Below are 114,422 nucleotides of genomic sequence, written 5' to 3'. Positions count from 1 at the left end.
GCGCTCGGTGCGGCGTTAGCCGGAACGGTGGCTAACTTTGCAGGTGTTGATAAGGGGGATAATGGTGCAGCCAGCGCGGCATTCTGGATGTTCCTGCTGTTTGCGGTGCCTGCGCTTGTGGCGGTGTGGATTGCCTGGCGCTCCGTCAGGGTCAGACGCTTGCAGGGCGGGGCAAAACCGTCATTAAGCAGCGATTTATCTCAGGGGTAATTGCCCGGCGACGGGCCTTGCGGTAATCTTGCGCGTCATTTTTAAGGGGTGAACTGCGATGCGCGTATTACTGGCTCCGATGGAAGGTGTGCTTGATCCTCTGGTCCGTGAACTTCTTACTGAAGTGAACGACTACGATTTGTGCATCACCGAGTTTTTGCGCGTGGTAGATCAGCTGCTTCCCGCCAAATCCTTCTATCGCCTGTGCCCTGAACTACATCACGCCAGCCGCACGCCTTCGGGCACATTAGTGCGCGTACAGTTACTGGGCCAATATCCGCAATGGCTGGCCGAAAACGCTGCCCGTGCGGTGGAACTGGGCTCTTATGGTGTCGATCTCAACTGCGGTTGCCCGTCCAAATTGGTTAACGGCAGCGGCGGCGGTGCGACATTACTCAAAGATCCTGAGCTGATTTACCAGGGTGCCAAAGCCATGCGTGCAGCCGTTCCCGCACATCTGCCGGTCACTGTGAAAGTGCGTCTCGGCTGGGATTCGCTGGAGCGCAGCATTGAAATTGCGGATGCCGTGCAGCAGGCCGGTGCAACGGAACTGACGGTGCACGGACGTACCAAGGAAGACGGCTACAAACCGGAGCGTATTAACTGGGCTGCGATTGGCGAAATCCGTCAGCGTCTGAGTATTCCTGTGATCGCTAACGGTGAAATCTGGGATTACGAAAGCGCTCAGGCCTGCCTGCAAACCACGGGGTGTGATGCGGTGATGCTCGGACGCGGTGCGCTGAATATTCCTAACCTCAGTCGTGTGGTGAAGTACAACGAACCGCGCATGCCGTGGCCGGACGTCATGACGCTGTTACAGAAATATACCCGTCTGGAAAAGCAGGGCGATACCGGTTTGTATCACGTTGCGCGCATCAAACAGTGGCTGAGTTATTTACGTAAAGAGTACGAAGAGGCGACAGAGTTATTTACTGAAGTGCGCGTGCTGAAGACGTCAAAGGAAATTGCCGGACGCATTAACCGGTGATCCCTGCCATGACTTCTCCACGCGGCAACGCTTATAAAGGGAGAAGTATCATGGAAAATAAAGACATTGGCCTGACCCACATCGCTTTTGCCGTCAAAGACCTGGATGCCAGCATCGCGTTCTACCAGCAGTTTGCTGACATGAAAGTGATCCACCGGCGCGGGGAAAAGGGCAGCAACGCCAGACCCGTCGCATGGCTGAGCGACATGACCCGCCATTTTGCTATCGTACTGGCTGAAGACCCGGACAATACCGACACCAGACTTGGCCCTTTCGGCCATCTCGGCGTCGCCTGCGCGACGAAAGAAGCCATGGACGCCAAACTTGCAGAAGCCCGTGCCGCAGGCGTTTTACGTAAGGAGCCCACAGATTCCGGCGCGCCGGTGGGATACTGGGCTTTTCTGGATGATCCGGATTGCAATACGCTTGAACTTTCATACGGGCAGGAAATAAGTTATCTGATCGACAATCAATAATATCCCCCTGTGTATCCCGAAGGGACGCTTTCTGAGTGTCCCTTTATTTTTTTCAGTGCCGCCTTACGCAAGTGTTCACTTACTCGCCATTACAGAGTCTGCGGGTGCTGGTGACAGACTTTGTGACAAATAGAATTGAAAATTGCGGGTGCTAAGACTATTCGCCTCACTTATAATTCCGCCCGCTGTTACGACATATCTTAATGACAACTTTCTAAATACAGAGCAATGCATGTGAAAATCCGTCTTTTGGTTCTGAGCTTATTAGCCTTAAATACAGGCATGTTGTCTGCCCCGGCCGCCATTGCTGCAAAGCATGAACCGGCCGTCGCCCCGATTGTTCAAATCGCTTCCGGCAGTGCCATGGTGGTGGATCTGAAAAGCCACGAAGTGATTTATTCCCGAAATCCGGATGAGGTGAGGCCGATTGCCTCCCTGACCAAACTGATGACCGCGATGGTTACGCTGGATGCGAATCTGCCACTTGATGAAGTGATCAATATCGATATCAGCAATACGCCGGAAATGCGCGGTGTGTTCTCCCGCGTGAAACTGAACAGTGAAATTACCCGTCGTCAGATGATTCAGCTGGCGCTGATGTCCTCGGAAAACCGTGCTGCAGCCAGCCTCGCAGCGCATTATCCCGGGGGTTATTCTGCATTCATTAATGCCATGAATGCGAAAGCGAAATCGCTGGGCATGACCCATACGCATTACGTTGAACCGACAGGTTTGTCACCACGCAATGTTTCCACGGCGCGTGATTTAACGCGACTGCTGCTGGCTTCCCAGCGCTATCCGCTGATCGGTCAGCTGAGTACCACTGCTGAAAAAACGGCTGTTTTCAGCCATCCGGCGTATGCATTGCCGTTTCGTAATACTAACCATCTGATCATGAATCCGTCATGGAATATCCAGCTGACCAAAACCGGTTATACCGATGAAGCGGGGCATTGTCTGGCGATGCGTACCACCATTAACGGCAAGCCCGTGACGCTGGTCGTGATGGATGCCTTCGGTAAATTTACGGCTTTTGCGGATGCTAACCGTCTGCGCACCTGGATGGAAACCGGCAAAGCAGTGCCTGTTCCGCAGATTGCCAGGAACTACCGTAAGCAGAAAGAGCAGCAAAAAACCCAGCCTTCGGTCGAAGAGGCAGATGATTGAAATACCCGTCATACTTCAAGCCGCAGATGCGTTGGCTGCGCTCAGGCGCCCGAATTACTGACTTGATGTCAGCTCATCGGGACTCCCTGACTTGCCGCCTTTCTGCGACTCGAATTATTTAGGCTATTAATGAAACTGAAAAAGTCCGGTCATGTGCCGGACTTTTGGTTTGCAGGAACGGAATGTGATGATCAGAAAATCAGTTTAAACACCCCTGTCAGGGTCAGTAAGCCGACGATAAAGATGATGGCGATGATCCAAAGAATAATTTTCATATTTTTTCCTTAACATAATCTTCAGTCGTCATCGGCTATCCTGCTAAGCCAATGATATTCCTTATCAGTATAGCGTCTGGTGGTATTTTTGCTTTCTGTATGCCGTTTTCAGATCAGCGCCGCGCGTAAACCACATTCCGGGCTGGTGAGTGGTTTGCCGGTTTGGGTCAGTTGCGCTGCACCGGTCATTGAAGCCTGAGCCAGCACCACGCAGGCCGCGCCCTGCCTATATTCCGCATCTGCCGCCACCGCGATGGCCTGTAAATATCCGGCCAGATCGCCCTGTTTAAACTTTTCCCATGCGCCTGCCACCAGACGGGTTTTAAGCCGTGCCTGCGGATGTCTTTCTACCTGCGCGAATAACTGCCGCGTTGGCTCCAGGGTCGTTTCGACCGCGCACAGTGCGACCACATTGCCTGCCGTTTTCATGGCCTGTTCCGCCAGCGCCTGATCGACACGTAAAACCGGCACTGTGGTGCTTTTACTGGCAAGTGTCGCAGCAGGCCCCAGCGTTGAACAGGTCAGTAAAACGCGATCGGTATTTTCACTCAATGCCAGCAGTACATCCGCCGTCTGCTGAAGAATTTCCGCCGTCAGCCCGCCCGCCTTTTCGGCTGCGGCCAGTAAATCGGGCCGCGAAACATGCCGGAACTGATGCTGATCCAACCCCAGCGCCCGCGCTGTATTTTCAAATACCGCAATATTGCTGTCCGCTGTGTGTAAGCAGGTAATGCGCATACCCTTCTCCTGATGAGTGTCTGCCTCTACGTTAATGATTTTTTAGCCGCGCCGCAGATGTTTTTGCCAGTAAATATTCATCCGTTAATGCGGGCAGGAAATGCCGGGTTCCCTCTGGACGGGTGATGATTTTCGTCATCCGCACCCGCTTGTTGTCCCTTTAAGTTTGGCCTGTTAACGGAAAGCATAACTGGCTATTTTCATTGGTATTTATTCAGCCAGGCAATGCAACTCAGCCATATATAGATACATAAGTAATGACGTATTTATCGAGAAGGAAATTGATTTGAGGTGGTTATTTATCCAGTGCACACTTCACGCAGATTAAGGATTTCTAAACAGGGAACGCTCATGTAAGGGACAACAACGATGTATCAGCTCAGCACACGGACGCTATCGCCCGTCAATCCGACGCTCTATTTTCCTGGCGCCCCTGTGTGGCCGGAAGAATACAAAGGAAAATCATTCATGGAAAAGCTCATGCAAAACCAGATCAACAATATTGAAAAACAGGGAATCAAAAATGGTGAGGAAATCGCCGGGCTGAATCTGCGTGTGGGGAAGGTGGAACAGCAGGTCAGCCAGCTGACCGTAGTGGTTACAGAAACGAATCTCCGTGTCGGAAAACTGGAATACCAGATGGTCACGCTCACCGATGTCGTGACCGATATCGGTGAGCGTGTCGGAAAAACCGAACAGAGCATCGCCCGTATCGACGGGCACCTCCTGAGAATTGACGACCATCTGGTGCGGATAGATAAACAGTTTGAACAGGTGGATAAACAGTTTGAGCGAGTGGATAAACAGTTTGAACGAGTGGATGAGCGCTTTGACAAAATAGATCAACGTTTTGTGAAGATTGAAGCTTCAATGAGTGCAATGCAGACAATGTTTTATGAACTCATGATCACACAGACCCGATGGATTATTGGCATGATGCTTGTACTGGTTGGCGTGACGTTTACGGCGGCACGCTATATCCACTAAAGGCGATCTGATGCGGTTAATCACCCATTACACTGTATTGGCCGTGCCAGCAAAACTGGCAATAACGACTATAATATAGACAGGCCGCCACCTTCCTTATGCCCTTGTCTGAACGGCATTGCCGAAGGTTTATCACAGCACGCTGCTGGCGGCTTTCGGCGTACAAGGGGGTGTTTCATGGCTAATCATGTCTGGGGGCTGATATCCAATCCAGGTCCCGAACTGCAACAAATCCAGCGTGAGCGGGAAACCGTTTCACATGTGTATTCACACCATGTTCTGTTAATGGCGCTGATCCCGGTAGTCTGCTCTTTCATCGGAACAACACAACTGGGCTGGAACTTCGGTGACGGCGAGACGCTGCGGGTTTCCCTGTTCACGGCGTCTTATATCGCAGTCGTTTTCTATGTTCTGATGCTTGCTGCCGTTGCCCTTATGGGACGGATTATCTATGGAATGGCGCGTCGTTATGATAGCCGGCCGACACTCAACAGCTGTATCGTCTTCGCCGGCTATGTTGCTACCCCGATGTTCCTCAGCGGGATCGTAGCCCTTTACCCGATGGTCTGGTTATGTCTGTTTGTCGGACTCATTGGCCTGTGTTACAGCGGATATCTGTTATATCTCGGCATCCCTAACTTTCTCAATATCGACCGGCGCGAAGGTTTTCTGTTCTCCAGTTCAACGCTGGCAATGGGTGTTCTGGTTTTAGAACTACTTTTGGCTCTGACGGTGATCATGTGGGGCTATGGAACGCAACTATTCTGAGTATTGATGAGATGAGGTTGCATTGCTCCCTCCCCTGCGAAGGGGAGGGAGGTATTAACCCCTTTCGCAGGGGAAGAGATGAAAGTATCAATCCTGCCAGTTTTTTAGCTTACTGGTTTTCCCGATCCCCGGGTTAAAACTGTTGGTCGGGTCGGCCTGTCGGTAGAATTCTTTCAGATGGGGTTTCGCAATATACAAATGGCCGACGTTATGTTCAGCGGGATATTCCGCACCTTTAGCGTCGAGCAGCGCTAACATTTTGTGTTTCAGCGCCTTGCTGTTTGCGCCTTTTTTGACGATGTAATCCTGATGGAACACATGGCACATGAAATGGCCGTAATACAATTTTGCCACCAGCTGACTGTTGATATCTTCCGGCAGTGTTTCAAACCAGTCGCGGTCGTTACGACGCAGCGCGATGTCCAGCGCCAGAATATCTTCCACTTCTTTTTCATGTACTGCGTGATAGCGCACGGCGGCACCAGCGGCGGCGAAGCGGTGCAGGAAAGCTTTTTTGCCTTCGTCGGCAGAACAGATAAAGAAATCCCCCTGACCCTCAGTAAAGAAACGTGTCAGAAAGGTTCGGGCCTCGTCAATGCCGGGGCCGGACATTTTCAGCAGTAAGTGATGTTCAAACCGGTCACGGTACTGTTTCATGCGGGGGGGAAGGTGATTAGGTAAAGCTTTGCTCAGGCATTGCATCACACGGTCACTGAAATTTTTGGGCAGGAATGGAACCTTACTGGCGTGCGCATCGAACTTCCCTTTGGCAGTAAACATGTCCGGCATTTTGTCGGTGCCAAGCTTGTCGATCATCATAAATGTATCTTTACCGTAGACTTCGGTGATATCGAAAATATCCCGATGCATATATTCCCCGGCCACCGGAAGATTAACGAAATCACGCAGGATCTGACGACGTAATTCTGTCAACACCGCAGTGTCATTGGTGCCGATGTAAAAAACCTGCTGTTGTGTTTCTGCCGGAAAGGTATCCAGCCGTACGGCGAAAACGGCCAGTTTACCCGCACAACCGGATGCTTCAAATAAACGTCGTTCATCCGCGTTGAAACGCGATGGCGTATCCGCATCCACTTCGCGGACACGAGAAGCATAATCATGATCCGAGGCCAGGCGCTGATCATGCGTGATATCGGTTTCACGGTAATCGCCTCTTTCGAGACGTGTGAGGATTTCTTCCGGCGTTTCGCCAAGGTTAATTCCCAGATGGTTAATCAGTTGCAATTCACCCTGCACATCGATCTGCGCATACAACGCCATTTCGGTATATGCCGGTCCGCGTTTCACCAGCGATCCGCCGGAATTATTACAAATCCCGCCGACCACCGACGCGCCAATGCAGGACGAGCCAATCACCGAGTGCGGTTCGCGGTTGTAGGGTTTGAGGATCTTTTCCAGTTTGTAGAGCGTGCTGCCGGGAAAACCGATCACCTGATGGCCACCGTCGAGTAACTGGATCTGGTCCAGTTTCAGTGTGCTGAAAATAACAATGTCGCGGTCATAGTCGTCGCCGCTGGGCGTCGAGCCTTCGGTCAGGCCGGTATTGGCGGCCTGCATAATGACAATCTTATCGGCGGCGATACAGGCCTTGAGCAGTTGCCACTGTTGCAGCAGCGTTTGCGGAAAAACCACCGCCAGCGCTTTGCCGCCACCGGAGCGGAACCCTTTACGATAGCGTTCGGTATTGCTGTCGCCGGTCAACACGTGGCGGCTGCCTGCAATCTCTTTCAGCGCGGCGATGAGTGACTGATTATCCATTTCATCTTCCTTTTTTAATGTGATGCCATCTAATCATAGGCTTAAATGATACTTATTAAGTTAAATGTCATTCGGGATATGGGTTAGGTAATTTCACTTAATCTGTTGCATTTTTGTCATGCGCTGTCCATTAAATCGTCATTGATGTGTCATAAAACTCGCGCTTAATGAACGCCAGATAACGAAAGCAACCGAGAGACAGCATCATGGCTCAAGCTCAACTTAAGCTGGCACAGGCTGAATATCCTCAGACCGGGCCACAGCATCTGAACAAGGTTCTGGACGTCAAGGGTCTCGTGAAATCCTACAAATCAGGTCAGCGTGTCCTGAATGACATCAATTTTGATCTCCATGCCGGTGAATTCGTGGCGGTAATTGGCCGTTCCGGCGCAGGTAAATCCACTCTGCTGCATGTTCTCAACGGGACTATCCCGCTCACAGAAGGCAGTGTGGTATGCCATTACGAAAATGGCGAACAGCAGGAACTGGCAGGGCTGACCGGCAAAGCGTTGCGTCGCTGGCGCTCGTGTTGTGGCATGATTTTCCAGGATTTCTGTCTGGTACCTCGTCTTGATGTTCTGACAAATGTGTTACTGGGGCGTCTCAGTCACACCTCAACGTTCAAATCATTTTTTAATCAGTTCGACGACGAAGACCGTGCCCGTGCTATCTCTTTGCTTGAATGGCTGCACATGTTGCCGCATGCGTTGCAGCGTGCCGAAAACCTTTCCGGTGGCCAGATGCAACGGGTAGCGATTTGTCGTGCGCTGATGCAGAACCCAAAAATTCTGCTGGCTGATGAACCGGTGGCGTCACTGGATCCGAAAAATACCCTGCGCATCATGAATGCGCTGAAAAAAGTCAGCGAAGAGAATATTGCCGTGATGGTCAATCTGCATTCGGTTGAACTGGTGAAAGATTATTGCACCCGCGTTATCGGCATCGCGAAAGGGCAGATTATTTTCGACGGACATCCGGATCAGTTAACTGATGATATTTTGCATCAGTTATACGGTGAAGAGCACGACGCTATAAACAGTTAAATAATAATGTTATTTATTTTTTTGCAGTGCTTATTTCTACTTTCACTCAATCTACACAAGGTCATTATTTCATGAAGAAGTTATTACGTCTGGCAGTCTTCGTAGCAGGTTCTTTTACCGCGATGCACAGCATGGCAGAAGATGCTCCTAAAGAATTAAACTTAGGTATTTTGGGCGGGCAGAATGCCACTCAGCAAATCGGTGATAATCAGTGTGTAAAAGATTTCTTCGATAAAGAATTAAATGTGGATACCAAACTGCGTAATTCATCCGATTATTCAGGTGTTATTCAGGGGTTGTTAGGTAAGAAAGTCGACATGGTATTAAGCATGTCACCTTCATCTTTTGCTTCGGTTTATATTAATAATCCGAAAGCGGTGGATCTGGTGGGCATCGTGATTGACGATACCGACAAATCTCGTGGTTATCACTCCGTTGTTATTGTTAAAGCCGACAGCCCGTATCAGAAATTATCTGACCTGAAAGGCAAATCATTCGGTTTCGCTGACCCGGATTCCACTTCCGGTTACCTGATCCCGAACCAGACATTCAAGAAAGAATTTGGCGGCACCACGGATAATAAATATAACAATTTCTTCTCCAGTGTCACCTTCTCCGGTGGCCATGAGCAGGATATTCTTGGTGTGCTGAACGGTCAGTTTGAAGGTGCCGTAACATGGGCTTCAATGATCGGCGACCGTGAAACCGGTTATACCTCCGGTGCGTTCAACCGAATGATCCGCATGGACCATCCGGATCTGATGAAGAAAATTCGTATTATTTGGGAATCTCCGCTGATCCCAAATGGCCCGATTTTAGTGCGTAGTGATTTGCCACCGGCATTTAAAGCTAAGCTGGTTTCCGCCATTAAGAAACTGGATAAAGATGACCACGCTTGTTTCGTGAAAGCAGTGGGAGGCAAACAGCATATCGGCGAGACGTCTCTGGCAGAATATCAGCAGATTATTGATATGAAGCGTGAGTTAACTAAAGGCAGTCGCTAACCCGTAGCTCCCTCCCCTGCGAAGGGGAGGAATAATGATTATCTGCAAACCGGAAATATTATTTTGAACAAAGATTTCAATCGTTATTACCAGCAGATACGCGGTAAACAAAAGCGGGAGGCACTGGTCTGGTCAGGGTTGATGCTGTTGTTATATCTGTGGTCAGGCAATGTTTCCGAGCTTAATTTAAAAACTATTTTTTTCTCCGCACCCAGCTTCTTTGATTATATTGGACAGACTGTACCGGTATTACACTGGTCATTATTGTTTGCTGACGGCCATACTGAAGGGTCACTGGCGTATTGGGGATACCGTCTCAATATTCAGCTGCCGCTGATTTGGGAAACTATCCAGCTGGCGTTGTCCTCGACGATATTGTCGACGGCGCTGGCTATTGTGTTGGCTTTTCTCGCCGCCGGTAATACAGATTCGCCTAAATGGGTGAAATTCAGCATCCGTACCTTTGTCGCTTTTCTGCGCACAATGCCGGAACTGGCCTGGGCGGTGATGTGTGTGATGGCATTTGGGGTGGGTGCCATTCCTGGCTTTATCGCACTGACGTTACATACCGTCGGCAGCCTGACCAAATTGTTCTACGAATCCATTGAAACCGCATCGGACAAACCGGTGCGTGGTCTCAGAGCATGCGGCGCGGGCCGTTTGCAGCGTATGCGTTTCGCCATGTGGCCGCAGGTGAAACCCATCTTTTTATCCTACAGCTTTATGCGCCTCGAAATTAATTTCCGCCAGTCGACCATCCTCGGGCTGGTCGGGGCGGGCGGTATCGGGCAGGAGCTGATGACGTCAATCAAACTTGATCGTTATGATCAGGTCAGCATGACCTTACTGCTGATTATTCTGGTTGTGTCGGTGATGGATTTTCTTTCAGGTAAATTACGCAAACGCGTTGTGGAGGGCACTTTCTGATGTTAACTGATGCGCTCGAACCTCATGTCGTCAGCAGCATGAAGCAGCAGCACGGGCATTTGTTTGCCGCGCAACGCCGCTATCTGCGTTACCTTGCGATACTGGCTGTTGTTATTACGCTGTACTATGTCTATTTCTTCAGTTACTTCGGCATTCCCTGGAGTGAAGTGGTGCGCGGCAGCCGTGAAATCGGGCGTTATTTCCTGCGAATGTTTGTCTGGCATGACGTTTCCGAATGGCCGTTTATGTATTATTTTTCGCAAATAGCTATCACACTGGCGATTGTATTTTCCGGCACTATCACCGCATCTTTTCTCGCGTTACCGCTTTCATTCCTCGCGGCGCGTAATGTGATGTCTACGCCGGTTCTCAGACCTGTTTCCATGATTATCCGCCGTCTTCTGGATGTTTTACGCGGGCTGGATATGGCGATCTGGGGGCTGATTTTCGTTCGTGCTGTCGGCATGGGACCGCTGGCAGGTGTGCTGGCGATTGTGATGCAGGATTTAGGCTTGCTCGGTAAACTTTATGCCGAAGGGCATGAAGCCGTTGATCGTTCGCCGAGCCGCGGTTTGCGGGCGCTGGGAGCTTCCCCGTTACAAACACACCGCTTCGGGATTTTCACCCAATCCTTCCCGACATTCCTTGCGTTGTCGCTGTATCAGATTGAATCTAATACCCGCTCAGCCGCCGTTCTGGGCTTTGTCGGCGCGGGTGGGATCGGTCTGGTGTATGCGGAAAATATGCGTCTGTGGAACTGGGATGTGGTGATGTTTATCACCCTGATACTGGTAGTGATCGTGATGATCATGGACAAAATTTCCGCCATGCTGCGCGCCAAATACATTCTGGGTGAAGAAATTGATTTGTTCGCACCGGAAGAGCGAAAAATGAAGCCGCCGGTCGAACTTTACCGTCCGTAGGTTAAGAGTACTAAACAGGCGGCGTCTTCAGGGACGCCGCCTTTTATCGTGACTGAACCCCGGGCAGATTACGCGTCGAAGTACCAGTAGCCCTGATTCACCAGATCTGTTAACAGAGCGACAAATTCAGGATCCTGCAGGGCAGCCCCCAGTTCTGCTTTACCGATCAGCGTATAGCGGCACAGCGCATCAGCGGCAGCATACCGGGACGTTTCCAGCGGCTCGCCGTTGACAAAGAAACGTTCGCCGACGTTGAGGACTCGCAGACCACTCAGGCGCACCAGGTTTTCACCCTGCATCAGCGCATCGACAATTTCATGTGATTCGTATGGCGGTTCGGCCGGCGCGATATCCAGTTCATGGCGCGGCGTGGTGGCAAAACGGCCAAACCATTGTTTGAAATCTTCCGGCTGGTTTAACAGCTCAACCATCATCTGGTGTACGCGTTCCAGCTCATACTCTTCCACTTTACCGACGTGGTCACGCAGCGTTAAATCCGGATCGCTGTAATGACTGCCGCCCAGATCGTTTTCCAGCGCGTAGTCAGCAAAGCTGCTGATGAAATCACGGCTGTTAGGGCCACGGAAACCGACGGAATAGTTGAGGGCGGTTTCATGGGTAAAGCCGTCGTGCGGAAAGCCCGGCGGGATATACAGAATATCGCCCGGCTCAAGATCTTCATCAATGATTGGCGTGAACGGATCTACATGCAGTAACGCCGGATGCGGGCAGAACTGACGCATCGGCAAGGCATCACCCACACGCCACCGACGGCTGCCCATGCCCTGAATGATAAAGACGTCATACTGATCGATGTGCGGGCCGACGCCGCCGCCGGGCACAGAATATGAAATCATCAGATCGTCTAAACGCCAGTCCGGCAATACGCGAAAAGGTTTTACCAGTTCAGCCGCAGGCAAATGCCAGTGGTTTACGGCCTGTGCCAGCAATGACCAGCCGGTTTCACCCAGACCGTCAAAATCTTCAAAAGGACCATTGCTTGCCTGCCATTCACCGTTCTTATGGCTCACCAGGCGGCTGTCCACTTCCGGTTCCATCGCCAGGCCAGCAAGTTCATCCGGACTTATCGGATCGACAAAATTCGGGAAGGCTTTTTTAATAACAACAGGTTTTTTTTGCCAGTATTTTTCGAGAAATTCCGGCCAGTTCAGATTGAGTTCATAAGCCATGTGATTTACCAGTGGGAAGACAAACGGGCCTGATTATAGAGAGGGTGCAAGTTACCGCGCTTTGTTGTGGGTCAAGGCTACCCATCATAATTCGAACCGCAGATGCGTTGGCTACGTTCAGTGACCCGAATCACTTACCTGAATAAGCTCATCGGGACCCTTCACTTGCCGCGTTACCCGGCAAGCCTTGCCCTATTAGGGCCAGCACAAGCGCTGCTCAAAAGCTGAAGCTTTTGTCCTGCAGCCCGAATTATTTTGGGTATAGAACTCTGGTTGAAATATTTATGACTTCGCGGCCAGCACGACCAGTTTCTGGTTCACAAATTCTTTGATACCAAGATCGGAGAGTTCGCGGCCGAATCCGGAGCGTTTCACGCCGCCGAACGGCAGTTCCGCTGCGGTATCTGTAGGTGAGTTGACGTATACCATACCGGTTTCAATCTGGCTGGCCAGCTTACGGGCGCGAGACAAATCGGAGGTGAACAGTGAACCGCCAAGGCCGTAATGTGAGTCGTTGGCCAGTTTCACCAGTTCCTCATCATTTTTCACTACATACACCTGTGCGACCGGGCCAAAGAATTCCTCAAAATAGGCCGGATTATCGCGGGTAATGTGCGTCAGAATCGTTGGTTCAAAGAAGTTGCCCGGATTGTCTGCCACTTTTTTTCCGCCAAAGTGCAGTTTCGCCCCGTGTTTCACAGCATTATCCACTTGTTCACTCAGCGTTTTCACCGCTTCTGCAGAGGACAGCGGCCCCAGCGTGGTGGATGTATCCAGCGGGTCGCCGGTCTTCAGTGCCTTAAAGTGTCCGGTGAATTTTTGAAGGAATTCATCGGCAACTTTTTCATGAATAATGAAACGTTTGGCCGCCGTACACACCTGCCCGGCGTTGGAAACACGAGCCTGCGCACCGGCTTTGGCGGCTTTATCGATATCGGCATCATCGAGTACGGCAAACACGTCATTACCGCCGAGTTCCAGCGTTGATTTCTTCAGCTTAGAGGCCGCCCGTGAAGCCACGATCGCACCGGCTTTTTCCGAACCGGTCAGCGCGACACCCTGAACGCGGTCATCATCAATGATGGCACTGACCTGATCCTGAGAAATAAACAGGTTGGTATAAGCGCCTTTTGGCGCCCCCGCTTCGGTAACCAGTTTCTCAAAGGTTTCCGCACAATGGGGAACGATGCTGGCGTGTTTGACCACCACGCTGTTACCGGAGGCCAGATTCGGTGCCAGTACGCGCATTAACTGGTAGAACGGAAAATTCCACGGCTCGACGGCCAGGATCACCCCAATCGGGTGATGCTCGACCCAGGCTTCGCCGAGATCGGATTTATACGGCACAGGTTTGAGGAACTCTTCTGCATTTTCGGCATAGAATTTCGCAATATCCGCGCAAATCTGCACTTCGCCACGACTCTGACCGATAAGTTTGCCCATTTCTACACTGATCACTTCCGCCAGTTCATCAACGCGGGAAGCCATCAGTTCGGATAATTTATGCAGTACTTTAACGCGTTGCTTAATATCGCCCTGACCCCAGTCAGATTTATATAAAGCATGGGCTGCAGAGAGCGCCTCTTCAACCTGCTGATCGTTATGTGTTGGATATTCTTTGATGAGCTTATTGTTGAACGGATTTATTGTCTGATATGGCATGTGTTGCTCCTTGTTTTGTGGCGTGTCGTCGAAAACAACGGCACGTTGGAATTGAGGTGCGTACGCCTTTTGCGTTCTCAACAGAACATTAAGCATAGTCGAAAAAATGTGACCCCTGTCCCACAGACATCTCATGCAACACAACGGTATGACGCGTTCTGTCCTTTTTTCTCACTGGCCTTGCCATACGCCTGCTGTCGCCTGTCTCTAAGAACAATCGCCTTTACGTAACTTTGCGACTGGCAGTAAATGAATTGTTTTCAGCAAGCGATTGATAAATTTACCGCTCACTTTTATGCTGACTTTCCTTCCCTTTCCCGACACTGAGAAATTCATGAAGCTTGATGCGATTCCGTTTTGCACGACTGACTGGAGTGATGTCACGCCAACGCAACATCCTGGTGATACCGGCATGGCGCTGTGGCGTACGCAAAAATTTGGCGATATCCGTGTGCGTATCGTTGAATATTCAGCAGGCTATGTGGCTGATCACTGGTGTAGTAAAGGCCATGTTTTGTTCTGCCTTGAAGGGGAGCTTCATACACGCCTTGAAGATGGACGTACGTTCACCTTATCGCCGGGCATGAGTTATCAGGTAGCGGACAATGCCGAAGCACACCGTTCATCTACACCGGTTGGCGCGAAACTGTTTGTTGTTGATTAGTCGTGTTGGTTTATTGCGTGGTTGTTTATAGAAACATTCGCCGTCTGCTGAGGCAGACGGCAAGGAGCAGCAGGTGAGTAAATTACGGGTTGGTATTATTTTTGGTGGTAAATCGGCAGAGCATGAAGTGTCACTGCAGTCGGCAAAAAATATCGTGGATGCGATTGATAAAGAACGCTTTGATGTGACATTACTGGGTATTGATAAGAAAGGGGAGTGGCACATTAATGACGCCAGTAATTACCTGATCAATGCTGAAAATCCGTCGCTGATTGCCCTGAATCGCTCGAATAACCAGGTTGCGCTGATCCCGGGCCAGACCGAGAATCAGCTAATCGAAACCCACAGCGCCAGCGCATTGTCGCAGGTGGATGTCATCTTCCCGATTGTGCATGGAACGCTGGGGGAAGATGGTTCCCTGCAGGGGCTGCTGCGTATGGCAAATATAGCCTTCGTCGGCTCCGGCGTACTGGGCTCCGCCGTCAGTATGGATAAAGATGTCACCAAGCGTTTGCTGCGTGATGCCGGTCTGGCCGTTGCTCCTTTCGTGTGCCTCACGCGAGTGAATCGTCAGAAAAATACCTTTGCCAGTGTTTCGCAACAACTCGGCCTGCCGCTGTTTATCAAACCGGCAAATCAGGGCTCATCGGTGGGCGTCAGTAAAGTCAGCGATGAAGAGAGCTATCAGCGTGCTCTGGATGAAGCATTCAGCTTCGACCACAAAGTGCTGGTGGAGTCGGCTATCAAAGGTCGTGAAATTGAATGCGCTGTATTAGGTAATGATCACCCGCAGGCCAGCGTGTGCGGCGAAGTGATCCTGCATGACGGATTTTATTCCTACGATACCAAATACATCAACGAAACTGGCGCGTCCATCGCTGTTCCGGCTGATTTACCGCAGGAAACCCATGATCGTATCCGCGCCATCGCCTTGCAGGCATTTCAGGTGCTGGAGTGTCGCGGCATGGCACGTGTGGACGTTTTCCTGACAGAACAGGATGAAGTCGTCATCAATGAAATTAATACCTTGCCGGGCTTCACCAATATCAGTATGTATCCGAAACTCTGGGCCGCCAGTGGTTTAGGTTACCGTGATCTGATCACGCGCCTGATCGCGCTGGCGATGGAGCAACATCAGCAGAATAATCAGTTGAAAAGCTCGGCTAACTGACCGGCTGGTTTAAGGCAATACGAAGAAGGCAGGGAGGAAATCCCTGCCTTTTGTGTTTACCTTGCTGATTATTCAACCACCAGCTTCACCTGTTTTCCGGCCAGGCTCAGCATCAGAATCAGGGCATCAAGCGTAAATTTATCCGTCTTTTTGTTTACGACGTCAGAAACGCGCGGGCGCGAAACTTGTAAAACTTTTGCAGCATCGCTCTGCCGCAGATTCTGATGGATGATCCAGAGGCCAATTTCCGTCATCAGTTGCTCTTTGAGCGCCAGAGTATGAGCAATTTTACTCTGTGAATCTGCATGTAAAGCCTGGGCTTCGACAGCGCTGAATCCCAAATCGGCGAACACATTTCCGCCTGCTTGCGTGATATGTCGTGATGCGACATCAATATCCTTTTTCATTTTCTCTCCTGTGGCGCTCCCGTACAATTTGGGCATAGCGGCTTTTTATAATGGAAATATCTTTCGGGCTGGTTTGCTGATTCTTTTTCGCAAAGCAGTGCAGGATGTAAATGGCCTCGTCGAATTTAGCGAGATAGACAACCCTAAAAGTACCGGCGCGTACATCGAGTTTGATTTCAACCACGCCAGTACCCCAGTCGCTGACTGACTTCCATTGTGTTGGGGGAAGCCCTTGCTGAATTTGCTCAAGCTCATAGCCCGCTCTTTTTCTGGCGTCTGTGGGAAAATCACGTAAGTCCTTCAACGAACTTCCACGCCAGTCGATATCTTTAATCACCGTCACTTCCCTTGTGTATAAAATTTTATACCTAAATGGGCCTTATGCCAACGTCTTTATACGGCAGCTAAAAGGGGGTGAGATAATTAAGGAGAATTCTTGCGAGATGTGCCGAAAGAAAGCGTTTATACGGTGTTAAAAGGCAGGGAGGAAATCCCTGCCTTTTGTGTTTTCTGATTACGTCCTGTAGCGCCAGAGTAAGATAACAACGCCGGTCAGACTGGCAAGAGAAATGCTATAAAGCGCGCCGGTTGCGCCGATACTTTCTGCCAGTAAACCGGCGGCGCCGGTGGCTAAACCCGCCACCATAACTTGTCCGCGCCAGGCCAGCGCGCTGGCTGTGGCGACCTGTCTGCCCGTAAAATTTTGCAGCACGCCGAAAGTGCCTAATGCGAACACCACGTTTGAGGCCAGGTGAGCACTAAAAATTAACGCCAGACTGACTGCCGGCCAGGCTGACAGGGGGGAAAGCAGAAAGTATCCCCCCAGAAATAACATCAGGCATAACAATATTCGTCTGTTACTGGTGCTGAACTGCCGGAGTTTGTCAGCACTGAGCAGCAGCGGGCCGAATAGTTGCCCGAGGCTGCGGGCAAACAGCAAAGGGAGTGCCAGACCGGTGGTTTCTTCAGGGCGAATTTGCTGCACGAGTGCGGGTAATAATGCCATCGCGGGAGAACCGACAGCGGCGAGCGCCGGTAACAGCAAGATGCTTTGTTTTTGCAGCGGGGAGTAATGTTTCCAATGCAATGGCAGGTGTGCAGGAAAATCAGCCGCCATTGTTTGAGCGTCCCTGACCCGAAATTTTTTCCGGGTGGTCAGAAGCAAAATAGCAGATGCGGCAAAACTCAGCGCATCGAGCAGTAAAATGCACAGCGGCGAAACAACATTGAACAGCAAAACCCCGGCGCCGGTGCCAAGCAAAACCTGCGCAGAAAAAATCAGCGTTTCCATTGCCGTCGCCGCCGGTAACTCCTCAGCGCTTAGCCCGCGTTTGAATAGCAAGGTGAGCGCCGGATAACTCATCCCGCTGAATAACGCTTCAGCAGACTGAATGACCAGCAGTGCGGGAATATGATGTGACAGCAGACCGTACAGTGGAAATACCAGTGCCACCATGCCAAATATTTCAGTCAGGATCAAAATTCGCAGCGGCGACATCTTCCTGCACAAACGTTCGCCCCAAACACTTCCAATAAAGCCGGGCAAGGTTGCCAGCATATAAGCGAAAGTCAGCGTGCCGGGGGAGGCATTCCAGCGCAGCAATTGGCCAAATACCATGACCTGCGTCAGGCCATTGCCCAGAGAGGATAAAATAAAGGCACAACCCAGCAACCGCAGCCAGCAATGGCTGCGAAGTGCGCGTACGAGCGCAATCAATAACGAATTCATTTGAAAGATTCTCATCAGAAATAACACAAACCCCGCCTTGCACGCAGGCAACGGGAGAAGAAAAAATGTTAGTGATGAGAATTCGTTACATTGGGAAGCAGAACCTGAAGGCAAAAGAAGAGGAAAATGTAGCACAAGGTCAGGCAGGCGGGGAGGCTTTCGGGAAATTTTCAGTAACACAGACACGAAAAAGGCGGCAAACGCCGCCTCTTCTGCTTACTGCTTTTTATTGCTTATTACAGCTTATTTATACAGTTCAGCTGTGCCGTACAGGTGGTTATCGCCTGAAGCACCGATGATACGGTAAGAGCTGGCACCGGCTTCGCTGGCTTTAGCATTCAGTTTGTTTTGCAGGCTGCTCAGGCTGTTACCGGATGTTGCACTGACAACACCAATCGGTTGCTGACCTGCCGGCGCTGACTGAACTTCTGTTGCAGCCAGAGTGGAGAATGAAGCGGTTGCCAGTGCGATAGCTGCAAGGGTCATTGTTAAGTTTTTCATGATATTTTCCTCATTTCGTATTTTTAAGCTTTGCCAGGCGTTGTCATCAACGTTCATTTAATGTGCAAAGCTCTCGTCTGTCCGATACAACATCTAGCTTATTAATCGTTAACTAAATGCCGTTTTACCCTAAAATGGCAGGTACTTTATGCTTATTTATACAGTTCAGCAGTACCGTACAGGTGGTTATCACCTGAAGCCCCGATGATGCGGTATGAGCTTGCACCCGCTTCATTGGCTTTGGCATTCAGTTTATTCTGCAGGCTTGATAAATCATTGCTTGAAGAAGCACTTACCACACCAATTGCTTGCTGACCTTCTGGTGCAGACTGAACTTCAGACGCAGCCAGAGTCGAGAAAGAAGCAGTAGCAAGTGCGATTGCGGCTAAAGTCATGGCGATATTTTTCATGGTAGTTTTCCTTTTTATCTGTTTATCAGCAGGTGATTATTCGGTCCGACTGTTATTTATTAACAGTTGATAAGTAAATGTTAGACCGGGATCACATTCTGTGCAACTCATTTATTTATTAATCGTTAACTTATTGTGCGGAACAATATGCTAACAGCACCTTCAGAACTTATTTGTACAGCTCAGCAGTACCGTACAGATGGTTTTCACCAGAAGCCCCGATGATACGGTATGAGGTTGCGCCAGCTTCAGTAGCTTTTGCATTCAGTTTGGACTGCAATGTACTCAGGTTACCGTTTGAAGAGGCGCTGACAGTACCGATAGTTTGCTCACCTGCAGGTGCAGACTGAACTTCAGTTGCCGCTAAGGTAGAGAAAGAAGCCGTAGCAAGTGTCAGTGCAGCGATTGTCATAGCGATATTTTTCATGGTGTTAATTCCTGTTCTTCAGTTTTTATTTGGGGTGCCTTCTTCAGGAACCTCAGTTTTGGGTCAACGTTAGTTATTAGTTAACGTTCGATAAGTAAATGATAGGGAGTGTTGGGAGTTTGTGCAAGATGTTTTTTTAATGATCGTTAACTAATCGTGCTGTGATGAATATCACATTAAATGCCTGCATTGTTTTTATTTTGTTAATTTATTGTTTTTAAAATGATTGATGCGAAGGATGGGAAATCCTTTATGCATAATTTTGCTGAATGAATCTTTAATGATCGCTAAGTTAATGGTTGGTTCTGACCGGATAGGGTGATAAAACAGGGGCGGCTGATAAAAAGATAAGGCGACATTAGCCGCCTTATCATTATTCCTGCCCCGACTCTTTGTCGTCAGGCACCGCGTTCGTTAGTAGTAAATAGAAGCGGGCCGATGGCTTGGGATCGAGGGTGCAGGTGGCTGAGTAGGAGAAGTAGGAATACGGCCCTGTTCGATTTTTTTATTCGTACAGGTGCCCGGGTTACAGAAGTTACTGTCACCGGTCACATTGACCATCCTCACTTCCTGACTCTGTAAAGGCATCATGATAACCTGCTGTGCGGCAACATTGGCAACCGGCACAGCGGTTAATGCCAGAACTGCAAGAAGGATTTTGAAGTTACTCATGATGTTACGTCCTGGATAGTATGCTTAAAAAGCGTTTTTAGCTGCGCAGTTTTGCGGGTTTGAGCGATTTTCTTATCGCTCGATAATTAAATAATAAACTCCGCTGGACTTGTGCGCAACTATTTTTAATAATGATCGTTAAGTTATTTCTATAAAAATTTAATAACCATAATCACAATGGTGATGGAAGGAGGGTGTATGAGCACTGAACAGACGGCTTTGGTCCGGAAAAGTCGCGGGCGCCCAAAACAGTTCGATCGTGGAACTGCTCTGAGCAAGGCCCTGAATTTATTCTGGCGCCATGGTTACGAGGCCACTTCATTAGCCGATTTGGTCGAAGCAACCGGTGCAAAAGCGCCAACTTTGTATGCTGAATTTGGTAACAAAGAAGGGCTTTTCCGCGCAGCCGTTGAACATTATCTGAAAAACTTTTACGAAAAGAGCTCGTGTTTACTGAGCAGAACAGATTTGTCCGTTGAGGATACGGTCGGGCGCTATTTGCGTGCCATCGTCGAACTGTTTACCGATTGTGACACGCCAAGTGGCTGCTTTATGATCAGCGCATCATCCGGCATGTCTTCGTCATCAGCGGATATTGCCGAAATGTTGCGTGCGCGCCATCTTTCGCAGGAACGTACTCTGTTTGAATATTTCGAGAAGAAAAAACACAGTGGTGATCTGACAGCGGCAAGCGACAGCGCCCTGCTGGCGAAATACCTGGCCTGCACCATTCAGGGCTTCTCCGTACAGGCCCGTGATGGCGCGAGTGCGGATGAACTGAACCGCCTGATTGATGTGGTTATGAACCTGTGGCCGGAACTGACCAAAGCGACGGCAGTCAGTCAGGCCGAACATTAACCACTGAGTTAAGATAATTGTTGAGAAAGAGAATAGAACGTCAGGTACTGAGTATTTCGGGCCTGGCGTTAGGCGGCATAGACTTTGAGGATCCGCCGGGTGACCCGGGGCTGTTTGGCCCTGAAAGCATCACCTGGCGAATTCACGGAGATTTCTCGTCCATGCTTTGCGGCGGCGTCAGTGCCTTGCTGCTGCAGATGCTTCATCCGCTGGCGCTTGCCGGTGTCTGGGATCATTCCTCATTTCGTGAAGATATGCTCGGGCGGCTTCGTCGCACCAGTCAGTTTATCTCGGGTACGACTTTTGCGCCTCTGGATGATGCCAATGCATTAATCGAAAAAGTAAAATCCATTCATTTGCGGGTCACGGGTACTGATGCTTACGGCACGCCTTATGCGGCCAGCGATCCGGAATTACTGGTCTGGGTGCACGTGGCTGAAGCGTACAGCTTTCTGCAATCACATTTGCGGTATCGCAACCCTTCGCTCAGTCTGGCCGGGCAGAACCTTTATTATCGGGAGTTTTCCCGTGTGGCGAAAAGCCTGGGTGCGGCAGATGTGCCGCAGAGTGTCGATGCGGTAGAACATTATCTGCAGGCGATGCGTCCGCAATTACGCTGCGATGAACGCACGCTTGAAGTGGTGAAATTATTGCAGAATGCACCGGCTCCGAGCCGTCTGGCGAAACCGGTGGGCAGCCTGATGATCCAGGCTGGCATTGAGTTATTGCCTGAATGGGCGGCGACGCAACTGGGTATTTCCCTTTCCCCGCCAAAGCGCCGAAGGATTCGTTTCGCCACCCGCCGTATTGCCGGTGTACTGCGCTGGGCGGTGAGAAACGGCTCATGGCACCGGGCCATGCGCCGTATGGGACGTCTGACCTGACCGTTAAAGATGCGGATAAACGCCCGGACCAATGGGCAGACCCAGCAAATACCACCCCACCAGCATCAGCAGCCACACGACGAAAAACACAACCGGATACGGCAGCACCAGTGAATAATAGGTACCCAGTTTCGCCTCTTTGTTGTACCGCTGGAGAAACCCGAGGAACAGCGGTACAAACGGTGACATGGGCGCGAGCGGGATCACCGACGAATCCGCAACGCGGAATACGATTTGCGCAAACGCCGGATGAAAACCGAGCAGCATAAACATCGGCACGAAAATCGGTGCGAGAATCGACCAGATTGCTGAGCCGCTGGCGATAAACATACACAGCAACGCCGACAGGAAAATCAGGCCGAGGAACGCCGGGATACCGGTCATGCCTAAGTTTTCCAGCACATCGGTCAGCCCGATCGCCATAAATTTCCCCATATTGCTCCAGTTGAAAAATGCCACAAACTGGGAGAGCGGGAACACCATCACGATAAAACCTGCCATGGATTTCATCGGATCCACCAGCAAATTCGGCACATCACTGGCACTGCGGATCTGTTTTGTTACCATGCCGTAAGGCACAGAAATCACAAAGAAGAACAAAATAATCAGCGGTACGATGCCCTGAATAAACGGCGAAGGGATGATACCGCCGGTTTTAGGATTGCGCAGCGGTGCGGCTTCCGGCACCACCAGCAATGCCACCAGTGCGATAAACACCAATGCTGCAATACCGCTCGCCATCAGGCCGCGATTCTGTTCCGGTGTCAGTTTTTTCATCTCTTCGTTACGCTCGCCGTGATACACCGGCAGGCGCGGTTCAACGAATTTATCGGTGAGAATGGCACCCACAATTGTCAGCACAATGACGGAGGCAGCCATAAAGTACCAGTTATCGATGACGCTCACCTGAACCGCCGGATTAATCGCCTTCGCGGCCTCGGTACTGAGCCCCGACAGCAACACATCGGTAGTCACAATCAGCAGATTAGCCGTGAAACCGCAGCCGACGCCGGCGATAGCCGCCAGTAAACCGGCCACCGGATGACGCCCGACCGCGAGGAAAATTAACGCGCCCAACGGCGGCATCACCACCAGTGCGGCATCAGACGAAATATGGCTGAAGAAGGCGATAAAAATCACCATGTAACTGGCGTAACGGGCATTGACTTTGGACGCCATTTTGTACATCAGGCTTTGCAGCAGTCCGACGCGCTCCGCCAGTCCGGCACCAATAACCAGCGCCAGAATCGAGCCGAGCGGGGTAAATCCGCTGAAGTTTTTAATGACGTTCGGCAAAATCCACTGAATGCCTGTCACACTCAGCAGGTTTTTTACGTGGATGACATCACCGTTAGTCGGGTTCACCGCCGTAATATTCAGCCATGAAATTACCGCACTGGCGACCATCAGCACGGCGATCAGATAAACAAATAACAAAAACGGGTTGGGAATTTTATTCCCGACACGTTCCACCCAATGAAGAAATCCTCCCGGACTCCGGCCGGAATCTTGCGCCTGAATACTCATCTGTTAACCCTCTGTCATGTTTGTCTTTTTTATATTTATGCCGCGTATTTGCGCCGGAACGGGGTGCGAATACGCGGTGTACTCATTCGGGATTTATTTCAACGGCGACGGTTTCACGCCAGCCGGGATCGGGCATTGATAGGGACGTCGTGCACGTTGTGCATCACGCTCTTTCTGACAGGCCGCCAGTAAATCCGGCCGGGAGAACAGGTCTATCGCAGTTGATGACATGACTTTTGCCGCCAGGCACATGCCTTTATGGGCAATGGATGTTCGCCCCTGTGACACGATTTGCCAGGTGTGCAGCGGCGATCCCACAGCAAAACACGGGCTGAAGCATTGCGCCGTCGGCACCAGCCAGCTGACATCGCCGACATCCGTTGAGCCGTAGAGGATATTGTCGTTCGGGGCATACGGGGCAACGCGGTCAGTCAGCGGGGAATGGCGCAGGGTGTCGGCGAATTCCACGCCTTCCGCGCCGCTGGTGCGGGAGATATTCAGCAAATTGTTATCGATATCCTGTTCGCTCAGCGTGGCATGAATTGATGCCGCAAACGCCCGCTCTCCGGCGGTGTAATGCGGTGTGCCAAATGCCTGCACGTACTGATACATCGCGCTTTCCAGTGTGCGGTTGGGCACGTAGTTGGAACAGGCTTTATCAAAGCGCATCGACATCTGCGTGCCGGTCATCAGCGCTGCGCCTTTGGCGATATCCACTACGCGGTCAAAAATTGCCTGCGCCTGATCCATTTGCGGTGCGCGCACCAGATACAACACTTCGGCATCGGCCTGCACCACGTTTGGCGAAATTCCCCCCGCGTTGGTGATGGCGTAATGCAGGCGTGCTTCCTGAATAATGTGCTCGCGCAGGAAATTCGAACCGGTGTTCATCAGCGTCAGGGCATCCAGCGCGCTGCGGCCAAGGTGTGGCGCGGCAGCGGCGTGTGAGGACACGCCTTTAAAGCTGAACGACGCCTGAATATTGGCCAGCGTCTGATTGCTGAACATGCCGCTGTAGGTTTCCGGATGCCAGGTCAGTGCGGCATCGACATCATCAAACAGCCCTTCGCGGGCCATAAACGTTTTACCGGAGCCGCCTTCTTCGCCCGGACAACCGTAAAAACGTACCGTACCCGGAATTTTTTCACGTTCCATCCAGGCTTTCACTGCCAGCACACCACCGAGTGCCGCCGTGCCGAGCAGGTTATGACCACAGCCGTGGCCGTTACCGTTTTCCACCTGTGGCTGCGCCACATCGCAACCGGCTTTCTGGCTTAAACCGGCCAGTGCGTCGAATTCGCCAAGCAGGGCGATCACGGGTTTGCCCTGGCCGGAACTGGCGATGAATGCGGTTTCCATGCCGCCGGCACCGCGTTCCACGCTAAAGCCGCTGGCTTCCAGTTTGTCGGCCAGCAATGCTGAGGAGAACGATTCCGCGAAACGGGTCTCCGGATGGTCCCAGATTGCATCACTGATTTCTGCCAGGGCAGGTTGCTGGTTATCAATAAAGTCGTTGATAAAATTGACGATATTTTGTTGTGTCGCCATTAAATATCCCCTTTGAATTCAGCGATATTCAGTGCCAGGGCCGCCAGCGTTTTGATGCCCTGAGATATCACTTTCTCATCGAAATCAAACAGTTCATTGTGATGACCAGCGCTCAGATCCGTGCCAAAAATGACATAAGAGGCTTCACCGCCACGGGCTTTGACGCGCTCCATCATGTAAGTGGCATCTTCTGAACCGGCAGCCCCTTCCTGATGGTCAATAATCTGTTCGAACTCGCCGAGTTTTTCTGCCTGACGGTGAATGTAATTTACCCAGGCAGGCGTTGGTGTGCTGCTTTGCGCCGCACCCATCAGTTTGATGTCGAATTTCACCTGATGCATTTCGGCTGCGCCGGAGATAACTTTCAGCGCCTGCTGATAAATAAAATCATTTACTTCATTGGTGGAACCGCGTGTCTCGACTTTCATCATGGCGGTGGACGGCACCACATTGCGCCCGGTGCCCGCCTGCAACACGCCGACATTCACCCGCGAGCTGCCGCCGCTGTGGCGTGGGATAGCATGCAACCCCAGCGTGGCCTGTGCCGCCGCCAGCAGGGCGTTGCGCCCGTCTTCCGGTTTGCCGCCTGCATGCGAAGCCACGCCGGTAAAGTGCACATCGAGCTTGGTTGTCGCCATGAAAGTATCGTTACCGCACACAATGTGATTAGCCGGTACGCCGGTGCCGATATGTACAGCGGTAAAATATTGCACATCGTCCACCACCCCCGCCTCAACCATGGATTTTGCGCCGCGCGTGCCTTCTTCGGCAGGCTGGAAAATCAGCTTGATGGTGCCGCATAACTGATCGCGCACCTGCATCAGCACTTCTGCCAGCCCGAGGCCAATGGTAGTGTGGCCATCGTGACCGCAGGCGTGCATCATGCCGTTATTGGCCGAAGCAAATCCTTCCCGGAACGGGCGGTGTGCCTCGTCCAGGACTTCGCATAAATCCAGCGCGTCCATATCCACACGAACACCCATCACCGGGCCGGGACGACCGGTTTCCAGCGTCGCGACAATACCGGTGAAACCGCCGGAGAAATGTGGCATCCAGCGGGCAATCGCCCCTTGTTCCAGAGCACGCCGCTCTTGTTCGGCCAGCACAGCGGCGGAAGGCAGCCCCATACGCGAATCCGCGTCAATGACTTCTTTGCCCAGTTGCAGTGAATAACCCAGTTTTTCCAGCCGATCGGCCACCAGCGTGGAGGTACGAAATTCCAGCCAGCCGGATTCGGCGTATTTATGCAGGTCACGGCGTTGCTTTTGCAGGGAAGGAAACAGCTTTTCTACACGTTCAGAAATCTCATTAACCATCACAGACTCTCTTGTTGACACAGACATGCAGGCTTTCCGCGCAGCGGCAGAAAGGAGGAAATCAAAGCGTTGGGAAGTGCAGAGCCGCACGCAGAAAGCGGCGAAAGGCGGCCTTATAAGATTTTTAATGTACATAAAGCGTTCGGGGCATATAAGATGCCAAAATCTTTTTAGTGATAATCAGGGGTTATCAAAGAATCTCATGCCATCACAAATAAAAATGCATCAGTTGCGGGCGTTTGTTGCGGTCGCACGTCAGGGCAGCATTCGTGCCGCCAGCCGGGTGCTGAATCTTTCGCAGCCCGCGCTGACTAAATCGATTAAAGAGCTGGAAGAAAATCTGGGGACGAAATTATTTGTCCGCCGCCGTCAGGGTGTGACGCTAACTGATTGTGGTGACGCGTTTTTTAAACACGCCAGCCTGATTCTGGAAGAGCTGAGGGTGGCGCAGGAAGACATCACGCAGCGTCTCGGCGGCACCAGCGGCAGGGTAAATATCGGCGTGGGTGCCAGTATTGCCCGCACCATCATGCCGGAAGTGATTGAGCGTTTTCACCGCGAATTTCCCGATGTGAAGGTCCGGATAGCCGAGGGACAACTGGTGTCGATGATCCCCGAGCTGCGACAGGGCGAGCTGGATTTCACCGTGAATACCTATTATCACGGCCCTTTTGATAACGAACTGTTATATGAAAAACTTATGGATAAAGAGTATCGGGTGGTCGCAAGACGCGGCCATCCGATGCAGAACGCCCGCTCGATGCAGGCGCTTTTACATTGCGACTGGACGATGCCGACGCCACGCGGAAGTTATTATAAATTGCTCAGCGAAATGTTCAGCGAAATGGATACCGAACCCAATATCAGCGTGATTTGTGAAACCTTTATGTCGTGCACCAGCCTGATCGCCAAAACCGATTTTCTCAGCATATTGTCCGTTGATGCGATTAATGATCCGGTGATCGGTCAGAGCCTGATCGCGCTGGATCTCGATCTGTCACTGCCGAAAGCCACGTTCTATCTTATTCAGCGACGTGATACCACACTCACACCGATGGCCGCGCACCTGGCGCATCTGTTTCGGATGTATTGCCGCTGATGTCGATATTTCGACAAAAAAGCACCTGTTTTAATGATTTATCGGGCTTTTTTGGGAATATTGCCCGTTATCGGGCTGGCTTATCCGCTTTACACTGACCCTCACAGGAAATAATAAACTTCCTATATTGTTGAGGTCATATGCGCCAGTCCGACATTGTTGCTGAAGTCAGTAACGACAAACAAACCCTGACCGCGCTGGTCGAGCAGGACAACCGCGTGGTGTATTTCTATATTTTCGCCCGCGAAGATTTGCGTGACCGCTTTCCGAAAATGCGCGCCTGCTGGGTTCGCAATCTGGTGCCCGCACCGGCGAACGATGATACCGACGCGATGGAGCAGGGGATTGCCCCGATGCTGGCGGCGCAATATTGCCGCAATCTGGAAGGCGAAGCACCGCTGGATCCGGCCCAAATCCAGATCCTGTGGAATGAAAGCGATGACGGCGCGGCATTGTGGTATCAGGGATTGTTGCTGGCAGTGATCCCCGGCTGGAGTTTGTATATCGATCATTCGGTGTGTTATTCCGCCGGTTGCATTAAACAGAATCCGCTGACCTTCCCGCTGGGTTCAGCCTCGACCAATACGCAATGTGAGCTGGCGGAAAAAACCCGTCTGTTCTGGCGCGACTGGCAAAATGAATTCAGCAATCCGTGGCCGAAAATCCAGCGCAAGCTGCTGGAATCCTACGAAGCCCGCTTTGGCCCTTCACTGAAATATTATCTGATTAACCAGGGGCACTGGCCACCGATGGCGATTTCCCAGCATGAAGATGAAGAAAATTATTACTTCTTCACGGTTGGCATGAGTATCCGTCCGATGCCGCAAGTCGATATTATTTTCAATGATGAGGCTGAAAAACACCGCCGTATTGAGCTGGCTTTTTCGGTCGGCAAAGAATATGTGACAGAAGAAAATGCCGTGCAGATGGCCAGTGCCTTATCCGGTTATGCGCAGATCCCCTGGACGACGCTCAGCTGGCTGGGTGAAGGTCACACCCTGATGTCACCGATGGCACCGCTCGGTTTTGAAGGACACGTCATTTCCTCGGCGTTATGCGGTCCGGCAGACAAAATGCGCCTGCCGGAAATCTATGGTGATCCGGTGAATCAGTTTTGGGTCAGCCCGGTGTTCACCAGTGAACTGGCGTTTGCACAGGCCAAACCGAATGGCGGTTTTGAGCTGGTGTCCGCGATGATCGAAAACGATATCGGGTATGTGTTTGCGCCGAGAAGCGCGGTGGTTTGATGACACTCTCTCAGTTTTCTAACCGAGAGGAGTAAGAATACCGATCTGCGCCCTCCCCCTTCGCAGGGGGAGAAGCAAGAAAATCCTTTCCTTCGCGGGGGGAGGAACAAGGCAAAAACCTAAACTGGTTTAACTTCCTGCTGAAAATCCTCAGCATCCACATCATATCCCGACGGTTCCCAGCGTACCGCTGTCAGCACGATTAAGCCCGCCAGTGGCGCTAACGCGATCACCCAGAACACGCCGGTGCCGAGTGCTGCGGAAAGTACCGGGAACAGGAACAGCGAGACCGTCGAGCTGCCGCGCATCAGCGTCTGGTTGAAGCCGACACCCATGCCGCGCAGTGATGTCGGGTAGCTCAGTGACGCAAAGGTCATGGTGTGCGATCCCGGGCCGAAGCCCTGACCGAACAGGAACAGTGCCAGCATGGCGATGGAAATTGCTGCTTCACCGCCATCTGCCGGGCGACCGACCAGTGCCAGGCCGATCATCGCGACCAACTGACAGGCGTAACCGGCATAGGTCATTTTCCATGCACCAAATTTCGAGACATACCGCACCGCAATCAGGCCGCCGACGAAGGCGAAGCACAGGTTCAGGCCGAGCGAGAACAGGATAGTGCTGATCATCGATTGTTGCAGGAAGCTGGATAAGATAACCGGTAGCCCGAAAGCCACCGCATTATAGGCAAAGGATGAAGCCACTGCCGTCACGGTCGCCAGCACAGTGCGGCGCAGATAAATACCCTGCAACAGCGTGCCGTAGTTACGCCATGCGGCTTTGCGCACTTTCACCTGCGGTGCTTTGTCCGCATCTTCAGCCACGACTGCGTGAATGTTGTAAGACTTACGCAGGATTGCCGCAGCGCTTTGCAGGTCACCCTGATTGGCAGCCCAGACCGGCGATTCATTCATATAGCGGTGACGGATAGCGATAATCAGAATCGCAGGCACCGCGCCGAAACCGAGGATCAGACGCCACAACCAGTCGGTATGCGTCGCGGGCAGCACCGCGTAAAGCAGCAGCACCAGCAGATAGGAGACGCTGATCGCCGCGTACCACGTCGGACACCACATTGCCACGCGCGAGGCTTTATTGCCGCGGCCCTGCAGTTTTGAAAACTCCGCCAGAAATGCCATCGCCACCGGTAAATCGATGCCGACCCCGAGACCCATCACAAAGCGTGATCCGCCGAGAACCCACTCATTGGGTGCAAAGGCACAGGCCAGAGCGGCAATGACGAAGAAGAACATATCGGCCATAAAGACGCGGTAACGGCCGATTTTGTCGGTCAGATAGCCGCCGAAGAGTGCGCCCACAATCGCCCCGAAAGTAATCGCCGAGGCCACAAAGCCTGCGCCGGAAGGTGTCAGGCCGAACTGGCGGGTGATATCTTTCATCCCGAAGGCCAGCGCACCGAGGTCGTAAGCGTCGAGGAAAACGCCGCCCAGTGCGATAGCAATCACGATGCGCGCGTCGCTGATTTTCGCTGCGCCGCGGTTCACTAACTGAGTAATATCGGCAGCGGAACGAATCACCACCGGCTGGTCAGTCGCCGTGTCGGCTGCGCTGTAATCCCCTGAAGAGGCGGTCTGTGAGGCCGCAATTAAGTCAGACATTGTTGTGTTTACGCTTTTTGACAAAAAAGCCAGCATAGAGGCGAGGTGATACCGGTCACAAGTCCTGATTAAGCATTGCATGAAAACAAATGGCTATAACTTAAAACCCAATGATCTAAGCGTATGTCAGCCAGTATAAAATCGTGCTGGTCACGTTACCGCCACCGGTCAGACCCGCCGGCACGTCGCCTCAGCGATTTCACGGATAAGCTTCGTACATTTCGGCATTTTACCCGGCTATCACCGCCTGCTTTTATAGATCACCATCCATTCCCCTGCGCAAAATTGGACTATTCTTGTTAGCAGCTTGTTTTCACGAACGAAAGTTTTCACCGATGAAAGCAGATTGAATGACGGAGCAGTCGCCGGGCGACAAAACCAACATAACCCGATAAGAGGATAGAACATGACTGTAACAACTGGGCGAGTACGGGGATTTTCAGTGGCAGCACTGGCGCTGGTATCTGCATTAAGTTTCAGCGCACAGGCCGCTGATGATGCTGTGCGTGTCGGTTCAAAAATTGATACCGAAGGTTCGCTGCTCGGTAACATAATTATCCAGGTGCTGGAAGCGAACGGCATCCACACCACCAACAAATTGCAACTGGGAACGACGAAAGTGGTGCGCGGCGCTATCACCGCCGGTGAAATCGATATCTATCCTGAATACACCGGTAACGGCGCGTTCTTCTTCTCTGATGATAAAGACCCCGCGTGGAAAAATGCGCAGGCTGGTTTCGATAAGGTTAAAAAGCTGGATTACGATCAAAACAAAATTGTCTGGCTGAGCCCGTCTCCGGCCAATAACACCTGGACTATCGCTGTGCGTCAGGATGTGGCGAGTGCGCACAACCTGAAATCTCTCGGTGATTTAGGCAAATACATCAGCAGCGGTGGCGATTTTAAACTGGCGGCCTCGGCAGAATTTATTGAGCGTCCGGATGCCTTACCGGCCTTTGAAAATGCCTACGGTTTCAAACTCAGTCAGGCACAGTTGCTCTCCCTGGCGGGTGGCGATACGGCGGTGACCATCAAAGCGGCGGCGGAACAAACCTCCGGTGTGAATGCGGCGATGGCCTATGGTACGGATGGCCCGGTGGCGGCACTTGGCCTGCAAACGCTGGAAGATCCAAAAGGTGTGCAACCGATTTACGCACCAGCGCCTGTCATCCGCGAGGCGGCGCTGAAAGCGCATCCGAATATTCCTGATTTGCTCAAACCCGTTTTTGCCTCCCTTGATACTAAAACGTTGCAGGGCCTGAACGCGAAAATCGCCGTTGACGGACAGGATGCGAAAAAAGTGGCTGCGAAGTATTTGCAGGAAAAAGGTTTCGTTAAAAAATAACCGGGCAGTGACGCCCTGAGCACGATCTTCGGATCGTGCTCTTTGATATCAGGTAATGCTTTGACTTATCACTCACCCGTCAAAAACCGCGTCCTGCTGACGTTGGTTTTGCTGCTGTTGCTGGCCGGTTTCGGTCTGGCTTTCGTCAGCCATGCGCCTAACCGGCTGGTGTCCGGTAAAGGCATTTCGCTGGCGAGCCTGTTGCAGGGCTATTCTGCGTTACTTCTGCTGCCTGCCGCGTTGCTGCTGATTTGTGCCTTTCTCACACTGTATGGCCGTCATCATTTACTGGTGATGATGCTGGCAGAAATTCTGCTGACCGCCCTGGTGTGGCTGGCAGGGCACAGCGCATTACAACTGTCTGGCGGCAATGAAGACAGTATCGCACGCACTTCGCTGGGCGGCGGTTTCTGGGCCGGCGCAGCGCTTTGTCTGCTGATCGCGTCCGATGCTATTTCCCGTTTTACCCGTAATCACAGCCTGCGCATTTTGCTCAATGTGCAGATGATTGTGCCCGTGATTTTGCTGCTGGCGTACGGCCAGCTCGCTGAGCTTTCGTTGCTCAAAGAATACGATAACCGCTCCGATGTGTTTAACGACGCACTGTGGCAGCATCTGGGCATTTTGACTGGCACGCTGGTGCCTGCTGTGTTGATTGGATTGCCGGTCGGTTTGCTCTGTCACCGCCAGCCCCGCTGGCGCGGGCCGGTATTGTCGGTACTGAACATTATTCAGACCGTGCCATCGATTGCACTGTTTGGTTTGCTGCTCGCGCCGCTGGCGGGGCTGGCAAAAGCGCTGCCGTGGCTGGCGGAGCACGGTATCAGCGGCATCGGGCTGGCACCGGCGATTATCGCGCTGGTGCTGTATTCGTTGTTGCCGCTGGTACGTGGTGTGATTGCCGGTCTTGAGTCAGTGCCGGAAGCGGTGACTGAATCCGCGCGCGGCATGGGCATGAACCGCGCACAGGTCTTTCTTCGTGTGCAGATGCCGATCGCCTTGCCGGTGATCCTGACCGGTATCCGCATTGTGGCAGTGCAAACCGTGGGTATGGCAATGGTTGCGGCGCTGATCGGCGCGGGCGGACTGGGTGCCATCATGTTCCAGGGGTTGCTCAGCAGCGCACTGGATCTGGTATTACTCGGGGTGATCCCGGCGGTACTGATGGCCGTGGTCGTCGACAGTATATTTAAATTCGCAGTTTCAATTCTGGAAACCACACGCAGATGATCCATTTCAAGCAGGTTAGCAAACACTTTGCCGGAAAAGCGGTCGTGCGCGATCTCACGCTGGAAATGGCCAAAGGCGAATTCACCGTGCTGATCGGCACCTCCGGTTCCGGGAAATCCACCACACTCAAAATGATCAACCGGCTGGTGGAGCATGATCGCGGGGAGATTTTGTTTGCCGGAGAACCGATAGAAAAATTCCGGGCGCAGGATTTACGCCGCCGGATGGGGTACGCCATCCAGTCCATCGGGCTGTTTCCGCACTGGACGGTGGAAGAAAACATCGCCACTGTGCCGCAGTTGCTGAAATGGCCGAAAGCGAAAATCCGTGACCGTGTGACCGAACTGCTCGAACTGCTCAGTCTTGACCCGAAACAGTTCCGTCAGCGGTATCCGCACCAGCTTTCCGGCGGCCAGCAGCAGCGCGTTGGTGTGGCGCGGGCGCTGGCGTCTGACCCGGAAGTGTTGCTGATGGATGAACCCTTCGGCGCGCTCGATCCGGTGACCCGTGCTACGTTGCAGGAAGAAGTGGCTCGTATCCATAAAATCACTCACCGCACCATCGTGCTGGTGACACACGATATCGATGAAGCGCTGGCGCTGGGCGACCGCATCGTACTGCTCAATGACGGGCAGGTGGTGCAGCAGGGCACGCCGCTGGAACTGCTGACGCAACCGGCGACGTCATTTGTGCGCGATTTCTTCGGTGGCAGCGACATGGGGATCCGTTTGTTGTCGTTGTGCGAAGTTGGCTCACTGACGCGACGCGGCGAGCCGTATTCCGGCAGCCAGCCTCCGCTGACCGAAAATATGAACCTGAGTCAGGCGCTGTCAGCCTTTGTCGCACAGCAGGTTCAGCAATTGCCGGTGGTTGATGAGCAGGGGCAGCCGCTGGGCGTGCTGCATTTTGCAGATCTGACGGCACCCAGGAGCGGCGCATGAAACAGACAGTAGTGCGGATTATCACCGATCCTTTACTCTGGCTTTTCGCGCTGTTACTGGCGCTGATTTTCGGCATGACGTCGCTCGGCGGCCTGTTCCACTGGATGTTCCCGGCACTTAGCAGGCCGGTGTATCAGCAGGAAAGTTTCGCCGCGCTGGTACAGGCGCATCTGTTGCTGGTGGGGATTTCCAGTCTGATCGCGGTGGTGATTGGCGTGGCAGCGGGCGTCGGTGTGACGCGTCCGGCAGGCAAAGAATTCCGCTCTCTGGTGGAAACGCTGGTGGCCATGGGGCAGACCTTTCCGCCGGTTGCGGTGCTGGCCGTGGCGGTGCCGGTGATGGGGTTTAGCGAAAAACCGGCGATTATTGCGCTGGTGCTTTACGGGTTGTTGCCGGTTTTACAGGGGACGATTGCCGGTATTGAATCGGTCCCGGCATCGGCGCGCGAGATTGCGCAGGGCGTGGGGATGAGCCGCTGGCAGATGCTGCGAAAAGTGGAAATTCCGCTGGCGGCACCGGTGATTATTTCAGGGATCCGCACGTCCGTGATTATCAATATCGGGACGGCGGCAATAGCCTCGTCGGTCGGTACCTTGAGCCTCGGCTCGCCGATTATCATCGGCCTGAGCGGTTTTAATACCGCTTATGTATTGCAGGGCGCGGTGATTGTCGCACTGCTGGCGATTTGTGTGGATATGCTATTTGAACGCTGGAGCCAATGGTTACAACGCTGGCAGCAACGGTCAGTGGGCAAATCAGTTCGCTGATGCCGGCGCTGGTGCAGGCACTACTGAAGGGGCGTCGCTGTCGCTGACCGGTTTAGCGTCGTCCTGAATCACCACCGCATAACCGGCAACCATCACGCCACCAATTGCGCCGATTGCCATCAGACCAAACAGCGCGATAAATAATTTTTTGCCAAGCGAGTTCATGTAAGTACCTCAGGATTTTGAACGGGGAATTATAAATCGTTTCCTCACCCCTGCAACAGACTATTCATGCTGTGATTACTTTTAGGGGGGATGCCATCGCATTTTTCGTCATATACAGAAACTTTTTAACAACATTTTGACGCGATCGCACAGATTTCCTTGCCGTTATTCGCGCCAATAGCGTTAACTGTCTGCCTTCGTTATCACGCTAATAAGTTATTCCTATGACTGGTTCTGCTACCCGTTCTCTGCTGCCACTGATCGCTGCACTTTTTGCACTGTATTTTATCTGGGGTTCTACCTATTTCGTCATCCGCGTGGGCGTAGAAAGCTGGCCACCGCTGATGATGGCCGGGCTGCGTTTCTTCCTCGCCGGGTGCATTCTTTTTAGCTTTCTGTTGTTACGCGGGCATAAAGTGCCGGCGCTTAAACAGTGGATGGCCGCCGGTGCGGTGGGAGTTTTGCTGCTCTCGGTCGGTAACGGGCTGGTGACGGTGGCTGAACATATGCAGGTGCCGTCAGGCATTGCTGCGGTAATGGTCGCGACCGTGCCGCTGTTTACATTGTGCTTCAGTCGTCTGTGGGGTATGCCCAACAGCCGCCTCGAGTGGACCGGTGTCGCGATAGGCCTGTTCGGGATCGTGCTGCTCAATACCGGCAGCAATCTGGTAGGCAACCCGTGGGGTGCGGCGCTGATCCTGCTTGCCTCGTTAAGCTGGGCATTCGGTTCGGTGTGGAGTTCGCGTCTGCCGTTACCAAAAGGCTTAATGGCCGGTGCAGCAGAAATGATTATTGCAGGCGTGGTGCTGCTGGTAGCCAGCCGGTTCAGCGGTGAACATCTGACGGCAGTCCCCGGGATGAGCGGTTTTCTGGCGCTCGGTTATCTGGTGGTATTTGGCTCGATGATTGCCATCAGCGCCTATATGTTTTTGCTGAAAACCGTCCGACCTGCCGTGGCCACCAGTTATGCCTATGTGAACCCGATTGTGGCTGTTCTGCTGGGCATCGGCTTCGGCGGCGAATCCCTCTCACCGGTCGAATGGGTGGCGTTAGGTGTTATTCTCTGCGCGGTATTGCTGGTGACGCTGGGAAAATTCGTGTTCGGGCGCAGGAAGACTGAGATTAAAGAAGTGAAGGTTTAATTCTCCCCTTTGCAGGGGAGGGAGCCGATCGAGCTTACCTCACTGCTTCTCAAAGAAGATTGTCACCCGCGCGACTTCTACGCCGAATTTTTTCAGCGCGGTGACGTTAAACAGATGCTGCTGATCCTGCTGGTAAATCCAGTCATCGAACGTCAGACGATAGGTGCTGCCGCCTGATTTCACATCCATCACATATTTCCAGTTAAAGGCATTGCCGGCGGATTGCCCGGTGGCGGTGCCGATAATGTCGCCTGCCGTACCGGTATAACTGCCGTCCGCCAGTTTGCGGATACGCCAGATGCGGGTCTGTTTCTCACCATCGTCATACACAAAATTTTCATGCAACGTCAGCGTATCACCCGCCACGTCACCGTGGATTCTCGCCGTGAAACGCCGGGTTTGTTTGTTACTGTGATCCTGCACCATGCCGTAGGCGATGCTGTCACCGGCGAACCAGGTGAAAATATCCAGTTTCGGTTGCGCCTGTGCGTAATCCTGAATATTGGCTTTGCAGCCGGTGAGTAACAGCATACCGCCGACGACCAGCGTGACAAAAATCTTGCGCAGAACAGTCATAAAACCTCCATAAGATGCCATTAATCGGGCGCGGATGCGCCGGTCAGCTTACTGCGTAAATCAGGATACTGCGTGGCAGGCGAGAGCCAGATTGCCAGAAAGGCATCGCGGAATGCCGGGCTGAAAGGCCGTCCCACCGGCGTACTCAGCACGCTGTTGGCGGGCTGGCTGTAAAACTGGCCGCCTTTTTCAGTCGCGACAAACACGATTTCACTGCCGTTACTGACATCCGGCCAGGTGTTTTGCACCGCGTCCGGCCAGCCATTTTTTTGTGCCTCTGCCAGTATGCCCAGAGCCTGCCATTGTTCTTCGGTGGCTTTGGTCAGTTCCTGATGATCAATGCTGCGCAGATATTCAATCACCAGCGCCTGCGGCCATTTTCCGGTCTGATATTTACCGTCAGGTGTCAGCAGTTGCGAATGATAAACCTCAAAAGGCCCCCAGCTCAGGGTGGCGCGTCCGACCTGTTGCCATGCCCCCCATGGTGTGGCAGCCAGGGCAGAGAAAGACATCATCAGCGAAAGTGCTGCCAGCAATAGGCGTGTCATCGGGTTTTCCGTCCTGTGTTATGGCTGAGCAGTACCGGCAGGCTGATCAGCGGTAAGAATATCGCCCAGCCTGTTGCCAGCAGCAGCCAGACATAAACGGGTGTAGCGAGAAGTTGCATGGCACCGAGTTGCATTCCCAGGTAATAGGCCAGCGGGCCACTGACCGCGCCGAGAGGTATCAGCCAGTACCACGTCAGCCGTAAATTGCTGAGTAACCACAGCCACCAGGCGCTGAAGCCCAGCCATAACGCCATCATCCACGGTGGGACGGCGGAAGAACCCGTAAATTCAAACAGCCCCAAAATGCACCACAGCGAATCCATTATGATGCCCAGCGTGCAGGCAACGGCGACCCATAACCGGCGTTTTGCTGGCGTAAACGCCAGCATCAGAAAACTGCTTAACAGCAGGAAGAGGATAAAGCGCCCGCGCCCCCACACGGCCAATGTCCACCAGACGTCAAAGCCCAGTGTCAGCAGCCAGAAGCGCAAAGATTTCATCCGCGTCGCTCGGCAACAAGCTGAACGGTACTGATGGTGCGTGCACGGAAACCTGCCTCGCAGTAGCACAGATAGAACAGCCACAGGCGGCGGAAATATTCGTCCTGCACCCCGTCTGTCTGCGTGCTCCAGTAGCGCTGAACCCGTTCCCGCCATTCATGAAGCGTACGGGCGTAATCGGAACCGATATCGAACAGATCACGCACCACCAGACTGGTGCAGCGGGTCATCGCGTCATTCATGGCAGTAATGGAAGGCAAAAAGCCACCGGGGAAAACATAACGCTGAATAAAATCGACATTACGGCTGTAGGCGGCATAACGCTGGTCTGCAATAGTAATTGCCTGAATGGCCATCCGCCCGTGAGGTTTGAGCAGCGCGTTACAGCGCTTGAAAAAGGTGGAAAGGTACTGCTTGCCGACCGCTTCGATCATCTCTATCGACACCAGTTTGTCGAACTGACCCCGCAATGAACGATAATCTTCAAACAACACCGTCACGCGGTCACTCAGCCCGGCCTGTTCGATCCGTTCACAGGCAAAGCGATATTGTTCGCGGGAAATGGTGGTCGTGGTCACCTGACAGCCGTATTCCCGCGCGGCAAATTCGGCCATGGCGCCCCAGCCGGTGCCGATCTCCAATAAATGATCGCCCGCTTTCAATTGCAGCTGTTCACATAAACGGCGCATCTTGGCTTCCTGCGCCTGTTCCAGGGTCATCTGCGGTTCCTGATACCAGGCCGATGAATAAAGCATCTTCTCATCAAGAAAACCCTGGTAAAAATCGTTGCCCAGGTCGTAATGGGCCGAAATATTTTTACGCGCCTGTGACAGACTGTTACGGCGGAAAAAATGAACGATTTTTTTGGCTGGCGTACTCAGCCAGCTGAGGCGTGCTTCGAGTTTGTCGACCAGCCTGAGGTTCTCGGCCAGCAGTTGCAGAACAACGGTCAGATTGGGCGTTGTCCAGTCGCCATCAATAAAGCTTTCACCGGCGGCGACGCTGCCACCCAGCAGTACACGACGGTAGGCACGCAGGTGCCGGATGTCGATTTCACCCTGTAATACCGCAGTCGGATCGCCAAATAATATTGCCTCCTCGCCGGGTTCCCGCAGGGTCAGGCCGGCACCCTTAAGCTGCTTTAGTACACCAAGAATCAATGCGCGTGCCGCCTTGCTGCGCCTGTTATTCGCCCTGTCACGGGCGAGCTGCATTTCAGGTTGACTCATGGTCAGTCCTTATCAACGGGAGGATGAGAATAAACGGGGGCCCGTTTCAGCCACAGTTTCAGCGCCTGCCAGTAAATGGTCAGTGCGGTTTTTGCGGTCATAAGAGGCAGTCGCCACAATTGCTGACGCAACGCCGTGCGGGTCAGCGGACGGGCTGTCAGTGAAAGGGTTGCATCGAATTCCCGTGTCTGGCGGTGATTTTCGATAGTGATATGCAACTGCTTTCCCGGCGGTGTCAGCCGCCAGTGATAGACCATGTCCATCGGATTAAAAGGCGACACATGAAAGGCTTTCGGCACCGGTTGCGAACCGTCAGGGAGGACGGCATAGGTGTGGCGCTCGTTCCAGGGTGTATTACGCACCTCGGCCAGCATCCAGCGCAAAACACCCTGCTGATCATAGAGATAGTAAAAATTCACCGGATTAAAATAGCAGCCGAAATAGCATAACTGACACAACAACATCACCCGTCCGTCCGGGCGTTCGCCGGTCAGTGCTTCAATTCGCGCCTGCGCTTTGGTTTTGATATCACCGCCGCCGAGATAATCTTTGCGGCGAAAACTGGCGGCGGAAAAACGTTCGAGCTGAATACCTTTTGCAGGTAACTGATCCAGTTCATCCAGGTCAATCAGCGGCATGAAAATATCGTAGTCGAAACGGTGTTCAACCGGCGTAAACCGGCGATGGCGCACCGTGCCGACATACAACTGGCTGTTCATGACGCTTCCTGTTTTTCATGCTCATTGTGTAACCGGCCACTGAAAAGTTGCAGGTTGAGTTTCTCCGCTACGTCACGCGCGCTGTTAACGCCGTCTTCATGAAAGCCGTTGTACCAGTAGGCCCCGCAGAACCAGGTGCGGTTGTGACCATTGATCCGGTAGCGTTCCTGCTGCGCGTGATGACTGGCGAGATTGAGAACAGGATGCATGTAGGTGGTGCGGAACAGAACCTTGTTTTCATCAATCGGTGTCAGCGGGTTGAGTGACACACAAAAAGTCTGCGGTGCGTTCAGTCCCTGCAAAATATTCATGTTATAGGTCACACTGGCACGGCGATGGTGTGCTGCATTACTGTCGCGCATATCTGCGCGGTCCGTCAGATGCAGTGAATTGGGCAACTGATAATTCCAGCTCGCCCAGGCGCGTTTTTCCCGTGGCAGGAGATGTGTATCAGTATGCAAAATGACGTCATTGCTCTGATAAGGCAGGGCGCTGAGAATGCTCTGCTCATCTGCGCTGGCGTTATCACCCAGAATCGCCAGTGCCTGATCGGAGTGACAGGCAAAAACAATCTGATCAAAATGCGCCTCGCCGTACGGCGAGTGCAGCGTCACGCCAGCAGGCGTGCGTATGACGTTACTGACCGGCGCATGCGTGAGCAGCCTGACGTTGGCCGGAAGTTTTTCCTGCATCCGGCGGATATATTCCCGCGACCCGCCGGGTACCACCATCCACTGCGGGCGGTTGCTGACGTCCAGCAGCCCGTGATTATCGAAAAAGCGCAGGAACATCGACAGCGGGAATTCCGCCATATCGCTCAGCGAAGAAGACCAGATGGCCGCCCCCATCGGCAGCACATAATGCAGGGCGAAAAACGGCGTGAAACCGTTTTGATCAAGCAAATCAGCCAGCGTATCTTCGTCATTGTGCGGGTTCAGCAGGCGTGCTTTGCACAGTTTGTTAAACCGCAGGATCTCAAGGATAAACCGCCAGAATTGCGGCCTGAACAGATTGCGGCGCTGGGCAAACAGGCTGTTCAGCGAGTGGCCGTTGTATTCAAGTTTGTTAACCGGATTGCGTACGGAAAAACTCATTTCCGTCGGCTGGCCTTCAATGCCCAGTTCTTTGAGCAGGGCAATAAAATGCGGGTACGTCCGCGAGTTATAGACGATAAAACCGGTGTCGATGGCGTATTCTTTTCCGTCGGAAATCACATCCCGCGTGGCAGTATGTCCGCCTAACGTTTCCGCGGCTTCAAAGACGGTAATCTCGCAGTCTGGCTGACTTTTTGCCAGCAACCACGCACAGCTCAGCCCTGAGATCCCACTGCCCACAATCGCGACTTTTGTTGTCATTTTATTTCACCATTTTCCGGCATAACCTTTGCTGCAGACTAACGGGCAGCAACGAAGCTACCTTGAGTAAACGAACAAAAAGCGGGGGGAAAGCAATTTCATTGTCACCGCGCGCCAGTTTTTTACGGATATGCTTTGAGGCTTGCGTGACGCTTACCATCATCGGCATCGGGAAATCATTGCGCGATGTCAGCGGCGTTTCGACAAACCCCGGCTGGATCAGGGAAATATGAATCTGACGTTTCGCCAGATCAACCGCCAGAGAACGGGCAAAAAAGGCCAGCGCGGCTTTGGATGCTCCATAAGCTTCACTGCGTGCAAATGGCAGCAACCAGGCGACGGAACCCACCAGTGCCACCCGACTGCCGGGTGCTAAGCCGGGCAGCAGGGCATCAAGGCAATTGACCGGACCGGTAAAATTGGTGTTCATCACCCGCATGACTTTTTCGGCATCGACGACGCCATTGTCGAGATATTCGCAGGTGCCGGCGCAAAGAATCGCTAAATCGACCTGCCGGCCCTGCAGGGCCTCACGGGTTGCGTGTAAATCAGTGATATCAAAACGTAGCGGGATGATGAGCGGGCTGGCTGCGGCGACCGCCATCAGCTTTTCCTCATCGCGCCCGCAGGCAATGACTTCCCAGCCTCCGGCGGCATAATCCTGCGCCAGTTGTTTTCCGATACCTGAACTGGCACCGGTAATCAGCACGCGGCGCATTATTTCAACCTGGCTTTGACAGCGCGTACGGCACTGCCGAGCACCGGAACGTGTTCATACAACATCGCACCGAGATCGTAATAATCGCGCTGATAGATAATGCGGTTTTCATTCATACGCAGATGGCTTGCGCCGTTAAGGAACATCTCCTGACCCTTTTTCAGTGCCGGATGCGAAAATCCCATCTGCCAGAACAGTGAGGCTTCATCGCCCTGAACCAGCGGAGGCTGGATCTCAAAACGGCAGTAATTCACTTTTTTAAGCAGTTGCGCAAAATAGTGTTCCAGCGCATCAACGCCTTCGTAATGCGATACCGGATCAATAAACACTACCTGCGGATGATAAATGCGTGAAAGCTGCGGCAGGCGGCTGGTGTCGAGATAGCTGTAAAACTCGCACAGCTGCGCAAGAACATCGGCGGATAGGGTGGTCTCAGGAAAATGTTTAATCATTATTTTTTCCTTGCTGAGGGACTGGCACGATATGAAGACCGGCATGACGGTCATCCTCATGCAGGTGCTCGCCGGACTCATCTTCCACTACGTCTGTTTCTTCTGCCCCCAGCAACACGGCGGTACTGCCCAGCAGGACTATCGACAAACCCTGTTCCACCCAGTTCAACAACCGCTGGCGCTGAACCTGTGTCAGACGGCCTTCAGACCACAACAGAATTTGTGAACCGCTCAGGTTTTCCAGGTAAGGTTCGCTGAGCTGAACCGGCAATATCTCGATCTGCAATCCTGCCTCGCAACGCACAATGGCTTCGAGCCACAACTCGGTGCTGTCCACCTGACCCCAGCCGACCAGGGTGGCCAGCGGGCCGGGACGTTTACGCGCCGCGTTCATGCTCATCACCGAATGTTCAATGATCAGGCCATCGAGCTGGCTGCGTAACATCAGCAGTCGTGAATCGCCGGAACTCAGACGCGCACGAAGCGGACGAAGCACATTATTCACGAATGCCGCCGCCGGATATTCACGGCCACACTCCATCATCAGCTGACGAACTTTCTGCGGGCGGCCGTCCTGTAAGGCGGTGAGCAACTGATGTTCTGACTGTGACCAGCCGCCGGGTAGCGCATCCACTTTGCCTTCCAGCAGCGATTTCACCTGTCCGACCGGAATGCCGCGATTGATCCACCCCAGGATGGTGCGGATGGTATCCAGATCATCATCATTAAACAGACGATGACCGCCTTCCGTGCGTTGCGGCTTCAGCAGGCCGTAACGCCGCTGCCAGGCACGCAGCGTGACCGGGTTGATACCACAAATTCGAGCGACTTCGCCGATGCTATACAGAGACATAATTCAATCCAAAATATTCATACCACTTATAAGCTAACTCTAGCGCCAGATTTCAAACTTGTACAACTTTATTATTTTTGTACAACTTGTCTCATTCTTTTGGGTTACAGGTTTTTAACTTGCAATATTCTCACATCAGAGATATTTTCCCTTTATTGAGATTTTACGGCAGGACAACAAATGGACGCAGGGCAGGAGAGTCATGACCGCCGGCTGGCGGAACGGCTGACAGCATTGCGCGTCAGTCAGGGCTGGTCACTCGAACAACTGGCGCAGCTGACCGGCATCAGCCGCGCAACGCTTTCACGCGTAGAACGGGCAGAAACCAGCCCGACCGCCTCGTTACTTGGCAAACTGAGTGCAGCTTACGGGCTGACGATGTCCCGTTTGCTGATGGCGCTGGAAGATAATCCGCCGGAGCTTATCCGCGCCTCACAACAACCGGTCTGGCATGACCGGCAAACCGGCTTCGAGCGTCGTTCCGTCTCCGCGCCGGCACCGGGATTTCGCGCCGAACTCATTACCGGCGTGCTGAAAGCGGGCGCGACTATCTCGTATGATTCGCCGCCGGTAGAGGGCCTCGAACAGCACATCTGGCTGCTGGAAGGCGTACTGGAATTCACGCTCGATAGCCGCAGCTACCGGCTGGAAGCGGGCGACTGCCTGCGTTTTCATCTCCACGGCGCGTCTTCTTTTCACGTTCCCGGCCCGGCGGATGCACGTTACGCCATTGTTATTTCACGTCCTTAATGTCTGATGAGAAAGGTTGGTTCCGATGCAACATAATCATGAAGTGGTGATCAGTGAAGTGCAGGGGGGTGTATTGCCGGTGGACGATCTGGATGCGCTGGCCGAAACCCTGATGCAGTCCGTGGCGCGGGGTGCCAGCATCGGTTTTATTCTGCCGTTCGGTTTTGTGCAGGCGCAGGCGTTCTGGCAAAAGTTATTACCGGTTTTTGCGCGGGGAGAAAAACGTCTGCTGGTGGCGCGTCTGGCGGGCAAAATCATCGGCACGGTGCAGCTGGTGGTTGATCAGCCCGCCAACGGCGCGCATCGTGGTGACGTGGTTAAACTGATGGTTCATCCTGATGGCCGCCGCAAAGGTGTTGCGCGCCAACTGATGACAGCGGTTGAAGCGCTGGCGCGTGAGGAGGGTAAAACGCTGCTGGTGCTGGATACGGTGACGGGCAGCCCGGCGCAAACGCTGTATGAAAATCTGGGCTTTACCCTGAGCGGAACGATCCCGCACTATGCGATGTCGACGGCGGGGATGCTGGAGTCCACCAGCGTGATGTATAAAGTGCTGATGTGAAATGTTTTAAAGTCAAAACCGTGGGCGTCGGCCCACACCGACTTGGGGGGCGGCCTATCGCCGCCGCCCCCCAAGACCCCCCGGGCTCTTTCACTGCACGCTCCGCTCGCTGACTATGTTTCATAAGCCGCAGTGATAGCCGCAAAATCCCGCCGCTGCGCGGTTCCCTCCCATCGGGTTACAACCCGCGCAAAAAGATGCGCGGTTTTCCACCTCTCGTCCGGCGGTATTTTGGAACCGGCCTCAGGCTCTTAATTCACAACCTGACTGATTTTGAAATCTAAAAACTGTCTGCCCTTGAATTTAAGATGCTGCGGGCGTTTCAGAAAGCTTGCTGAATGAGAGGTTGCAGACCTAAGGCTGCAATCCCGAAATGAAGGTACCGCGCAGCGGCAAGATTTCCAGCCTGTCGCGGTGGTTGCTGAAACATAGTGTCTAGCGATAGCGCGCAGTGTAAGAGCCCGGGATTCTCAAGGGGTGCGGCGACAGGCGCCCCTTGAGGCCAGTTTGGGTGGCAACCCAAGGTTTTGTGGGTGTGGGCGGCGAGCCCACGACCTTGACCTTGAGGCCAGTTTGGGTGGCAACCCAAGGTGTTGACCTTAAGGGCCAGCTTGGGTGCCGGACCCAAAAAATCACCGTTTCTGAATATACGTCAGCGCCAGCGCCACTGCCAGCACCAGCCCTTTGATGATATCCATCGCATAATAGGGTACTGACAACATGACCAGCCCGTTCGACAGCACGCCCAGGATCACCGCACCAAGCAGTGTGCCGAGCGCATTAGGTTTACCGGAACCTGCCAGCGAAAAACCGATATACGCGGCGGCAACGGCGTCCATCAGATAGCCGCCACCGGCGTTGACCTGCGAGGAGCCGATGCGCGAAGCCAGCAAAATCCCGCCTGCACCGGCAAGTACCGATGACATGACATACGCGATAACCCGATAACGGGCGGTGCGGATCCCCGCCAGGCGTGCCGCCAGCGGGTTGCCGCCGATGGCGTACATGCGGCGTCCATGTTTGGTCAGCGACATAAACAGTTGTACCGCAAGGGTGACGACGGCCATCACGATCACGATCACCGGCACCTGGCCGAGCAGGCTGAACACCGCAGGCACTGTGCCTTCGGCCATATCACCGCTTGGCAATAACATGTTTTCAGTGATGGAACCGCCATAGCTGTAGGTCATTGCCGCACCCTGGATCACGAACAGACTGGCGAGCGTCGCCAGCATGTCAGGAATTTTCAGGATGACGATCAGAAAGGCATTGAACAGTCCGACCAGCGTACACAACGCCAGCGTGATAAGTATCGCTTCGGTGGTGCCGAAACCATGCCAGACGAACATTGAAATCACCAGCGCATTGGCGAGCGACGCCGTTGAGCCGACCGATAAATCGAAGCCGCCGACCGCAAGGGAAATCGATACGCCGATGGCAATGACTGTCACGATAGCAATTGAACGCAGAATGTTGATGATGTTCGACGGTTCGAGGAAATTATCTGACGCCAGACCAAACGCGGCGATCAGCAATACCACGGTCAGCAACATGCCCCATTTATACAAAAACTCGAACAGTTGATGACGCCACGGCTGGCGGGCATCGGGCACATTTTCTTTACTCACCACGGCTTTGTTCACGCGGGTATTCCTCCGGTTGAATAGACTAATAACGTTTCTTCGTCGATGTCTGCGGCGTTCAGTTCGGCGACGATACGGCCGTCCCATAACACCAGAATGCGGTCGCACAAACCGACCAGTTCGGCGAACTCACCGGAGGCATAAATAATGCCTTTTCCCTGTTGCGCCAGGCCGTCGATCAACCTGAACACATCCGTTTTGGCCTTGATGTCTACGCCTTTGGTCGGTTCGTCGAAGATCAGCACCTGACTCTCACTGCGCAGCCATTTTCCGATGGCGACCTTTTGCTGGTTGCCACCGGAAAGCCGTGCCAGCTTTTGCATTGGCCCGGAGGCGCGAATGCCTAAGCGGCCGATAATGTCTTTCGCCCACGACAGCGACTGATGCGTACTGAAAATACTCCAGCGCGAAAACGTATCGTCAGCGGTCACACTCAGGTTCATCGGGATATCTTCGTCAATGAAAATCCCTTCCTTGCGCCGTTCTTCCGGCACTAACGCCAGTCCCTGTTCCACGGACAGGTGCGGCTCCTTTGGCTTCCACGGTTTGCCATTCAGCTCACCACTGTCGATCTGGCTCGGCGTCGCGCCGAACAGCGCTTTGCAAAGTTCGGTTTTTCCGGCCCCGGCCAGCCCGGCGATCCCGAGTATTTCTCCCCGATGCAGACGCAGTGAAATATCGCGCAGTTTGTCTTTATCGTGCATCCCGCGGATGCTTAGCAGGGTTTCACCGCTGTGAGGCGGGCGGCGGGGCGGATAAATATCGTCAAGCTGATGACCAATCATTTTCTCGATAATGTGTTCATTGCTCAGACCGTTCATGCTGTCATCGCTGACCAGACGCCCGTCGCGCAGCACCGTCATGCGGTCGCAGATGTCGCGCAGCTCATGGATGCGGTGTGAGATAAATACGATCGCCATTCCGGCCGCTTTCAGCTTGCGCACCAGCGCGAACAGTCGCGCACTTTCCGCCTGATCCAGCGGTGCAGTCGGTTCATCGAGGATCAGAAAACGGCACTTATGCGATAACGCACGCGCCAGCAGAATCAGTTGCTTCTCAGCCAGCGTGCAGCTTTCGATCCGCGCCCGCAGGCTGATGTTCAGCCCGAGTTGTTCGGTCAGCAACTGCGCCTGATGGTATAGCTGCGACCAGTTGTGCAAATGGCCCGGCTCCGAAAGCCGGTCCAGCATAATGTTTTCAGCGACGTTGAGCGTTGGCACCAGAGCAACATCGACTTCCTGCTGTACCAGATGGATCCCGTGCTGGCGGGCATGATGCGGCAGCCGGATATTGACTGCTTCGCCGTCAATGTTTATCTGCCCGGTGTAATGATCATGCGTACCGGAAAGCACGGCCATCAGCGTCGATTTTCCCGCGCCATTCGCCCCGACCAATGCATGTACGGAGCCGCCTTCCAGTGTGAAATCCACCTGGCGCAGGGCAGGGAAACCGGCAAATGAAATCGAGATATTACGCATCTCAAGAAGGGAGGAAGTCACTGGGCGTTGGGCCTTATTAATAGACGGATGGGTATTTAGACGTTTAGCCGTCTAAGACTCGCAGTAGCAGAGTTTTAACATATCGGGGAATTTAAGCAACAAAATAAAAGTGATAACTAAGAGCGAAAAGATCTAAAGTCTTCAGCGGAAACTTGATCGACTCCCTCACCTGCGAAGGGGAGGGTTGGGGTATTAAAGACAAATCAGCGGGTCAAGTTACCGGACAGGCATTGGCGTTAATACTTAACACTCCCTCCCGGCCTCCCCCTTCGCAGGGGGAGGAGAAAAGCAGATCATTCCTCGCTGAATTTAAGCGCTACCCCTAAGGCATCCGCTGCGCGCACGTTTACCTGAGACGTATTATCGTCAAAGGCAATTTCCCCCACCCGCAAACTGTTGCGTACCGCATCCAGCGAGCGTGTGGCAAATTCCAGCCCGATCATGCGGGCGCTGCCGTTCTCGCCTTCCGGCACAACGCCGAATTCCGCTGTGGCTTGTGCGGGTGTGATAAACCGGATCGTGGCGCGGCCCGCGCGCAACACCACTTCCTGCGGTTTGATGTCCAGCGCAGCCGCACCAAATAACTCACCATACACCTGCGAGGCATCCTGCGGACTGTCTGCGGAAATCACGAAACCGGTAATATCCGCGACACCGTTCGGATGGTTTTGCCATTCATTACGCCAGACCAGTTCCGGAGTCAGATGGTGACAAAAGAAACTGCGGCCATTCGGCACGCGGCTGGCAGCCAGCGGTACGGTGCGAAAGCGTGCATTCGGCGAGGTGCCGTCGTTGAGGGCGACGGGGCGGAAGAATTCGGCTGGCGCAGAACCCGCAATATGTTGCTGTTGCAGATGTTCGTACACTGCAGGAGAGTTCTGTGTTTTCCACACCAGCCCGGTCAGGCCTAACGGAGCCTGCCACAGATCCGTACGGGTGTGGGCGTTGCCCGGCTCATAGCCGAGCAGTTCAAGATAATTTTCGCTGAAAACCGCCAGATGATTGCTGGAACCCAGCGAATGATGGCCGCGCGGCGTGAGATGAAAACCCAGGCGGCGGAACTGTTGTGCCGCCTGATTCAGCTGTTCGCTGACATTAATCACCGCGTGATCAAGCTGCGGGCGCAGGGGCTGTGAATGCTGTGCTTCAGTCATTGAAAGGTTCTCCCAGCGTTAACATCAGACGGTTGGCCCAGGCGAAAAAGGCGGCGGACTGGGCCAGATCGACAATCTCCAGTTCGCTTAACCCCTGTTCACGCAGCGCCGTAATATGTTGCCCGGAGGCAACCGGTGGCGTAGCGGAAAGCGCGGCGGCGAAATCAATTTCGGCCTGCCAGCGCGGGGATTGTTCTTTGCTGAGAATGCCGCCCGGCGGAGTGTCGATCAGGCGCTGAACATCTTCAGTCTGTTTCGACAACTGGCTGGCTTTGCGCGAATGCACTGACGCGCAATAAATACAGCCGTTGATTTTACTGGCGACCGTTGCAGCCAGTTCACGCTCTTTTCGCGGTAGCCCGCCGGAGGTATAGAAAATGCCTTTGTCCGTCAGGGTCCGCTGTTCAAGTACCGGTAAATTGCGGCCTAACAGGCGGAAATAGTCAGAACCGGTATGACCAAATTTCGCCAAAATTGCCTGCTGGGCGTCATCGAATTCTTCCAGTTTCTTCGCCGGGATCCACGGTTCCCAACCCAGTTCTTCCTGGGTAAATGCCTGCGGTGCATCGCGGCCGCTGTGGGTATTCGGTTCGGTGCGCCAGAACGCAGCGCCGACCGGTTTGTTGCTGCCATTGTCTACCGGTTTTCCGCCAATCAGCCGGTAGCTGCGCAGTACGCGGCTCTGGAAACTGACGAAGGCGATCAGTTGCGACAGCGTGACAATGGCATCTGCTGACCAGCCCGCTTTTTTCAGTGCCTGCAAATGGGCAGGTGTGGCGCTGGCGGGTTTGAAGCTCAGGCGTTCACCGTGCGTGAGTGCAGCATCGAGGCGGGCGGTTTCGTCGATGTCCGGTAAATCCTGCAAACGCTCGGAATAGTGATTGGTCAGTTGCGAATCGCCGTGCCAGCGCGCGACGTTTTGCGCCAGCCGCAGGCGTTCTGCCAGCGAAAAATCCACGCCATCCTGTTCGGTAAACAGCGCATCGTAACTGCCCTGGGTGTGACGGGTGGCGGCGTCGCGGGTCTCGCGGGCCTGTTTCAGTGCGGAATCCGGAGTGATTTCAGCCAGTTTTTCCAGCAGGTCGGTCGAATAAGTGGTCATAGGGTTTCCCTTGAAAATGAGGAATCGGCGGATGGAGAGGAAACACTGCGCTGCGGCGTGCGGCGAACCCAGCCGAGCGCGGGCGCAACGTGACGGGCAATCAGTTCGATGGAACGTAAAATATACGGATGCGGCGGATCGATGGAATGCACCTGAAATGCCAGATCGGTGACGCGGGCCAGTGCGGTATCAGCCTGCAAGGAGGCGGTCACCTGGGCCGCTGTGCCGAGATGCACATCGAAGGCGCGGATGTAATCATCCAGCGTGTCGCCTTTTACACTCTGCCCGCTGGCACGATGATTTTCGGCCTGACGGCGTAAGCCTTTTTGCGCCAGTTCCCGCGCCTCATCGCCGTTTTCGGTAACAAACGCGGTACGTGACCCCATGATGCGCGGCGCAACGCCGTCTGGCAGAGCATCCAGATAGGCATCAATGATCGGATTTTGCAGTTCATCAAGGCGTAAATCCGGCGCGTCAGCCGGACGTGGCTGGGTGCGCGAAAGCATCAGACCGTCACCGGATTTACCGGCACGCGCGCCGCCGTCAACCGAGAAGGTCGCCTGCCAGATGCGGTTCGCCAGTTGTGGGGCAGCCGGGTACAGACGGTTACCGGTGCCCGCCAGCGGTTCACCGCGCCAGGCGGTCAGCAGGGTTTGCAGATTATTGCCAAATACCGCACCGCGCTCGTGACTTTCCAGCCCGAAGGGCGGGAAGGATGACGGTGTGCCGCCGGAGCCTAAACCGACCTCAAGCCGCCCGCCGGAGAGCAAATCCAGCACGGCGGTGTCTTCGGCCACACGCAGGGCATTTTCCATCGGCAGCGTAATGACACCGGTGCCCAGACGGATAAAGCGGGTATGTGCCGCAACTTGCGCGAGGAAAACCAGCGGTGCAGGCAGGCCGCCCTCGGCTTCATGAAAATGGTGCTGCGCGACCCAGGCAGAATCAAAACCCAATTGTTCGGCGTGAATAATTTGTTCTGTCGCCAGCCGGTAACGTTCCTGCGCGCTGGTGTTGTCCAGAAGGCGGGTGAAAAATCCAAGACGTTTACTGCTCATAATGTCCCTCTTGTTTCGTGTGCTGTTCATGCGGCGCGGTGGCGTCCGGGAATGGCATCAATAAGCTGGCGGGTGTAATCGCTGGAAGGCAGGGCGAAAACATCTTCCACAGGACCGGAATCCACCTGCTGCCCGCGGTTTAACACCGAGACGCTGTGTGAGATCTGACGGACTGTCGCCAGATCGTGTGAGATAAATAAATAGGTCAGACCGAGTGAATCCTGTAACTGCTGAAGCAATGTCAGAATTTGCGCCTGCACGGTGACATCAAGCGCCGATGTCGCTTCATCCAGGATCAGGACTTTCGGCTCTAAAATCAGTGCCCGCGCAATCGCCACACGCTGGCGCTGACCGCCGGACAATTCGCGGGGTTTACGGCTGAGTAATGTCTCCGGCAGCGCTACGCGTCGGGCAATATCCAGCACCCGTTCACGGCGCACCGCCGCCGGGATTTTTTCGAAATTCAGCAACGGTTCTTCGATTACGCGGAACAGGGTTTGCGAAGGATCCAGCGAGGCAAACGGGTTCTGATACACCAGCTGGATTTTCTTGCGCAACTGACGCAAGGCTTCACCTTTCAGCCGCGTGATGTCTTCGCCGTCGATCAGCACACGTCCGCTGTCCGGTTTCTGAAAACCCAGCAGAATGCGTGCCAGCGTAGTTTTGCCGGAGCCGGATTCACCGACCAGTGAATGCGTGGTACCGCGCGGAATGCTGAATGACACATGGTCTACCGCGCGGAACGCGGGCTGATTTTTGCCGCCCAGCGTGAAATCATGGGTGATGTTTTCAACCACCAGCACCGGCTGTTCCGCAGTGCGCAGATGCGTACGATGATGGCCGGACAGGGCCGGGGCGTCGGCGAAAAGCTGACGGGTATAATCACTTTTCGGTGCATCAAGGACTTCACGGGTGATGCCCTGCTCCTGGACTTTGCCGTGACGGAACACCAGTAACCGGTCAGCGCGTTCGGCGGCAATCGCCAGGTCGTGGGTGACCAGTAAAACGGCGGTGCCAAACTCGCGGCGCAGGTCGTCAATCAAGTCCAGAATGCGTTTTTGCACCGTGACATCCAGCGCACTGGTCGGTTCATCGGCGATGATCAGTGCCGGTTGCAGAGCAATGGCTATGGCGATTAATACGCGCTGTTTCATACCGCCGGACAGCTCGTGCGGATACTGTTTCGCCCGTTGTTCAGGGTGTGAAAGACCCACGCGGGACAGCAGTTCCACCACGCGGGCGTCGCGCTGCTGACGTGGCAGTCGCTGATGGATATCCAGAATTTCCGCGACCTGCGAACCGACAGTTTTGACCGGATCCAGCGAACTGGTCGGGTCCTGCGGGATCAGGCTGATGCGGGCACCGCGCAAAGCATCGAGGCGGCGCTGTGACCACTGACTGATGTCCGTGCCATTCAGACGGATTTCACCCTGTTCAATATGGCCGTTTTCTGCCAGCAGACCGATGATCGCCTGTGCAGTGGTGGTTTTGCCGGAGCCGGATTCGCCAACCAGCGCCAGCACTTCACCGGCATTAATCGAAAACGACACGTTATGCACTACCGGTTTGCCGTCGTAGGCGATGGAAAGATTATCCAGTTCGAGCACCGGTGGGGCGTTATGCGTAAAAGTGGCCTGCGCGTTCATCGCGTTCTCCTGCGTAATGACTGGCTGATGCGGTTGGCGGAAAGCACCACCAGAACCACGACCACGCCGGGGAAGGTCGTCAGCCACCAGGCGGTGGAGATGTAATTGCGGCCTTCGGCGATCAGCAAGCCCCATTCCGGCGTCGGTGGGTGTGTGCCGTAACCGAGAAAACTGAGGGTAGAAATGGCCAGAATGGCGCTGCCGAACTGCAACGCTGAGAAAGCGATTACCGAGGTCAGCGAGTTGGGTAAAATATGCCGCCACAAAACCGACAGGAACGAGCCGCCGCTGCCGTACGCGGCTTCGACGTAATCGCTATGACGTACCAGTACCACTTCGGCGCGGGCGAGGCGGGCGAAGTTGGCAACGGACGTGACACCGACGGCAATCGCCGCGTGCACCGTGCCGAAACCAAGCAAAATAATCACGCTCAGTGACAACAGCAGGCCGGGGATCGACAGTAAAACATCGTTGATGCGCATAATAATGGCGTCGGTCAGACCGCCGCTGGCTCCGGCCGCCAGCCCCAGTGCGGTGCCAAATACCAGCCCGAGCGCCACAGCGACCAGCGCGCCGGAAAGGGAATGTGACGCGCCATACACAATGCGGGCGTAGACATCGCGGCCGAGCTGATCCGTACCCAGCCAGTGTCCGGCCTGCGGGGCCAGACGCTGTGCACCGGCAATCCCTTCAGTGCCGCTGTAATCCGTAAATAAGCCGGGGGCAATCGCCCACAAAATGACGGCCGCCATCACCAGCCAGGCGAGGATTAAGCCCGGTTGCAGGCGTGCGGGTATCCGGCGGCGACGCTGTGTTAGCGGCAATGAAAGCGTGCTTTTGCCAAGTGGTAAGCTGCTCATGCAGTGGCTCCTCCCCGTGAATTTTTAGAAGCAGAGGCTTTAAGGCGCGGGTCGAGCAGCGGATACAGTAAATCGACCAGCAAATTTATGCCGACAAAGGCGGTGGCGGAAATGACCACAATGGCCTGTAACACGGCGACATCCTGATTATTCACCGCCTGCTGCGTGAGTTGCCCGAGGCCGTTAAGACCGAAGACGGTTTCAGTGATCAGCGCCCCGGCAATCAGTTCGCCAAACAGCAAACCGGCAATGGTCAGCGTCGGAAGCAGGGCGTTGCGCGCCACATGACGCCATAATACGCCGCTGCGGCTGGCCCCTTTGGCGCGGGCGACAGCGACGAACGGCTGGGTTTGCACCTGATCAATACTGCGGATCAGGATCTGCGCCAGCGGCGCAGAAATCGGCACTGCAAGGGTGATAACCGGCAAAATAAGCCCGACCCATTCACCCGGATTAATCACCGGGATCCAGCGTAAATGGAATGAGAAAAACTGAATCAGCGCGATGCCCAGCCAGAACGTCGGAATGGAAATGAACAGCGAAGGCACCGCCTGTAAAGCATTCTTCAGCCAGCCGAAATGCAGCAGGCTGGAGAGAAACGCCAGTGCAAAGGCCACCACGGCGGCCAGTGCGAAACCCATCAGTGCCAGACGCAGCGTCGGCGGAAAGTTGCTGCTGAGTAATTCAGTCACCGGTACGCCAGCCTGAATCGAATAGCCCAGATCGCCGTGAAGGAAATTGCCCAGCGTGTGCAGATATTGCTGCCAGACCGGCACATCCGCACCGTACGCGGCACGCATATCGGCGATTTGTGCCGGGCTTAATCCCATGTCCGGGTTCTGGAATTTAATCAGAATGGCATCGCCGGGCAGCACCTGTAACAGGATGAAGGAGACGGTAAACGCCGCCCATAACACCAGTAAGGCTTGCCCGAATCGACCGCTCACGTATCGGCTCATGATTTACTCCCCGTCTGTTAATGCTTTTCCAGCCATGCACCGTAGAAGCTCGGACGCCCGACGGCTTCGAAGCTCACGCCTTTGAAATATGGCGCCCCGGCATACACCTGCGGCTCTTCGAAAATCGGAATGACGTATGCCTGATCGAGCAGGTAGTTCTGCACGTCACCGGTCAGCTGCAGACGTTTTTTCGGATCCACTTCGGCAGAAATTGCGGTCAGCAGGTCGTTAAGTTTGTCGTCGCGGAAGCTTTTCACCTTGCTGCTCAGGCCGCCCTTTTGCAGCAATGCATCGCGGTTGGTCGGGTAGAAGGAACTTTTAATCACGTCCGGATCTGCGCGTCCGACTTCCACCACGTTAGCCGGGGTTTTCTCCGGATCAAGGTTATCCGCCACGCGGCTGCCCGCATCGCCCGCCAGAATATTCAGCTTCGCGCCAACCTGGCTCCATTGCTGGGAAACCAGCTGTAATACTTCTTTGTTTTGCGGTTGCGGCAGTGATTCATAAATGGTCAGCGACAGCGTTTTGCCGTCTTTCTGACGGATGCCGTTCTGGCCTGGCTTCCAGCCCGCTTCATCCAGCAGCTTTTTGGCAAGCGTCGGGTCGTAAGTCAGTTTGCTGCTCAGGTCGACATAACCGGCGGCGGTTTTGGCGATCACAGACGTGGCTTGCGGATAGTTTGGCGAAAACAGCGTATCGACCACCTGTTTGCTGTTGGTGGCGTGCAGCAGCGCCTGACGCACTTTCAGGTCAGACACCAGCGCGTTGTCCGGGCGGAACGAAATGCTGTCATTGACGCCTTTGGTCGGCGCAGCATAAATCGGGAAATTCTGGTCTTTTGCCTGTTTCTCGTCATATGCCTGAACCTGACGGATGAAATCAGCCTGACCGGCCAGCAGTGCGCCGATACGCACGCTGTCTTCACCGGTGACGATCACTTTAATGCCGTCAAGATTAGCGCGCCCTTGCTGTTTAAGGTTTTTCGGCCCCCAGTGGTAATCCTTACGGGCAGTCAGATCGACTTCGCGACCCAGGGTTTCTTTACTGACCACGAACGGGCCGGAGCCGATGATATGTGTGGCGTCGCCCAGCGCGTCAAAATTACGGTTCAGGGTGCTCAGCGACACCAGCCCGGAACCAATCGTGGCGGTACCCTGCAGGAAGCCCGGCGACGATTTTTTGAAATAGAACTTCACCGTCAGCGGATCAATCACTTCGCTGTGGTCGTAATTGTTGATGACTTCGGAGACCGGCAAATGATGCTCTTTATTGCCCAGACCGTAAGTATCAAAGTTTTTGGCCACCGCGTTGGCATCCAGTGGCGTGCCGTCGGAGAAGGTCACACCCGGTCGCAGTTTAAAAGTGTATTCAGTTTTATCGGCGTTGAACGACCAGGATTCGGCGATCCAGGGTTCTATCTCCAGTGTCTTCGGATTCTGGTAGGTCAGTTTGTCGGTGATCTGATTGAGAATACCGCCGTTCGGATAGAAGCCGCCCGCAGGCGGATACAGATTGGTGTGTGCCTGCTGTTCAAGATAAATCAGCGTGCCACCCTGCACGGGCGTACCGTCAGCGGCAATGGCGGAAAATGTGCTGGTGAGAAGTGCCCCTAAAGCCAGTGCGCGGGTAACCGCGTTAATCCGGCGAATGTTATTCATCGTTAAACCCTTTTTCTTATCTGGCATGGTTGCAGGTGATGACTTTGGCGTTCTTAGAACCAAAGTGCTGAACCCATAACAAACCAATTTAAAGGACAGGTGAACGAAGGAATTTTGCAATCGTTAGCTGTAAACAGCATTAGGAGAGAAAATGGCATGAGAAGAAATGTACGGGAGGCAGAAAGAAAAAAACCAGCGGCTAATCCGGACGGGTGGACCGGCTAACCGCTGGCGATCATCAAAAATGATGAGCTAAGGAGAAACTGAGGTCGTCAGTGATCTTTTAATGCAGCTTCTGTGCCAGTTTTTATTTCAGGCTGAATTTTTGCCTGTTTGCTGCGGCTCAGGAAGGCATTGAGCAAAATGGCGCCAAACGTCGCCGTGCCGATGCCACCCATGCTGAAGCCGCCCAGGCTCAGGGTAAAGTTGCCTGCGCCCAGCACCAGCGTGACCGCCACCATGATCAAATTTCCGTTAAGTCCCAGATCCACCTGGTTTTGTACCCAGATGCGGGCACCGGCCACAGCAATCAGTCCGAACACCACAATCGACGCGCCACCGAGCACCGGGCCGGGAATGGTGTGGATCAGTGCACCAAATTTGGGCGAGAAGCCCAACACAATGGCAACCATTGCCGCCGCAACGAAAATCAGTGTGGAGTAAATTTTGGTGACCGCCATTACCCCGATGTTTTCTGCGTACGTAGTAACACCGGTACCGCCCGCCGAGGCGGAAAGCAGGGTCGCCAGACCGTCACCGACAAACGCGCGGCCTATGTACGGGTCGAGGTTTTTGCCGGTCATGCCCGCCACCGCTTTAATATGGCCCAGGTTTTCCGCCACCAGAATCACTGCCACCGGCGCAATCATCAGCATGGCGTGAGAACTGAACACCGGCGTGGTAATGGTCGGGATGCCAAACCACGGTGCCTGTGCCACGGCGCTGAAATCAACCGGTGCGCCAAGCCCCAGGCCGTTGGTGATCACCATGTAAATCAGGTACGCCGCCACCAGTCCGAGTAACAGCAACAGACGCTGCACCAGACCGCGGGTGAATACTGCCACCGACCCGATACACAGCACGGTCATCACCGCCATCCAGCTGTCAAATGAGGATGCCGACACGCTGTTAATGGCAATCGGTGCCAGATTCAGACCAATTGCCATCACCACCGCACCCGTAACGACCGGCGGCATCAGGCGCTCAATCCAGCGTGTACCGAGCGCCATCACCACAAAACCGATCAGCGTGTAAATCACGCCACAGGCAATAATCCCTCCCAGCGCCACCCCGATATTCGGGTTCGCTCCATGGCCGCTGTAGCCGGTCACCGCGATCACCAGCCCGACAAAAGCGGCGCTGGAACCGAGATAACTCGGTACGCGTCCGCCGACCAGCAGGAAGAACAGCAGGGTACCGATGCCTGACATCAAAATTGCCATGTTGGCATCAAAACCCATCAGCAATGGCATTAACACGGTGGCGCCAAACATCGCGACCGTATGCTGCAGCCCCATGATGACCGTTGCTCCTAACGGCAGCCGTTCATCCGGCGCGATCACCGCGCCATCCAGATTGCCTTCTCTTTTACGCCATTGTGGAAACCAGGAAGTCTTTGCCATGCACGACCCTTACTAAGTTGAGGGGATGGAGTTAACAGGCTAACTGGCGCATCAGCGGGTGATAGCGCCGGTCGAAATACACCAGTCCGTGGCTGTCGTCATTGCGCCGTAACGCAACGGCTTCACAAAACAAAATGTCGTGGGTACCGACACTGGTGATCTGCGTAACCTTGCAGTCAAACGACACCAGCGCGTCGGTAAGGATCGGTGAGCCGGTAGCGAGACGCATCCACCGGGCGGCTTCGAAACGTTGCTCCGTTGGTGTTTTTCCACCGAATAAATTGGACAGAGACTCATGGCAATCGGCCAGCGTGTTAACGCACAGCACCTGATTCTCTTTGAAGACCGGATACACCGAGGCTGAACGGTTCAGGCATACCAGCAATGTCGGCGGCGAATCGGTGACACTGCATACGGCGGAGGCGGTGAAACCTGCGCGTCCGCCGGGGCCGTCGGTGGTGATGATGTTGACGGCCGAACCGAGGCGCGCCATCGCATCGCGATACTCTTGTTTCTCAACGGCAGCGTATTGGTCAGCGGCAGCTTGTTTTTCCACCGCAGGCACCGGGGCGAAAGGGCGGCCGGTTGCCGGTAATGTAGCGTTCAGGGTTGATGGCATGGTGATGTCCTCTGATTTTTCAGTGATGCTTACAGCACGCGGCAGGCGCGGTCGAAATCCAGGCGCGGCGCGCGCGGATACACTTTGCTGCTGTCGCCGTAACCGATATTGATCAGGAAATTAGATTTCCAGCCTTCCTGCGCCAGAAAGGTTTTATCGACGATGGTGTTGTCAAAACCGGACATCGGCCCGGTATCCAGGCCGAGTGAGCGGCAGGCCATGATCAGATACGCGGCCTGCAAACTGCTGTTGCGAAATGCCGTGTCGTGTGCCAGTTGCGGGCTGGAGGTGAACCAGGAACGGGCATCACCGGCGGGATACAGTTCCGGCAGCAGTTCGTAGAATTCCGCATCCCAGGCAATGATCGCGGTGACCGGCGCCGTCATGGTTTTTTTCAGATTGCCGCCTGAAAGCGCCGGTGCGAGTTGTTCTTTCGCCTCAAGGCTCTGAATAAACACGATGCGTACCGGGCTGCAGTTGGCCGATGTGGGTCCCATGCGCGCCAGTTCGTAAACCGTCTTAAGTTGTTCGCGGGTGACCGGTTTATCCAGCCAGCCGTTATGTGTGCGGGCTTCGGTGAATAAAGTTGCCAGTGCGCTGGCGGTTAATGCTTCGGCCATGATGTCTCCGTGGGCAGGTGACCGGACGGGGTGGCGGAAGATGACGATGAATGCCGCCGCAGCCAGTCCAGTAAAATCGGGTTAAAGGTTTCCGGGTCGGTCACGCTCATTGCATGGCCGCCGTACAGCATTTGCGTATGTTCGCCGTGGGGCAGGCGGGATGCGAGATCGACCGAACGCGACCACGGTACCAGCAGGTCATCCTTGCAACTGAACGCCAGCGTCGGCGTAATCACCTGCCCGAGGCTGGCAGTCAGATCAGACTCCATCAGCGCCTGCAAACGGTGCAGTAAGTTTTCCATTCCCTGAAAATGCGCCACCTGATGCCGGCGCTCTTTCTGTAATAAGGCATCATTAGCTGAAAGCCAGTCACCCGGATACAGAAACAGCGGCTGCGCCTGCACGTAGGCATCGACCCCGCTGTTGAGCAGCAGATTCTGGCGCACTTCAAAGCAGCGGCGCGTCTGGCTGTCGAGTTTCGTCCAGCCGTTGATGACCACCAGACTTTGCAGCAGTGCCGGATAACGCAGAGCAAGATGCAGGCCAATAATGCCGCCGAGCGCATGGCCGACCAGATGACAGCGGCTGATATCCAGCTCATTGAGCATGCCGGCCAGTTCATCGGCCATGTCTTCCATCCGGTACCCGGCGGGCACTGTGCCCTGACTGACGCCGGTGCCGTGCTGGTCGTACACCACCACGCGAAAATGCGCCGCCAGCATTGTCAGTTGCGGTTGCCAGAAGCTTCCCGTCCCCCCCAGCCCCGATGAGAGCACGACGGTTTCCGCATCGGCATTTTTTTTCCCCAATACCTGGTAATACATGCTGATTCCTCAAGGTGTTCAGGACAGGTTGTTGCAAAATGATTATTTACCGATATGCGCCACGGAGGCGATTTCGATCAGCGCATCCGGTTTCACCAGCCCGCACTGAATGCAGAACCGTGCCGGTTTTTCGCCCGGGAAGTATTCAGCGTAAACCTGATTAACGGCACCGTAGTTCGCCCAGTCAGTGATGAAAATAGAGTTCATGGTGACGTCATCCATTGTGCCGCCCGCCGTTTCAATCACGTTTTTGATGATCTCCAGTACGTGACGGGTTTGTGCGGCGGCATCGCCGACATGTACGACGTTATTGTCTTTATCAAATGGCAGCGTGCCGGAAACGTATACCACGCCGTCGGCGAGGGTACCCGGAACAAAAGGAGCCAGCGGAACGCCGCTGCCAGCCGGAATAATGGCACTTTTAGGCATCGTCAATTGTCCTTTTAAGAAAGCGGTCAGGCCGCGTTTTGTTCAGTTTTATAACCCACGGCGTCGCAGAAATTGCGCACGCTGGAGACCCAGCCAAAGAAAGTTTCAATGTTATAAATCGCGGCTTTTTGCGCAAACTCCGGTCCGGCCTGATGGGTGGCGTCTTCAAGTACCACGCCAAAATATTCCAGGAAGAATCCGTCGCGCAGTGTGGACTCCACGCAGACGTTGGTGGCGATACCGGTAAATACCAGATGATGGATACCGTAGCTGCGCAGCAGACTGTCGAGCTGGGTATTGAAGAAGCCGCTGTAGCGCGGTTTGGGCAGTACGATATCGCCGGGTTGCGGCTGTAGTTCATCGACCAGGTCATAATCCCAGTCACCTTTCGCCAGCAGTTTGCCCATCAGTTCCGGACGCTTGCGCATCGTTTTCAGTGCGTTGGATTTGTGGAAGTTCGGCGAACCGGCCCCACCGGCTTCGACGTATTGATTGTCCCAGCCGTTCTGGAAGAAAATCACTTTAATGCCAGCGGCGCGGGCGGCGGCAATCGCCACTTTAATATTGGCAATCACCGGCGCGGTAGCGGAGACATCAAAACCGGCCAGATCCAGATAGCCGCCTTGTGAGGCATAGGCATTTTGCATATCCACCACAATCAGCGCCGTTTGCTGCGGCGTGAAAGCAATGGCTTCAGGGCGTGCTGTGAGGATCGTTTCCTCGCCGGTATTGTGGGGTTCGCGGCGGACCACAGTTTGATTCTCAACAACGTTCATCATGCGACCTCTTTCTGCTCAGTGCCGATGTGCTGGCGGGTTTTCATTAATGGCTGGATGTAGCGGCCAAAGTTTTCGATGCCTTCCACGAAATCATCAAAGGTCAGCAGCACGCCGCCGGCCCCGGGCACTGTGTCGATTTCGTCGAGCATTCTGGCCACGCTGGCGTAAGAACCGACCAGGGTACCCATGTTGATATTCACGGCGGAGGTCGGGTCGGCCATCTGGCGGACATTGGTATCGCTGCCGGATTTGGTGTCTTTGCTGCTCTGATCGGTGAGCCATGCCAGCGCATCGGCGTCAGCTCCGGATTTATACAAATCCCATTTAGCGCGGGCGGCGGCGTCGGTTTCGTCGGCAATCACCATAAACAGCACATAAGAGGAAACATCGCGGTTCTCAGCTTCAGCCGCCGTTTTCATGCGGGCAGCGGTGGGCGCAAAGGCGGTTGGCGTGTTGACGCCTTTGCCGAAGCAGAAGTTGAAGTCCGCGTGTTTAGCGGAGAACGCCATGCCGGCATCACTTTGCCCGGCACAGATGACTTTCATTTCACTCTGCGGACGCGGGCTGACGCGGCAGTCGTCCATTTTGAAGAATTCGCCGTCAAGCGTGCAGTGACCGGTGCCCCACAGGTCGCGCAGCACGCTGACGTATTCGGTCAGGTAGTCATAGCGGCGACTGAAATAATCATCGCCCGGCCACATGCCCATTTGTTCGTATTCGGGTTTCTGCCAGCCGGTGACGACGTTTACGCCGAAACGGCCGTTGGAGATGGAATCAATGGTAGCGGCCATGCGCGCAACGATTGCCGGTGGCATCACCAGCGTGGCGGCGGTGGCATACAGCTGAATGCGGGAAGTCACGGCGGCCAGACCGGCCATCAGCGTGAACGACTCCATATTGTGTTCCCAGAATTCGGTTTTGCCGCCGAAGCCGCGCAGTTTGATCATCGACAGCGCGAAATCAAAATGATAGTGCTCCGCTTTCTGCACGATGGTTTTGTTCAGTTCGAAGGTGGGTTTGTACTGCGGCGCAGTTTCTGAAATTAACCAGCCGTTGTTGCCGATAGGAATGAAGACACCGATTTTCATAGCTCACCTCATGATGCAACGCGAAGGAAGGAATTCATGATGGGTATTGCAAGCGGGATGCCAGTTTTTTAATCTTTTTAATTATCAGTGAGTTAAATTTCGGTGTTGGTTTTTGGTAGAGCAAATGGTCTGTTTCAGACCATCTGGTCAAAAATGGCTGCACGTTTATCAGGCAGGATTGAACGGAAATGGTGCAAATTTGTTAAATTCATAACTCTTTGTGGTTACTGATTGTTGTCGTAGGTGTTACTGCAATCACCGGGATGCATAGCGATAGTCGCTTGTATCGCCATTTGCTATGATTTCAGCCTTGCTATTCGTCTCAGGGAGACATTGTGAAGCCATTGGTCGAATCTGTGCAGGCTGACGCCGGAGAGAATAAATCCCGCCAGCCGCTGACGAAAGCCCCGACGCGACGTTCGCGGGCAGTCGCTGCCAAACGTGGCAATATCATGGCAGCGGCACTTGAGTTTTTCTCGTTGTACGGCATGCATGGCACCAGTCTGGATCAGGTTGCCGAGCGTGCCGATGTGTCCAAAACCAATCTGCTGTATTACTTCCCGTCAAAAGAAGATTTGTATATCGCCGTGCTCAAAGGATTGCTGGATATCTGGCTGGCACCGCTGAAAGCGTTGCAATCTGATCAGCATCCGCTGGAAGCTATCCGTGAATATATCCGCCTGAAGCTGTGTGTTTCCCGCGATCACCCGCAGGCATCCAGGCTGTTTTGTCTCGAGATGGTACAGGGTGCACCGCTGCTGAAACAGGAGCTGGGCGGCAGCCTGAAAACGCTGGTGGAAGATAAATCGGATGTGATCCGCGGCTGGATTAAAGCAGAACTGATCGCGCCGGTTGATCCGATGCAGCTGATTTTTATGCTGTGGGCGACCACGCAGCACTACGCCGATTTCGGGGTACAGGTCGAAGCCATCACCGGTAAAACGCTCAGTGATCCTGAATTCTTTGAACAAACCGTGTGTAATGTGCAGCGCATTATTACCGAAGGCATTCAGCTTCGGGCTTAAGGGGGCAGAATGGATTCAGTTTCACAATTAGTGCTTGGCGCTGCAGTGGGCATTGCGGTGATGGGCAAACGTGCGCCGGTATGGAAATCTGCACTGGCTGGCGCGGTCTGCGGAACCTTGCCCGATCTGGATGTGTTTTACGATCACGGTGATGTCATCAGCAATATGACCCTGCACCGCACCGAAAGCCATGCGTTGTTTTATCTGACGCTGATATCTCCGCTGATGGCCTGGCTGATGGCCAAACTGTTCAGCGCCGGGCAACATTTCCGGCGCTGGTGGGGAACTGTCTGGCTGGCTCTGATCACCCATCCGCTGCTGGATGTGATGACGGTTTACGGCACCCAACTCGGTATCCCTTTTACGCATTATCCTTTTGCGGTCGGCAGCATTTTTATTATCGATCCGCTCTATACCCTGCCGCTGATTACCGGTGTTGGTCTGGCGCTGTATCGCGAGCAGCAGCGCGGCATTATGTGGAATAACGTGTTACTGGGCATCAGTTGCCTGTATCTGGCCTGTACCATGATTGAACAATATCAGGTGACACGGCATGTCGATACAGAGCTGCAACGGCAAAATATTGACAGTACGCAGGTTCTGGTCACGCCGACACCCCTCAATTCGCTGGTGTGGCGTGTGGTCGTGATGAGTAAAGACAGTTACGGCGAAGGTTTCACCTCATTGCTGCACCCGGATTCACCGATCCGTTTCCGCTTCTATCCCCGCGGTGAGGCATTGTATGAAGCCCACAAAGATAACCCGTTTCTGGCGCGTGTCGCCTGGTTCAGCCACGGTTTTTTCAGCGTTAAAGAGCAGGGCGGCCATATTCTGGTCAGTGACTTACGCATGGGGCAGGAACCTGATTACACGTTTGTATTCGATCTCGGCGATATGAAAGCCGGTGCGCCGCCGGCACTGCCGGTGAAAGTGGCGTCGGCCAGACCGTCTGCCACAAAAATGTGGGAGCAGTTCAGGCAGGCACTGGACGTTGATTAAAACAAAAAGGAGCCAGATGGCTCCTTTTTGACATCATGAGTTCATCATTCAGGCTTTACGACTGCGGCTGCGCAACCCATAGCCTATCCCCAGGATCACAAACCACAGCGGCGTGACCAACAGCGCCTGTCGCGTATCATCCTGCAAGGTCAGCAGTACCAGAACAAAAGCAAAGAATGCCATACAGACCCAACACATCAGTTTGCCGAGCGGCATTTTGTAGATTGAGGCTTCGTGCAGTTGCGGACGTTTACGGCGGTAGACCAGGTAAGCGCAGAGGATGATGGTCCAGACGAACATAAACAGGATCGCAGAAACGGTGGTGACCAGTGTGAAGACCGTCACCACATTCGGGATCAGGTAAATCAGCACCACACCGCCGAGCAGACAGATACACGAAAAGGTCAGGCCGTTCGACGGCACTGCGCGGGAAGAGAGCTTGCCGAATGCTTTCGGCGCGTTGCCTTCCTGTGCCAGACCAAACAGCATTCGGCTGGTGGAGAATACGCCGCTGTTAGCTGAAGAGGCGGCAGAGGTCAGTACCACAAAATTGATGATGCTCGCCGCCGCCGGCAGACCGGCCAGCACAAACAGTTCAACAAACGGGCTCTTATCTGCCACCACATGGCTCCAGGGCGTCACCGACATAATCATGATCAGCGAGAACACATAGAACATGATGATGCGCAAAGGGATAGCGTTGATGGCACGCGGCAGGGATTTCTGCGGATCTTTAGTTTCGGCGGCGGTGGTGCCGACCAGTTCGATGCCGACAAACGCAAACACGGCGATCTGGAAACCGGCAAAGAAACCGCTGACACCTTTCGGGAAGAATCCGCCATCATTCCACAGGTTGCTGAATGACGCGACGGTGCCGGTTGGCGTCTGGAAGTGAGTCAGCACCATCACCAGCCCGGCGATGATCAGCCCGACAATGGCGACGATTTTGATCATCGCGAACCAGAACTCCATTTCACCAAACATTTTCACGGTAGCGAGATTCAGGCTCAGCAGCACCAGCACGCAGATCAGCGAGGCGACCCATTGCGAGAGGCCGGGGAACCAGAACTGTGCGTAGGCGGTAATCGCCACGACGTCAGCGATACCCGTGACCACCCAGCAAAACCAGTAGGTCCAGCCGGTGAAATACCCGGCCCACGGGCCCAGTAAATCGGCGGCAAAGTCGCTGAAAGATTTATATTCGAGATTGGACAGTAACAATTCACCCATCGCACGCATGACGAAAAACAGCATAAAGCCGATGATCATATAGACGAAGATGATGGACGGACCTGCCAGGCTGATGGTTTTGCCTGAGCCCATAAACAGGCCGGTACCGATAGCACCGCCAATGGCAATCAGCTGGATGTGACGGTTAGAGAGATTTCGCCGCAAACCTTCTGCGTTCTCTTCCCCCGGCTGGACGAGGATTTTTGACTCTTCTTGCATGTTGTATTGATTCCTGTTTTTTGCTTTTTTGCGTATGAACTCCGCCATATCGCATTCATTTACGTCAATTTCTTAAGCTCTGAATGGCTCTGTGTTCACCACGGCTGGAACGATAGCGTGTGTGAAGTGTGTAATAGTAATGTTAAGCGTGCATTTATTATAACTGGCATGAAAAATGCCGAAGAAAAAAATGTATCGTAATTTTTACATCGCGGATAACTGAGTGTTAATTAATCAAATATCTTCCAGGATGGCGGCAATAATACCGTTTTTGGACGTGATGGGCTTCACAAATATGACGCGTATTAACTGTCAATAAAGCATAAATAAGCGTTTGACATCATCCGGATAGAGGAGAATAATCCGTCCCGTTGGGTCGTTAGCTCAGTCGGTAGAGCAGTTGACTCTTAATCAATTGGTCGGCGGTTCGAACCCGCCACGACCCACCAACAATTTTTAAATCAATGAGTTAATCATAACCCCTCTTTCCCAGGCACTATTTCCCTCATTTGCCGTATAATGCCATTTTTATAAAATGGATAGTAATATACCTGACAATTCGGCACGCCGGTTTTGACGCAAGGATAATTTAAAATTATTCCTTTGTGAGAGTCAGCGGTTGTTTGATTTATAAGCGGATGTTGTTGGCTATTGACTGGCTAAAAAGAGGTTTGTACGTGTCCTGGAAAAATATCAGAATCAAATTAATCAATGTTTTGCTGTCGTGTTATAGCCAGTGTGCAGGAAATCTGAGAAATATAACGTCATTTGATAAAGAGCATGACTTTGAGCGGGTAGTGATATTTTCTACAAAACGGCTGGGTGATTTTATGTTCAGTACGCCGGCCATAAGGGCGGTAAGACGACGTTATCCTGCAGCAAGGATTATTCTTGTTACCAGCCAGCAAAATTCACAGCTGGTTGAGCCCGGTGACAATTTTGATCGCGTTCTTCCTATGGATAATCACTACAGTGACATGAAAAAACTTGTCTCTGTTCTGAGAAGAGAAAAGCCTCAACTAGCCATTATTCTTCATAGCCGCGCCCCTTATGATATTATCGCTTCCATCATGTCGGGCTGTGAATTTATATTTAAAGATTATTACCGTAATGAACCTGCAGGTATGGAGAAGTGGTTGTCTGGTATTACCCGGGGACAATCGAAGCATATTATTCAGAGAAAACTTGATTTAGTCAGTTTGCTGGGCAGCAAACCTGATAATACGGAGATGTTTATACCTGCACGGATTCCTGCATTCGATAAAAAACCTGGCAAGATCCTTATTGGGCTGCAAATGGGGGCATCTAAAATGACGCACCGATGGCCGGTAGAACATTTTGCAGGTCTGGCCAAGCTGTTAATTGAAACGTCACCGCTTTTTCATCTGATCCTGATTGGTTCACCCGCCGAAACTGAGATCGCAGAGCGTTTTATTGCCAGGATGGAAGAGGCGCACGGAGCACAATTTACTGATATTACGGGAAAAACAACTATGCCGGAGTTGTTGTCAGTGATCGATGCGATGGATCTTTTAGTGACTAATGATACAGGACCGCTTCATTTAGCGATTGCAGCTAAAACGAAGACCATCAGTCTGTTCGTGCTTAATTCACCCGACGAAAACGGGCCTTATCAAAACCCGGAATTGCACAAGGTTATTTACAGGCCACCTGTCGAAAATGACCCATCCCACCAGCTGAAACATCCGATGGACAGAATCACCGTTGAGGAAGTCTACAATGCAGTTGTTGAAAAATGCCTGAGTGAGGGCTGATGATGTTCTTCCCTGCGACATGAAAAGTCGCAGGGAAGAAAAATCAGTACATAATCGTCGTATTAGGGCTATCGCCATTTTTGAGTTGTTTTTGTACGCGCATGCACAGGCTGAAGATCAATAAATGAACATGCGTGATAAATGTGCTTTCTTCGGTGAACTGGTCACTGCGTAAGACGACCGTCTCCGAACGATTCTGTTTGGCAACCAGTAACTCAATCCCTTTTTCGCGGAATTCTTCTTCGTAGGCTTTTACGATCCCGGCGGGGGCGATAAGTGTGTAACTGTACATAGGTATTCCTGAAACTGAGTTGAACGTCTGATCGGAAAAATCTTAACAAGAATATCAAATACCAGTAGCTGGCTATTAGCAATTCGGGTGATGTTTTTTTGTACTAATGTCACAGATTGAGATGACTTTTGAAGGTTGCGGACATTCCGTAACCTGCACCTGCCGGTTTTTGTTGCCCGCCACGCGCACACTGTTATCATTCGTTCATAAACTCAGGGAGATAATGATGAAAAAAACACTGGTGGCCTTGGCGGCTTTATTCTTAGCCGGGTGCGCAGCCAATCCGTATGAACCGACGCTGCAGGTTAAGTCATCTTTCGCTAACGCCAGCGCGACCCCGCCGGCAGGGCAGACCCATATCCGTTTACACCGTTTAGAACAGTGGTCAGTGGTGCCGTTTGAGAAAACGTGTCCGCTGATGGTGTTTTTAGACGGACAGACCGTGGCTTCCCTGCATTTTAATCAGTACGTGGATTTGAATGTGCCGAACGGGATACGCACCATTAATGTTCGCATTGCCTGTGCACTGACTAAAACATCGGGTTCGATTACCGTAGATGCGAACGGTAAAAGTATCAGCCTGGAAACGGATCGTAGTTTCTTCGGAACCTATAACATCCGGCCGGCAGGCAGCAGCAATAAATAGCACAATAAATAACCCGCCGAGTGCGGGTTTTTTTAGGTGCACAGACTATACGTTGGCATCAGAGATAAGACGTTGGCCATCCGGAGATCGGGCTATGTTGCCGCGATCCCGGAAATAAAAGCCCCGCGCCGAGTCACATTGCAGTTCTTCCCGCCACATCAGCATGACGCTGATTCATTGATCATTCTCTTTTTGTCCGTTTTGCGGGGGTTGCTGTCAGTTAGTCAGGCGCAGGCATTTATCGTTTGCGTACTATGGCTTTAACGGAACATAACCGCAGCCTCAATGATAAATGGAGAATCGTATGTTAAACGACCCGTCGCAAAAGTATCGTCCCTTCCCGCCAGTGAATTTACCTGACCGCCGGTGGCCGGGAAATATCCTCGATAAAGCCCCGCAATGGTGTTCAAGTGATCTGCGTGACGGTAATCAGGCACTGGCAGAACCTATGGATAATGCCCGTAAGCGTCAGTTTTTTGATTTGCTGGTGAAGTGTGGTTTTAAGCAGATTGAGGTGGCGTTTCCCTCGGCTTCACAAACCGATTTCGATTTTGTCCGGGGCCTGATTGAAGAAGGGCTCATTCCGGATGACGTGGTGATTCAGGTTCTGACACCTTCGCGCCCGGATCTGATTGCCCGCACTTTTGAGGCGCTTAAAGATGTACCGCGCGCCATCGTGCATTTATATAACGCGACTGCACCGGTATTTCGTGAAGTGGTATTTAATCAGGATCAGGCCGCAACACGCGAGCTGGCGGTTCGCGGCGCTCAGCAGATCCGTCAACTGTGCGGGCAATATTCGCAGACAGAATGGACATTTGAATATTCGCCGGAAACCTTCTGTTTCACCGAACTGGAGTTTGCACTGGAAGTGTGTGAAGCCGTGGCGGATGTCTGGGAGCCGGGCGCTAAAAGACCGATGATCATTAATTTGCCAGCAACCGTGGAGGTCAGTACTCCGAATATTTACGCCGACCAGATTGAATGGTTCTGCCGCCATTTCAGCCGCCGGGAACAGGTTTCAATCAGTGTTCATCCGCACAATGATCGCGGAACCGGGGTAGCTTGTGCAGAGCTGGCGATGCTGGCCGGTGCCGACCGCGTGGAAGGATGCCTTTTCGGTAACGGTGAACGCACCGGCAACGTGGATATCGTGACGCTGGCACTGAATCTTTACACTCAGGGCGTCGCGCCGCAGCTGGATTTCAGCAATTTGCAGGCGATTGTCGAGGCAGTGGAAGAATGCAACCAGTTGCCTGTCCATCCGCGACATCCGTATGCCGGTGAACTGGTATTTACGGCATTTTCGGGTTCGCATCAGGATGCCATCAAAAAAGGGTTTGCTGCACAGAAAGTGACGGAGAGCCCTGTCTGGCGCGTGCCGTACCTGCCCTTAGATCCGGCGGATGTCGGTTGCAGCTATGAAGCGGTGATCCGCGTTAACAGTCAGTCCGGGAAAAGCGGAGCGGCCTGGTTGCTGGAGCAGAATCACGGGCTGAAATTACCGCGTGGTTTGCAAATTGATTTCAGCAAAGCGGTTCAACGTGAAACCGATACGCATGGCAAGGAAATGAGCACCAGCGATATCTGGCGGCTGTTCCGTCAGCGTTACGGATTAACCGATCAACCGGTGGTAAAACTGCTGAGTTACGACATTCGCAGCGATGAGCAAAATGTCTGCCATTTCAGTGCACGGATCCGTTATCGCAATGAAGAACAGCATATCGCCGGTAGCGGTAATGGTTTGCTGTCCGGTGCAGCCGATGCGCTGCGTCGCAGTTACGACGTGCAACTGGAAATCGGTGATTATCACGAACATACGCTGGGGCATCAAAGTCACAGTCGTGCTGTGGCGTATCTGAGTTGTCGCGGGCGGTTGGGGGAAAATTATTATGGCGTAGGCATCGACAGCGATGTGTCCAGCGCCTCATTGCAGGCGCTGTTCAATGCAGCCAGTGCTGTTATGGCTGATTAAAATATTCGCTGGGTGAGACGCCGAGTGACCGGCGAAACATCGCACTGAAGGCACTCGGGCTGTCGTAGCCGAGTGCCAGCGCCACATCAATAACGGAAATCCCCGCAGCAAGCTGATTCAGCGCTTCGAGCAATTTTGCCTGACGAACCCAGTCACTGAAACGTAATCCGGTTTCGCGCTGGAAACGGCGCGAAAGCGTGCGGCTGCTGATATCCAGACGCTGCGCGACATCTTCCAGCTCCCAGGATGAACACAGATCTGCACGAATCTGTTGGCAAAGTTCGGTCAGCTCCGGCTCTTTTGGTTCCGGCAGGTAAAGGGGCAGCGTCGGCAACAGACGCAGTTCATCGAGTAATAATTCCATGATGCGTTCATCGCGCCCGCCGGACAAATAATCGGCCGGAATGGTCAGCGATGATAAAATCAATTCACGCAGCAGCGGAGAAATCTGTACTACCTGGCATTGCGCAGGTAAATCAGCACGGGCCAGGGGATCGACAAACAGTGTGCGGGCCTTGACACCACCGATAAAACGCAGGCTATGTTCAACATAGGCAGGCAGCCAGACTCCCCGCCCGGGCGGCACCATCCAGGTGCCGAGTGACGTATGCACTTCTACAATGCCGGATAGCGTATGAATCAGCTGTGAGCAGTTGTGACTGTGGGCGGGTTCGCTGTCGCCATGTTGATAATCAATGGCCAGAGGCGCAATCGCCTGATGCGGAGCAAGGAAATTGTGATGCATTGATCAATGATGTTTCTGTTTTTTGGCATCTTCTACGGCTTGCCTGGCTTCTTCTGCCGCTTTTTCAATTTCTTCTTCAGTCAGTTGTTCCGAAACTTCAAACAGTTCGCCCAGCCCGTCACTGACATGGACTTCATCGGCTTTGCTTTTGTTTTCTTTATTATTTTCATCGCTCATGCGTATGTCCTCATTGAATGAATCAGGGCTTGATTATAGCAGACATTACGGGGGATAACCGGAAGGAGAAGGCAGAGCCCGCCAGGCGACAGACTCTGAAAAGCATTACTGGCGGTAAGCGAACTTAATTTGCTGCAGGGAATTTTTGAACACTTCAGCCTGCTGTTCGTCTTCCATCTGCGCGACAAAACGTTCCATATTCAGCATCACTTTACCGGCGTCAGCCTGGCCAATCGCTTTCAGGATCAGGGTCAGGGTGGCTTTCAGGCAGGCAACTTCTGTAGCCAGTGTTTCAACGTTTGCTTCCGTTGTAAAATCGCAATTACTCATTATTTTTATCTCCTCAGGCATGCTGTCAGGCAGCGTACTGAATTCTGAACCGGTGAAAAGTGGCCGCATTTTAGCATAGATGGCATGTTTTAGGGCAGCGTCAGAAAGGATGCTTAAAATGCGCGGCGATGTGCCCGCATATAGACTTTTCTGACAGTCAGTAAAGAATACTAAACATAATGAGTGGTTGAGAGTCTTTCATGTTTATGTGCAGAGTTATTCATATAAGCCATCGGCAATTCGTGCGATCACAAATAATAATTGGATATATCATAGATATATGAAGGGACCGTGTTGACGCTTAAATAGTCAGGCCGGTGTAAAGAGAGTTTCAGGTAAGAGAAAAGACCGGCGGTTATTTTCTTACAGTCTAAATAAGAACGCAAATTTCCCTGGTTCACCGTTGATTAGAAAGGTATTTTTTATAATTTATTAAGGCCGGTGATTGTACTTCTCATTTACATTCAGCAAACTAGTTTTTTGCAGACATTTCTTGGTCAGGAACGCCTGATAGAGTAAAATACGCAGGCTATAATAAATCACAGTATCTTTCTGTTTTAAAAATACTACCGATGAGCGGTAGTGGGGCGAGTTTGTTGATATTGGCCTCTTATTTGTCACCTTCTCTTCATTTATAAGCTGTCTGAGAGCAAATTTAATGTTCGCTACGTAGGTTTACGTAAGACAAGTGTGAAGTCCCTGACGGTGTGTTGCCCTTATTTTTTGGAGAATTCTCTTTGATTAGCGTTCTTCTTGTTGATGACCACGAACTGGTGCGCGCAGGGATCCGACGCATTCTGGAAGATATCAAAGGCATCAAAGTTGTTGGTGAGGCGCAATGCGGTGAAGATGCCGTCAAATGGTGTCGGACCAATGACGTTGATATCGTCCTGATGGATATGAATATGCCAGGTATTGGCGGGCTTGAGGCGACCAAAAAAATCGTCCGCTTTTCCCCCGGTATCAAGATCATCATTTTAACGATTTATACTGAAAATCCGCTGCCGGCCAAAGTAATGCAGGCGGGCGCTTCCGGTTACCTGAGCAAAGGGGCGGCTCCGCAGGAAGTGGTCAATGCCATTCGTCTGGTTGACTCGGGTCAGCGTTATATTGCCTCCGACATTGCTCAGCAAATGGCATTAAGCCAGATTGAACCGCAGTCCGAAACGCCTTTTGATTCCTTATCCGAGCGTGAACTGCAGATCATGCTGATGATCACTAAAGGGCAAAAGGTCAATGAAATTTCTGAACAACTTAGCTTGAGCCCGAAGACCGTTAACAGTTATCGTTATCGGATGTTTAGTAAATTAAATATCAGCGGTGATGTTGAGTTAACACATCTGGCAATACGACACGGTTTATTCAACACGGAGACTTAATCAGGCAGTGAGTGATGAGCGTTTCGACCCAAAAGCCTTTCTGAAAACGGTTACCAGCCAGCCGGGCGTCTACAGAATGTATGACGCCAGCGGCACCGTAATCTACGTAGGTAAAGCCAAAGACCTCAAAAAACGTCTTTCGAGTTATTTTCGCGTCCAGGTTTCCAGCCGTAAAACCGAAACTCTGGTCAAAAACATCGCGCAAATTGATGTCACCGTGACCCACACGGAAACCGAAGCGCTGCTTCTTGAACATAATTACATCAAACTTTATCAGCCACGTTATAACGTATTGTTGCGCGATGATAAGTCATATCCGCTGATCTTCCTCAGCGCGGATAACCATCCAAGACTGTCAGTACATCGCGGCGCTAAGCATGCCAAAGGCGAGTATTTCGGGCCTTTTCCGAATTCCTATGCCGTACGTGAGACACTGGCGCTGCTGCAAAAACTTTTCCCGATACGCCAGTGTGAAAACAGCGTTTACAGCAACCGTTCACGTCCTTGTTTGCAATATCAGATTGGCCGCTGTCTGGGGCCGTGTGTCAAAGGGCTGGTGAGTGAGGAGGATTATAAAGATCAGGTGGAATATGTGCGCCTTTTCCTCTCCGGTAAAGACCAGCAGGTGGTCACGCAACTCGTCAACCGCATGGAAGAGGCCAGTAAAACGCTGCGTTTTGAAGATGCCGGACGGATACGCGATCAAATCCAGGCTGTACGCCGTGTGACAGAACGACAGTTCGTGTCGGGTAACAGCGAAGATCTGGATGTGATTGGCGTGGCCTTCGACTCAGGCATGGCTTGCCTGCACGTTCTGTTTATCCGTCAGGGCAAAGTATTAGGCAGCCGTAGTTATTTTCCAAAAGTACCGGGCGGCACCGATCTGGGCGAAGTGGTGCAAACTTTCGTCGGACAATTTTATTTGCAGGGCAGTCAGCAACGGACACTGCCCGGTGAAATTCTGCTGGATTTCAGTCTGGCGGAAAAAGATCTCCTGGCCGATTCGCTCAGCGAACTGGCCGGGCGCAAAGTACAAATCCAGAGTAAACCACGGGGTGACCGTGCCCGTTATCTGAAACTGGCGCGCACCAATGCCTCTGCCGCGCTGACGACCAAACTGGCGCAGCAGTCGACAATCCATCAGCGGATGTCAGAACTCGCAAAAACACTCCATCTTGCGGAAATTAACCGCATGGAATGCTTCGACATCAGCCATACTATGGGCGAGCAGACGGTCGCGTCCTGCGTGGTTTTTGACAGCAATGGTCCGGTACGTTCTGAATACCGGCGCTATAACATTACCGGTATTACGCCCGGCGATGACTACGCGGCGATGGCGCAGGTACTGCAACGTCGCTATGGCAAAGCGCTCGATGATAATAAAATTCCTGACGTCATTTTTATTGATGGTGGTAAAGGGCAACTCGGCATGGCGCTGGATGTGTTTCATTCGCTGAATGTAGAGTGGGACAAATCTAAACCTTTACTGATTGGTATTGCGAAAGGTGTGGATCGTAAAGCCGGGCTCGAAACTCTGTTCTTTGTGCCAGAAGGTGAAGGGATCGCGTTACCTGCGGATTCACCGGCGTTACATCTCATCCAGCATATTCGTGATGATTCGCATAACCATGCCATTACCGGCCACCGGCAGAGACGTGCAAAAGTCCGTACGACCAGCGCACTGGAAGAAATTGAAGGCGTCGGACCGAAACGGCGTCAGGTTTTACTGAAGTACATGGGAGGCATTCAGCCATTACTGAATGCCAGCGTAGAGGAAATTGCGCAGGTACCGGGTATTTCAATCGCATTGGCAGAAAAGATTCATAATGCGTTGAAACACTAAGGGCAATGTAGCAACATACTCATAATATCCACACCGGACAAACAGTTACCTTCGCTATGCAATTTAATATACCTACGTGCCTTACCCTGTTCCGCGTTGTACTGATACCGTTCTTCGTGCTGGCCTTTTACCTGCCTTATCCGTGGGCATCAATGGCCTGTGCGCTGATTTTCGTTTTTGCTGCCGTGACAGACTGGTTTGACGGCTATCTGGCTCGCCGCTGGAAGCAGACGACGCGTTTCGGTGCATTCCTTGATCCGGTCGCCGATAAAGTGATGGTGGCGATTGCGCTGGTGCTGGTGGCTGAGTATTTTCATTCCTGGTGGATTACTCTCCCGGCCGCCACCATGATTGCCCGTGAAATCATTATTTCCGCGCTACGTGAGTGGATGGCTGAGATTGGCAAACGCAGCAGTGTGGCGGTTTCCTGGATCGGTAAAGTGAAAACCACAGCGCAAATGCTGTCGCTGGTCGCGCTGTTATGGCGTCCTGATGCCATCGTGGTATGGGTGGGTGTCGTTGCACTTTATATTGCGGCAGTGCTGACTTTCTGGTCAATGTTCCAATATCTGAACGCTGCGCGCCATGATTTGCTGGAACCCTGATCAAACTGCCGCAAAAAACGTCAAACGATCGCATGAAGCAGATAATTTTATTGACTCAATCTGTCAGGTCAGTAGAATGCAACGCATCGGAAGGCAGCCAGTCTTGTGCCAAAAGATTAGTTAAAAAAATCAGTATGTTCTGATTAAAGCGGGAATAGCTCAGTTGGTAGAGCACGACCTTGCCAAGGTCGGGGTCGCGAGTTCGAGTCTCGTTTCCCGCTCCAAATTTTCTTAAACTGATTGTTGAATTGGTTTAAGTGCAAGACAAGTAGTAAGATTTAAGGCGCGTTAACAAAGCGGTTATGTAGCGGATTGCAAATCCGCCTAGTCCGGTTCGACTCCGGAACGCGCCTCCAATTTTCCCGGAGCCCGGGTGGTGGAATCGGTAGACACAAGGGATTTAAAATCCCTCGGCTTATGGCTGTACGAGTTCAAGTCTCGTCCCGGGTACCATGGAAAATTAACCGAATAATCAAAAGCAATACAAGTAGTAATGTCGTTTATAGCCACCCTCGGGTGGTTTTTTTATGCCTGAAATTCATGCCTTGCTGATGCAATAAAAAAGGCCACCTGTACAGGGGCCTTAAGTGTTTCTTCGATACATCCTTCACGCACTCGGCCTCAGACAGAATAAAATATTCTGAACACGGTGTCGGATGTTGAATTAAAAGGGATGAAGAAAACAGAGATTAAAACAGCCCCGAGGGGCGTTTTTAGGGTCAGAATTCACCCGATGAATCAGTGTTGCTCAATGCCCTGATTGATAGCGGCAAATGGTAGTTAGGCTGGCTGGTGAAAAACGCCTGCAGAGCAACGCGTTTCTTCCTGTCGATTGAGATCTCTTCCATGGTTTTGCGGAAGATACTGTACCGGCCACAAGAAGTGCAGGTCACAGTAACTATTTTCGCCGACATATTAACCGACGTCTTATTCGTGCTTTGACACAACGGACACTCGTCTTGAGCGCTTAAAACTGTGGAACTCATAAAACCTCCGGTTTTACTTAGAGCGGGCAATAGTCTAGCACAAAAAGGCGTCAGTTACTTAACGATAATTTAATTATCAGTGGATTTCAGCGCCAACTCAGTGTAGAGAGCGCACAAGCCGCTGATGAGAAGAGGAAAGTTTTCTGCCACTTTTCTCCGCTTTCCTCCTCATCATCTTGCATTACACTTAAGGTATTCGTTCCGATTATGGATTTTTGCCAAGTATGATTTCTGCTCTGTACCAGCGTATTGATTGTTCAATATACAGACACATTTATATTGTCGGCGATTTGCATGGTTGCCTGAGTCTGCTTGAGGAGAAACTGGCGAAAGTGGCTTTCGATCCCCACCGTGATCTGCTGTTATCGGTGGGCGATCTGGCCGATCGTGGGCCTGACAGTGTCGGCTGTTTGAAACTGCTTAATGAAAGCTGGTTCGCCTGTGTACGTGGAAACCACGAGCAGATGGCGATTGATGCTATACACGAAGAGAATATCTCGCGCTGGTTACGTAATGGCGGAGACTGGTTTTATGCACTTGATCAGGAGCAACAGGAACAGGCAAAAGCGCTGATTTTACAGGCTGACAAGCTGCCACATATCCTCGAACTCACCACCCGTGCGGGCAGGCACATCGTAGTGGCTCATGCTGATTATCCTTCCGGCGAATATGTTTTCGGTAAACCTATGGATGGTTATGAAGTTATCTGGAATCGTGACCGTGTGAATTATGCGTTGGCCGGTCGTTTTCAGTCGATTACGGGCGCTGATGAATTTTATTTTGGACATACGCCGGTCGAGTCTGTCATGCAATTTGCCAATCAGTTTTATATTGATACGGGTGCTGTGTTTGGCGGTTATCTGACACTTCGTCAGTTGCAGTAATGTCAGTGTTAGCGGGGTTTGCGGTGGCTGGCGGGCAGCGGTATAGTGGGCGGCTGCGAACCGGGAAGGCGTGAGATAGCATCATGGAAAATAAGCGTGAAGACAGGATCCAGCGTCTTTTGCTGGCATTAAAAAAGACCGACAAAATTCACCTTAAAGAAGCGTCCTTACTGCTTGATGTTTCGGAAATGACGGTCCGTCGGGACCTCAGCGCGGCCCCTGCGCCGGTAATTTTGCTTGGCGGTTATATTGTTATTGATCCGAAAAATAATCCGGCGACGCATTACTTTATCAGTGAACAGAAAACACGCCATATTGCTGAGAAACAACGCCTTGCTGCCCGCGCGGCCAGCCTGATCCAGGATAATGACACGGTATTTTTTGACTGCGGTACAACAATGCCTTATGTCATTGAAAATATTGCCGATGACCGGGTGTTTACCGCCATTTGCTATTCGCTGAATACCTTTCTTGCGCTACAGGAAAAACCTCACTGCGAAGTTATCCTGTGCGGTGGGGCGTTTAAATCCAGTAACAGCATTTTTACGCCTCTCGGACGCAGCAGTGAGCTCGACTTTATCCGCCCGGCGAAAGCTTTTATTTCCGCTGCGGGCGTCACGATCGGGCACGGTGTGACGTGTTTTAATTTTGATGAGTTACTGATGAAACATCAGGCCATAGAACGCTCAGCGCAGAGTATTCTCGTTGCTGACAGCAGCAAGTTTGATCAGGTCAGGCCCGCCGCTATCGCACCCCTCGCACGATTTAATGTGGTGGTCAGCGATGCTGAACCACCACAGGCTTATCTCGATTTTTGTGTGCAGTCCGATATTGCATTGCTGGTTTAACGCTTTCAGCGGATTGCCGGGATTTTTTCGACTGACTGATAGAGAACCACTTCCCAGATGCCATTGTTGGAACCGTCGCTGAGATAGTGTTCAAAGCACGCTTTTCCGTCCGGACGATAGGTCGTACTGGTCAGCAGTTGGCTATAGAATTCCCGCCAGACCTTTTCAAAATTGCCGTCTGTTATTGTGGTGTGATACGCCGCATACGTGCCTCCCGGCAATGTTTGCAACGCCAGTCCCTGTGCATCATCCAGAATAAAATTATCGGCTACACATACTGACGGATCAGCACGCAAAGCTTCTGGCGGCGTGATGTCAGGATTATCATGAAACCACGTCAGCCATTCATTTTGCGTCTGATGGTGCCGCGCAGCCCATTTCATCAGTTGCTGAAAACCACTGTGGATTGACTCCTGATAGGGGCCAACCACCCGGTAGCTGACCAGCTTTTTGGCCGGTCTCTCTACAATTAATAATGCCATGATGATCTCCTTTTATCTGACATGCCTTGAGCGGATTCCATGGTGAGTAGAATGTAAGTGCAAAACTATAACAGTTTGACGATTAACAGCAGTTAACTGCTCTACGCGCTATAACAGTTGTCGTGATAAAATAATACAATCAGATTGCATTATAGTCGTGACGCAATGAGGTATGAGATGGACGTAATCAAAAACGTATTAAACAGTGAAATTGATCGCATCAACCGCCTGGAAGAACGCGATGGTAAGGCGCGGATCAATGCTGAGTTTTTTGTAAATCACCCATGGTTATGCCTGGCTATGCTGGTTGGGTATATCGCCGTAGGCATCGTCATGTACGTTTCACCTTATATGGGGCTCGGATGGTTTATCGGATTTACGGCTTTCCTGATCTTTATGTCCGCGATGTTATTGCTGGAAATTAAACCGGTTTATCGCTATGAAGATATCGGGGTGCTCGATTTACGCGTTTGCTATAACGGCGAATGGTATTTCAGCCGTGAGCTTCCCGCTGATGCCGTGAAGCAAATTCTCAGCGCTGCTGAGGTCAGTGAACACATTAAAAACCGGATAGAATCGATTGTCCGCCACAAAGGTTTTGTGGATTTCTATGATGTCTATGATCTGGCCCGGCTGGAGCGCCAGTTGCCAGACGGCACCGGAACCGCACAGTTAGCTCACTCATAACACCGCTAAACATGGCAACAGGCCATGACGTTACCCTGCATGCTCTGATAAAATAGCGGCTGGACATCATTTTCGTGAATGTATATCACTGTGCGAAAAAAGATGTTGAGCCGTTACAGGAGCGACCAGTGGAACGAATCAAACTTACCATTCATCATCTGCACAAAATCATTTCGGGCGAAAAACAGGATGCACAAGCTACCGCACGCATTTATGCTGGCGATGAACTGTTAGTTACCGAAACGATGACCGGGCAGGCTGCGCATTTTGATCGTTTCATCAAAGCCGAACACGATAACGGCAAACCTTTGAGAGTGGAGTGGGACAGCGACGGCAGTGCACAAATGTCCGTGGCCCGTGCCGAAGTGTGTCCTTGCTGTGGCGGCGACGCCTTACACGATTGATTTAATCCGGCAATGGCCGCAAGCAGAGTAAAAGCCAGGCAGAGGTGAATGATGAAATTTATCAGCAACGAATTTGAATACCGTCAGTGGATAATGGATGAAATATTCCAGGCGAGCGCGGTAGGCGAAACCTCTGAGTTTGCCGATCAGGAAGTGGATGATTTTATCTTTGACGCCCGCCCGGTGGCTTATCCGTGCGTGGCTGTGATGATCCAGACACCCGGCGAGCCAGGGGTGTGTGAACCACGTTTTTTCTACAAAGAGCAAATCTTTGAGTGGGCACATAAAATGGGATTTGGCTTCGACAGCTAACGCCCTGATGCTTTAACGCAGATTCAGCCCTAAGTCAGACTCAGGGCTGGTTGTCAGCCGCTGACGCAGTGATTATCAGACATTTTTCCGGTCAATCTTCTCTTCGCCCCAGAACAAATGGTCTTCCTTGGTTTTGGCGAATGCGATAGGCAATACTTCATCGTTGCCTTCTTCCCAGATTTTCTGTGCCAGCGTCTCGTCGTTATTCGCCAGTTTGAAAATGGCCTCAGCGATTTCGTGAGAGGTTTCACGGGTATTTGCCCACGCTTTGATGTTTGACGTCGTCATCCGGTTCTCCTCATATTTATTTCGAAAAAGTGTCTCCGTGACACCGTTGCATTCACTATAACTATGGTTTCCTGATGCACTTTATGCAAATCCTGCGGCCTCAGGGCACAAAAAAACCGACGCCGGGCATGGCCTGTCGTTTATACTGGATACGATTTTGAACATTTAAGGTGATGAGAATGAGCGACGATATTTTTGATTTTGACATTGATGCTGCACTGGAAACTGCCGAAGTTAAAGCAGCTGAAAAAGCAGCGGAAGTGCCTGAAGCCGTTCAGGACGAAAGTGACTGCGAAGGCTGCAAAATCTGATTTTGCCCGGCTGATTTTGCACAACAAAGCAGCAAACAGAAAACCGCCACGGCGGTTTTTTTGTGTCTGTCATTCAGGGTTACTTCGCCCTTATGCGCTGAATTTCCTTTGCCGCCATAGCGTTGCAACGGGTTGCCCGCAATGGCGTACTGATGCAATTGTAAGGGTTCCGTTAAGGGTTTTTTTTTGGGATAAATTCCTATAGAACAGGAAGATAGCCGGGAGTACTTTGTCACCACCTGATAAGCAGGTTGTGAGGTTCACAATGAAAAAACTGATTTTAGTTCTCGCCGTTTTGCTAACTTTGCCAGCTGTCGCACAGGCGAACGTCGAGCTTGGCGTTAATATGCCAGGGTTGTCACTGCATATTGGTGACCGTGACGACCGCGGATACTATTGGGATGGGGGCGACTGGCGTCCACCGGGCTGGTGGGAGCATCATTATCGTGATGAAGGCCGCGGTCATTGGGTTTATTACGAACCGGCACCACCGCCACGCTACTGGCATCATGAATACTGGCATGAAGGCCCGCCACCCGGCTATTGGCGCGATGGTCCTCCTGGTCACTGGCGTGATGGCCCTCCGGGACACTGGCGCGAAGGTCCGCCTCCGGGGCGTTGGTAACACAAGTTTGATGAGTTGAATGACAGGCGTTAAAAAGATTTTGGGAACAGGGTTGGCAGTGGCGATGCAAAAGTATCCCCAATGTCAGTTCTGTTCCCTTCACATCCCACCCCATCCCATCCTAAGCTAGCCTGACCCTTATCCCCCGCGATTAATAATCTTCTCCTAACTAATTGGTTTATCAATGAAAGTAACGTGATTCATTTGTTTGAATTATATAAAGATGTGTTTTTTTGCTATTAAGTGCGGATGAGTTCGGTAAAAGCCTTTTAAGAGCAATTGCAGCTTGCTAATGATCATTTGTATGTTAATTTCCTGTTATGAGATCGGCAATGGATGGCTCGACTACGGCACATATCTGATGAAACAGGCCGTCACACAGGGGAAAACCCTGTCAGATATGTAATATGTCATTTAGCGAGATTATCCCTATGCAACTGATTAAAAACGACTTTGAATACCGTACCTGGATGCTGGATGCCTATTTCTATCAGGATAAAATAGAAGGCGATAAGTTGCTGACTGATGAGGAAATGGATGATTTTCTTTTTGAATATCGTCCGCAGGAATACCCGTGTCTGGGCAGCGTGACACCCTCAAAGGAATGTTCGCTGGAGCTGGACATCACTTTCTTTTATCGGGGGCACATTTCAGAGTGGGCAAAATCAATGGGACTGATAAGCACCAAATAATTCCCTCTTACTTTATCCGTCTTACAAAAAGCGCCTGAGGGCGCTTTTTGTCGTCTGGCATCAGGAAGCCTGATTCTGCGGCGGCACGTCGGTTGAGTTCTTTTTAACCGGCTGCTGTGGTTTGCCTGAGAACAGGAACCGCAGGATAGGGATGCGCTTATGGATCTCATACAGCAAAAAGGCGATACCGAATACAAATACCAGCCCCAGCCAGAACCCCAACCAGTCGCTATGGATTTTCGGTGTAATGAACGCCCCGTAAATCAGCGTTAAAGGATGGTGGATAAGATAGATAAATAAGGATGAATTGACCAGGTAGGTGATCCACGGTGCCTGGAAATTGAGTAAATAGTGGCTGAAGGAAAACACCACATTGACCATCAGGAACCCGAGCAGGGTTGTGATGATGGCATCGATTTCCATCGAGTACAGCTGGGGTGTATTGACATGTTGATTGAACATGTAAGCCGCGAACAGGAAAATGCTGACTACACCGGCGGTAGCCGACGGTTTCAGAAACAGTTCTTTCAGCCAGGAGAATTTATAAGCAAGCGCACCCAGGATGAAAAATGGCAGATAAAACAGTGTCTGCATGACAATGAAATTAAATGCACCGTTGGAAAGTAAATGCGGCGCAAAAAGATACAGGCTTCGGTTAAATGCTGCGTAAATTAAACCGATAAATAAAAAGATAATTGAGAGTTTTCCTAAGCTGTTTGTACGGCTTTTTATTATTTGAATACGACTAGTCTTAATTTCTTTAATGAATTTGAAGAGGTAAAAACAAATGCTGGTGAGAATGACCAGGGTTAGCAGGAACCATAAATGCGAAACCAGTTCCCAGACGGTAATGTTAATTTTCTGATAAAAATCCAGATTATCCCAATCAGAAAATTTGCTGGTGAATTTCATCAGAAAATAGAGTTGGGGGATAGTGATCAGCGGGAAGGCTGCCGCCAGTGGAATGGCAACACGCTCCAGGCGCACCTTCAGCCATTGCTGCGGATCATAACGCTCATACAGCATATAAGAAAAATAGCCGGAGATAACAAAGAATACCTGCATACGAAAGGCGTGAATAACATCATTGAATATTGTCAGGCCGTGAGAAGGTATTGCACTGTTTACCGCCCAGATATGACTGGAGTAAATCAATGATATATGAAAAGGAATACCCAGCAGCATCAAATATGCGCGGATGGAGTCTAAGAAAAACTCACGTTGTGGTTTTGGCTGTGTCATTACGTATCCATTGTAAGTAGCTCATCCTAATTTTAGAGCGTAATTTGTCTTTAAGGCTAATTTCGCACGTAAGCAAAAATGACCATCGTTGACATTAGTTTAGTTTCTAACCTTAAAACATGCTTTGTTATAGGACAAGTTTCCATAGCCGGAGTTTCAACGAATTGATATCCTTGTACCCTGTTGCGCTTAAACGGTTCATCAATGGATGAACCATCGACTGCTCAAGTTGTCGGAAACCTGACACTTCCCTTAAAATAGTTACAGTGAATGAATGAAGCGCGCGTAGGAGACAAGGTGTCAGATAAAAATTTTTCCATAGGGTCACGTATGATCAAAGTCCGTTTGCTAAGTGCCGCAGTGTTGATGACCATGTTCACCTCATCTGCCTGGGCTTTTTCTATAGATGATGTTGCCAAACAAGCGAAGGCATTAGCCGATAAAGGTTACGAAGCGCCGAAAAGCAATCTTCCGTCTCAGTTCCGCGATCTCAAATTCGCAGATTATCAACAAATTCAATTCAATCATGACAAAGCGTACTGGAAAAATCTGAATACGCCTTTCAAGCTTGAATTTTATCATCAGGGTATGTACTTCGACACGCCGGTGAAAATCAATGAAGTGACCGCCGATTCAGTCAAAGAGATCAAATACAGCCCGGACTATTTCAACTTTGGCAACGTCAAGCATGACGCTGACTCAGTGAAAAACCTCGGCTTTGCCGGCTTCAAAGTGCTTTATCCCATCAACAAAGCCGACAAAGATGATGAGATTATGAGTGTGCTGGGCGCCAGCTACTTCCGCGTCATCGGTAAAGGCCAGGTTTATGGTTTGTCTGCCCGTGGTCTGGCGATCGATACTGCGCTGGCTTCCGGCGAGGAATTCCCACGTTTTCGTGAATTCTGGATCGAACGTCCTAATCCGGATGAAAAGCATTTAGTCATTTATGCCTTACTGGATTCTCCGCGTGCGACCGGCGCTTACCGTCTGGACGTTTATCCGGGTAAAGAAGCCACTGTTGACGTACAGTCTCAGGTTTATCTGCGCGATAAAGTTGGCAAACTGGGTTTGGCTCCGTTGACCAGCATGTTCCTGTTTGGCGCAAACCAGCCTTCGCCGGTGCTTAATTACCGTCCGGCGCTGCATGATTCCAACGGTTTGTCTATCCACGCGGGTAACGGTGAATGGATCTGGCGTCCGCTGAACAATCCGAAACACCTTGCTGTCAGCCAGTTCTCTATGGAGAACCCGAAAGGCTTTGGTCTGCTGCAACGCGGTCGCAGTTTCTCTAACTTCGAAGATCTGGATGACCGTTACGACCTGCGTCCAAGTGGCTGGGTTGAAACCAAAGGCGACTGGGGTAAAGGGAAAGTTGAGCTGGTGGAAATTCCGACTGCGGATGAAACCAACGACAACATTGTGGCTTTCTGGACCCCTGATCAGTTGCCTGATGCCGGCAAACCGCTGAGCCTGAACTATCGTTTACATTTCACCCGTGAAGAAGAGAAATTGCACTCTCCTGATCTGGCGTGGGTCGAACGCACTATGCGCTCTACCGGTGACGTGAAACAGTCGAATCTGATCCGTGAGCCGGATGGCAGCGTGGCTTTCCTGGTCGACTTTGTCGGTCCAAACCTGAAAGCACTGAAAAGCGACACGCCGGTGGTGTCTCAGGTCAGCGTGGGCGACAACGGTGATCTGGTTGAAAACTCCGTACGCTATAATCCTGTCACAAAGGGCTGGCGTCTGACGCTGCGCCTGAAAGTTAAGGATCCTAAGAAGGCGATCGAAATGCGCGCTTCTCTGGCCAATGGCGATAAAACTCTGAGTGAAACCTGGAGCTATCAGCTGCCTGCAAATGAATAAGTCAACGCACTCTACTCAAGATTATGTAGAAGCCTTACCGCTTACTGATGAACAGAAAGCGGCGCTCTCTCAGCAGCTTCCTGCTGAGCAGGAGCTGGCTTTTGCTACTGTACATCACCGTTTAGGCGGTGATGTAACGACCACGGTTAATGCGGCCGATCCTGATGCGCCTCTGGTGTCAGTGAAAGCCCGTGTCGGCGCAAGCTGGCCTGATGCCCTGGAAAAGGGCACCTTAGACGAAACCGATAACGAAGGGCGCACGATTACCCGCGCCATGCCACCGGTTAAACGCTCCAGCATGTTCCCTGATGTCTGGCGCACCAACCCGGTCGGGCGTTTCTGGGACAACCTGATGGGGCGCAGCGCGGTTTCGCGTCACACTACGTCACATATGCCTGAGTCGGAAAAGCGCTGGCGCCACGCCGGTTCCGTGCGTCGTTATATCCTGCTGGTTCTGATGCTGGTACAGACGGCAATTGCTACCTGGTACATGAAAACCATTCTCCCGTATCAGGGCTGGGCACTCATCGATCCAAGCGATATGCTCAATCAGGACTGGCAACAATCTGTTCTGCAATTACTGCCTTACGTTTTACAGACCGGGATCCTGGTGCTGTTTGCCATCCTGTTTTGTTGGGTGTCGGCAGGATTCTGGACCGCGCTGATGGGCTTTTTGCAATTGCTTATCGGCCGGGACAAATACAGCATTACCGCGTCGACCAAAGGTAATGAGCCGCTGAATCCGAACAACCGTACAGCATTGATCATGCCGATTTGTAACGAAGACGTGGAGCGCGTTTTCGCGGGTCTGCGTGCAACGTATGAATCAGTCAAAGCGACGGGAGATTTGGATCAGTTCGATATCTACGTGCTGAGCGACAGTTACGACCCGGATATCTGCGTAGCGGAACAAAAAGCCTGGATGGAAGTGTGCCGCGACGTTGAGGGTCACGGACGTATTTTCTATCGCCGTCGTCGCCGTCGTGTAAAACGCAAAAGCGGTAACATTGATGACTGGTGCCGTCGCTGGGGCGGGGAATATGCCTATATGGTTATTCTTGATGCCGACAGCGTCATGAGTGGCGAATGTCTGACCGGCCTGGCCCGTCTGATGGATGCCAACCCGAACGCCGGTATTATCCAGTCTGCGCCAAAAGCCTCAGGCATGGATACGCTGTATGCGCGTTGTCAGCAATTTGCGACCCGTGTTTACGGCCCGCTGTTTACTGCTGGTTTGCATTTCTGGCAGTTGGGCGAATCCCATTACTGGGGCCATAACGCCATTATCCGCGTGAAACCGTTTATCGAGCATTGTGCACTGGCACCGTTGCCGGGTGAAGGTTCCTTTGCGGGTTCCATCATGTCTCATGACTTTGTGGAAGCAGCATTGATGCGTCGTGCTGGCTGGGGTGTATGGATTGCTTATGATCTGCCCGGCAGTTATGAAGAGTTGCCACCGAACCTGCTCGATGAGCTGAAGCGCGACCGTCGCTGGTGTCACGGGAACCTGATGAACTTCCGTCTGTTCCTGGTAAAAGGTATGCACCCGGTTCACCGCGCGGTGTTCCTGACGGGGGTCATGTCTTACCTGTCTGCACCGTTATGGTTTACCTTCCTGGCTTTGTCGACCGCATTGCAGGTCGTGCACACGCTGATGGAACCGCAGTATTTCCTGCAACCCCGTCAGCTATTCCCGGTATGGCCGCAGTGGCGTCCGGAACTGGCGATTGCCTTGTTCTCGACCACCATGGTGTTGCTGTTCCTGCCAAAACTGCTGAGTATTGTGCTGATTTGGGCGAAAGGGGCAAAACAGTTTGGTGGAGCATTCCGTCTGCTGATTTCCATGTTCCTCGAAATGCTGTTCTCAGTATTGCTGGCACCGGTACGTATGTTGTTCCACACTGTCTTCGTGGTCAGCGCGTTCCTGGGTTGGGAAGTGGTCTGGAACTCACCGCAGCGCGATGACGACGATACTCCATGGGGCGAAGCCTTTAAACGTCACGGTTCTCAGCTGTTGCTGGGTGCGGTCTGGGCGGCCGGTATGGCGTGGCTGGACTTGCGTTTCCTGTGGTGGCTGGCACCCATCGTTTTCTCTCTTATCCTGTCGCCAATCGTCTCTGTACTGTCGAGCCGGGCAACGTTAGGGATTAAGAGTAAGAAAGCCAAACTGTTCCTGATCCCGGAAGAATACGATCCTCCGCGTGAACTGGTGGCTACCGAGGAATACCTGACGCTGAACCGTTCGCGTAAGCTGCAAAACGGCTTTATGCATGCAGTCTTCGATCCGGGCTTCAACGCGCTGGCAACGGCGATGGCAACATCCCGTCACCTGTTGCGTGAAACGGTAGAAAACGGCCGTCGTGCTCATCTTGAGCATGCGCTAAAAACCGGTCCTAAGGATCTGGGCAAGGCGGATCGCCTGATCCTGTTAAGTGATCCGGTGCTGATGGCGCGTTTACACTCTGCCGTGTGGACGCAACCTGATCAGCAGGTATGGAGTGCTTACTACGCGCAACTGCCTCGTAATGTGCAGGCATTCCCTGTCACTCAGACGCCTGAAGTTAAATCCGCCTGAAAATGACATGGGGTAAATAAAAAACGGGCAGTATGTGAACGCATACTGCCCGTTTTCTTTGTGACGAAAGGCGGATTACACTTTAGCGGGGAGCGCCGGAATTTTTTACCTTGCCTTAACATAAGGCACACAGGGTGCGTGATAAGCTGACGGTGTTGCTGAATAGACTTCTTTTGAATTGAATCGACAGGTTGGGTGAGTGATTAATCGGGTTATTTTTCGCGGGTGTGCGCTGGCATTGCTGGCGACGATGCTGACCGGATGCGGCAGTATTATCAGCCGGACTGTGCCGGGACAGGGGCATGGTAACCAGTATTATCCCGGGGTGCAGTGGGATTTACGGGACAGCCCGTGGCGTTATGTCACTGTTATCGATGTTCCTCTGTCGATGATTGTCGACACGTTCATGCTGCCGGTTGACGCCCGCCACGGGCCTTATGAATAAAGTGACTTAATCGATATCACGACCCGGGTATTCGTCTTCATCGTCCCATTCTTCAGATGCCGCTTTACCTTCTTCAGTATCGAGCGGCGGTTCATGCTGATATTCACCTTCATCCCATTCATAAAGCGTGGCTTCTTCCTGCCATTCTTCTTCGAGTTCTATCAGATCATAATCCTCATCAAAGATGGCCTGCGCCGCTGCACCGCTGCGGAACGTCAGCGCATCGATGGAATCTCCTTCACCATTGAGGAACTCCGCCTGCCACATCACATCGCCATCCTGCATGATATATTTTTGCAGATTAAACTGATCCGGAATGGGTTCTTCGTCGTCATGGATCCGATCCTGCGCGGCTTCGAGGAATTCTTCGCGGGCGGCATCAATAGCTTCTTCCAGCGTTGCGTACATGCTCATTGTTGTCTCCTGAGTTGAACGATAAAGGGATCTGCAGCAAATAGCGTTATTAATGAATAAGTAACAGCCATCTGACAGTGAAAAACCTGATTAAAAGAGTGTTGTCGATAACTGACAGGATGCAAGTTTTCAGACGAAATCAGTCAGATTTTTTCTGCTATTCTCATTTTCTTACCCGCGCCGTTGCGGCTATTTAAAAAAGAGCAGGAGTACAGATGGTTTCACGACAGGCAATCTTACGGGTGGCGCGCCCGACGGATAATCTCGGGCAAATAACGCGTATGTATTCAGAAGGGCTGGGTTTCGACATCATCGGCAGTTTTTGCGATCATCAGGGGTTTGATGGTGTGCTGGTCGGGCATGCGCATCATCATTATCATCTCGAATTTACGCATCATCACGGCTCGTCCGTGGGGCGTGCGCCTACCGAAGACAATCTTCTGGTGTTCTATATCCCGGATAATCAGCAGTGGAGTATGCAGTGCGAGCGGATGCTACAGGCGGGTTTTATTGCCGTACCGTCGTTTAATCCCTACTGGGATGAATGCGGCAAAACCTTTGAGGACATTGACGGTTATCGGGTAGTACTGGCATTGCGTGACTGGACGGCCTAGCGATAAATGTCAGCAGAGTACAGAAACTGATGTCTGTGCTTCGGCCACAACGGCTGGCAAGCATTATGAAGCGCGACGGCCAGTCGTTGAGGTGACGGAACATTCACCCGTACCGCCGCAGGTAGTTAAAACTCAATGCCCCGTTCTGCTTCGCCGGTTGTGATTCAGTCAATCATGGCCTGATGCGGCCGGCGTTGCAGACACCAGTACGAATATCCTGCATTAAATAATACGACCATCGCCGTGACAAAAAATACCGTCCGGAAGCCGTAGCTGGCTGAGACCGCGGCACCCAGTAGCGGACCGGTGACATTGCCGACATCACGGAATGACTGGTTGTAGCTAAATACCCGTCCTGCCACCTGATTCGTGCAGTTATAAATTAGCAGGGTCTGAACGGCTGGCAACAATGCACCATCGCAGGCACCCAACAGAAAACGCAAAATACCCAACTGCAATGGTGTTTGTACAAAGGCCATCGGAATCAATAACAGCACAGATAACGCCATCATCGCCACCAGGATCCGCTCGGGGCCTATCCGGTCACCGAGTTTGCCTAAACGCGGCGCACTCATCAGTGCGGCCACGCCCGGCACCGAAGCTATCATACCGCTGATAAACGCCAGGTTCTGGGTATTTCCCGCCAGTTCACGCACATACAACGTGAGTATGGGCGCAATAGAACCGGTTGCTACCTGAATAATCAGCGTCGTGACGAACAGACAGAGCACCAGTTTGGGGTTTTTCAGTGAAGCGAAAACCTGTTTACGGTTGAGCATATCTTTTTTGTTCACAGGGACAAATTGCTCACGGATGAAATACAGCGTCATCAGGAAGCAGAGAAACAGCACGGACGCTGTGATGAAGAAAACCGGCCGCAAACCGTAGCTGTCAGCGAGCAAGCCGCCGACCAGCGGACCAATCAGGGCGCCACTCACGGCACCGGTAGACAGCGTGCCGAGTGCCCAGCCGCTTTTATTGCGCGGAATTTGGGTGGCGATCAGCGCATTGGCATTAGGAACAAATCCGCCAAGCAAACCGAGTAATGCACGCAGAACCAGAAACTGCCAGATGTTTTGTGCAAATCCCATTAACGCCATGACAATCGCCATACCAAGTGCAGAGCGCAGCAGCATGATTTTTCGGCCTTTACGATCGGCGAGCCCACCCCAGAAAGGTGAGGCGATGGCGGAAAACAGGAAAGTGATACTAAACACCAGCCCGGACCACATATTCAGGGATTCATGACCGGTTACGCCGAGGGTTTCCACGTAAAGGGGCAGGAAAGGCATGATCAGACTGAATGCAGCACCGGTAAGGAAACAACCGATCCAGGCAACAAATAAATTTCGTTTCCAGTTAATGGGATCTGGGGCGATTTCAGGTTCAGAGGCCGAAGTCATATAGTACCGAATAAAGGGATCAGATTTGCTCTGGAATGAGAGAAAGAAACAAGACAGAGCACAAATAACAGTCAGTTGGCTTGATAATTATGCGCCTAATTATCATTCACTTCAATGATGTTAATGAACTGTAACAAGCCAAGTGAAATACAGGTTCAAAAAATTTGGCGGGATAAAGAAGAGCAATTCAGCGCGGTAAAAGTCAAAAAAAACGGTCAGCACCGAGGCTGACCGCGACAGACACAGAATTAAAAACAGACAATGAAAGACACAACTAAAACCAGATCTTAACGGAGGGCTTCGTTCTTCATAACAGAGTAACGGCCGCTACCCAGGAACATAATGGCCAGGCTACCGAAGAAATACAGAGCTTCACCTTCCAGTCCCCAGGCACCCACTTCGGTGACGGTGAAGAATTTGCCGCCAACAACCAGGAAAACGGCCACTAAGATATTGAATGCCAGAATCAGCGCGGCAGGGCGGGTGAATATACCCAGAATAATCAGCACCGGCGCGATCACTTCACCTATATAGGCACCGTAAGCAATAAAGCCAGGCAGGCCATCAGCTTGTAACATCTGTGCAATCCAGCCCACACCATTTTCCACTTTTGCCACACCGTGGAATAAAACTAAAATACCAAAAGTCAGACGCAACAAAAGCTTACCGAAATTCTGATGATCAACAGCACGGGTAAAGGCGGTGTTCAGTTTAGCCAACATAATGTGTTCCTTTTAAAGGTAACATGCCTGTTCAGAGGCGGGGGTCACGCGGCTCCAAAATAAGCGGAGTAATCACGTGGAGAAATGATGGGGAGAGTATTGGCCTAAACAGGATCGGATAAAATCTGATAAGTTTGAAGAAGTTTGTGAAAAAAATTGATGAAGCAAATCAAAAAACCGGACCAGCGACGGTGGCCGGACCGGTTTTGATTGATTAATCGCTAAGGGGTTTGTAGAGCGAAGGCTCACCCTGCGGGCGTGTTTTAAACCGACGATGCAGCCACATATACTGCTCCGGTGCCTGGCGGATCTCGTTTTCCACCACTTTGTTCATGTACGCTGCGGCAACCACTTCGTCATCCAGCGGGAAGTCAGCGACCTGAGGGTGAATAATCATCTCATAACCTTCACCTTTCGGCAGTCGTCGCGGAGTGAAGGGAATAATCGCCGGTTTGCCCATGCGTGCCAGCAGATATGTCCCGGTTGTGGTGGCGGCCTTATCTACCGCAAAAAAGGGCACAAATACGCTGGCTCGCGGACCGTAGTCATGATCCGGTGCGTACCAGATGATGTCGCCTTGCTTGAGGCTGCGGATCATCCCTTTGAGATCTTTGCGATCCAGCATCCCTTTGTTAGACCGCATACGGCCTTTGGTCTGGATCCAATCCATCAGCTTGTTATCGTGAGGACGATAAACGCCCACGCCGGGATTATGGATCCCAAAGATACGCGCACCCAGTTCCAGCGTCAGGAAATGCACACCGATTAGCAGAACCCCTTGTTTATTCTCTCTCGCATGCTGGATATGTTCCAGACCGCTGACTTTGAACCAGCGCTCTATGCGCCAGTCTGGCCAGAACCACGCCATGCCAGTTTCAAACAAGCCCATGCCGACGGACTCGAAGTTTTTCAGTATCATATCTTCGCGCTGTTCCGCACGCATGTCCGGGAAACATAATTCGAGATTACGCCGGGCGATTTTATAGCGACGTTTCAGGAAGCGCATTGAGAAGCGGCCCAGGCCGGTACCGATGCGGTAAATGACCGGGTAAGGCAGTAACACCAGCACATAAAGCAGTCCCAGACCCATCCAGGTGATCCAGTAGCGCGGGTGCAGTAACGAACGAGTAAAGGTTGGTACCTGAGTCATAGAATCTCTGCGTCAGTGAGTCGAAGTAGAAAGTTTATAAGCTCTGTCTAATGCAGCAGCCTGCCACAGAAACACGGACACATATTCATCCGGAATATGCGTTGTACGTTATTTTTTGCAGCAAAGTGGAATATTGTGGCATTTTTTCGGTGTGAGGTGAAAATCCACGGCACTAATACCTCATTTACTTATAGTTTGCGTGAATGTAAAACAAAAAGTACGCATTAATTTCCCGGCATATTCACTCACCATGATTCAAATATCAGTAGAGAATGCCTTTTTGTCAATGAAACGGGCGACACTACCGCCGCCCGGGATCACGTTTGCGAAATGCCGTTTCTGGCGAGTCCCGCGTTAATGTTAAGTCAGGCGATTATTTCGGCAGAAAAAGACCTTTGACGCTGTGAGGCTCGCTGCGCCAGTACTGTTTCGGCGCAGCCACTTTTTCCCCCAGTTTTGCCGCCGCATGCCAGGGCCAGCGCGGGTTGTACAAAATGCCGCGCGCCAGAGCAATCATGTCTGCCTGCCCGGTGCCGATAATCGCTTCGGCCTGTTCCGGTTCTGTGATCAGACCCACCGCAATCACCGGCATTTTTACATGGCGCTTAATGCTATCCGCGAAGGGGACCTGATAGTTCGGACCCACCGTGATTTTCTGCTGCGGGCTCAGGCCGCCGCTGGAGACGTGGATGTAGCTGCAACCCAGCTCGTCGAGCGCTTTGGCGAGTTCAACGGACTGCTCCAGATCCCAGCCCCCGTCTACCCAGTCGGTCGCAGAAATGCGTACGCCAATCGGTTTTTCTGCCGGGAATGCCGCACGGATTTCCGTGAAAATTTCCAAAAGCAGACGCATGCGGTTTTCCAGAGACCCGCCGTACTGATCGGTGCGCTGGTTTGAAAGCGGTGACAGGAACTGATGCAACAGGTAACCGTGCGCGCCGTGCAGCTCCAGCAGATCAAAGCCCAGGCGATCTGCGCGGCGAACCGTATCAACATAGGCTTTTTTCAGTTCTGCGATACGTTCCGTGGACATCGCCAGCGGGGCTTCGGTACCTTCCGCGAAGGCCAGCGGTGAGGGCGCAACCGTCTGCCAGCCGCCTGCGGAGGGAGGAATTTGTGCACCGCCATTCCAGGGGGCAGCGCACGAGGCTTTACGCCCGGCATGTCCGAGTTGCAGACCGAGTGGCATATCACTGTTTTCGCGTAAGCCGGTCACTAAATCCTTCATGGCAGCTTCGGTTTCATCATCCCATAAGCCTAAGTCCTGGGCCGAAATGCGTCCGACGGCTTCAACAGCGGTCGCTTCAAGGATCAGTAAACCCGCGCCGGAAAAGGATAACTGCCCAAGATGCGCGTGATGCCAGGATGTGGCTTTCCCTTCGTCGGATGAATACTGGCACATTGGCGCGATCACGATGCGGTTAGCGAGGGTCAGCTTCCCTAAGGAAATCGGTTCAAAAAGCTTACTCATGTTTTATGCCCCTTAAAATTCAGCGTGGTGATGGACTACAAGGATAGATAACAACTAAGAGTAGGTTATCGCATTTCAAAAATGGGCAATGAACAGCAGGTGTTTTTTCTTCTGCCGAATTTTCAACGTAAGATGTCCTCGTTGTTGCTTTAATGTATAATCTTGCCGCTTCAAAAGTAGCTATTCGGTATTCAATAGTTAAATTTCCCTGAAAGACAGGAACGTACACCATGCCAGTGTTACATAACCGTATTTCTAATGAGGAACTCCGTGCGCGCATGTTGGCTGAAACTGAGCCCCGTACAACGGTTTCTTTTTATAAGTATTTCCAGCTTGAAGATCCAAAGGCCTTCCGTGACGCTCTGTATGTCAGTCTGACACGCCTTAACGTGTTTGGCCGTATTTACGTGGCAAAAGAAGGGATTAACGCGCAAATCAGCGTACCGCAGAGCCAGTTTGAAGCGTTTAAAACCGGGTTGTTTTCCAGCCATCCGGCGCTGGATCAGGTCCGGCTGAATGTTGCGCTGGAAGATGACGGTAAATCCTTCTGGGTGCTGCGTCTCAAAGTGCGTGACCGCATCGTAGCGGACGGGATTGATGATGATTCTTTCGATCCGTCAAACGTAGGTGAGTACCTGAAAGCTGAACAGGTCAATGCCATGATTGACGATCCGGACACCTTGTTTGTCGATATGCGTAACCACTACGAATACGAGGTGGGGCATTTTGATAACGCGATTGAAGTCCCGTCTGACACTTTCCGCGATCAACTGCCCATGGCCGTTGATATGCTTAAAGAAGACAAAGATAAGAAAATTGTGATGTATTGCACCGGGGGCATCCGCTGTGAGAAAGCCAGTGCGTACATGCTGTACAAAGGTTTTAAGAATGTGTATCACGTGGAAGGCGGCATTATCGAATATGCTCGTCGTGCCAAAGAGAAGGGTTTACCTGTTAAATTCAAAGGCAAAAATTTTGTGTTTGATGAACGTATGGGTGAGCGTATTTCTGATGACGTGATTGCGCATTGTCATCAGTGCGGTACAGCCTGTGATAATCACACCAACTGTAAAAATGACGGCTGCCATCTGCTGTTTATTCAGTGTCCGACGTGTGCAGCGAAATTTGACGGATGTTGCAGCGAAATCTGTATGACAGAGCTGAAGCTACCGGTAGAAGAACAACGGGCTTTGCGCGCGGGCCGCGAGAATGGCATAAAAATTTTCAATAAATCCAAGGGATTATTGCAAACCACCATGCATATTCCGGCACCTGAAAACGACTGACCGGTGTCTATAAAAAGCCCTGAATGGCGGGAGCGATTCAGGGCCTTTACGTTGGCGGCAGGAATTATTTCTCCTGCACACCCTCGACAGAAATGATCAGCTCAACGTTCTGCGATGCCGGGCCCAGATCGGTCGTGATACCGTAATCCTTCAGTGCGAGGGTGCCTGCCGCTTCAAAGCCAGCACGGTAACCGCCCCACGGATCCTTGCCCTGACCGAGCAATTTCGCCTGTAATGTTAAAGGCTTGGTGACGCCGTTAAGCGTGAAATCGCCGGTCACTGACAGGTTTTCACCTTCTTTTGTCACTGACGTTGATTTGAACGTAGCCTGCGGATGTTTGCCAACATTCAGGAATTCAGCGCTGCGCAGATGTTTGTCACGCTCGGCATGATTCGTAAAGACGCTGGTGGTATTGATGGTGACATTGACTTTATCCGCAGCCGGATTTTTCTCATCAAAGGTGAATCCGCCATCGAAATCGTTAAAGCTGCCATACAGCCAGCTATAACCTAAATGCTTGATACGAAATTCAATAAACGCGTGCTGACCTTCTTTGTCGATCTTGTAGCTGGCTGCCGTTGCCGAACCCGCCGCCAGTAACAGCGAGGCCAGCGTTAAACCCAGAGTGGTCTTTTTCAACATGGTTATTCTCCGTTTATCCATAATGTGAACAACATAAGTAAAGAGCAGAACGTAAACCGGATCAGCGCCCCAGCATGCGCATCAGGGTGCTGTCGCGATCGATGAAATGATGTTTAAGTGCGGCAAGGGCGTGAAAACCTGAAATGATGACAATGCCCCACGCCATCCACAGATGCAGGGTGCCCGCAATATCAGCCTGTTGTTCCAGCCCAAACAACGTAGCAGGTACCTCAAACCAACCGAAGACGCTGACCGGCTGGCCTTCAGCCGTTGAAATCAGATAGCCGCTGATCAAAATGCCGAACAGGCCGATGAACAACAGAACGTGAGCCAGCCAGGCGCCGATGCGTGTTTTCGCGCTGTAACTGTCCAGCGGTTTGGGTGGCGGAGAAATAAACCGCCAGGCGAGACGAAATACCATCGCAGCAAAAATCAGGATGCCGACACTTTTATGTATTTCTGGCGCACGGTGATACCAGGTATCGTAATAACCCAGTCCGACCATCCATAATCCCAGTGCAAATAAACCATAAACAGCCAGAGCGACGAGCCAATGAATTAACATGGAAATAGAACCAAAACGGACGGGGGTATTTTTCCAGTGCATAGGATGGCGTTCTCAGTAATAAGGTATTGCTGAAAATTAAACACTTAGAAACATCTTGGCAAACTATTATTTTCAAATGTTGCAATTAATTCAACTCATTCATTATTTTTGATGATTTTAAGGAGTTTTTGTTCAGTAGTTTTGTTATTTTTTGATGTAAACGAATTTTGGCATAGTTGATCCAGTACAGGAGATGCTTTGTAAGGATTTGTCACCAACCGTAAAGTTATTTCTATTTCTAAAAAACTGAGTAAAAATTATAATTCCGGCTGTGATTAATACGATGTGGTGTTTTTATTTCACCCGTTGCGCAGCAAAGAATAATGGATTTTTTATTCAGAATAAGAATCTAAATGGTGATTAAATAAAACGTAAAGAAGTTAAAGGTTCATTCACAAGCTGATCGAGATCAGCTTGTGATATCAGACAATATTTATAATCCTCAATAATTCTGATTAGGAATTTTTTTATAGATTATTATCTGATGTTGCCGGTGTGTGCATTTTCGCTGAATTAAAGGTGCCACGTCCGACATCACATGGAGAGTGACTTTATGTTTCCTGCAATGCGTCGTTTTATGGCAGTGCCTGTACTGCTGACCCTCTTATCATTCCCCCTGACCGGTGCGGCTGCGCAACTTCTGCCAGCGGTGACAACAGTGACAATTGCTACCCAACCTGATGGCGTCAGCCGCACATACCTGGGTCGCCTTGAAGCTGTTCAGGCCGTCAATGTGACCAGCCGTACCGAAGGCTTTATTGCCCGTCGTGCCTTTGAGGAAGGGCAGTTTGTGAATGCAGGCGACGTTTTGTATGAAATAGAACCCGCTTTGCATCAGGCGGCTGTCGCGCAGGCCAAAGCCCGGTTAGACAGTGCCAATGCCACCGCGCGTCATGCCCAGACCCATCTGAACCGTATACAGCGTCTCGGTGATGCGCGGACCGTCAGTCAGTCAGACGTTGATGCTGCGCTGGCCGCGCGTGATACTGCCCGTGCAGCCGTCACACAGGCGCAGGCAGCGCTGAAAACTCAGGAACTACAACTGAGCTACACCCGCATTACGGCCCCCATTTCAGGGCGTATCGGCGTAAGCCATTTTCATACCGGAAGCCTGGTGAATCCGGCCAGCGGTGTGCTCACGGAGATCGTGCAGCTTGATCCGGTGCGCGTAGTAATTTCAGTGAACGAACGTGATGTTCTCAGTGCCAGCCACAGCAGTGGCACGCTGCAGGACGCTTTCATGGCCGATAACATGATGCTTTCTCTGCGTTTATCTGACGGTTCGCCTTACATGAAAGCGCCGGTGCTGGAATCCATCGGTAACCGTATTGATGCGCAAACAGGCACTTTACCGGTCAGGCTGACCGTAGCAAATCCTGATCATCGTTTGCTGCCGGGGGGCACTGTGAATGTAGCGGCAAAGCCGCGTTCCGGACATTCACTGCCGGTATTACCTGCGCAGGCTGTGCAGCAAAATGCGACAGGGCATTTTGTTTTGCTGGTCAATGCCGGGCAGCGCGTAGAAGCGCGGCTGGTGAGGCTTGGCGCGCAGATCGGACACGGTTATTTCGTCATAGAGGGCTTGCAGGGCGGAGAAAAAGTCGTGACCGAAGGCCAGCAATGGATCCGACCAGGAATGGAAGTGAACGCACGGGCAACCGAAGCCCCGGATATGGCCGCGAAAAAACGTTAAGGAACAACGATGCTCCAGAAATTTATCAAAAGACCCCGTTTTGCAGTGGTTATTGCGCTGGTGACGGCGCTGATCGGTGCCGTCGCCCTGAAGGTTATCCCGGTTGAGCAATATCCGGATATTACGCCACCGGTGGTGTCAGTCAGTGCTATTTATCCCGGTGCGAGTGCACGGGACGTCGCGGAGTCTGTTGCTGCGCCGATCGAGGCACAGGTCAACGGTGTCAGTAACATGCTTTATATGTCATCGAACAGCGGCAATAACGGCAGCTACACGCTGACTATTACCTTCGCCAGCGGTACTGATCCGGATACGGCAGCCGTCGAAGTACAAAATCGTATTTCACAGGTCAGCTCCCGTCTTCCGCCAGAAGTGCTGAATACGGGCGTGTCGGTGCGCAAACAGGCTTCCAATATACTGATGGGTATCAGCCTCCTTTCACCGGAGAAAACCCATGACATGTTATTCATCAGCAACTTTGCCAGCATTCAGTTGCGTGATGCGCTGGCACGTGTTGATGGCGTAGGTGATGTTCGGGTTTTTGGTTCGCGTGACTACAGCATGCGTATCTGGCTGGATCCGCGCAAAATGGAAGCGCTGGATGTCAGCAGTATGGAAATTAGCACCGCGATTAATAATCAGAATGTGCAGGCTGCGGCCGGGCAGATTGGCGCATCACCGAGCCCGTCAATGCAACAGCAAACCCTGACGATCAGCGGGGCAGGGCGTCTGAGTTCAGCGCAGGAGTTCGGCAATATTATTGTGCGTAAAAACGCGCATGGCGGTACGGTGCGTTTGCGCGATGTCGCCCGTATTGAGCTGGGCGCGCAGGATTATCAGGTGAATGCGACACTGAACCAGACACCGTCAGCTTTTCTCTCGGTATACCCCGCGCCGGGAGCGAATGCGCTGAGTGTGGCGGACGCGGTGCGTGAGGAAATGTCGCGTCAGGTGCGCAATTTCCCTGATGATCTGACTTATGAAATCAAATTCGACTCGACCCGTTTTGTCAGTGCTACGCTCGATGAAATTACCGTTTCACTGGTGCTGACCTTTATCGTCGTGCTGTCGGTTGTTTACCTGTTTCTGCAAAGTGCACGGGCGACATTTATCGTCGCACTGACCATTCCTGTTTCTTTGCTGGGCACCTTTGCCGTGCTTTATGCCTTTGGCTATTCCGCCAATACTCTCAGCTTGTTTGCCATTATTCTGGCGCTGACAGTCGTGGTCGATGATGCCATCGTGATGGTGGAAAACGTGGAGCGTCTGATGATGGAAGATCCGTCGCTCGGGCGTGTGGCTGCAACCCGTGAAGCCCTGAAGCAGATCGCCGGGCCGATCATCGCGACTACCGTGGTATTGCTGGCGGTGTTCGTTCCGGTTGCCGTTCTGCCAGGGATTACCGGCGCACTGTATCGTCAGTTTGCTGTCACGCTGTCAGCAGCCGTCGTTTTATCGAGTATCAACGCGCTGACTCTGACCCCTGCGCTTTGTGCATCCCTGCTGAAACCGCGCCCGGACAAACCGGCACGTGTTTTTCGCGGGTTCAATCTCGGGTTGGAGCGCGTCCGTAACGTGTATGTGAAAGCTACACGGGGGATCAGCAAAAATGTGTTTACCAGCATTGTGACGGTTTGTCTGATCGGCGGAGCCAGCGTATGGGGCTACAGCAGTTTGCCAAAATCCTTTCTGCCAGATGAAGATCAGGGCTACTTCTTTGTGAATGTACAGTTACCTGATGGAGCATCATTAAACCGTACCGATGTTGTGCTTGAACAAATGCAGCAGATTATGCAGAAAGACCCGGCGGTCGAGGATGTGATCGCTATCAGTGGCTTCAGCCTGCTGAGCGGCGGGAGCTCGCCAAATGCCGCCTTTGGTATTGTATTGCTCAAGCCATGGGGCGAGCGTAGCCGTGTGGATCAGGTGATCGGGCGGCTGCAACCGGCGATGGCCGGCATTCCTTCTGCGATAATTATGGCCATAAATCCGCCCGCGATTTCCGGATTAGGTACAGCATCAGGGCTGGATTTGCGTTTGCAGGCATTACAGGGGCAATCCCCGCAAGAACTGGCTGCCACAGGGCAGGCGCTGATCCAGGCCGCTAATCAGGATCCCAGCCTGAGCCGCGTATTTACCACCTTCAGTGCGTCCGTACCGGAAATTGCCCTGAGTGTGGACCGCGACCGTGCAGCGTTGATGCAGGTGCCGGTCAGCCGTATCTTCGGTACGTTACAGACGTCACTAGGCGGGGTTAACGTCAGCGATTTCATCATTAATAACCGTCTGTTTAATGTGCAGATGCAAAATGAAATGGAAGACCGCCAACGTGCAGACCAGATATCTGCACTGACGGTACGCAGCGACAACGGCTCACTGGTCAGCCTTGCGAAGATGGTTGAACTGACACCATCGTTGGGTGCGCCATTTATTACCCAATATAACCAGTTTCCTTCCCTGGCGATCAGCGGCTCGGCAGCACCCGGTATCAGCTCCGGTGAAGCTATGGCACAGATGGAACATATCCTGAACGGGACATTACCTGCGGGTTACGCTTATGAATGGACCGGCATGTCATTGCAGGAAATACAGGCTGGCGGCCAGGCCATTCTTATCTATGCGGCTGCATTGCTGTTTGCGTATTTGTTCCTGGTGGCGCAATACGAAAGCTGGAGCATCCCTCTTATTGTCATGATTTCCGTGATATTTGCGGTGTTTGGCGCAATCGCCGGCCTGCATCTAGCAGGACTAAGCAACGATGTCTACGCTCAGATCGGCATGGTCTTGCTCATAGGGCTCGCAGCGAAGAATGCCATTCTGATCGTTGAGTTCTCGAAAGCCAGAAGAGAAGAGGGGGCGTCGGTACATGACGCGGCTCAGGATGGGGCAAAACAGCGTTTCCGTGCGGTAATGATGACCGCAATCTCATTTATTCTTGGGGTGTTACCGCTGGTCATGGCATCCGGTGCCGGAGCCATGAGCCGCCATATCATCGGCGTAACGGTGTTCAGTGGGATGTTGTTATCCACGACGGCAGGGATCTTATTTATTCCGGCACTGTACGTACATATCCAGCGTCTGCGTGAGTGGGTGAAATCTCGCTAAAGGATCCGGCCAGTTTCAGGAGAAAGATGTGCGTAAAATGATCGTAACAACTCAGGGCCTGAAAGCTGTTGTAATGATGGCAATGCTGGTAGTTATCTTCGCGGGAATTAAATCCGCGGCAGATATTATCGTGCCCTTTATTCTGGCGCTTTTTCTGGCTTTCGTATTGAATCCGCTGATTGTCTTGCTGGAGAAATGGCGAGTGCCCAGGGCATTGGCTGTTTTGCTGGTGGCGACATTGGTAATTTGCATGATGGTTTTCCTCACGACCAAACTGCTGGTGACACTCAATGAGTTTGCCCGTACATTGCCACAATATCGCGGACTGTTAGTTGAGAAACTCAGTGATATCGAAGCCTGGTTTCCGCAAAGCGGGCTGACGCTATCCTCCGAACAACTGGCCGGATACATTGATCCCGCGGCGACGCTGAATCTGGTCAGTAAGTTGATCAGCTATTTGTCCAATGCGATGGCGGGGTTGTTCTTACTGCTGATGACCGTTGCATTCATGCTGCTTGAAGTCCCGCAACTGCCCTACAAAGTGGAACAAATGTCAGATGATCCGGACAAAGGCATGGCGAATGTTCAGCGTGCGCTGGACAGTGTGACACGCTATCTGGTGATCAAAACACTGATCAGTGTGGTAACGGGGCTGGCTGTTTGGGCCTTACTGGCGGTTACCGGCATTCGTTTTGCTTTTCTGTGGGGGATGCTGGCTTTTGCCCTTAATTACATTCCCAACATAGGTTCTTTTATCGCGGCTATCCCGCCGATCATTCAGGCCTTTCTGTTTAATGGTTCCACTGAAGGATTGATCCTGACGGGGGGATATATCCTGATCAATCTGGTTTTCGGCAGTATTATTGATCCGAAAATTTTGGGGCGCGGATTAGGTTTATCGACACTCGTGGTCTTTATGTCGTTGATCTTCTGGGGATGGCTGATGGGGCCGGTTGGCATGTTGCTTTCGGTGCCACTGACGATTGTGCTCAGGATAGCGCTTGAAGCCACAGCGGCAGGCCACAAAATTACTGTGCTTCTGGGTGATTGTCCCGCAGAACGCAAAAGTTAGCTTTTCTCTTCGAAATGATGAGCGAGCGCATTCACTGTTCTGCCATGAGGGTAGGGGTACAGGCGTGCCATGACGTCCGTTGCAGATTTCTGCAGTTACAGTACAACCTGGCGGGAGGCGGAGAATACAGGGAAAATATTTAAAAAAGTGAGAAAGAATGCCGTCACGTAAAAATGCCCTGAATGAGCAGGGCATTCAAGATGTTCGCAGATTTAGCTGTAATTTTTGTAAATCATCTGCAGGTCGTCTTTAATCTGCCGGCTGATGGGCGTTGCTGAAATATCATCAATCGGCCAGAATAAATACTTAATCAGATTGTAAATGAAACAAAACTCCAGCCGGTTACGGACTCGGATTTTTTGCGCCAGATGCCGTTTATGAACATAAACAGTACGGCTGCTGATGTTTAATTTTCTGGCAATGCGATAGTTCGGCATTTCAGACATCCAGTAACTCATCACCAGAATTTCCTGATCGCTCAGTAACGTTTTTGGCAGGCCGATGTTATTTATCGGCATAAATGCTTCAGGGTCTTCAGCAATCTGTTGCAAGAGGGCGGTGAGCGACTGCTTGTTGAGAATAGAGACTTCACGGGTTACAGCAATTGGCGTTTCGGTATTCGGATAGTGAGCATCAACGTAACAGTATATTCGGGCGCTATGACGAAATTCAAAGAAGGTTTTTAATTCTTCAGATAGTTCTGCAGTATGGCAATTAACCGTCATATTTACCAGGATAATATCTGGTTCGAATTCAGGAATTAAATTAAGGGAATGAGAAATATTCACAGTATCAATAATATCAAGGCTATTATTTTCAACGAGATAAGAGAAAATTCCTAAGCGCGTAAAACCACAGGGTTCAATTATACAAACTTTCATATCACATCCTTGTCATGCGTAACATTACGCGCAGGAAACCACTCCTGTGATTTCTGTATCCAGCATAGATTCTTTTCTCTAATGCTGTCAATTCGGAAATGCGAGTCTGTTGATCTTGTTCAAACTGGAATTAGAAAAATCATAAAGAAAATAAAATGATAACCCCCGCTAAATATCCACGAGGGTAGAAAATATTTTACATTAATTGAACCGATTAAGAGAAAAGGGAGTAAGATCAAAAGGAATAGGACGATTGTTACCGAAGAGGCTAACTATTTCTCCTAATACACTGGCGAATTTAAACCCATGACCACTTAGCCCCGAAATCACTAACGTATTTTCTCTTTCCGGCAGGGTATCAATAATGAAATCTTCATCAGCCGTCATATCATAAGTGCATGAGGCACCACGCAAACTGACACCCACGCCCGGGAGGAAATGGCGGAAGAAATTGAATGATTCCGTTCCATCCTGACTGAAGCTGCCAAAAGATTTACGTTGTTCAGGTTCGGTTATCCATTGACCACCATTATGTTTCCCCAATTTCAGTTCATCCTTAACAGAGGGGAATCCATAATACTGGTCACCTTGCAGCGTTTCGAGCGTAAAGGCGGGAAAATGGTTTTCTTCACTGTAGCGGCCATCTGCATGGAACCAGGCAAACACTTTACGCAAAGGTTTAACGGGCAACGCTGGCAGGATTTTTGTGACCCAGGTTCCCGCTGCTACCACCAGTTTGGCTCCGCGGTAGACTCCGTCAATCGTTGTCACTTCAATGCTATCATCCAGCCAGTTAATGCTTTCAACAGGGCAGTTGAATAGCTGCGCACAACCGGCTTCCCGCGCAAGGCGAATATACGCCGACACCGCCATTTCACTTTGCAGAAAACCCGAGTTGGGTTCGTACACACCGCAATAGCCGTCCTGTAAGGTGAAAAGAGGCCATTTTTCGCGGATTTCGGCCGAACTGAGAGATTGTGTGACCAGACGGTAGGTTTCTGCACTGTGCTTAACATTACGGATAAATTCTGAATTTTCAGGACCTATGTTCAGAACGCCGCTGCGATGGAAAATCTTATCGTTGCTGAGTTCTGCCAGTTCATCCCAAAGCGTTTGCGCTCTCAACAGCATTGGCACATAACGTGAGCCTTCGCCGTAAGCGTGGCGGATAAGGCGTGTTTCGCCATGGTGGCTCCCCGCCTGATGGGGTGGCATTGCGCTGTCTATCATCAGCACTTTCAAGCCGGAACGGGTGGCGTAGTAACCTGCGGCTGAACCGACCGAACCGCTGCCTACGATAATGAGATCGTAATCCATAATTAAAACGTTCCTGTGGTGAGAGTTTTTAACAAGCTGGCTACGGGCATGATAGAGAGTTTACAGCGAAGAAGGCAAGCAGGGCGGAGGCAAAGAAAAAGGCACCAGGATAAATCGCTGGTGCCTCAGACGTGCAGGTAAAGATTAATGTTTACGGTGATCACTGTATTCGTACTCGTTAGATTCTATCTTTTCGATGCCGGCTTCAAGGATGGTAATGAGTTGCCGTGCAACGTCGGTAGTTAACCACAGGGTTCTGTCTACCTGAGCATCCTCTGGTGTCTGGTCTTTTGAAGACAGATAATGAAGGCGTATCATCATGGCGTCATAAGAGTCGACGGTACTGATATCCCAACCAACAAGCGGGTGTGTCTGAATAACTTCATCATTTCTGTCCATATAGACCCCTTATATTGTAGTGACTGACGTGAGTGACTATCTGAGGATCAATGCGGCTCATTATCATGTGAGCTATTTCAGTATAAACAGATAAAGCGATTTAGGGAGTGGTTTAAGAGAATTAAATTGTAAATAATTTGTGTTGATTATTTATTAAACGGAATAATCTGAAGTTAACCTAAATTTTATTTTTCAGAATAGTCTGTTTTATGCAGTAAAAAGGAATAAAAAACCGGACTGCGACGCCCGGTGAAATACAAAAATAGCCTTTCGGCGTGGTTTTAATAAACCTGATTATTATAGATAGGGGGGAGAGAATGAATAGCTTTTCAGAAATTCCATCGGCTTAGTCATCATTCTGATTGGAGAACCAGTCGTCAGCGCTTTCCCAGGTTTCCTGAAGAATTTCCTCAATCAGGTCGCGGTCAGTTTTTGCCCCGCCCAGAACAGACAGGCTATTTGCCCCGGCATATCGCACCTGGATTTTATTTTCGCGGTCGGAAAACTGTTTGTTAATTCTTTTACTCAATTCACCTGATAACGCGTCCAGCGCGCCGGCAGGCAGAGGCTTGGTTTTATCAATTGTGACTTCAACACGCATAGGACCTCCTGAATAGATTTGACTGTATATTTATACAGTCAAATCATGATCAGTGCAATACGCGCTGGTGAGAATTTGTTGTTAGTAAGACGTCACTTTCCAGGTCAGTGTCTGACCTGCCAGGAATGGCACAATAGATTCATGGCCTAAAACAATTTCTTCAGGCTGTGTCACCGGGATACGGGACAATTCGATGAAGTCTTCATTCAGCGGCAGGCCATAGAAACGCGGGCCGTTCAGGGAGCAAAACGCCTCAAAATGTTGCAGCGCATTGAGTTCTTCAAAGACGGTCGCATAAGCTGATAACGCCAGCGGGGCATTAAAGCAACCCGCGCAGCCACAGCTTGATTCTTTACGGCCTTTCGTGTGCGGCGCAGAGTCGGTACCCAGGAAGAAGCGATCAGCCCCGCTGGCGATAACTTCACGCAATGCTTCCTGATGAATATTACGTTTGAGGACTGGCAGACAGAACAGATGCGGACGTACACCGCCAACCAGCATGTGGTTGCGGTTGAACATCAGATGCTGTGGCGTAATGGTCGCACCCAGATACTGATTGCCAGAAAGAACATATTGCGCGGCTTCTTTGGTGGTGATGTGCTCGAAGACAATTTTCAATTCAGGAAACTGACGACGTACCGGATCCATGACTTCATCAATGAAACGGGCTTCACGGTCAAAAATATCTACATGGTTGTGCGTAACTTCACCGTGGATCAGCAAAGGCATGCCGATTTTCTGCATACGCTCCAAAACAGGATAAATCTTTTTGACATCAGAAACGCCATGCTGAGAATTTGTTGTCGCATTGGCCGGATACAGTTTTGCCGCAGTGAATACACCTTGTCCGAAACCGCGCGCAATTTCTTCCGGATCCAGAGAATCGGTCAAATAGCAGGTCAGCAGAGGAGTAAAGTTATGTCCTGCAGGCAACGCGGCCATAATCCGGTCACGATATGCTATCGCATCCGCCACGGTGGTTACGGGGGGTGTGAGGTTTGGCATAACAATGGCGCGACCGAATACTTCACTGGTGAAAGGTAACACCGTGCTGAGCATGTGGTCGTCACGAAGGTGAATATGCCAGTCATCTGGACGGCGGATTTTCAAAACTTGCGGTGTTGCGGTCATCAGGCAAAACTCCGGCATTGAGGGACAAAATAGAGAGAACAGGTGCGGTAATGGGAGCATTAACGGCGGGGAACAAGAATAAGCGTAAAAGCGTTGTGTTGCATCCGTTAAATAAAGTTCGTATTGAAATCAATGTATCGACAGGTTCATAGTGGGAATAGATTTTAGTCAGAGTGCTTCCCGGTACGCCCTGAAGCATGACCAAAAAAACAGGAGAATTATTATGGAAATCAGAGTGGTTGCCACTATTGTCGCTAAAGCAGAATTCAAGTCAAAAGTGACAGAAGCGTTGCTTGATGTCATTGAACCAAGCCGGCTGGAAGTAGGGTGCCTGCAATATGAGCTGCATCAGGATCTCGATACAGAGGGTACCTTTGTTTTCTACGAACGATGGGCCTCTGAAGAGGCGCTGAATCAGCACAACAAGACCGAGCATTTCCAACACTTTGCAAAAAGCCTGGAAGGTAAACTGGAGGAACTTACGATTCGCCGGTTGAAAAGTCTGGCCTGATCGGGTTGAACCTCTGGTCATTTTCTTTAAAAAAAAAACCCGCCGAGGCGGGTTTTTGAGTCTCACTGCTCAGCAGTTACTCGGATGGCATTTCAGGTTTGGTTGCCGGGGCTGTTGCAGTAGTGACTGCCGCATGACCACCTGCAGAACCTTTACCTTCAAAGTTGAACTCAGGGCGAACCCAGTCACTGTGACGAGGAGGCTCTTGTATATAGGCGGGTGCCGGAGCTTTCGTCATAGGCGCTGTCGCGTGGTGCTTGAAGCGAGGTGCAACAATCGCAGCTTCCGTGACTGCAGGCACGACTGCAACTGGCGCAGCTTCTGCAGCAGGTTTAACGTCAGCCACCGGTTCTGATTTCTCTTCAGCTTTCACTTCAGGTTCGGCGACTGGCACCGGGGCCTGAACTTCAGGTTCAGCGAGAACAGGTGTTGGTTCCACGACCACTGGCTCGTGTGCTTCAGGTGCAACGTCAACAACAGGCGTTTCCACGACGGGTTCAGCTGTTCCCGGTTCAACGAGAACTGGCTCTTCGGCAACAGGCTGCGCAACGTCGGTTAGTGTAGTTTCGGCTGGCGTTTCTTGTGCAACAGCTTCAACAACATCGGCAGGTTCAGCGGTTGACGGTTGTGCAACTTCAGCGATCTCAGACAGTACCGGCGTATTCGCCTGTGCAATCTCAACCTGTTCAGTCAGCACTTCAGGGGTTTCTGTTTCAGCAACCTGTAGTTCAGAAGACGGAGCAACCGGATAAGTGACCCAGACTTTACCCGAAGCCATTTCCGGAGAAACAAACGCACCGGCAAGTGGCATAGGTGACTGAGTCGGATAACGTTCATCACGATAACGACGACGACGTTGACCACTTACACGCAGGTGGCGTGGCGAGCGGCGTGAACGACGTGGCATACCATTTTCACGGCCATTGTCATTCTGATTATCTTCGTTATCGGTAATGTTTGTTGTTTCAGCATCAGAAGGTTCCTGCTCAGCAATCACAGGCGCCGCCGGGCGAGTGCCGGTGATCAATAGCTGTGCTGCAGCTTCTTCTTCGTGATCAACGTCTGTTTCAGACTCGAAGCGGATTTTATGCGATAACTGACGACGCTGACGGCGCTGAGTTGGCTGACGATCTTCCTGCTCAGTTTCATCAGCAACCACCGGCGCAGCAACCTGTTCAACGGCTGCGACTTCCTGAACTTTTTCTTCAGTCTGTGGTTTGCGCTTGTCTTCAGAACGGCGACGTGAACGTTCACGACGAGGCTGTTGTTGCTGTTCTTCACGCGCGGCCGTTTCAACCTCTTCGCTACGGGTTTCGGTAACAACCGGTTCCTGATTACGGCGGCCACGGCGCTGATCATCACGCTGTTCACGATTATTTTCGCGGCTATCACGGCTTTCGCCACGATTATCACGATTGTTGTCGCGGCCTTCGCCACGTTCACCACGATTACCGCGGTCATTGCGATCGCCACGTTCTCCGTTGCGCTCACGACGTCCGCCCTGGCGGCGTGGATTACGGCGTTCGTTGTTACGGCGATTTTCCGTTTCAGCCGCTTCCTGAGCCTCTTTTGGTGCTTCAACAGGTTTAACTTCCTGCTGTGGCTCAGGCGCGAACAAGCTTTTCAGACCGCTCAGAAGACGGCTGACAAAACCTGATTTTTCAGCAACAGGTGTTGCAGGAGCGTTAACTGTTGTGGTTCTGACTTTAACCGGCTCTTCGGTTTCGGTCGTCGGCTCAAAGCTGGACGGAGGCGCTTCGCTTTGCAGCGCAAACGCAGCCAGAGCGGGTTGCTCAGGACGACGACGCTCAGCGGGCAATTCTTCAGAAGGCTGCAGCATTTCTGCTTCATGAATCTGTGGCAGCAGATAGCTCAGTGCAGAGATTTCTTCGCCTTTACGAACACGCAGGACATGGTAGTGCGGAGTTTGCATTTGATCGTTAGGCACGATCACCGCGCGCACACCGCCCTGACGTTTTTCGATGGCATTCACCGATTCACGTTTTTCGTTCAGCAAGTAAGAAGCGATAGGCACCGGAACGATGGCATGGACTTCTTTGGTATTTTCTTTCAGTGCTTCTTCTTCGATCAGACGCAGAATCGACAGTGACAGGGATTCGTTGTCACGGACGGTACCGGTACCTGCACAACGCGGGCAGATATGGTGCGTTGATTCACCCAATGAAGGGCTAAGGCGCTGACGGGACATTTCCAGTAAACCGAAACGGGAAATGCGGCCGATTTGAATACGGGCGCGGTCCTGACGAACGGCATCACGCAGACGATTTTCGACTTCGCGCTGGTGGCGAACGGGCGTCATGTCGATGAAGTCGATAACAATCAGACCACCGAGATCGCGCAGACGTAACTGACGGGCAATTTCATCTGCTGCTTCAAGGTTAGTGTTGAATGCGGTTTCTTCGATATCGCCGCCGCGGGTGGCACGTGCGGAGTTGATGTCGATAGCGGTCAGCGCTTCGGTGCTGTCGATAACAATAGAGCCACCGGAAGGCAGACGGACTTCACGCTGGAAAGCGGATTCAATTTGCGATTCAATTTGGTAGTGACTGAACAGCGGAATCTCACCCACATACGGTTTAATTTTGCTGCTGAAATCAGGACGGCCCAACGCGGCAATATGTTCTTTTGCCAGATCGAGAATTTTCGGGTTATCGATGAGGATTTCACCGATGTCCGGGCGCAGGTAATCACGAAACGCCCGAACGATAACATTGCTTTCCTGATGGATCAGAAACGGAGCAGGGCGGCCTTCAGCGGCTTTCTTGATCGCATCCCAATGCTTGAGGCGGAAAGTCAGGTCCCATTGCAGAGCTTCTGCGGATTTGCCGACACCGGCAGTACGCACAATCAGACCCATGCCATCAGGCAGTTGCAGGGAGGATAAGGCTTCTTTCAGTTCAGTACGGTCATCGCCTTCAATACGGCGGGAAATACCCCCGGCACGTGGATTGTTTGGCATCAGAACCAGATAACTACCGGCCAGACTGATAAACGTCGTCAGTGCTGCGCCTTTATTTCCACGCTCTTCTTTATCTACCTGAACAATCACTTCCTGACCTTCGCGCAGCACATCTTTGATGTTCGGGCGGCCATGAGAAGCATAATTACCAGGGAAATATTCGCGGGAAATTTCTTTCAGAGGGAGGAAACCATGTCGTTCCGCGCCGTAATCTACGAATGCTGCTTCCAGACTAGGTTCTATGCGGGTAATTTTGCCTTTGTAAATATTCGCTTTTTTCTGCTCATGGCCCGGACTTTCAATATCCAAATCATACAGCCGCTGTCCATCTACAAGGGCAACGCGCAACTCTTCTTGCTGAGTTGCGTTAATCAACATTCTTTTCATCTTAACTTACTCATTATTATTCCATTATTGACAGAGCTGCGGGCAAAATGACCTCATGACCGGATAAACCGTTGGCCCCGAGTCTTCTCGCAAATCGTCAACCTCACGGCTGTCGCTTGCATAGGGGCGCATTATTTCGGTAAGTCTGCTTTTGCTGTATTAAAGACACCAGCGTTGTGAAAGCAGCACTTTTATTAGGGGAATAGCTTCTGAATTTACGTTAACAGATCTCATTCCGTTCGCCGGCCAAGCTGCAACCCGCAGCCCGCTAATTGCTTGATTTCACATTACGTCTTACGCCATTGCTGCGTTTTTGTGCGATCAGGCAAATCTATAATTCCTGCGTTTTCCCTAACTTAAGAGAAACAACGCCGAAAGTAACTTCATTATTCCATTGCAGGCACTGTGATAGCAAGGTGACTTTTCCCAAGCAGGTAAGATATTTACCTCAATGAGAGATGCGCCGCATTGTCAGAACCTGAGCTTTGTTAAAAAACAGAGGGAGTAAGAAGGTTTTCCGGCGCAGTTACTGGTAAAGTGAAAGTTAAGCACATAAAAATCAGTGGCGCGAACCGTGCCGGATATTTAGAATCGCGAGCCATGAAAACTGAGAATCCAACTGTACAATTAATCCCCATTTCTGACGACGAAGCCGGTCAGCGTATCGATAACTTCTTACTTAAAATCCTTAAGGGCGTGCCGAAGAGCATGATCTATCGCATAGTGCGTAAGGGTGAAGTGCGGGTCAATAAGAAAAGAATTAAGCCGGAATATAAATTAATTGCCGGTGATGAAGTGCGTGTCCCCCCCGTTCGTGTTGCTGAACGTGATGAGGCGCCTGTTTCCGCAAAACTGGATAAAGTCGCCGCGCTGGCGGATTGCATTTTATATGAAGACGAGCATTTGCTGATCCTCAATAAACCCTCCGGCACGGCCGTACACGGTGGCAGTGGCTTGAGTTTTGGCGTGATTGAAGGTTTGCGCGCGCTCCGCCCTGAGGCCCGTTTTTTGGAGCTGGTACATCGTCTCGATCGTGATACTTCCGGTGTTCTGCTGGTTGCTAAGAAACGCTCTGCGCTGCGTGCCTTACATGAACAATTACGTGTAAAAAGCATGCAAAAGGATTATCTGGCGCTGGTCCGGGGGGAATGGCCCTCACACTGCAAAGTCGTACAAGCACCTTTACTGAAAAATATTCTGCAAAGCGGTGAACGTGTTGTCCGGGTGAATGCCGAAGGCAAACCTTCAGAAACACGCTTTAAAATTGAAGAGCGTTATGAGTTTGCCACGTTGGTGAAAGCCAGCCCGGTGACCGGCCGAACCCATCAGATCCGTGTACACGCATTGCATGCCGGCCATCCGATTGCTTTTGATGACCGTTATGGTGAGCGTGATTTCGATGCCAGGCTGTCCGGAACCGGCCTTAATCGTTTATTCCTGCACGCAGCGGCGCTGCGGTTTGAACATCCGAATACCGGCGAGACGATGCGCATTGAAGCACCGATGGATGCCAAACTGCGTCACTGCCTGAAAGTCCTACGGGCTAAAACAACGGCACGTTAAGTTGTGAACAGTAAACAAAGGCGCACGGGGTGCGCCTTTTTGATTGATTTAGAGCAACGGGTTGATACCTTCCCGCCGCAACAAAGCAAGCAGCGCAATAAGGGGCAATCCAACCAGTGTGTTCGGATCGCGTCCTGTCAGACGGTCGAAAAGCGTAATTCCCAGACCTTCACATTTAAAACTTCCGGCACAGTCATAAGGTTGTTCACGATGTAAATAACCGGCAATTTCTTCATCAGTTAATGACCGGAAGGTTACGTCAAATGTTTCACATAAAGTTTGTGCTGTTTGTGTTTTGCCGTCATACAGGCTCAGGCCGGTATAAAACGTCACCGTCTTCCCGCCGGCAGCGCGCAGCTGCTGGAATGCGTTATCAAACGTATGCGGCTTGCCGGTTATTTTTCCGTCAATCACGCAAACCTGATCAGAACCAATAATCAGGTGTTCAGGATACACTGCCGCAAGCACGCTGGCTTTGCTGTAAGCCAGACGCTGCACCAGTTCTGCCGGTTCTTCGTCGCGACCCGGTGTCTCATCAATATCCGGAGCAGCGCAGGAAAATACCAGGCCGGTTTTATCGAGAAGGGCCTTGCGGTATACCGATGTTGAAGCCAGAAGTAATTTTTTGGGATGTGCTGACATAATTTTTTTTCACAAAGCGTAGCGTTATTGAATCGCACATTTTAAACTGTTGGCCGCTGTGGAAGCGAATATTGGTGAAAGGTGCGGTTTTAAGGCCTTTTTCTTTGACTCTCTGTCGTTACAAAGTTAATATGCGCGCCCTATGCAAAAAGTAAAATTACCCCTGACCCTTGATGCGGTTCGCACAGCCCAGAAGCGTTTAGACTATACAGGTGTCTATACCGCTGATCAGGTTACGCGTGTTGCCCAATCAGTGGTCAGTGTGGATTCTGATATACAAACCTCTTTGTCGTTCAATATCGACAATCAGCGCCTGGCTGTGATTACCGGCCACTCCGATGTTGCTGTGACTCTGGAATGCCAGAGATGCGGTAAGACGTTTGAACATCAGGTTCACACAACATATTGTTTTAGTCCTGTCCAAAATGATGAACAGGCTGAGGCATTACCGGAAGCGTACGAGCCGATCGAAGTCGATGATTTTGGCGAAGTTGATCTGCTGGCAATGATTGAAGACGAAATTATTCTTTCACTGCCTGTCGTTCCGGTACATGAATCTGAACACTGTGAAGTGTCCGAAGCGGACATGGTATTCGGTAAACTGCCTGAAGAGGCGGAGAAACCCAATCCATTTGCCGTATTAGCGAGTTTAAAGAAAAGTACTTAAGGAGTAAGGTCCATGGCCGTACAACAGAATAAACCAACCCGTTCTAAACGTGGCATGCGTCGTTCACATGATGCTCTGACCACTTCCACTCTGTCTGTGGACAAGACTTCTGGTGAAACTCACCTGCGTCACCACATCACTGCCGATGGTTTCTACCGCGGTCGCAAGGTAATCGGCTGATATTTGCCTGCAACTTATTCACGTGATAAGTGCTGGCAAGGCGATACCTTGACTCGTCTAACCATCGCGTTAGATGTAATGGGCGGAGATTTTGGTCCTTCCGTCACAGTGCCTGCTTCATTGCAGGCACTGATCTCTAATTCTCAATTAGACCTCCTTCTGGTCGGCGATCCCGACGCAATCACACCTTTCTTAGCCAAAGCCGATCCTTCTTTAACAGAACGAATTCGGATAATTCCTGCTGAATCAGTGATAGCCAACGATTTACGTGCGTCGCAAGCTATACGGGCCAGCAAAGGAAGCTCAATGCGTGTGGCGCTGGAACTGATCAAAAGTGGTGACGCACAGGCGTGTGTCAGTGCCGGGAATACCGGTGCACTGATGGGATTAGCCAAGCTGGTTGTCAAACCGCTGGATGGTATCGAGCGACCCGCTTTGATGAGCGTGTTACCTAACCAGCAACGCAGTAAAACCGTGGTGCTGGACCTGGGCGCCAACGTTGAGTGTGACAGCACGATGCTGGTCCAGTTTGCCGTGATGGGAGCTGTCATGGCCGAGCAGGTTGTGGGGATCACAAATCCTCGTGTTGCCTTGCTCAATATTGGCGAAGAGGAAAGCAAAGGGCTGGATAATATCCGCGAAGCCGCCGCGATTTTAAAAAATACCGCATTAATCAACTATATCGGCTATCTTGAAGGCAACGACCTTCTGACCGGTAAAACGGATGTGATGGTGTGTGACGGCTTTGTAGGTAACGTTACGCTCAAGACCATGGAAGGCGTAATAAGGATGTTTTTGTCACTGTTAAAATCCTCGGGAGAGGGTGGCAAGAAGGCCTGGTGGCTGAAATGGTTAGGTCGGATCCTGCAGAAAAAATTGCTAAAGCGTTTTAGCCATCTCAACCCCGACCAGTATAATGGCGCATGTTTGTTAGGATTACGGGGCATCGTTATTAAAAGCCACGGTGGAGCAAACCAGCGTGCGTTTGCTGTTGCTATCGAACAGGCTGTGCAGGCGGTGCAGCGGCAAGTCCCTCAGCGGATTGCCGCGCGCCTTGAAGCTGTATTACCCAAGAGTGACTGATCGTACATGTATACAAAGATTCTCGGTACGGGGAGCTATTTGCCCGTGCAAGTTCGGACTAATGCCGACTTAGAAAAAATGGTGGATACCTCCGATGAGTGGATTGTCACGCGTACGGGTATTCGTGAACGTCGTATCGCTGCACCGGATGAGACTGTGGCCACAATGGGCCTGCACGCTGCTGAAAAAGCACTTGAAATGGCCGGCGTCAGCACAAGTGACGTAGGTTTGATCATTGTTGCAACAACCTCATCTTCACATGCATTCCCAAGTTCAGCCTGCCAGGTGCAGAATATGCTGGGCATCAAAGATTGCGCAGCGTTTGATCTGGCTGCCGCATGCGCAGGTTTTACCTATGCACTGAGCGTGGCCGATCAATACATTA

At 51.9% G+C, this 114,422-nt stretch carries 115 protein-coding genes, 4 tRNA genes and 1 pseudogene (2 of these 120 cut by a window edge); 57 read left to right on the top strand and 63 right to left on the bottom strand.

The features are described 5' to 3' along the window. From EVX52_RS02875 to pbpG, 4 genes are all read left to right on the top strand, one after another. Positions 1–210: the 3' portion of an MFS transporter gene (locus EVX52_RS02875; protein WP_129990553.1), read on the top strand. 1,236 nt of this gene lie to the left of the window's left edge; the window shows 210 of its 1,446 coding nt (coding positions 1,237–1,446); its start codon lies off the left edge, out of view; it ends in the stop codon at positions 208–210. A gap of 58 nt (positions 211–268) precedes the next feature. After that, positions 269–1,198 carry a tRNA dihydrouridine(16) synthase DusC gene (dusC, locus tag EVX52_RS02870; protein ID WP_129951951.1) on the top strand — a complete coding sequence of 310 codons (930 nt, stop codon included), beginning with the start codon at positions 269–271 and terminating at the stop codon, positions 1,196–1,198. A gap of 50 nt (positions 1,199–1,248) precedes the next feature. After that, positions 1,249–1,674: a VOC family protein gene (locus tag EVX52_RS02865; RefSeq protein WP_129990552.1), complete on the top strand. Its 426-nt coding sequence runs from the start codon at positions 1,249–1,251 to the stop codon at positions 1,672–1,674. 228 nt (positions 1,675–1,902) lie between these two features. Further along, the gene (pbpG, locus tag EVX52_RS02860) at positions 1,903–2,841 is read left to right on the top strand and encodes a D-alanyl-D-alanine endopeptidase (RefSeq protein WP_165383699.1); all 939 of its coding nucleotides are present in this window, start codon (positions 1,903–1,905) and stop codon (positions 2,839–2,841) included. Between the two features lie 383 nt (positions 2,842–3,224). Here pbpG and EVX52_RS02855 read toward each other — a convergent pair whose 3' ends face one another. Beyond that, entirely contained in the window at positions 3,225–3,854 is a 630-nt protein-coding gene (locus EVX52_RS02855) for an aspartate/glutamate racemase family protein (RefSeq protein WP_129990551.1), read from the bottom strand. A 369-nt stretch (positions 3,855–4,223) separates the two neighbouring features. Here EVX52_RS02855 and EVX52_RS02850 point away from each other — a divergent pair, with 369 nt between their 5' ends. Further along, complete coding sequence (locus tag EVX52_RS02850; protein ID WP_129990550.1) at positions 4,224–4,841, top strand: hypothetical protein; 618 nt, start codon at positions 4,224–4,226, stop codon at positions 4,839–4,841. A gap of 177 nt (positions 4,842–5,018) precedes the next feature. Then, positions 5,019–5,609 carry a Yip1 family protein gene (locus EVX52_RS02845; RefSeq protein ID WP_129951942.1) on the top strand — a complete coding sequence of 197 codons (591 nt, stop codon included), beginning with the start codon at positions 5,019–5,021 and terminating at the stop codon, positions 5,607–5,609. Positions 5,610–5,696: 87 nt separating this feature from the next. Here the strand turns inward: EVX52_RS02845 and dld are convergent, their stop codons facing one another. Then, positions 5,697–7,388 (bottom strand): D-lactate dehydrogenase, encoded by a 1,692-nt coding sequence (gene dld / locus EVX52_RS02840; protein WP_129990549.1) that lies wholly within the window; start codon positions 7,386–7,388, stop codon positions 5,697–5,699. Between the two features lie 206 nt (positions 7,389–7,594). On the opposite strand from dld, the gene phnC reads away from it, so the two are divergent. From phnC to phnE (EVX52_RS02820), 4 genes are all read left to right on the top strand, one after another. Further along, entirely contained in the window at positions 7,595–8,431 is an 837-nt protein-coding gene (phnC, locus tag EVX52_RS02835; protein WP_129990548.1) for a phosphonate ABC transporter ATP-binding protein, read from the top strand. A 71-nt stretch (positions 8,432–8,502) separates the two neighbouring features. Beyond that, on the top strand, positions 8,503–9,435 hold the full coding sequence (gene phnD / locus EVX52_RS02830; protein WP_129990547.1) for a phosphonate ABC transporter substrate-binding protein: 933 nt from the start codon (positions 8,503–8,505) through the stop codon (positions 9,433–9,435). A gap of 63 nt (positions 9,436–9,498) precedes the next feature. After that, the gene (gene phnE / locus EVX52_RS02825; protein ID WP_129990546.1) at positions 9,499–10,362 is read left to right on the top strand and encodes a phosphonate ABC transporter, permease protein PhnE; all 864 of its coding nucleotides are present in this window, start codon (positions 9,499–9,501) and stop codon (positions 10,360–10,362) included. Next, positions 10,362–11,285: a phosphonate ABC transporter, permease protein PhnE gene (gene phnE, locus EVX52_RS02820; protein WP_129951933.1), complete on the top strand. Its 924-nt coding sequence runs from the start codon at positions 10,362–10,364 to the stop codon at positions 11,283–11,285. The genes phnE (EVX52_RS02825) and phnE (EVX52_RS02820) overlap by 1 nt, the downstream gene beginning before the upstream one ends. 68 nt (positions 11,286–11,353) lie before the next feature. Here phnE (EVX52_RS02820) and EVX52_RS02815 read toward each other — a convergent pair whose 3' ends face one another. Next, positions 11,354–12,475 (bottom strand): cupin domain-containing protein, encoded by a 1,122-nt coding sequence (locus EVX52_RS02815; RefSeq protein WP_129990545.1) that lies wholly within the window; start codon positions 12,473–12,475, stop codon positions 11,354–11,356. Positions 12,476–12,757: 282 nt separating this feature from the next. Further along, complete coding sequence (locus EVX52_RS02810) at positions 12,758–14,137, bottom strand: NAD-dependent succinate-semialdehyde dehydrogenase (RefSeq protein ID WP_129951929.1); 1,380 nt, start codon at positions 14,135–14,137, stop codon at positions 12,758–12,760. A gap of 334 nt (positions 14,138–14,471) precedes the next feature. Between EVX52_RS02810 and EVX52_RS02805 the strand changes: the two genes are divergently transcribed. Both EVX52_RS02805 and ddlA read left to right on the top strand, forming a co-directional pair. Continuing rightward, complete coding sequence (locus EVX52_RS02805) at positions 14,472–14,801, top strand: DHCW motif cupin fold protein (protein WP_129951928.1); 330 nt, start codon at positions 14,472–14,474, stop codon at positions 14,799–14,801. 73 nt (positions 14,802–14,874) lie between these two features. After that, the gene (gene ddlA, locus EVX52_RS02800) at positions 14,875–15,972 is read left to right on the top strand and encodes a D-alanine--D-alanine ligase (RefSeq protein WP_129990544.1); all 1,098 of its coding nucleotides are present in this window, start codon (positions 14,875–14,877) and stop codon (positions 15,970–15,972) included. A 68-nt stretch (positions 15,973–16,040) separates the two neighbouring features. On the opposite strand, the gene EVX52_RS02795 is transcribed toward ddlA, so the two are convergent. The 7 genes from EVX52_RS02795 to EVX52_RS02765 all read right to left on the bottom strand — a co-directional run bounded on the left by EVX52_RS02795 (position 16,041) and on the right by EVX52_RS02765 (position 20,118). Then, complete coding sequence (locus EVX52_RS02795; protein ID WP_129990543.1) at positions 16,041–16,379, bottom strand: helix-turn-helix domain-containing protein; 339 nt, start codon at positions 16,377–16,379, stop codon at positions 16,041–16,043. Beyond that, positions 16,363–16,716, bottom strand: coding sequence for a type II toxin-antitoxin system RelE/ParE family toxin (locus EVX52_RS02790; protein ID WP_129951924.1), 354 nt, complete (start codon positions 16,714–16,716; stop codon positions 16,363–16,365). The genes EVX52_RS02795 and EVX52_RS02790 overlap by 17 nt, the downstream gene beginning before the upstream one ends. Before the next feature lie 177 nt (positions 16,717–16,893). Continuing rightward, positions 16,894–18,108 carry an MFS transporter gene (locus EVX52_RS02785; RefSeq protein WP_129990542.1) on the bottom strand — a complete coding sequence of 405 codons (1,215 nt, stop codon included), beginning with the start codon at positions 18,106–18,108 and terminating at the stop codon, positions 16,894–16,896. Between the two features lie 243 nt (positions 18,109–18,351). Next, complete coding sequence (locus EVX52_RS02780) at positions 18,352–18,609, bottom strand: DUF1471 domain-containing protein (protein ID WP_129951921.1); 258 nt, start codon at positions 18,607–18,609, stop codon at positions 18,352–18,354. A gap of 152 nt (positions 18,610–18,761) precedes the next feature. Further along, positions 18,762–19,019, bottom strand: coding sequence for a DUF1471 domain-containing protein (locus EVX52_RS02775; RefSeq protein ID WP_129951920.1), 258 nt, complete (start codon positions 19,017–19,019; stop codon positions 18,762–18,764). Positions 19,020–19,188: 169 nt separating this feature from the next. Then, positions 19,189–19,446 carry a YdgH/BhsA/McbA-like domain containing protein gene (locus EVX52_RS02770; protein WP_129951918.1) on the bottom strand — a complete coding sequence of 86 codons (258 nt, stop codon included), beginning with the start codon at positions 19,444–19,446 and terminating at the stop codon, positions 19,189–19,191. A gap of 414 nt (positions 19,447–19,860) precedes the next feature. Further along, positions 19,861–20,118, bottom strand: a complete 258-nt coding sequence (locus EVX52_RS02765; RefSeq protein WP_129951916.1) for a hypothetical protein — start codon at positions 20,116–20,118, stop codon at positions 19,861–19,863. Between the two features lie 198 nt (positions 20,119–20,316). On the opposite strand from EVX52_RS02765, the gene EVX52_RS02760 reads away from it, so the two are divergent. Beyond that, complete coding sequence (locus EVX52_RS02760) at positions 20,317–20,976, top strand: TetR/AcrR family transcriptional regulator (RefSeq protein ID WP_129951914.1); 660 nt, start codon at positions 20,317–20,319, stop codon at positions 20,974–20,976. A 17-nt stretch (positions 20,977–20,993) separates the two neighbouring features. Next, on the top strand, positions 20,994–21,860 hold the full coding sequence (locus EVX52_RS02755; RefSeq protein WP_129951913.1) for an oxygenase MpaB family protein: 867 nt from the start codon (positions 20,994–20,996) through the stop codon (positions 21,858–21,860). A gap of 3 nt (positions 21,861–21,863) precedes the next feature. Here the strand turns inward: EVX52_RS02755 and abgT are convergent, their stop codons facing one another. From abgT to EVX52_RS02740, 3 genes are all read right to left on the bottom strand, one after another. After that, entirely contained in the window at positions 21,864–23,387 is a 1,524-nt protein-coding gene (abgT, locus tag EVX52_RS02750; protein WP_129990541.1) for a p-aminobenzoyl-glutamate transporter, read from the bottom strand. 93 nt (positions 23,388–23,480) lie between these two features. Beyond that, positions 23,481–24,935 (bottom strand): M20 family metallopeptidase, encoded by a 1,455-nt coding sequence (locus EVX52_RS02745; protein WP_129990540.1) that lies wholly within the window; start codon positions 24,933–24,935, stop codon positions 23,481–23,483. Continuing rightward, a complete protein-coding gene (locus EVX52_RS02740) occupies positions 24,935–26,251 on the bottom strand; it encodes a M20 family metallo-hydrolase (protein WP_129990615.1) in 1,317 nt (438 codons plus the stop codon). Before EVX52_RS02740 ends, EVX52_RS02745 begins: the two co-directional genes overlap by 1 nt. Positions 26,252–26,453: 202 nt before the next feature. Here EVX52_RS02740 and EVX52_RS02735 point away from each other — a divergent pair, with 202 nt between their 5' ends. Beyond that, positions 26,454–27,350, top strand: a complete 897-nt coding sequence (locus EVX52_RS02735; RefSeq protein ID WP_129951910.1) for a LysR family transcriptional regulator — start codon at positions 26,454–26,456, stop codon at positions 27,348–27,350. A gap of 140 nt (positions 27,351–27,490) precedes the next feature. Continuing rightward, complete coding sequence (locus EVX52_RS02730; protein WP_129951909.1) at positions 27,491–28,597, top strand: suppressor of fused domain protein; 1,107 nt, start codon at positions 27,491–27,493, stop codon at positions 28,595–28,597. A 119-nt stretch (positions 28,598–28,716) separates the two neighbouring features. Here EVX52_RS02730 and EVX52_RS02725 read toward each other — a convergent pair whose 3' ends face one another. Beyond that, positions 28,717–30,216, bottom strand: coding sequence for an MFS transporter (locus EVX52_RS02725; protein WP_129951908.1), 1,500 nt, complete (start codon positions 30,214–30,216; stop codon positions 28,717–28,719). 406 nt (positions 30,217–30,622) lie between these two features. Between EVX52_RS02725 and EVX52_RS02720 the strand changes: the two genes are divergently transcribed. The 4 genes from EVX52_RS02720 to EVX52_RS02705 are packed head-to-tail and all read left to right on the top strand — an operon-like array spanning position 30,623 to position 34,499. Next, positions 30,623–31,561, top strand: coding sequence for an ABC transporter substrate-binding protein (locus EVX52_RS02720; protein ID WP_129951907.1), 939 nt, complete (start codon positions 30,623–30,625; stop codon positions 31,559–31,561). Positions 31,562–31,621: 60 nt separating this feature from the next. Beyond that, positions 31,622–32,791 carry an ABC transporter permease gene (locus EVX52_RS02715; RefSeq protein ID WP_129990539.1) on the top strand — a complete coding sequence of 390 codons (1,170 nt, stop codon included), beginning with the start codon at positions 31,622–31,624 and terminating at the stop codon, positions 32,789–32,791. After that, a complete protein-coding gene (locus tag EVX52_RS02710; protein ID WP_129951905.1) occupies positions 32,788–33,732 on the top strand; it encodes an ABC transporter ATP-binding protein in 945 nt (314 codons plus the stop codon). The genes EVX52_RS02715 and EVX52_RS02710 overlap by 4 nt, the downstream gene beginning before the upstream one ends. Then, positions 33,729–34,499: an ABC transporter permease gene (locus tag EVX52_RS02705; RefSeq protein WP_129951904.1), complete on the top strand. Its 771-nt coding sequence runs from the start codon at positions 33,729–33,731 to the stop codon at positions 34,497–34,499. Before EVX52_RS02710 ends, EVX52_RS02705 begins: the two co-directional genes overlap by 4 nt. Positions 34,500–34,562: 63 nt before the next feature. On the opposite strand, the pseudogene EVX52_RS25735 reads toward EVX52_RS02705, so the two are convergent. Beyond that, positions 34,563–34,664, bottom strand: a pseudogene (locus EVX52_RS25735) (hypothetical protein); the annotation flags it as partial. A 224-nt stretch (positions 34,665–34,888) separates the two neighbouring features. On the opposite strand from EVX52_RS25735, the gene yedA reads away from it, so the two are divergent. Beyond that, the gene (gene yedA / locus EVX52_RS02700; RefSeq protein ID WP_129951903.1) at positions 34,889–35,806 is read left to right on the top strand and encodes a drug/metabolite exporter YedA; all 918 of its coding nucleotides are present in this window, start codon (positions 34,889–34,891) and stop codon (positions 35,804–35,806) included. Positions 35,807–35,845: 39 nt separating this feature from the next. Here the strand turns inward: yedA and EVX52_RS02695 are convergent, their stop codons facing one another. From EVX52_RS02695 to EVX52_RS02655, 9 genes are read right to left on the bottom strand one after another with little or no spacing between them, the layout of a single operon-like run. Further along, a complete protein-coding gene (locus EVX52_RS02695) occupies positions 35,846–36,382 on the bottom strand; it encodes a DUF3833 domain-containing protein (protein WP_129951902.1) in 537 nt (178 codons plus the stop codon). A gap of 20 nt (positions 36,383–36,402) precedes the next feature. Beyond that, positions 36,403–36,930 (bottom strand): hypothetical protein, encoded by a 528-nt coding sequence (locus EVX52_RS02690; RefSeq protein WP_129951901.1) that lies wholly within the window; start codon positions 36,928–36,930, stop codon positions 36,403–36,405. Beyond that, positions 36,927–37,430 carry a DUF2878 domain-containing protein gene (locus EVX52_RS02685; protein WP_129951900.1) on the bottom strand — a complete coding sequence of 168 codons (504 nt, stop codon included), beginning with the start codon at positions 37,428–37,430 and terminating at the stop codon, positions 36,927–36,929. Before EVX52_RS02685 ends, EVX52_RS02690 begins: the two co-directional genes overlap by 4 nt. Beyond that, positions 37,427–38,659 (bottom strand): cyclopropane-fatty-acyl-phospholipid synthase family protein, encoded by a 1,233-nt coding sequence (locus EVX52_RS02680; protein ID WP_129951899.1) that lies wholly within the window; start codon positions 38,657–38,659, stop codon positions 37,427–37,429. Before EVX52_RS02680 ends, EVX52_RS02685 begins: the two co-directional genes overlap by 4 nt. A 2-nt stretch (positions 38,660–38,661) precedes the next feature. Further along, on the bottom strand, positions 38,662–39,378 hold the full coding sequence (locus tag EVX52_RS02675; RefSeq protein ID WP_129951898.1) for a DUF1365 domain-containing protein: 717 nt from the start codon (positions 39,376–39,378) through the stop codon (positions 38,662–38,664). Further along, the gene (locus tag EVX52_RS02670) at positions 39,375–40,733 is read right to left on the bottom strand and encodes an NAD(P)/FAD-dependent oxidoreductase (protein ID WP_129951897.1); all 1,359 of its coding nucleotides are present in this window, start codon (positions 40,731–40,733) and stop codon (positions 39,375–39,377) included. Before EVX52_RS02670 ends, EVX52_RS02675 begins: the two co-directional genes overlap by 4 nt. A gap of 1 nt (position 40,734) precedes the next feature. Continuing rightward, positions 40,735–41,451, bottom strand: coding sequence for an SDR family NAD(P)-dependent oxidoreductase (locus tag EVX52_RS02665; RefSeq protein WP_129951896.1), 717 nt, complete (start codon positions 41,449–41,451; stop codon positions 40,735–40,737). Beyond that, complete coding sequence (locus tag EVX52_RS02660; RefSeq protein WP_129951895.1) at positions 41,451–41,903, bottom strand: nuclear transport factor 2 family protein; 453 nt, start codon at positions 41,901–41,903, stop codon at positions 41,451–41,453. The genes EVX52_RS02665 and EVX52_RS02660 overlap by 1 nt, the downstream gene beginning before the upstream one ends. Further along, complete coding sequence (locus tag EVX52_RS02655; RefSeq protein ID WP_129951894.1) at positions 41,896–42,756, bottom strand: MerR family transcriptional regulator; 861 nt, start codon at positions 42,754–42,756, stop codon at positions 41,896–41,898. The genes EVX52_RS02660 and EVX52_RS02655 overlap by 8 nt, the downstream gene beginning before the upstream one ends. Before the next feature lie 180 nt (positions 42,757–42,936). Here EVX52_RS02655 and EVX52_RS02650 point away from each other — a divergent pair, with 180 nt between their 5' ends. Together EVX52_RS02650 and EVX52_RS02645 are read left to right on the top strand one after the other, a co-directional pair. Continuing rightward, positions 42,937–43,506 carry a helix-turn-helix domain-containing protein gene (locus EVX52_RS02650; protein WP_129951893.1) on the top strand — a complete coding sequence of 190 codons (570 nt, stop codon included), beginning with the start codon at positions 42,937–42,939 and terminating at the stop codon, positions 43,504–43,506. A gap of 25 nt (positions 43,507–43,531) precedes the next feature. Further along, the gene (locus EVX52_RS02645; protein WP_129990538.1) at positions 43,532–44,068 is read left to right on the top strand and encodes a GNAT family N-acetyltransferase; all 537 of its coding nucleotides are present in this window, start codon (positions 43,532–43,534) and stop codon (positions 44,066–44,068) included. 632 nt (positions 44,069–44,700) lie between these two features. On the opposite strand, the gene EVX52_RS02640 is transcribed toward EVX52_RS02645, so the two are convergent. From EVX52_RS02640 to rutA, 16 genes are all read right to left on the bottom strand, one after another. Beyond that, positions 44,701–45,696 (bottom strand): ABC transporter permease, encoded by a 996-nt coding sequence (locus tag EVX52_RS02640; RefSeq protein ID WP_129952144.1) that lies wholly within the window; start codon positions 45,694–45,696, stop codon positions 44,701–44,703. Between the two features lie 11 nt (positions 45,697–45,707). Beyond that, a complete protein-coding gene (locus tag EVX52_RS02635) occupies positions 45,708–47,189 on the bottom strand; it encodes a sugar ABC transporter ATP-binding protein (protein ID WP_129990614.1) in 1,482 nt (493 codons plus the stop codon). A gap of 314 nt (positions 47,190–47,503) precedes the next feature. Beyond that, positions 47,504–48,364, bottom strand: coding sequence for a VOC family protein (locus tag EVX52_RS02630; protein WP_129990537.1), 861 nt, complete (start codon positions 48,362–48,364; stop codon positions 47,504–47,506). After that, positions 48,357–49,466, bottom strand: coding sequence for an alkylhydroperoxidase domain protein (locus EVX52_RS02625; RefSeq protein ID WP_129990536.1), 1,110 nt, complete (start codon positions 49,464–49,466; stop codon positions 48,357–48,359). The genes EVX52_RS02630 and EVX52_RS02625 overlap by 8 nt, the downstream gene beginning before the upstream one ends. Then, the gene (locus EVX52_RS02620; RefSeq protein WP_129951889.1) at positions 49,463–50,524 is read right to left on the bottom strand and encodes a putative FMN-dependent luciferase-like monooxygenase; all 1,062 of its coding nucleotides are present in this window, start codon (positions 50,522–50,524) and stop codon (positions 49,463–49,465) included. Before EVX52_RS02620 ends, EVX52_RS02625 begins: the two co-directional genes overlap by 4 nt. Positions 50,525–50,550: 26 nt before the next feature. Next, positions 50,551–52,170, bottom strand: a complete 1,620-nt coding sequence (locus EVX52_RS02615; RefSeq protein WP_129951888.1) for an ABC transporter ATP-binding protein — start codon at positions 52,168–52,170, stop codon at positions 50,551–50,553. After that, positions 52,167–53,030, bottom strand: a complete 864-nt coding sequence (locus EVX52_RS02610; RefSeq protein WP_129990535.1) for an ABC transporter permease — start codon at positions 53,028–53,030, stop codon at positions 52,167–52,169. The genes EVX52_RS02615 and EVX52_RS02610 overlap by 4 nt, the downstream gene beginning before the upstream one ends. After that, a complete protein-coding gene (locus tag EVX52_RS02605) occupies positions 53,027–53,989 on the bottom strand; it encodes an ABC transporter permease (protein WP_129951886.1) in 963 nt (320 codons plus the stop codon). The genes EVX52_RS02610 and EVX52_RS02605 overlap by 4 nt, the downstream gene beginning before the upstream one ends. A gap of 17 nt (positions 53,990–54,006) precedes the next feature. Continuing rightward, complete coding sequence (locus EVX52_RS02600) at positions 54,007–55,647, bottom strand: TIGR04028 family ABC transporter substrate-binding protein (RefSeq protein WP_129990534.1); 1,641 nt, start codon at positions 55,645–55,647, stop codon at positions 54,007–54,009. Positions 55,648–55,919: 272 nt separating this feature from the next. Next, a complete protein-coding gene (rutG, locus tag EVX52_RS02595) occupies positions 55,920–57,269 on the bottom strand; it encodes a pyrimidine utilization transport protein G (protein WP_129951884.1) in 1,350 nt (449 codons plus the stop codon). Between the two features lie 31 nt (positions 57,270–57,300). Beyond that, positions 57,301–57,888, bottom strand: a complete 588-nt coding sequence (gene rutF / locus EVX52_RS02590) for an NADH-dependent FMN reductase RutF (RefSeq protein WP_235173151.1) — start codon at positions 57,886–57,888, stop codon at positions 57,301–57,303. Between the two features lie 29 nt (positions 57,889–57,917). Beyond that, the gene (locus EVX52_RS02585; RefSeq protein ID WP_129990533.1) at positions 57,918–58,508 is read right to left on the bottom strand and encodes a malonic semialdehyde reductase; all 591 of its coding nucleotides are present in this window, start codon (positions 58,506–58,508) and stop codon (positions 57,918–57,920) included. After that, positions 58,493–59,332 carry a pyrimidine utilization protein D gene (rutD, locus tag EVX52_RS02580; protein WP_129951882.1) on the bottom strand — a complete coding sequence of 280 codons (840 nt, stop codon included), beginning with the start codon at positions 59,330–59,332 and terminating at the stop codon, positions 58,493–58,495. Before rutD ends, EVX52_RS02585 begins: the two co-directional genes overlap by 16 nt. A 42-nt stretch (positions 59,333–59,374) precedes the next feature. Then, positions 59,375–59,761, bottom strand: coding sequence for a pyrimidine utilization protein C (gene rutC, locus EVX52_RS02575; protein WP_129951881.1), 387 nt, complete (start codon positions 59,759–59,761; stop codon positions 59,375–59,377). Between the two features lie 26 nt (positions 59,762–59,787). Beyond that, the gene (gene rutB / locus EVX52_RS02570; RefSeq protein WP_015690206.1) at positions 59,788–60,540 is read right to left on the bottom strand and encodes a pyrimidine utilization protein B; all 753 of its coding nucleotides are present in this window, start codon (positions 60,538–60,540) and stop codon (positions 59,788–59,790) included. After that, a complete protein-coding gene (gene rutA / locus EVX52_RS02565; RefSeq protein ID WP_129951880.1) occupies positions 60,537–61,628 on the bottom strand; it encodes a pyrimidine utilization protein A in 1,092 nt (363 codons plus the stop codon). Before rutA ends, rutB begins: the two co-directional genes overlap by 4 nt. A gap of 335 nt (positions 61,629–61,963) precedes the next feature. Between rutA and rutR the strand changes: the two genes are divergently transcribed. Both rutR and EVX52_RS02555 read left to right on the top strand, forming a co-directional pair. Then, positions 61,964–62,653, top strand: coding sequence for an HTH-type transcriptional regulator RutR (gene rutR / locus EVX52_RS02560; protein ID WP_129990532.1), 690 nt, complete (start codon positions 61,964–61,966; stop codon positions 62,651–62,653). 9 nt (positions 62,654–62,662) lie between these two features. Then, positions 62,663–63,652: a metal-dependent hydrolase gene (locus EVX52_RS02555; RefSeq protein ID WP_129990531.1), complete on the top strand. Its 990-nt coding sequence runs from the start codon at positions 62,663–62,665 to the stop codon at positions 63,650–63,652. Between the two features lie 48 nt (positions 63,653–63,700). On the opposite strand, the gene cycA is transcribed toward EVX52_RS02555, so the two are convergent. Then, positions 63,701–65,101 (bottom strand): D-serine/D-alanine/glycine transporter, encoded by a 1,401-nt coding sequence (cycA, locus tag EVX52_RS02550; RefSeq protein WP_129990530.1) that lies wholly within the window; start codon positions 65,099–65,101, stop codon positions 63,701–63,703. Positions 65,102–65,474: 373 nt separating this feature from the next. Here cycA and EVX52_RS02545 point away from each other — a divergent pair. Then, positions 65,475–65,550: transfer RNA gene (locus EVX52_RS02545), tRNA-Lys, on the top strand. A gap of 195 nt (positions 65,551–65,745) precedes the next feature. Then, positions 65,746–66,876, top strand: a complete 1,131-nt coding sequence (locus EVX52_RS02540) for a glycosyltransferase family 9 protein (RefSeq protein ID WP_240783428.1) — start codon at positions 65,746–65,748, stop codon at positions 66,874–66,876. A 43-nt stretch (positions 66,877–66,919) separates the two neighbouring features. Here the strand turns inward: EVX52_RS02540 and EVX52_RS02535 are convergent, their stop codons facing one another. Further along, entirely contained in the window at positions 66,920–67,168 is a 249-nt protein-coding gene (locus EVX52_RS02535) for a hypothetical protein (protein ID WP_129951873.1), read from the bottom strand. 223 nt (positions 67,169–67,391) lie between these two features. Here EVX52_RS02535 and EVX52_RS02530 point away from each other — a divergent pair, with 223 nt between their 5' ends. Beyond that, positions 67,392–67,814, top strand: coding sequence for a hypothetical protein (locus EVX52_RS02530; protein WP_240783427.1), 423 nt, complete (start codon positions 67,392–67,394; stop codon positions 67,812–67,814). A 304-nt stretch (positions 67,815–68,118) separates the two neighbouring features. Further along, positions 68,119–69,789: a 2-isopropylmalate synthase gene (leuA, locus tag EVX52_RS02525; RefSeq protein ID WP_129990528.1), complete on the top strand. Its 1,671-nt coding sequence runs from the start codon at positions 68,119–68,121 to the stop codon at positions 69,787–69,789. Here leuA and EVX52_RS02520 read toward each other — a convergent pair. The 3 genes from EVX52_RS02520 to EVX52_RS02515 all read right to left on the bottom strand — a co-directional run bounded on the left by EVX52_RS02520 (position 69,776) and on the right by EVX52_RS02515 (position 71,041). Beyond that, positions 69,776–70,534 carry a helix-turn-helix transcriptional regulator gene (locus EVX52_RS02520; protein ID WP_129951871.1) on the bottom strand — a complete coding sequence of 253 codons (759 nt, stop codon included), beginning with the start codon at positions 70,532–70,534 and terminating at the stop codon, positions 69,776–69,778. The two genes, leuA and EVX52_RS02520, sit on opposite strands and share 14 nt — an antisense overlap. A 3-nt stretch (positions 70,535–70,537) precedes the next feature. Next, positions 70,538–70,711: a hypothetical protein gene (locus EVX52_RS25240; protein ID WP_165383693.1), complete on the bottom strand. Its 174-nt coding sequence runs from the start codon at positions 70,709–70,711 to the stop codon at positions 70,538–70,540. Between the two features lie 105 nt (positions 70,712–70,816). After that, a complete protein-coding gene (locus EVX52_RS02515) occupies positions 70,817–71,041 on the bottom strand; it encodes a DUF2594 family protein (protein ID WP_015697982.1) in 225 nt (74 codons plus the stop codon). Positions 71,042–71,778: 737 nt separating this feature from the next. Between EVX52_RS02515 and uvrY the strand changes: the two genes are divergently transcribed. From uvrY to deoR, 8 genes are all read left to right on the top strand, one after another. Further along, positions 71,779–72,420, top strand: coding sequence for a UvrY/SirA/GacA family response regulator transcription factor (uvrY, locus tag EVX52_RS02510; RefSeq protein ID WP_129951870.1), 642 nt, complete (start codon positions 71,779–71,781; stop codon positions 72,418–72,420). A 7-nt stretch (positions 72,421–72,427) separates the two neighbouring features. Next, on the top strand, positions 72,428–74,263 hold the full coding sequence (gene uvrC / locus EVX52_RS02505; protein ID WP_129990527.1) for an excinuclease ABC subunit UvrC: 1,836 nt from the start codon (positions 72,428–72,430) through the stop codon (positions 74,261–74,263). Between the two features lie 56 nt (positions 74,264–74,319). After that, the gene (gene pgsA, locus EVX52_RS02500; RefSeq protein ID WP_129951868.1) at positions 74,320–74,868 is read left to right on the top strand and encodes a CDP-diacylglycerol--glycerol-3-phosphate 3-phosphatidyltransferase; all 549 of its coding nucleotides are present in this window, start codon (positions 74,320–74,322) and stop codon (positions 74,866–74,868) included. A gap of 148 nt (positions 74,869–75,016) precedes the next feature. After that, positions 75,017–75,092: transfer RNA gene (locus EVX52_RS02495), tRNA-Gly, on the top strand. A 58-nt stretch (positions 75,093–75,150) separates the two neighbouring features. Next, positions 75,151–75,224 (top strand) — tRNA-Cys (locus tag EVX52_RS02490). An 11-nt stretch (positions 75,225–75,235) separates the two neighbouring features. Beyond that, a tRNA-Leu gene (locus EVX52_RS02485) sits at positions 75,236–75,321 on the top strand. A gap of 757 nt (positions 75,322–76,078) precedes the next feature. Then, complete coding sequence (locus EVX52_RS02475; RefSeq protein ID WP_129990526.1) at positions 76,079–76,738, top strand: metallophosphoesterase; 660 nt, start codon at positions 76,079–76,081, stop codon at positions 76,736–76,738. Between the two features lie 83 nt (positions 76,739–76,821). Next, complete coding sequence (gene deoR, locus EVX52_RS02470; RefSeq protein ID WP_129951866.1) at positions 76,822–77,586, top strand: DNA-binding transcriptional repressor DeoR; 765 nt, start codon at positions 76,822–76,824, stop codon at positions 77,584–77,586. A gap of 5 nt (positions 77,587–77,591) precedes the next feature. Here the strand turns inward: deoR and EVX52_RS02465 are convergent, their stop codons facing one another. Further along, a complete protein-coding gene (locus EVX52_RS02465; RefSeq protein ID WP_129951865.1) occupies positions 77,592–78,068 on the bottom strand; it encodes a GyrI-like domain-containing protein in 477 nt (158 codons plus the stop codon). A gap of 177 nt (positions 78,069–78,245) precedes the next feature. Here EVX52_RS02465 and EVX52_RS02460 point away from each other — a divergent pair, with 177 nt between their 5' ends. From EVX52_RS02460 to EVX52_RS02450, 3 genes are all read left to right on the top strand, one after another. Continuing rightward, positions 78,246–78,755: a YlaC family protein gene (locus EVX52_RS02460; protein ID WP_129990525.1), complete on the top strand. Its 510-nt coding sequence runs from the start codon at positions 78,246–78,248 to the stop codon at positions 78,753–78,755. A gap of 128 nt (positions 78,756–78,883) precedes the next feature. Continuing rightward, on the top strand, positions 78,884–79,159 hold the full coding sequence (locus EVX52_RS02455; RefSeq protein ID WP_129951863.1) for a hypothetical protein: 276 nt from the start codon (positions 78,884–78,886) through the stop codon (positions 79,157–79,159). 48 nt (positions 79,160–79,207) lie between these two features. Then, positions 79,208–79,471, top strand: a complete 264-nt coding sequence (locus tag EVX52_RS02450; protein WP_015690199.1) for a hypothetical protein — start codon at positions 79,208–79,210, stop codon at positions 79,469–79,471. A gap of 75 nt (positions 79,472–79,546) precedes the next feature. Here the strand turns inward: EVX52_RS02450 and EVX52_RS02445 are convergent, their stop codons facing one another. Continuing rightward, positions 79,547–79,759 carry a YccJ family protein gene (locus tag EVX52_RS02445; protein WP_129990524.1) on the bottom strand — a complete coding sequence of 71 codons (213 nt, stop codon included), beginning with the start codon at positions 79,757–79,759 and terminating at the stop codon, positions 79,547–79,549. 179 nt (positions 79,760–79,938) lie between these two features. Between EVX52_RS02445 and EVX52_RS25660 the strand changes: the two genes are divergently transcribed. The 3 genes from EVX52_RS25660 (at position 79,939) to EVX52_RS02435 (ending at position 81,387) form a co-directional block, all read left to right on the top strand. Further along, positions 79,939–80,070 (top strand): hypothetical protein, encoded by a 132-nt coding sequence (locus EVX52_RS25660; protein WP_013576285.1) that lies wholly within the window; start codon positions 79,939–79,941, stop codon positions 80,068–80,070. A 265-nt stretch (positions 80,071–80,335) separates the two neighbouring features. Then, on the top strand, positions 80,336–80,695 hold the full coding sequence (locus EVX52_RS02440; RefSeq protein WP_129951861.1) for a DUF2502 domain-containing protein: 360 nt from the start codon (positions 80,336–80,338) through the stop codon (positions 80,693–80,695). A 431-nt stretch (positions 80,696–81,126) separates the two neighbouring features. Beyond that, the gene (locus EVX52_RS02435) at positions 81,127–81,387 is read left to right on the top strand and encodes a hypothetical protein (protein ID WP_129951860.1); all 261 of its coding nucleotides are present in this window, start codon (positions 81,127–81,129) and stop codon (positions 81,385–81,387) included. A gap of 60 nt (positions 81,388–81,447) precedes the next feature. Here the strand turns inward: EVX52_RS02435 and mdoC are convergent, their stop codons facing one another. Continuing rightward, entirely contained in the window at positions 81,448–82,629 is a 1,182-nt protein-coding gene (mdoC, locus tag EVX52_RS02430; protein ID WP_129951859.1) for a glucans biosynthesis protein MdoC, read from the bottom strand. A 330-nt stretch (positions 82,630–82,959) separates the two neighbouring features. Here mdoC and EVX52_RS02425 point away from each other — a divergent pair, with 330 nt between their 5' ends. The 3 genes from EVX52_RS02425 (at position 82,960) to EVX52_RS02415 (ending at position 87,515) form a co-directional block, all read left to right on the top strand. Continuing rightward, a complete protein-coding gene (locus EVX52_RS02425; RefSeq protein WP_129951858.1) occupies positions 82,960–84,495 on the top strand; it encodes a glucan biosynthesis protein G in 1,536 nt (511 codons plus the stop codon). After that, a complete protein-coding gene (gene mdoH / locus EVX52_RS02420) occupies positions 84,488–87,070 on the top strand; it encodes a glucans biosynthesis glucosyltransferase MdoH (protein WP_129951857.1) in 2,583 nt (860 codons plus the stop codon). The genes EVX52_RS02425 and mdoH overlap by 8 nt, the downstream gene beginning before the upstream one ends. 199 nt (positions 87,071–87,269) lie before the next feature. Further along, a complete protein-coding gene (locus EVX52_RS02415) occupies positions 87,270–87,515 on the top strand; it encodes a YceK/YidQ family lipoprotein (protein ID WP_129951856.1) in 246 nt (81 codons plus the stop codon). 6 nt (positions 87,516–87,521) lie between these two features. Here EVX52_RS02415 and EVX52_RS02410 read toward each other — a convergent pair whose 3' ends face one another. Further along, the gene (locus EVX52_RS02410) at positions 87,522–87,929 is read right to left on the bottom strand and encodes a MysB family protein (protein ID WP_129951855.1); all 408 of its coding nucleotides are present in this window, start codon (positions 87,927–87,929) and stop codon (positions 87,522–87,524) included. A gap of 215 nt (positions 87,930–88,144) precedes the next feature. On the opposite strand from EVX52_RS02410, the gene EVX52_RS02405 reads away from it, so the two are divergent. Further along, the gene (locus EVX52_RS02405; RefSeq protein WP_129951854.1) at positions 88,145–88,543 is read left to right on the top strand and encodes a VOC family protein; all 399 of its coding nucleotides are present in this window, start codon (positions 88,145–88,147) and stop codon (positions 88,541–88,543) included. Positions 88,544–88,707: 164 nt separating this feature from the next. On the opposite strand, the gene mdtG is transcribed toward EVX52_RS02405, so the two are convergent. From mdtG to EVX52_RS02385, 4 genes are all read right to left on the bottom strand, one after another. Beyond that, positions 88,708–89,946: a multidrug efflux MFS transporter MdtG gene (gene mdtG, locus EVX52_RS02400; protein ID WP_129990523.1), complete on the bottom strand. Its 1,239-nt coding sequence runs from the start codon at positions 89,944–89,946 to the stop codon at positions 88,708–88,710. A 287-nt stretch (positions 89,947–90,233) separates the two neighbouring features. Continuing rightward, positions 90,234–90,668 (bottom strand): DoxX family protein, encoded by a 435-nt coding sequence (locus EVX52_RS02395; RefSeq protein ID WP_129951852.1) that lies wholly within the window; start codon positions 90,666–90,668, stop codon positions 90,234–90,236. Between the two features lie 214 nt (positions 90,669–90,882). Then, positions 90,883–91,818, bottom strand: coding sequence for a Kdo(2)-lipid IV(A) acyltransferase (locus EVX52_RS02390; RefSeq protein WP_129951851.1), 936 nt, complete (start codon positions 91,816–91,818; stop codon positions 90,883–90,885). A gap of 373 nt (positions 91,819–92,191) precedes the next feature. Next, positions 92,192–93,289, bottom strand: a complete 1,098-nt coding sequence (locus tag EVX52_RS02385; protein ID WP_129951850.1) for an NADH:flavin oxidoreductase/NADH oxidase — start codon at positions 93,287–93,289, stop codon at positions 92,192–92,194. A 230-nt stretch (positions 93,290–93,519) separates the two neighbouring features. Between EVX52_RS02385 and EVX52_RS02380 the strand changes: the two genes are divergently transcribed. Further along, positions 93,520–94,575 (top strand): rhodanese-related sulfurtransferase, encoded by a 1,056-nt coding sequence (locus EVX52_RS02380; RefSeq protein ID WP_129990522.1) that lies wholly within the window; start codon positions 93,520–93,522, stop codon positions 94,573–94,575. Between the two features lie 64 nt (positions 94,576–94,639). Here EVX52_RS02380 and EVX52_RS02375 read toward each other — a convergent pair whose 3' ends face one another. Continuing rightward, complete coding sequence (locus tag EVX52_RS02375) at positions 94,640–95,215, bottom strand: YceI family protein (RefSeq protein WP_129952140.1); 576 nt, start codon at positions 95,213–95,215, stop codon at positions 94,640–94,642. 64 nt (positions 95,216–95,279) lie between these two features. Next, the gene (locus EVX52_RS02370) at positions 95,280–95,825 is read right to left on the bottom strand and encodes a cytochrome b (protein WP_129990521.1); all 546 of its coding nucleotides are present in this window, start codon (positions 95,823–95,825) and stop codon (positions 95,280–95,282) included. Positions 95,826–96,378: 553 nt separating this feature from the next. Between EVX52_RS02370 and EVX52_RS02365 the strand changes: the two genes are divergently transcribed. Genes EVX52_RS02365 through EVX52_RS02355 form a run of 3 tightly spaced genes read left to right on the top strand, consistent with a single transcriptional unit; the run spans position 96,379 to position 101,695 of the window. Further along, positions 96,379–97,518, top strand: coding sequence for an efflux RND transporter periplasmic adaptor subunit (locus EVX52_RS02365; protein WP_129990520.1), 1,140 nt, complete (start codon positions 96,379–96,381; stop codon positions 97,516–97,518). Between the two features lie 9 nt (positions 97,519–97,527). After that, positions 97,528–100,623, top strand: coding sequence for an efflux RND transporter permease subunit (locus EVX52_RS02360; protein ID WP_129990519.1), 3,096 nt, complete (start codon positions 97,528–97,530; stop codon positions 100,621–100,623). A gap of 28 nt (positions 100,624–100,651) precedes the next feature. After that, entirely contained in the window at positions 100,652–101,695 is a 1,044-nt protein-coding gene (locus EVX52_RS02355; RefSeq protein WP_129951845.1) for an AI-2E family transporter, read from the top strand. A 212-nt stretch (positions 101,696–101,907) separates the two neighbouring features. On the opposite strand, the gene EVX52_RS02350 is transcribed toward EVX52_RS02355, so the two are convergent. From EVX52_RS02350 to pyrC, 5 genes are all read right to left on the bottom strand, one after another. Beyond that, positions 101,908–102,576 carry a LuxR C-terminal-related transcriptional regulator gene (locus tag EVX52_RS02350; protein WP_129990518.1) on the bottom strand — a complete coding sequence of 223 codons (669 nt, stop codon included), beginning with the start codon at positions 102,574–102,576 and terminating at the stop codon, positions 101,908–101,910. Positions 102,577–102,777: 201 nt separating this feature from the next. After that, positions 102,778–103,893: an N-methyl-L-tryptophan oxidase gene (gene solA, locus EVX52_RS02345; RefSeq protein ID WP_129951843.1), complete on the bottom strand. Its 1,116-nt coding sequence runs from the start codon at positions 103,891–103,893 to the stop codon at positions 102,778–102,780. Positions 103,894–104,037: 144 nt separating this feature from the next. Beyond that, positions 104,038–104,292, bottom strand: coding sequence for a biofilm formation regulator BssS (gene bssS / locus EVX52_RS02340; RefSeq protein ID WP_129951842.1), 255 nt, complete (start codon positions 104,290–104,292; stop codon positions 104,038–104,040). Between the two features lie 346 nt (positions 104,293–104,638). Next, entirely contained in the window at positions 104,639–104,893 is a 255-nt protein-coding gene (gene dinI / locus EVX52_RS02335) for a DNA damage-inducible protein I (protein WP_129951841.1), read from the bottom strand. An 81-nt stretch (positions 104,894–104,974) separates the two neighbouring features. Beyond that, positions 104,975–106,024 (bottom strand): dihydroorotase, encoded by a 1,050-nt coding sequence (pyrC, locus tag EVX52_RS02330; RefSeq protein ID WP_129990517.1) that lies wholly within the window; start codon positions 106,022–106,024, stop codon positions 104,975–104,977. A 223-nt stretch (positions 106,025–106,247) separates the two neighbouring features. Here pyrC and EVX52_RS02325 point away from each other — a divergent pair, with 223 nt between their 5' ends. Next, entirely contained in the window at positions 106,248–106,535 is a 288-nt protein-coding gene (locus EVX52_RS02325) for a putative quinol monooxygenase (RefSeq protein ID WP_129951839.1), read from the top strand. Between the two features lie 76 nt (positions 106,536–106,611). Here the strand turns inward: EVX52_RS02325 and rne are convergent, their stop codons facing one another. Beyond that, positions 106,612–109,902, bottom strand: coding sequence for a ribonuclease E (rne, locus tag EVX52_RS02320; protein WP_129990516.1), 3,291 nt, complete (start codon positions 109,900–109,902; stop codon positions 106,612–106,614). A gap of 600 nt (positions 109,903–110,502) precedes the next feature. Here rne and rluC point away from each other — a divergent pair. Continuing rightward, positions 110,503–111,465: a 23S rRNA pseudouridine(955/2504/2580) synthase RluC gene (rluC, locus tag EVX52_RS02310; protein WP_129951837.1), complete on the top strand. Its 963-nt coding sequence runs from the start codon at positions 110,503–110,505 to the stop codon at positions 111,463–111,465. A 48-nt stretch (positions 111,466–111,513) separates the two neighbouring features. Here the strand turns inward: rluC and EVX52_RS02305 are convergent, their stop codons facing one another. Then, entirely contained in the window at positions 111,514–112,107 is a 594-nt protein-coding gene (locus tag EVX52_RS02305) for a nucleoside triphosphate pyrophosphatase (protein ID WP_129990515.1), read from the bottom strand. 142 nt (positions 112,108–112,249) lie between these two features. On the opposite strand from EVX52_RS02305, the gene yceD reads away from it, so the two are divergent. The 4 genes in view from yceD to EVX52_RS02285 are tightly spaced (at most 48 nt apart) and all read left to right on the top strand, a layout consistent with a single transcriptional unit that may run on beyond the window. Next, positions 112,250–112,774, top strand: a complete 525-nt coding sequence (gene yceD, locus EVX52_RS02300; RefSeq protein WP_013576250.1) for a 23S rRNA accumulation protein YceD — start codon at positions 112,250–112,252, stop codon at positions 112,772–112,774. A 12-nt stretch (positions 112,775–112,786) separates the two neighbouring features. Next, positions 112,787–112,954: a 50S ribosomal protein L32 gene (gene rpmF, locus EVX52_RS02295; RefSeq protein WP_013576249.1), complete on the top strand. Its 168-nt coding sequence runs from the start codon at positions 112,787–112,789 to the stop codon at positions 112,952–112,954. A 48-nt stretch (positions 112,955–113,002) separates the two neighbouring features. Then, positions 113,003–114,037 carry a phosphate acyltransferase PlsX gene (gene plsX / locus EVX52_RS02290; RefSeq protein WP_129951835.1) on the top strand — a complete coding sequence of 345 codons (1,035 nt, stop codon included), beginning with the start codon at positions 113,003–113,005 and terminating at the stop codon, positions 114,035–114,037. Positions 114,038–114,043: 6 nt separating this feature from the next. Next, on the top strand, positions 114,044–114,422 hold the 5' portion of the coding sequence (locus EVX52_RS02285; protein ID WP_129951834.1) for a beta-ketoacyl-ACP synthase III. 575 nt of this gene lie beyond the right edge of the window; only the first 379 of its 954 coding nucleotides appear in the window; it begins with the start codon at positions 114,044–114,046; its stop codon lies off the right edge, out of view.

It is taken from the genome of Rahnella sp. CFA14(1/10) (assembly GCF_004195095.1).
GTDB lineage: Bacteria > Pseudomonadota > Gammaproteobacteria > Enterobacterales > Enterobacteriaceae > Rahnella > Rahnella perminowiae.
The sequence above is the reverse complement of the archived record's forward strand: the minus strand, read 5'-3'. Positions and strand labels throughout refer to the sequence as shown.

Bases quoted from the DNA above. Each gene is read 5' to 3' on its own strand.
- EVX52_RS02780 (WP_129951921.1), bottom strand. From the start codon at position 18,609: ATGAAAAACTTAACAATGACCCTTGCAGCTATCGCACTGGCAACCGCT.
- EVX52_RS02775 (WP_129951920.1), bottom strand. From the start codon at position 19,019: ATGAAAAATATCGCCATGACTTTAGCCGCAATCGCACTTGCTACTGCT.
- EVX52_RS02845 (WP_129951942.1), top strand. From the start codon at position 5,019: ATGGCTAATCATGTCTGGGGGCTGATATCCAATCCAGGTCCCGAACTG.
- EVX52_RS25660 (WP_013576285.1), top strand. From the start codon at position 79,939: ATGAGCGACGATATTTTTGATTTTGACATTGATGCTGCACTGGAAACT.
- yedA (WP_129951903.1), top strand. From the start codon at position 34,889: ATGACTGGTTCTGCTACCCGTTCTCTGCTGCCACTGATCGCTGCACTT.
- EVX52_RS02305 (WP_129990515.1), bottom strand. From the start codon at position 112,107: ATGTCAGCACATCCCAAAAAATTACTTCTGGCTTCAACATCGGTATAC.
- EVX52_RS02535 (WP_129951873.1), bottom strand. From the start codon at position 67,168: ATGTACAGTTACACACTTATCGCCCCCGCCGGGATCGTAAAAGCCTAC.
- EVX52_RS02730 (WP_129951909.1), top strand. From the start codon at position 27,491: ATGCGCCAGTCCGACATTGTTGCTGAAGTCAGTAACGACAAACAAACC.
- EVX52_RS02810 (WP_129951929.1), bottom strand. From the start codon at position 14,137: ATGCCATATCAGACAATAAATCCGTTCAACAATAAGCTCATCAAAGAA.
- EVX52_RS02515 (WP_015697982.1), bottom strand. From the start codon at position 71,041: ATGAGTAATTGCGATTTTACAACGGAAGCAAACGTTGAAACACTGGCT.
- rutF (WP_235173151.1), bottom strand. From the start codon at position 57,888: ATGCCATCAACCCTGAACGCTACATTACCGGCAACCGGCCGCCCTTTC.
- solA (WP_129951843.1), bottom strand. From the start codon at position 103,893: ATGGATTACGATCTCATTATCGTAGGCAGCGGTTCGGTCGGTTCAGCC.
- EVX52_RS02795 (WP_129990543.1), bottom strand. From the start codon at position 16,379: ATGAAAAAGGATATTGATGTCGCATCACGACATATCACGCAAGCAGGC.
- deoR (WP_129951866.1), top strand. From the start codon at position 76,822: ATGGAAAATAAGCGTGAAGACAGGATCCAGCGTCTTTTGCTGGCATTA.
- EVX52_RS02850 (WP_129990550.1), top strand. From the start codon at position 4,224: ATGTATCAGCTCAGCACACGGACGCTATCGCCCGTCAATCCGACGCTC.
- EVX52_RS02605 (WP_129951886.1), bottom strand. From the start codon at position 53,989: ATGAGCCGATACGTGAGCGGTCGATTCGGGCAAGCCTTACTGGTGTTA.
- EVX52_RS02685 (WP_129951900.1), bottom strand. From the start codon at position 37,430: ATGAAATCTTTGCGCTTCTGGCTGCTGACACTGGGCTTTGACGTCTGG.
- pyrC (WP_129990517.1), bottom strand. From the start codon at position 106,024: ATGACCGCAACACCGCAAGTTTTGAAAATCCGCCGTCCAGATGACTGG.
- EVX52_RS02765 (WP_129951916.1), bottom strand. From the start codon at position 20,118: ATGAGTAACTTCAAAATCCTTCTTGCAGTTCTGGCATTAACCGCTGTG.
- EVX52_RS02465 (WP_129951865.1), bottom strand. From the start codon at position 78,068: ATGGCATTATTAATTGTAGAGAGACCGGCCAAAAAGCTGGTCAGCTAC.
- pgsA (WP_129951868.1), top strand. From the start codon at position 74,320: ATGCAATTTAATATACCTACGTGCCTTACCCTGTTCCGCGTTGTACTG.
- rutD (WP_129951882.1), bottom strand. From the start codon at position 59,332: ATGTATTACCAGGTATTGGGGAAAAAAAATGCCGATGCGGAAACCGTC.
- cycA (WP_129990530.1), bottom strand. From the start codon at position 65,101: ATGCAAGAAGAGTCAAAAATCCTCGTCCAGCCGGGGGAAGAGAACGCA.
- mdoH (WP_129951857.1), top strand. From the start codon at position 84,488: ATGAATAAGTCAACGCACTCTACTCAAGATTATGTAGAAGCCTTACCG.
- EVX52_RS02645 (WP_129990538.1), top strand. From the start codon at position 43,532: ATGCAACATAATCATGAAGTGGTGATCAGTGAAGTGCAGGGGGGTGTA.
- mdoC (WP_129951859.1), bottom strand. From the start codon at position 82,629: ATGACACAGCCAAAACCACAACGTGAGTTTTTCTTAGACTCCATCCGC.
- EVX52_RS02660 (WP_129951895.1), bottom strand. From the start codon at position 41,903: ATGATTAAACATTTTCCTGAGACCACCCTATCCGCCGATGTTCTTGCG.
- EVX52_RS02760 (WP_129951914.1), top strand. From the start codon at position 20,317: ATGAGCACTGAACAGACGGCTTTGGTCCGGAAAAGTCGCGGGCGCCCA.
- EVX52_RS02695 (WP_129951902.1), bottom strand. From the start codon at position 36,382: ATGACTGTTCTGCGCAAGATTTTTGTCACGCTGGTCGTCGGCGGTATG.
- EVX52_RS02725 (WP_129951908.1), bottom strand. From the start codon at position 30,216: ATGTCTGACTTAATTGCGGCCTCACAGACCGCCTCTTCAGGGGATTAC.
- EVX52_RS02735 (WP_129951910.1), top strand. From the start codon at position 26,454: ATGCCATCACAAATAAAAATGCATCAGTTGCGGGCGTTTGTTGCGGTC.
- rpmF (WP_013576249.1), top strand. From the start codon at position 112,787: ATGGCCGTACAACAGAATAAACCAACCCGTTCTAAACGTGGCATGCGT.
- phnC (WP_129990548.1), top strand. From the start codon at position 7,595: ATGGCTCAAGCTCAACTTAAGCTGGCACAGGCTGAATATCCTCAGACC.
- rluC (WP_129951837.1), top strand. From the start codon at position 110,503: ATGAAAACTGAGAATCCAACTGTACAATTAATCCCCATTTCTGACGAC.
- EVX52_RS02530 (WP_240783427.1), top strand. From the start codon at position 67,392: ATGATGAAAAAAACACTGGTGGCCTTGGCGGCTTTATTCTTAGCCGGG.
- EVX52_RS02600 (WP_129990534.1), bottom strand. From the start codon at position 55,647: ATGAATAACATTCGCCGGATTAACGCGGTTACCCGCGCACTGGCTTTA.
- EVX52_RS02770 (WP_129951918.1), bottom strand. From the start codon at position 19,446: ATGAAAAATATCGCTATGACAATCGCTGCACTGACACTTGCTACGGCT.
- EVX52_RS02615 (WP_129951888.1), bottom strand. From the start codon at position 52,170: ATGAACGCGCAGGCCACTTTTACGCATAACGCCCCACCGGTGCTCGAA.
- EVX52_RS02650 (WP_129951893.1), top strand. From the start codon at position 42,937: ATGGACGCAGGGCAGGAGAGTCATGACCGCCGGCTGGCGGAACGGCTG.
- rne (WP_129990516.1), bottom strand. From the start codon at position 109,902: ATGAAAAGAATGTTGATTAACGCAACTCAGCAAGAAGAGTTGCGCGTT.
- mdtG (WP_129990523.1), bottom strand. From the start codon at position 89,946: ATGACTTCGGCCTCTGAACCTGAAATCGCCCCAGATCCCATTAACTGG.
- EVX52_RS02435 (WP_129951860.1), top strand. From the start codon at position 81,127: ATGCAACTGATTAAAAACGACTTTGAATACCGTACCTGGATGCTGGAT.
- EVX52_RS02675 (WP_129951898.1), bottom strand. From the start codon at position 39,378: ATGAACAGCCAGTTGTATGTCGGCACGGTGCGCCATCGCCGGTTTACG.
- EVX52_RS02815 (WP_129990545.1), bottom strand. From the start codon at position 12,475: ATGGCTTATGAACTCAATCTGAACTGGCCGGAATTTCTCGAAAAATAC.
- rutB (WP_015690206.1), bottom strand. From the start codon at position 60,540: ATGATGAACGTTGTTGAGAATCAAACTGTGGTCCGCCGCGAACCCCAC.
- EVX52_RS02670 (WP_129951897.1), bottom strand. From the start codon at position 40,733: ATGACAACAAAAGTCGCGATTGTGGGCAGTGGGATCTCAGGGCTGAGC.
- EVX52_RS02555 (WP_129990531.1), top strand. From the start codon at position 62,663: ATGGATTCAGTTTCACAATTAGTGCTTGGCGCTGCAGTGGGCATTGCG.
- EVX52_RS02610 (WP_129990535.1), bottom strand. From the start codon at position 53,030: ATGAGCAGCTTACCACTTGGCAAAAGCACGCTTTCATTGCCGCTAACA.
- EVX52_RS02630 (WP_129990537.1), bottom strand. From the start codon at position 48,364: ATGACTGAAGCACAGCATTCACAGCCCCTGCGCCCGCAGCTTGATCAC.
- EVX52_RS02705 (WP_129951904.1), top strand. From the start codon at position 33,729: ATGAAACAGACAGTAGTGCGGATTATCACCGATCCTTTACTCTGGCTT.
- EVX52_RS02865 (WP_129990552.1), top strand. From the start codon at position 1,249: ATGGAAAATAAAGACATTGGCCTGACCCACATCGCTTTTGCCGTCAAA.
- leuA (WP_129990528.1), top strand. From the start codon at position 68,119: ATGTTAAACGACCCGTCGCAAAAGTATCGTCCCTTCCCGCCAGTGAAT.
- EVX52_RS02805 (WP_129951928.1), top strand. From the start codon at position 14,472: ATGAAGCTTGATGCGATTCCGTTTTGCACGACTGACTGGAGTGATGTC.
- EVX52_RS02680 (WP_129951899.1), bottom strand. From the start codon at position 38,659: ATGAGTCAACCTGAAATGCAGCTCGCCCGTGACAGGGCGAATAACAGG.
- EVX52_RS02585 (WP_129990533.1), bottom strand. From the start codon at position 58,508: ATGGCCGAAGCATTAACCGCCAGCGCACTGGCAACTTTATTCACCGAA.
- EVX52_RS02785 (WP_129990542.1), bottom strand. From the start codon at position 18,108: ATGAATTCGTTATTGATTGCGCTCGTACGCGCACTTCGCAGCCATTGC.
- EVX52_RS02370 (WP_129990521.1), bottom strand. From the start codon at position 95,825: ATGCACTGGAAAAATACCCCCGTCCGTTTTGGTTCTATTTCCATGTTA.
- EVX52_RS25240 (WP_165383693.1), bottom strand. From the start codon at position 70,711: ATGAGCGATGAAAATAATAAAGAAAACAAAAGCAAAGCCGATGAAGTC.
- EVX52_RS02520 (WP_129951871.1), bottom strand. From the start codon at position 70,534: ATGCATCACAATTTCCTTGCTCCGCATCAGGCGATTGCGCCTCTGGCC.
- EVX52_RS02350 (WP_129990518.1), bottom strand. From the start codon at position 102,576: ATGAAAGTTTGTATAATTGAACCCTGTGGTTTTACGCGCTTAGGAATT.
- bssS (WP_129951842.1), bottom strand. From the start codon at position 104,292: ATGGACAGAAATGATGAAGTTATTCAGACACACCCGCTTGTTGGTTGG.
- dinI (WP_129951841.1), bottom strand. From the start codon at position 104,893: ATGCGTGTTGAAGTCACAATTGATAAAACCAAGCCTCTGCCTGCCGGC.
- EVX52_RS02360 (WP_129990519.1), top strand. From the start codon at position 97,528: ATGCTCCAGAAATTTATCAAAAGACCCCGTTTTGCAGTGGTTATTGCG.
- EVX52_RS02365 (WP_129990520.1), top strand. From the start codon at position 96,379: ATGTTTCCTGCAATGCGTCGTTTTATGGCAGTGCCTGTACTGCTGACC.
- dusC (WP_129951951.1), top strand. From the start codon at position 269: ATGCGCGTATTACTGGCTCCGATGGAAGGTGTGCTTGATCCTCTGGTC.
- EVX52_RS02710 (WP_129951905.1), top strand. From the start codon at position 32,788: ATGATCCATTTCAAGCAGGTTAGCAAACACTTTGCCGGAAAAGCGGTC.
- EVX52_RS02855 (WP_129990551.1), bottom strand. From the start codon at position 3,854: ATGCGCATTACCTGCTTACACACAGCGGACAGCAATATTGCGGTATTT.
- pbpG (WP_165383699.1), top strand. From the start codon at position 1,903: ATGCATGTGAAAATCCGTCTTTTGGTTCTGAGCTTATTAGCCTTAAAT.
- EVX52_RS02405 (WP_129951854.1), top strand. From the start codon at position 88,145: ATGGTTTCACGACAGGCAATCTTACGGGTGGCGCGCCCGACGGATAAT.
- yceD (WP_013576250.1), top strand. From the start codon at position 112,250: ATGCAAAAAGTAAAATTACCCCTGACCCTTGATGCGGTTCGCACAGCC.
- phnD (WP_129990547.1), top strand. From the start codon at position 8,503: ATGAAGAAGTTATTACGTCTGGCAGTCTTCGTAGCAGGTTCTTTTACC.
- EVX52_RS02745 (WP_129990540.1), bottom strand. From the start codon at position 24,935: ATGGCGACACAACAAAATATCGTCAATTTTATCAACGACTTTATTGAT.
- EVX52_RS02380 (WP_129990522.1), top strand. From the start codon at position 93,520: ATGCCAGTGTTACATAACCGTATTTCTAATGAGGAACTCCGTGCGCGC.
- EVX52_RS02740 (WP_129990615.1), bottom strand. From the start codon at position 26,251: ATGGTTAATGAGATTTCTGAACGTGTAGAAAAGCTGTTTCCTTCCCTG.
- EVX52_RS02440 (WP_129951861.1), top strand. From the start codon at position 80,336: ATGAAAAAACTGATTTTAGTTCTCGCCGTTTTGCTAACTTTGCCAGCT.
- rutG (WP_129951884.1), bottom strand. From the start codon at position 57,269: ATGGCAAAGACTTCCTGGTTTCCACAATGGCGTAAAAGAGAAGGCAAT.
- EVX52_RS02450 (WP_015690199.1), top strand. From the start codon at position 79,208: ATGATGAAATTTATCAGCAACGAATTTGAATACCGTCAGTGGATAATG.
- rutA (WP_129951880.1), bottom strand. From the start codon at position 61,628: ATGAAAATCGGTGTCTTCATTCCTATCGGCAACAACGGCTGGTTAATT.
- EVX52_RS02385 (WP_129951850.1), bottom strand. From the start codon at position 93,289: ATGAGTAAGCTTTTTGAACCGATTTCCTTAGGGAAGCTGACCCTCGCT.
- EVX52_RS02665 (WP_129951896.1), bottom strand. From the start codon at position 41,451: ATGCGCCGCGTGCTGATTACCGGTGCCAGTTCAGGTATCGGAAAACAA.
- abgT (WP_129990541.1), bottom strand. From the start codon at position 23,387: ATGAGTATTCAGGCGCAAGATTCCGGCCGGAGTCCGGGAGGATTTCTT.
- EVX52_RS02620 (WP_129951889.1), bottom strand. From the start codon at position 50,524: ATGAGCAGTAAACGTCTTGGATTTTTCACCCGCCTTCTGGACAACACC.
- EVX52_RS02325 (WP_129951839.1), top strand. From the start codon at position 106,248: ATGGAAATCAGAGTGGTTGCCACTATTGTCGCTAAAGCAGAATTCAAG.
- EVX52_RS02460 (WP_129990525.1), top strand. From the start codon at position 78,246: ATGGACGTAATCAAAAACGTATTAAACAGTGAAATTGATCGCATCAAC.
- EVX52_RS02410 (WP_129951855.1), bottom strand. From the start codon at position 87,929: ATGAGCATGTACGCAACGCTGGAAGAAGCTATTGATGCCGCCCGCGAA.
- EVX52_RS02445 (WP_129990524.1), bottom strand. From the start codon at position 79,759: ATGACGACGTCAAACATCAAAGCGTGGGCAAATACCCGTGAAACCTCT.
- dld (WP_129990549.1), bottom strand. From the start codon at position 7,388: ATGGATAATCAGTCACTCATCGCCGCGCTGAAAGAGATTGCAGGCAGC.
- EVX52_RS02390 (WP_129951851.1), bottom strand. From the start codon at position 91,818: ATGACTCAGGTACCAACCTTTACTCGTTCGTTACTGCACCCGCGCTAC.
- EVX52_RS02690 (WP_129951901.1), bottom strand. From the start codon at position 36,930: ATGACACGCCTATTGCTGGCAGCACTTTCGCTGATGATGTCTTTCTCT.
- EVX52_RS02720 (WP_129951907.1), top strand. From the start codon at position 30,623: ATGACTGTAACAACTGGGCGAGTACGGGGATTTTCAGTGGCAGCACTG.
- EVX52_RS02635 (WP_129990614.1), bottom strand. From the start codon at position 47,189: ATGCGTAATATCTCGATTTCATTTGCCGGTTTCCCTGCCCTGCGCCAG.
- EVX52_RS02475 (WP_129990526.1), top strand. From the start codon at position 76,079: ATGATTTCTGCTCTGTACCAGCGTATTGATTGTTCAATATACAGACAC.
- EVX52_RS02625 (WP_129990536.1), bottom strand. From the start codon at position 49,466: ATGACCACTTATTCGACCGACCTGCTGGAAAAACTGGCTGAAATCACT.
- EVX52_RS02655 (WP_129951894.1), bottom strand. From the start codon at position 42,756: ATGTCTCTGTATAGCATCGGCGAAGTCGCTCGAATTTGTGGTATCAAC.
- rutC (WP_129951881.1), bottom strand. From the start codon at position 59,761: ATGCCTAAAAGTGCCATTATTCCGGCTGGCAGCGGCGTTCCGCTGGCT.
- EVX52_RS02425 (WP_129951858.1), top strand. From the start codon at position 82,960: ATGATCAAAGTCCGTTTGCTAAGTGCCGCAGTGTTGATGACCATGTTC.
- EVX52_RS02395 (WP_129951852.1), bottom strand. From the start codon at position 90,668: ATGTTGGCTAAACTGAACACCGCCTTTACCCGTGCTGTTGATCATCAG.
- phnE (WP_129951933.1), top strand. From the start codon at position 10,362: ATGTTAACTGATGCGCTCGAACCTCATGTCGTCAGCAGCATGAAGCAG.